The following is a 111,480-nucleotide window of genomic DNA, read 5'->3' as shown; positions in this document are numbered from 1 at the left end:
GCTGCCGTGCATCACCAGCAGATGATCGGAGTCAGCAGGCATACCATCCGGTTTAACGTTCTCCAGACGCAGGACATCACCCATTATCTGGCTGAAGACAGGCGCAGAGACAGCCCCACCATAATAAGCACCGTTTTGCGGATTATTGATGACGACCACCAGTGCAAATTTCGGGTCGCTCGCTGGTGCAACGCCTGCCGTGTAGGCCACGTATTTATCGACATACTTACCGTCATCACCAATTTTCTTTGCCGTTCCTGTTTTAACCGCCACGCGATAATCCCTGACCGCGGCTTTAGTTCCCCCACCACCGGGTAACGCAACGCTTTCCATCATATGTTCAACCTGGTGAACCAGCGCCTCCGGCATCACTCTGGTACCGATTACCGGCGGGTCAATACGGGTAATCGAAAGGGGCCGATAGATACCAAAACTACCAATGGTTGCATATACGTGCGCCAACTGCAGCGGCGTTACCATTAACCCATAACCAAATGCAAAGGTCGCGCGATCCAAATCGCTCCAGTAGCGGCGCTGAGGCATCAAACCGCTGCTTTCACCGGTTAATCCCAGTCCGGTTGGATCGCCAAAACCAAAGCTTTTATAGGTATCCAGCAATTTTTGGACAGGCATAGCCAATGAAAGGTGCGACACGCCGGTATCGCTCGATTTCTGCAAAATTCCGGTCAGCGACAGTTCCGGGTAAAATCCGACGTCGCGAATACGATGCCCATCAAGGTAAAAAGGATGGGTATCAATCACGCTGTCGGGTTGTACTATCCCCTGCTGGAGTGCAGTCATGATCACCAGCGGTTTAACGGTTGAACCGGGTTCAAACGTATCGCTAATTGCACGGTTACGAAAATCATCCAGTACCGCGCCATCACGATTATTGGGGTTGAAGTCAGGAAAGCTCGCCATGGACAGTATTTCACCGGTAGCAATGTTGACCAGCACTGCGGCTCCTGATTCTGCTTTATTCCACGTAACGGCATTGTCCAACGCATCTTCGGTGACCGTCTGCAGACGCTCATCGATGCTGAGCTGTAATTCGTGTGCAGGAACAGGCGTAACTTCGGTGATATTCTCAATGACATGGCCAAATTTGTCTTTACGTACCAGACGGGAGCCAGGTTTACCCATCAGCTGGTTATTAAAGCTCTTTTCCAGCCCTTCAATGCCTTGTCCATCAATGTTGGTAAAACCAATGAGATTCGCCGCTACGTGGCCTGCGGGATAGAACCGGCGGGATTCCTCGCGCAGGTTGATGCCCGGGAGATTAAGATCATCGACCCACTCAGCCTGCTGAGGGGAAATTTGTCGTGCCAGATAAATAAAACGTCCGCCAGGATTACTGTTAACGCGTTCCGCCAGCGTACTCAGTGACAAATGCAGAGTCCTTGCCAGAGCCTGCCAGCGTTCGTTGTAACCCACGCCTCCCTTGCTGATGATGGTCTTAGGATCGGCCCATACGGCGTTAACCGGAACACTTACCGCCAGCGGTCGCCCTTCTCTGTCGGTAATCATCCCGCGCGGCGAGGCAATAGTTACCTCACGTAACGAACGCATGTCTTCCTGTTTCACCAGACTCGTCGGAGTGACAATTTGCAGCCACGCAACCCGACCCAGCAGCAATCCCAGACTCAATAATATTGCCACACAAAGCAGGGCAAAACGTACGGGAGTAAAATTGCGCGCGTCGCCGTCGTTTTTCTTTTTCACCTGGTCTCCAGCAAGATAGTTTTTCAGGTGTCTGATTTAACGAGAAATGTCGTAAGAAAGCGGGGAAAACTATGCTACGAACATCACGCCTTTGCAACAAAGCGCTAATGGAAGGGCATTTAGAAATATTTAGACGTATTTTGAATTAAAAAGCCCCGCATAGGCGAGGCTTTATATCTGAGATGGTTGCGCATATGCGCTTCAAATCAGTGGTGTCGATCAGATAGCTGTTACGTTAACAGCAGCCGGACCTTTCTGGCCGTCCTGAATTTCGAACTCAACGTTCTGGCCTTCAGCCAGAGTTTTGAAGCCGTTACCCTGGATAGCGGAGAAGTGTACGAACACGTCTTTGCTGCCATCAGCCGGAGTAATGAAACCAAAACCTTTAGACTCGTTGAACCACTTAACTTGACCTTTAATCTTTGCCATTTGCAAAATTCCTTAGAGTATTTTCTTCGCCCGCAGGCATAACATAGATAAAACTGAGACATTACTGCTTGAGGCACTAATATAAGGTTCGGCAGAGAAGCGGTATTCAACGTCAACGTGTTTACTCAGGACTTCTTTACTGAAAATGCCACACATAAACAGAACTGTACCTCGTTTAACCCAAAACGTGTTATCACATACAACGTTAATAATGGCAAGCCATTTTTAAACGTGTCTCGATCGGTCGCACAAATCCCGTCGTTCATCAAACAGCAACTGCACAGTTATGCGCCACACCGAGTAGTGTTATATTCCCGCCGCTCGCCCCATCCCCCGCCTGGCTTGCACCATAGCCGGGACATTTCAACCATAGCTCAATAGCTTCGGTTGTTCCAGATTAGCTGTTACAGGGTGTGCCGGATATCATTTTTTATGCTTAGTAATGCATAAAATGTCACAAGCGTAAAAATGAGATCCGCCTTCTGCTTTTGCACCAAAATAATGAAAGAATGATGACAATGCACAAAAAAAGTAAGAGAAACGTTTCGCTGTTAATAAAACGATCGCTATCACAAAAATGACATAATCATATTTTTATCGTATGGGAAATTATATTTATATCAGACCGGGGATAAGATATTAATTGGTTGGAGCATCTGAAAATACTGAGTTTACACGCGTATCAGAGTGCTAATTACACGACATGTACAGAAGAAAATAATCTGGCACGTTGGTGACAGGATGAAACATCTGAGAACAAAAGCAACAGATCCTCACCCTGTCATACCGTTTTTACCGCTCAGCTACCAGGCGGATGATGTCATCATCTTCATCCTTCGCTGTGACCGCAGCAGGCTCTGCTGCTTTTTCAGGTTCGTTAGCTTCGCAAAGGCGACGGAGCAATGCGTTCTGTCTTTTTTGCTGATCTAACAATGCTTCAAGCAGCTCAATCTGCTCATTAGTACGCGAACTTGCCCGATTGACGAAAAACCACAGTACAAGCCCGACAACCAGAATCACCACCGATACAGCCAAAGACGCCAAACTCAACGCGCCAGAATTCAAAATTTCGTTCATTTCACCACCTCAATGTAGACAGCGTAGTTTACCACTGCCGCACAAGAAGGTAATCAACTGTGGCAAAAATGCGCTTACCAGGGAATAAATTTATTGATGGCACAAATACCGCTGAAAAATTGTACATCCTGATCGCACATGATGTTGAACACTTGCGCCCACATCAGTATGCATACCAGCACGACAACTATCAGCACTACCCAGCGAATTTTTTTCACTCCAGCTCCACTCTTCGAATCTACATCTTATGCCTATAAATTATCATGCGTTACCTAAACCCAGCGTTAACTGTATCGGCATTCAATCTTTTTAGGAATGATTCACTTGTTTCATCCCATGTACAGGCTAATCTAATAATAACGAGAAAAGATAAGAGGTTGTAATGCGTCTGATAATCCGCGCTATTGTGTTGTTAGCTCTGGTTTGGATCGGTTTATTACTGAGCGGCTACGGAATTTTGATTGGAAGTAAGGAGAATGCAGCGGGTCTGGGCTTGCAATGCCAATATCTGACCGCCCGCGGAACCAGCACCGCACAATACGTCCACACAAACAGCGGTATCATTGGCCTGTCGGATTGTCCCTTGTTAAGAAAAAGTACGGTCATTATTGATAACGGTTAATATAGCAACAATACATACGCTACGTTATTTGCATCAACTAACGTTATGACTGTTCATAAAAAACCCCAGATACAAAAATACCTGGGGTTTTTAAGTTGACGCTATTACGCCAGATTAGAACGGATAGTCGTTATAACCCATTTGTTCTGAAATTTTACGCGCAGCCGTATGCAGCATCGCCACATACTCGTGCAAACGTTCCTCTGAGAAACGCAGCGTCGGGAATGAAATACTCAAGCCTGCAATCACCACACCGAAACGGTCAAACACCGGCACACCGATGCAGCGCAGACCTTCTTCCTGTTCTTCGTTGTCTTCACCGTAGCCCTGCTCACGGACTTTATCCAGCAGTACCAGCAGTTCATCAGTATTGGTAATAGTACGGTCGGTGCTGCGTTTGTACTCAATACCATCCAGAATTTGCTTCACTTCATCGCGGTCACGCCATGCCAGCAGAACTTTACCGATAGCCGTGCTGTACAGTGGATTACGGCGACCTACGCGAGAATACATGCGCAGATTGTACATGGAGTCGATTTTATGAATGTAGACGATGCTGTCTTCATCCAGTGCGCCAAGGTGTACTGTCTCTTTAGTCAGGCGCGAAAGTTCGCGCATCTGAATATCAGCGCTACGGATAAGATCGACGTTTTGTAACGCGCGAGCACCCAGCTCGAATAGTTTCAGGGTCAGTGAGTATTTCTCAGACTCCCCTTCTTGTGCCACATAGCCCAGCGTTTTCATGGTCTGCAAAAAGCGATAAACGGTGCTTTTCGACATCATGACGCGTTGCGACAACTCGGTAATACCAATTTCGCGCTCTTCACCCAGCGCCTGCAGGATGCCAAAAACCTTCAGCACGGAAGATACAGAATCGGGTTGTTTATCCAGATCTGCGATTGCCATTTATCACCCCTTTCGAGTGTTTTATAAAAATCAGAACCGGTTTTTATTATAATTTCACGTATCAGCCCTCGCAATCGCTCTTTGCTTACTTAGTTACAAATCTGCGACCTAACGCCTGAATATCAATGCTAAAATTATTATTCTCATCATAAATTCCGACAATATTGACTTCCTATGGAAAAAACTCAGACCGATGGTCTGCCATTGCCCCAGCGATATGGCGCAATTTTAACCATTGTTATTGGCATCTCTATGGCAGTACTCGACGGCGCAATAGCGAACGTTGCCCTCCCCACTATCGCCACCGATCTTCAGGCCTCACCCGCCAGCTCAATCTGGGTTGTGAACGCCTACCAAATTGCGATCGTTGTTTCGCTGTTATCGCTCTCTTTTTTAGGTGATATGTTTGGCTACCGACGCATTTATAAGTGTGGTCTGGTCGTGTTTCTGTTGGCGTCGCTATTTTGTGCCTTGTCAGACTCGCTGCATATGCTGACGTTAGCGCGCGTGGCTCAGGGGTTTGGCGGCGCGGCGCTGATGAGCGTTAATACGGCATTGATCCGACTCATTTATCCTCAGCGCCAGCTTGGCCGCGGAATGGGTATTAACTCCTTTATCGTGGCTGTATCCTCGGCAGCGGGTCCGACTATTGCGGCGGCTATTCTTTCTATTGCCTCGTGGAAATGGCTATTCCTGATTAACGTTCCACTGGGGATCATCGCCCTGCTACTGGCTATGCGTTTTTTGCCACCCAATTCATCACGTGGCAATAAACCGCGCTTCGATCTGCCCAGCGCAGTGATGAACGCCTTAACATTCGGTTTGTTAATCACGGCACTCAGCGGATTTGCACAGGGACAGTCGCTAAAACTGATTGGTGCTGAACTTGTTGGGCTTCTTGTTGTAGGGTTTTTCTTTATCCGCCGCCAACTCGCATTGCCAGTACCGTTATTACCGGTTGATCTGCTACGCATTCCGCTGTTTTCACTCTCTATTTGTACTTCAATCTGTTCATTCAGCGCACAGATGCTGGCGATGGTTTCCCTGCCCTTTTTCATGCAAACGGTTCTCGGGCGCAGCGAGGTTGAAACGGGCCTGCTGCTGACGCCGTGGCCGCTGGCAACCATGGTGATGGCCCCACTGGCGGGATATTTGATTGAACGTGTTCATGCGGGTCTGCTGGGCGCGCTGGGCATGGCAGTAATGGCGTGTGGGCTGTTTTCGCTGGTGTTGCTGCCCGCATCACCTTCTGATTTTAATATCATCTGGCCAATGATTTTGTGCGGTGCGGGTTTTGGCTTGTTCCAGTCACCGAATAATCACACCATCATCACCTCCGCGCCGCGTGATCGTAGCGGAGGCGCGAGCGGTATGCTTGGAACGGCGCGTTTACTGGGCCAGAGTACCGGGGCCGCACTGGTTGCGCTGATGCTAAATCAGTTTGGCGACAGCGGAACACACGTTTCGCTGATAACAGCGGGTATTCTGGCTTCGCTAGCCGCAATCGTGAGTGGCTTACGTATCACACAACCGCGAGTTCAGGCATAAAAAAAGCGCGTCTGTCGACGCGCTTTTTATTTTAAGTCTGCTGCCAATTATTTCAGGTATTCACCGCTGCGCAGCGCTTCAATACGTTTGTCCAACGGCGGGTGAGTCATAAACAGCTCACTCAACGATTTGGATTTACCGTTGATGCAGAACGCCATCATGCTGGTCGCTTCCTGCGGCTCATAGCTGGTTTTCAGGCGCTGTAGCGCGGCGATCATTTTTTCACGACCCACCAGTTTCGCTGAGCCTGCATCCGCATGGAATTCACGATGACGTGAGAACCACATCGTAATAATGCTCGCCAGAATACCAAATACCAGCTCCAGTACCGTCGCTACCGCAAAGTAGATTAACGGGTTACCGTTGCTACCCTCTCCCTCATCGCGGTTGCCGCCCATAAACCCAGCGGCAATCTGCGCCAGAATACGTGAGATAAAGATAACGAAAGTGTTCACCACACCCTGAATTAACGTCATGGTAACCATATCGCCATTAGCAATGTGGCTGATCTCATGTGCGATAACCGCTTCGGCTTCATCCGGGCTCATGTTTTGCAACAGGCCAGTACTTACAGCCACCAGCGAGGCATCCCGGCGCGCACCGGTAGCAAACGCGTTAATATCTGGCGCATGGTAGATTGCAACCTGCGGCATAGCGATCCCGGCCTGGCGGGCCTGATTCGCGACTGTATTCATCAGCCAGCGTTCTCTTTCATTGCGAGGCTGTTCGATCACTTCCCCGCCAACGGACTTTAACGCCATCCATTTGGACATCAGCAGCGAAATGAAGGAACCACCAAAACCAAACAGCAGTGCCATGATCAACAAGCCTTGAACGCTGCTTGACTGAATCCCTGTCAGGCTCAATACCAGCCCGAAAACGACCATCACAGCCAGGTTCGTCAGCAGGAAGAGCGCGATTCGCATCATAATTTTCTTTTAACCTCAATTTAACAAAACGCACTATGCGATTACCCATATCGTATGGGTCTTATGACTATTTTCAAGCATCCATAGGTGCTAAGTCACCAGAAAGACACAACTTTACATTTTATCGTATCAGACTGACGTCTTCATGCACTTGTTAAAAAAACAGGCACAATTTCTTGTGCCTGTTCGAGGTTATTGACTGGTTGCGGGCTGTTCCGCTGGCTTTTCTTTTTCAAGATGCGCCAGGTCGAGCGCGATTTTTACCGTTTCATCCAGGTATGGATCCGGTTCCTGGTAATCCTTCGGTAGATCGTCCAGTTTCTTCAGCAGCGGTTTGCCTTCACGCTTGAACCGATCGTTAATACGCGCCAGACGCATTGCGTCATCTTCGTTATTCTCTTTTTCACGCTGAGCGTAATTCAGAGAAGCGATGTTGCGCTTATCCTTCATCGCATTGAAACGCGCAATGTCCTTCATGATGTACTGGAACTCAGGATCGTTCGCAATACGTGCATTGTGCTCTTTCAGCAATTCAGGTCCGAACGGCGTCAGATTATCTGACTTGGTGTAGGTCGCCGCATCAATGCTGTCCCACGGCAGCGCGTTATCTTCAAACTTCTCGCCGGTTTCAGTTTCTTCATTACCTGTCGGCATGATGATATCTGGCGTAACACCCTTACGCTGCGTGCTGCCACCGTTTACGCGGTAGAATTTCTGGATCGTGTACTGAACAGAACCCAGCGCTGGCCATTCCGGACGCAGCATCTGATCGTAAATACGGTTCAGGGAGCGATACTGCTGAACTGTGCCTTTACCGAAGGTTGGTTCACCAACGATCAGCGCTCGGCCATAATCCTGCATTGCCGCAGCGAAAATCTCTGATGCTGAGGCGCTGAAGCGATCGACCAATACCACCAGCGGGCCTTTGTAGTACACAACGCCGTCGGTATCGCTGTCTTCACGCACTTTACCGTTATTGTCACGAACCTGAACCACCGGGCCGGATGGAATGAACAGACCGGAAAGCGAAACCGCTTCAGTCAGTGCTCCACCGCCGTTGGTACGCAGATCGATGATGATGCTGCTGACGTTCTGTTTTTCCAGTTTCTGCAGCTGGACTTTGACATCATCAGTCAGACCAACATAGAAACCAGGAATATCCAGTACGCCGACTTTTTCTTTGCCAACGGTTTTCACGGACATTTTAACGGCACGGTCTTCGAGACGGATACGTTCACGCGTTAGCGTCACAGTGCGTGTCTTGGTACCTTTACCGGCAGGCAGAATTTCAAGGCGTACCTTGCTGCCTTTAGGCCCTTTGATCAGTGCCACGACATCATCCAGACGCCAGCCAATCACATCGACCATGCCCTTGCCCGTCTGCCCGACGCCGACAATACGATCGCCAACGCTGATCGCTTTGCTCTTGGCTGCCGGACCACCTGCCACCATGGAGTTAATGACGGTGTAGTCATCATCCATCTGCAGAACCGCGCCAATACCTTCCAAAGACAAGCTCATTTCAGTATTGAACTGCTCGGTATTGCGCGGAGAGAGATAGTTAGTATGCGGGTCGATTTCACGGGCGAACGCTGTCATCGCCAGTGAGAACACATCTTCGCTGTTGGTCTGCGCCAGACGGCGAATCGCAAATTTGTAACGGCGCGTCAGCGTTTCGCGGATTTCCGCATCGGTTTTACCGGTCAGCTTCAGGCTGAGTTCGTCAAATTTAACCTTGCCGTCCCACAGCGCATTAAGCTCTGCTTCGCTCTTCGGCCACGGCGCTTTGCTTCGGTCGAGGTTAAAGGTGTCGTTACCGGTGAAATCCATTGGACGTGCCAGTACGCTTAATGCGTACTGATAACGTTCAAATCGGCGTTTTTGCGCCAGATTATAGAGATCGTAAAAGACATCCAGCTTGCCGGTGCGCAGTTCATCGCCGAGGACCGTTTTCTTTTTTGCATACTGTTCGATATCGCTAGCCAGCAGCACGTTGTGGCTGTAGTCGAGCAAATTCAAATAGCGGTCAAAAATTTTTGCCGAAAACGCCTGATCCAGATCGAACTGGCGATAGTGTGATCGCGTAAAACGCGACGTCACACGTTCGCTTACCGTCGCATGCTGGGTTTCTTCCTTTAAAACGGGGATTTGATCGGCACGCGTGATGTCTTCCACAGCAAGTGCCTGGCCTGCTAATGCAAGCAGACCAGCTAACGCAGTAAGCCTAAAAAAAGTGTTCATGCCAGGCCTGGCCTCCGTTTCAGAACACCAGGTGTTCTGCGCGTACAATCAAAGACATACCCGAATTCAGCTGTACACGGACGCCATCTTTGGTGATTTCTAATACGGTGGCATCCATCGCATTATTTCCTGCTTTCACCTTCAGAGACTGCCCTACCGTCAGTACTGAAATATCAGATACCGGGGTATGCTGTTCTTCGCGAGGAGCACGCGGTGCTTTTGCTGCTGGTTTTTCAGCGCGAGGTTTACGCTCAGCACCTTCTTTACGACGCGGTGCAGGACGCGGCTTACGCTCGCGACGCGGGGCGTCTTCTTTTTCACCGGCGGCAGCGGCCGCTTCGCGTTTTTTCGCCTGTTGCTCTGCGCGTTGCGCCTGAACACGGGCTTTAGCTTCTTCCAGCTGTTTGCGAGCATGTTCAACATGTTGTTCATCCAGCTCACCACAAGGGTTGCCGTCGAGATCAACACGCGTTGCACCCAATTTAACGCCATACAGATAGCGCCAGCTTGAAGTATAGAGACGTAAGGCAGAACGGAGCTGCGTCTTGCTGAGGTTCATTTCACCCTCAACACGCTCTACCAGATCCTGAAAAATGCCAATTTTCAGTGGGCGCGCTTCGCCTTCCGCACTAAAACACTGCGGGAAGCGTTCGGCCAGAAACGCGATGACTTCTTTACTGCTATTCAACTTAGGTTGATTTTCCATGAAATTTCCTGATTACAACGGACGTAGCCAACAAGCGCAGGCATGAACAGGCGACATTATAATGACGTCATCAGTAATTGCTACGTTATCCGTTGATTATCCTGCGACGCGCGCAAAGAATTTTTTGTAATCCGTCGTTGCAAGCACGGTTTCAAGCTGTGCCACAAGCGTACGCAGACCTTGTTCATCTTCTTCAGTAAAGCGGCCAAATGCCGTGCTATCAATATCCAGCACGCCGATTATCTGATTGTCGACAGCGATCGGCAGGACGATTTCAGCGTTGCTGGCGGCATCACAGGCGATGTGCCCATCAAAAGCATGTACGTCCTCAATACGCTGAACCTGGTTCTGCGCCACTGCGGTACCGCACACACCGCGTCCTACCGGGATCCGCACGCAGGCAATTTTGCCCTGGAAGGGACCAAGCACCAGCGTATCGTCCTCAAGCAGGTAAAAACCGGCCCAATTCACTTCTGCAAGACGCTCGTACAACAATGCGCTGGTATTCGCCAGCGTTGCCAGAAAACTGGTTTCACCTGCCATCAATGCCTGAAAATCACGGTTCAGATCCGTGTATAGCTCTATTTTGTTCATTATATAATCACTTAGTTGTCTTACTTAAAACTGCAGCCTACTAAAATAAACATTAAATGCGTTAATGCTCAAGATCATTCCCGTCATGAGTTAAGATAACATTACTTCAACAATTTGATTCGCGATACATGGCCTTAACGACACCACGCATCACGCCAACTAAAAAAATAGCCATCAGGTCCATCGGTGAGGCACTACCTCGTGCACATTATCATCGCTGCCCTGAATGTGACCTGATATTTAGCTTGCCTAAAATGCGTTCGCACCAAAGTGCCTTTTGCCCACGCTGCCAGGCAAAAATTCGTGACGGACGCGACTGGTCGTTAACGCGACTGGCGGCAATGGCTTTCACCATGTTGCTACTGATGCCCTTTGCCTGGGGAGAGCCACTCCTGCACATCTATTTATTAGGTGTGCGCATTGATGCCAATGTGATGCAAGGCATCTGGCAAATGACCCGACAAGGTGATCCCCTCACCGCCTCCTTCGTGCTTTTTTGCGTCGCTGGTGCGCCACTAATTCTCGTGACCTCAATCGCTTATCTGTGGTTTGGTAATATTCTCGGGATGAACCTGCGCCCGGTGCTGCTGATGCTGGAAAGGCTCAAAGAGTGGGTGATGCTCGATATTTACCTGGTGGGTATCGGCGTCGCATCAATCAAGGTTCAGGACTATGCTTTTTTGCAGCCTGGCGTGGGGCTGTTTGCTTTTATTGCGCTGGTGATCCTCAGTATTTTGACGCTGTCACATCTTAACGTTGAGCAGCTTTGGGACCGTTTCTACCCGCAGAGACCGGCTCGTCGGCCCGATGAAAAGCTCCGCGTCTGCCTCGGCTGCCATTTTACAGGTTATCCGGATGCCCGCGGTCGCTGCCCTCGCTGCCATATCCCGTTGCGCTGGCGCAGAAATCAAAGTATCCAAAAGTGTTGGGCGGCACTGCTGGCCTCGATTGTCCTGCTTTTGCCCGCTAACCTGCTGCCCATCTCGATAATTTATGTCAACGGCGGCCGACAGGAAGACACAATCCTGTCAGGCATAATGTCTTTGGCAAACAGTAATGTCGGCGTAGCGGCGATCGTGTTTATCGCCAGTATATTAGTGCCATTCACCAAAGTGATTGTGATGTTTACGTTGCTATTCAGCATCCACTTTAATTGTGAACAAGGGTTGCGCACCCGTATAAAACTACTGCGTATGGTGACCTGGATTGGCCGCTGGTCAATGCTCGATCTCTTTGTTATCGCGTTAACCATGTCGCTGATAAATCGCGATCAGATACTTGCTTTCACTATGGGACCGGCTGCGTTTTATTTCGGCGCAGCGGTAATATTGACTATTCTTGCTGTGGAATGGCTGGACAGCCGCTTACTTTGGGATGCACATGAGTCAGGAAACGCCCGCTTCGCAGACTGAAGCGCAGATTAAAACAAAACGCCGTATCTCCCCGTTCTGGCTGCTGCCGTTCATCGCGCTGATGATCGCAGGATGGCTTATCTGGGGAAGCTATGAAGATCGCGGCAATACCGTGACCATCGACTTTATGTCTGCGGACGGCATTGTGCCAGGCCGTACTCCCGTTCGTTATCAGGGCGTTGAAGTGGGCACGGTACAGGATATCAACCTCAGCAAAGATCTGCGCAAAATTGAAGTCCGCGTCAGCATCAAATCGAGCATGAAAGATGCTCTGCGCAAAGATACCCAGTTCTGGCTGGTCACGCCGAAGGCGTCGCTGGCTGGGGTTTCTGGTCTGGATGCGTTGGTTGGCGGCAACTATATCGGCATGATGCCCGGTACTGGCGAGGCCGAGGATCATTTCGTCGCCCTCGACACCCAGCCCAAGTATCGTCTGGATAATGGCGATTTAATGCTGCATCTGCGCGCCCCTGATCTCGGATCGCTTAATAGCGGTTCACTGGTTTATTTCCGTAAGATTCCGGTGGGCAGGGTCTATGACTACACCATCAACCCGAACCATCAGGGCGTAACCATCGATGTATTGATTGAACGTCGCTTCACCAATCTGGTGAAAAAAGGCAGCCGCTTCTGGAACGTCTCCGGTGTAAATGCGGATGTCAGCCTTAGCGGTGCGAAGGTAAAACTGGAGAGTCTGGCGGCGCTGGTCAACGGTGCCATTGCTTTTGATTCACCCGAAGACTCAAAACCTGCTGCGGCAGACGACACGTTTGGTCTATATCAGGATCTCGCGCACAGCCAGCGTGGAGTAATCGTCAAGCTTGATTTACCCAGCGGAGATGGACTCAAAGCAGGCTCAACATCGCTGATGTATCAAGGATTAGAAGTCGGTCAGCTCACAAAACTGGATTTAAACCCAGGCGGTAAAGTCACCGGCGAAATGACGGTCGATCCCAGCGTCGTAACGCTGCTGCGTGACAACACACGCATTGAGTTACACAGCCCTAAATTATCGTTAAGCGATGTGAATCTCAGTTCGCTGCTAACAGGTAAAACTTTCGAGCTGGTACCTGGCGAAGGCGAGCCGCGTAACCAGTTCGTCGTTATTCCCGCTGAGAAGTCGTTGTTACACGACCCAGGCGTCATGACGTTTACGCTGACCGCGCCGGAGAGTTACGGTATTGATGCTGGCCAGCCGCTAATTCTTCACGGCGTACAGGTCGGTCAGGTGATTGAGCGTACGCTTTCCAGCAAAGGCGTCTCATTTACCGTTGCTGTTGAACCACAGCATCGTGACCTGGTGCAGGGTGACAGTAAGTTCGTGGTGAACAGCCGCGTGGATGTCAAAGTCGGACTTGATGGCGTGGAGTTCCTTGGCGCCAGCGCCAGTGAGTGGCTCAGCGGCGGCATTCGTATTTTGCCCGGTACTAAAGGTGAAATGAAAAAAAGCTACCCGCTTTACGCTAACCTGGAGAAAGCGATTGAAAACAGTCTGAGCGATCTGCCAACCACTACGGTCAGCCTTAGCGCCGAAACGCTGCCTGATGTGCAGGCCGGCTCGGTGGTGCTTTACCGCAAATTCGAGGTCGGTGAAGTGATTAGCGTTCGTCCTCGCGCCGATGCGTTTGATATCGATCTGCATATCAAACCGGAATATCGCAACCTGTTGACCAGCAACAGCGTGTTCTGGGCCGAAGGCGGAGCAAAAGTTCAGCTTAACGGCAGCGGATTAACCGTACAGGCATCTCCCCTTTCACGCGCGCTTAAAGGGGCGATTAGCTTCGATAATTTAAGCGGCGCCAGCGCCAGCCAACGTAAAGGCGACAAGCGTATTCTGTATGCTTCGGAAACCGCCGCGCGTGCAGTCGGCGGCCAGATAACGCTGCATGCGTTCGATGCCGGTAAACTCGCTGCTGGCATGCCAATTCGCTACCTGGGAATCGATATCGGACAGATCCAGACACTTGAGCTGATCACCGCCCGTAACGAAGTTCAGGCAAAAGCGGTTCTGTACCCGGAATACGTGCAGACCTTCGCGCGAAGCGGTACCCGTTTCTCCGTGATCACCCCGCAAATTTCGGCAGCGGGCGTGGAGCATCTGGATACAATCCTGCAGCCGTATATCAACGTTGAACCAGGACGCGGTAATCCGCGCCGTGATTTTGAGCTGCAGGAAGCCACCATTACCGACTCTCGTTACCTCGATGGTCTGAGTATTGTGGTTGAAGCACCAGAAGCAGGTTCGCTGAATATCGGAACCCCGGTTTTGTTCAGAGGTATTGAAGTGGGGACCGTCACCGGGCTGACGCTGGGCTCGCTTTCCGATCGTGTGATGGTTGCCATGCGCATTAGCCAACGCTATCAGCATCTGGTACGCAACAACTCCGTGTTCTGGCTGGCATCCGGCTACAATCTCGACTTCGGCCTGACCGGCGGTGTCGTGAAGACCGGTACCTTCAATCAGTTCATCCGCGGCGGCATCGCCTTCGCGACTCCACCAGGTACACCGCTGGCTCCGAAAGCACAGGCCGGTAAACACTTCCTGTTGCTGGAAAGCGAACCAAAAGAGTGGCGTGAATGGGGAACCGCCCTGCCACGTTAATCTCTCCACTTGCTCCGGCGTACTCGCGCCGGAGCAGTTATGCTACACTGCGCACCTGTTTTTTTGCCGGTGGTACCAAGTGGCTTATTTTCCCGACGCCTTTCTGACTCAAATGCGTGAAGCAATGCCTTCCACGCTCTCATTCGATGAATTTCTCGCTGCCTGTCAGCGCCCGTTGCGCCGCAGCATTCGCGTCAATACGCTGAAAATCTCCGTTGCCGATTTCCTCGCGCTGACAGCACCTTACAACTGGTCTCTCACTCCGGTTCCCTGGTGTGCTGAAGGCTTTTGGATCGAGCGTGATGATGAAGAGTCAGTGCCGCTCGGCAGCACCGCAGAACATTTAAGCGGCCTGTTTTATATTCAGGAAGCCAGTTCAATGCTGCCAGTCGCAGCACTGTTCGCCGAAGGCAATACCCCGGAACGCGTAATGGATGTTGCGGCAGCCCCCGGCTCCAAAACCACGCAAATTGCCGCAAAAATGAATAATCGAGGCGCCATTCTGGCGAATGAGTTTTCTGCCAGTCGCGTCAAAGTCCTGCATGCCAATATCAGCCGTTGCGGGATAGCCAACGTCGCCCTGACCCATTTTGACGGACGCGTATTTGGCGCTGCGTTGCCGGAATCATTTGATGCCATATTGCTCGACGCACCGTGTTCCGGTGAAGGCGTGGTGCGTAAAGACCCCGATGCGCTAAAAAACTGGTCTGTAGAAAGTAATCTGGAAATTGCCGCAACCCAGCGCGAACTGCTCGACAGCGCCTTCCACGCCCTGCGTCCCGGTGGCACATTGGTTTACTCGACCTGTACGCTTAATCGTGACGAAAATGAAAATATCATGCAGTGGTTGATTGAGACCTACCCTGATGCCGTCGAGTTTTTACCTCTGGGCGATTTATTTCCGCAGGCCGAACGCGCCCTGACGCCGGAAGGATTCCTGCATGTATTCCCGCAGATTTACGATTGCGAAGGTTTCTTCGTTGCGCGTTTACGCAAAACAGCTGCAATCCCTGCACTACCTGCGCCGAAGTACAAAGTCGGAAACTTCCCGTTTAGCCCGCTTAAAGGACGCGAATCTGCGCTTGTCACGCAAGCCGCGAGCGCTTGTGGACTGCAGTGGGAAGATAATTTGCGCCTGTGGCAGCGCGATAAAGAGATCTGGCTGTTCCCGACTGAAATTGAACCTCTGATTGGCAAGGTTCGCTTTTCTCGACTCGGGATCAAACTGGCCGAAACCCACAATAAAGGGTATCGCTGGCAGCATGAGGCCGTTATCGCCCTCGCCGACCCGAACCACAGCCATGCATTCGAACTGACCCTTGCCGAAGCAGAAGAGTGGTATCGCGGTAGAGATGTTTACCCGCAGACCGCACCGACGAGTGACGACGTACTGGTTACGTTCCAGCATCAGCCGATCGGTCTGGCAAAACGCATTGGATCGCGACTGAAGAATAGCTACCCGCGCGATCTTGTCCGGGATGGCAAACTGTTTACGGGATAACGCACGTTTTTACTGGCGCTTTTGCTAACGTTGACTACGCTGAAAAATGGACGGCCTAACTGGTCGTACCACAACCAGCAAATTAACGGAGAGCACGATGATGAAAACCAGTGTGCGCATTGGCGCTTTTGAAATCGACGACGCCGAGTTACATGGCGAATCGCCGGGGGACCGAACGTTAACCATTCCGTGTAAATCCGATCCGGATTTATGTATGCAACTGGATGCCTGGGATGCCGACACCAGCGTCCCGGCCCTGTTGAACGGAGAACATTCAGTACTATTTCGCGAACACTACGATCGTAAGTCAGATGCCTGGATCATGCGCCTTGCCTGATTCAAAAAGAACCCGTCGCCAGACGGGTTATTTCTTGGTTAATTTCCCTCATCTATCAACATCTTCTACACTACAGGTATGGCTTTACCATTTGAGGATGGAATGTTCACGCTGGTTCTTTTTGTGTGCTATCTGGATGGCGGTTGTGAAGATATCGTGGTTGATGTCTACAAAACTGAGCAGCAGTGCCTGATATCGATGGACGATCAACGTATTCGTAACGGCGGATGTTTACCTGCGGACGACTACATCGACAGTTTCTGGCATCCGGCCCAGGAATACAGCGATTTTTGATTATTGCAGTTGTACCAGCGTTAACTCGCCGCCGAATACAGCACCGGTATCAATATAGTGCAAATTCTCGCGATCCAGCCGATGGCGCAACGGCGTGTGACCAAACCAGAAGTGATCCGCGCCGTGAATCGCACAACCACTGTTCATCAGTCTCGAGCGGTCCCACAGCACGCGCTGTAAATCGATCTCTTTTAGCCACTGATAATCATCATCCGGGTAATCGGCATGAGCAATAACGTGTATACCGTTCTGACAATGCAGCTCCAGAATCCAGGGTAACTGCCAACACGCTTCAAGAGCAAATTTCGCTGCCGGTTGCTCCGCCTGCTCGAACCACGAGCCTCCATTCATAAACCACATGAATTGATCCCCCGTCGCCAGCGCGTCCAGCGCCATCTGTTCATGGTTCCCCCTGACCGCGACAATCCAGCGTTTACGCAGTAGTTTCAGACAACGCAAACTGTCTGGTCCACGGTCGATAACATCCCCCACTGAAACCAGCAAATCCTGCCAGGGATCAAAACGGTACTGGCGAAGTTTAGCCATCAGCATCGAGAAGCAGCCGTGGATATCCCCAACCACCCAAACGTGGCGCCACTGCGTACCGTCGATTCGTTGATAGATATTGCCAGGTCGTCCCATGTCGCCTCCAGAGTACAAGGGTACCTGGTTATAATTTTAGCAATGATGGCAAAAAAGCCTGGACGATCGTGGGCAGGAGTATGGTATGGTTTATGGAGAATGCAGCATGCGATACGCCGTGTTTTGCCCTGGATGGCATCGCATTCGCCACATAAAAAGAGACCGAATACGATTCCTGTTTTTTCCAAAATTATTTTTTATCCTTCATTTTCAATGCAATAACAAACCATTAGAACAAAAAACGCACAAATAAAGGTGTGTTTTCAGGCACTAAAAATCATATAGTTAGCTAAAATTTCGGACATATTCGGACCGGTTTCGGACAGTTTTTCCTTCCAAAATTGAATGCGTTGACGCCAGCAAGCATAAAATAGAACAGATAAGCCGAAGTGTTCAGGAAATGTTTGAAGAGGCTGATATGTGGATGAATGATTTCTTAAATCTCTAACCAGATAGCCCAACAACAGAGGGAATAACCAGATTAATTCCATGTTTTCTATGAGTTAATATCTGTATTAATATAGCTGTGCATATTAGTTCTAAAGGCCACATTGATGTAACTCTATAGCTCAACACATAATTCGTTTCTGCCGAAACGTGTAACGGCTGTTATTAAATTCATGGATTTATCATTGATATTCAGTAAATTGTCTCCTTGATTCATCATCCTCAAGGTACTCAAAAGAAAGAAGGCGAATTTTGGTAAGTTTATAAAACCACTCGCAATCTTTTCGTTGAATAATTTCGCCAGGTTTGAAACATATCCCGGATGTCACCCGGATAATCGCATATTTACCATTACTAAACCTGACCCGGTGAATGCAGAAAGGTTGACCGGCCTGCCCGTGACAGCTATTCGACAGAATATGTCCTTCAATAAAAAAAGATTTTTTAGATTTCATTATCATACCCTCGACAACTGCAAAACAGGAGAAATATTGTCATTTCCCGACATCACTTACGTTAAAAGGCAGAAGCTGATCAGCCGCCGATACACCAGCATTCTGAAGGTCTGAACAACAGTCCGCAGGCAGGGCACTCAAGAACTGCATCTTTTCTTAGTTTACCTGCTTTCTGATCAGCTTTGTGTGCGCATACTGGGCAGGCAACATGAACCGGTCTTTCTTTAAAATACCTGAGCCCTTTTGTATAAGACATAAATAATTCTCTGAGGAATACAGTAATTATTATACGCTTTAATATAAAAATAACTGACATAAGTTATGTTAAGTTGTGTCTGAATCAGGATATCAAATATTGAAAATTGAACGTCTGATTTATGATACACTACCCTTCCGTGAGAGATTTATGATGAAATCAGAAGACACCCTTGACTGGTATCCGGCACAACTACCGCCAGTGAAAATTATTCTTGGCGAAGCCGTGCTGGCTGTGGGTAAACAGGGCCGACCGATTAATACCCGCACCTTGCTGGAATACCTTCAGTTCATGCAGGACAAACAAAAAAGGCGGGATGACAAAATCGCCATGCAAACTGCGATTGATGTTCTCAGGGATAATCAGCGCATTAACGGCAGACGTTAATGCGCCTCCGGACTCAGTGTCAGTTCTGAATGATCTCAACCATATGGTTTTGTCCATCATCCTTCAGCGGTATTCTGTCATCAGGGAGGAGAACACCATCCAGTGTCACGCGATATTCTGCATCGCCGCGTGAGACACTAATTTGATAATGGCTTTCGCCATATTGATAGCTCATAGAAAAAGATGTCCACCCATCCGGCAACCTGGCATGAACCGTAAAGTCAGCACCGGAACGTTTTATCCCCAGTAATTCCTCGGTAAGTAAACGCCAAGCCCAGCCTGCAGAACCAGTATACCAGCTCCATCCCGCACGTCCGATATGGGGAGCGACACTGTAGACATCAGCACTCATGACATAAGGTTCAGCTTTATAAATCCCGGCCGAGTCTGTATTCAGAGTATGATTTATCGGGTTGAGCATTGACCAGAGTTGCCAAGCGCGTTCGGCATTCCCCACTCGGGCAAATGCCATCACAGCCCAGATAGCGCCATGTGTATACTGCCCTCCGTTTTCCCTCACACCAGGCAGGTAACCCTGTATGTAACCAGGATTTGGACCGTGCCCATCGAAAGGAGGTGTTAATAGTTTTATCAGTCCCCCCTCGTTATCCACAAGGTGCTTATCCAGCGCCTGCATGGCCATTGCGCACCGTCCCGGGCTTGCGGCCCCGGACAATACAGACCAGCTCTGCGCAATCGCATCAATCCGGCAGTCCTGTGAAGCCTTCGACCCCAGGGGAGTACCATCGTCAAAATATCCACGCCGGTACCATTCACCATCCCAGGCGTGGGCTTCGAGATTGCTTTGCAGGCGCATAGCCTGTGAACGGCACATTGAGGCGACGCTTTCATCCAGCCTGCGATCAGCCAGCGCCGCAAACCGCTGCAAAATGTCGAACAGGAAGAAGCCCAGCCAGACGCTTTCACCTTTGCCTTCGATCCCCACCCGGTTCATACCGTCATTCCAGTCACCAGCCCCCATCAGCGGCAGACCATGCTCTCCGAACTGTTGTCCATACTTAATGGCTTTGACGCAGTGTAACCAGAGTGTCTCTTCGGTACCGCTGATCACCGGCGTATCATAGGCAGACTCTTCACCAGGCTGAAGCGGACGTCCCTCCAGATAAGGAATACGTGTTTCCAGTACATCCATATCCCCCGTCGTTTCAACATAGTGGCAAACGGCAAGCGGAAGCCACAGATAATCATCGGAACAGCGAGTGCGCACTCCGTTGCCGTGTGGCGGGTGCCACCAGTGCTGTACATCACCCTCAATAAATTGCCGTGATGCACACAGGATTATCTGTTCTCGCATCCGGTTCGGATCAGCATGGCTCAGCGCCAGCGTATCCTGCAGTTGATCGCGAAAACCAAATGCGCCGCCGGACTGGTAGTAACCGCTGCGAGCCATCAGGCGACAGGCTACCGTCTGGTACAATAGCCAGCCATTCACCAGTAAATTTACCGATGTGTCGGGAGTGTTAACCACAATTTTATCGAGCACATTGTGCCAGTGGTTGTGAACCCGGTTCAGCTCCTCGCGGACCGTCTCCTCATTCATATAACGGGCAAGCGTCTCCTGAGCTCGAATATGATTCTCCTCTGCGCCGAGGATAAAAATAAACGTCCTCTGATCCCCATCAATTAATGTTACCGCCGATTGTACTGCCCCGCAGGGATCCAGACCTGCGCCCGTTTTACCTGAAAGCCTGCGTAGCTTCATGACCGACGGGGCGTGCAGAGAACCATTACGACCGATAAACTCCCGGCGGTCCCCGGTCAACGAACAGTCATTACCGCTGACGGCAAAAAAGGCAGTACGACCGCTACCGTTATCGCCATAAAAGTTGTTCGCCAGCACTCCGCAGCCGCCAGGTGGTCTGGCCGCATGTGTCACAATGTGAGGGGCTGAGCGAGTTCGTGTTCTTCCGAGCGTCCACTCCACATAGCCGGTGACGGAAAGTTTGCGTGTCCGACCCGAAGAGTTACTGAGCGTCAGGAGCGCCAGTTTAACCGGCGCCTCTTCGGCAACCAAGACCGTCAGCTCGCTGTCTATACCATTCTCTCGATGGGCAAACACGCTGTAACCAAAACCATGGCGGGTCAGGTAATCACCATGTCCGCGAACAGGTAAAGCCGTCGGTGACCAACACTCACCACTCTCTTCATCGCGCAGATAAAACACCTCGCCGCTGCGATCGCTCACAGGATCGTTCTCCCACGGTGTCAACCGGTATTCATGTGCATTCTCATACCAGGAGTAGCCCTGTCCCGCCTCTGAAATCACAGTGCCAAAACGGGCATTTGCCAGTACGTTTGACCAAGGTGCCGGTGTCTGCGCATCTTCCCGCAGAACAATCTGATATTCCCGACCATCCTGAGAAAATCCACCGTACCCATTGAAATGGCATAACTGACTGATATCGGGACTCCAGTCCGTATGTTGATTACGCTCGCGTACAGCCCGTGGAATGAGTGCTCTGGCCTGAGGTTTAAGGGTGTGAGTACGCTGATTAAGCTGCTCATTGATACTACCTGTGCGGTCATCAAGATAAAGACAGGCCACGCTCATCAAAAGCAACTTATCCTCAGCAGAGAGATGCTCGCCATTACGAACAAAAATACCGCCCGTTTTGTCCAGCAGACTGGCTTCAGACCCGGCATAAATTAAGTCCATAATATGATTTTGTAAGCCCTGCTGGTAGCCGCCGGGACTGTTATTCAGGATAACCAAATCAACATCCAGTCCTTTCTGTCTCCAGTAACGGTGTGCCTGAATCAGTGTGGTCACTGAAGCAATACTTTCCTCGCTGGTAATACTGATCAGCACTATCGGCAGATCACCTGAAATTGCCCAGCCCCACAGACCGGACTGACCACGCCGGTTGCGGCTGATCGCCAGGCCTTCGGCGCGCAGCGCCTGGACAGGGTAAAGCACCGCGCTGGCAAGACGATTAAACAAAGTGGCATCATCTTCACTGGCGTTCATCTGGCGTAACACCACCAGACTGTGAGACCAGGCCAGTTCAAATACGCGATCAGCGATAGGGTAATCGCGGTATTTTTCCAGCAATGCCAGGCTCTGCTGGCGGGTTTCGCTGATGCCATAAATGATATCAATCGTGACCGGCTGCCCCGGCTGCAGAGTGATGGCGTGGCGTATTGCCAGGATCGGATCCAGCACTGACCCCGACGTGTTGCTGAGCGCCCCACCTGCCTTTATTGCCTGGGCATCCGCAGGGTTTCTGCCACGACCAAGAAATTTTGCCCTGTCTGTTTCAAACGAAACGTTATGACGGTTATCGCCATGTACCACCATCATGTGAAACAGGCAGGGACTCGCTTCACCCGGAGAACACGGGCGCCGGTGGCAAAGAATAGCGTCACGCTCAGGATCCAGTTCCGTCTGAATAAACAAATTGCTAAATGCCGGGTGTGCCAGATCGCTGGCTTCAGGCGCCAGTACTACTTCGGCATAGGTTGTCAGTTCCAGAGAGCGAGGCTGGCGACCACGATGAATCAGTGTGAGTCGTCGCAACTCAATATCATCCTCCGGGGAGATCACAACCTGAGTTTTGACGCTGAGCCCATCGAAAGAGCGTCTGAATTCAGCACTCGCATCGGTGAATATCACTTCCTCGTCATGCCCGCTGGTGTGGGCTGTCGGTTGCCAGGTATTGCTCGACACATTCCCCGTCTGTATATCGCGGATATAGCAGAATGCTCCCCAGTTATCGCGGGTGGTATCACTGCGCCAGCGCGTGAGCGCAATATTATTCCAGCGACTATAGCCGCCGCCGCCCGTGGTCAACATCAAATGATAATGGTTGTTGGACAGCAGTTGAATATCCGGAGCCGGCGTGTCCACGCCATAGAAAATACGGGGTTCATAGCGAACGGGTTTGACCCTGCCCTCATGAGATTCAAAATGACGGCGCGGACTGTACAGATCGACTGCATCCGGCACGCGTTCCTGTAACAGCAGGTTCGCTGAGCGGAAGACCGTACTGGACATGAAGCGTTCAGTCATCGGGGCGTCAAGTAGCACATGAGCCAGCGCCTGAAACGCCATCCCCTGGTGATGCGCCATCCAGGACTGAACCACCGCATAGAGCTGACCGGTTGCGAGGCGTGAGGGAGTATAGTCCAGCGCTTCATAAAAACCGTATTCACCAAGTGCGCCATTTTCTTGCAGCCTTATCAGGTTCTCACAGGCTTTCTGTGGGGAAACCATCAACGCCAGCAGTGTGGCGTAAGGGGCGACAACCATGTCATCAGCAAGCCCCCTGCGCAGGCCGAGACCCGGCACACCAAATGCCTGATATTGATAATTATGCTGAACATCAAAAGCATGATAACCAGACTCTGAAACGCCCCACGGTACTCCGCGTTCTTTCCCCCAATGAATCTGGCGCATAACCGCCGACTGACTCATTTCATCGAGCAGGCTGCCAGGCCAGGTGGGCATTACCAGATTCGGCATCAGGTATTCAAACATTGACCCGCTCCATGACATCAGGGCTGTTTCATTGTCAATGGTGGTGAACAGTCGCCCCAGCGCGTACCAGCTTTTAAGAGGTAGCTGATTAGTGGCAATAGCAAGAAAGCTGGTAAGGCGGATTTCAGACGGCAGAAGATCGTAGTGGCTCTTGTCAAGCATATTCGTGTCACAGTTATAGCCAACACTGAGCAGACTGGTTGCTTCGCTGTACAGAAAGGCGAAATCCATCCGAGCATGCTCATCCAACCGTTGTTCAAGTTCAGTGATAATATTGAGTCGCATCCGGGCCTGCTCCGTCGCTGACGCCGGGGGGGTTCCTGCACCAGTAAATGTTGCGCGGGCAAGCTCGCACAAAGTCGGCAGCGTCTGTTCGTTCCAGGATGCGGGTAACCAGCCAAGCAGCAGCGACCACTCATGGCAAAGCTGAACCAGTTGATGCTCCAGATGTCCTGCCCAACGCATCTGAAGAGGAGATCCCTGATGGCATAGCGTGTTCAGGTGATTGCACTGGGTGCGCATATTTTTCAGCTCGCTGAAAAATGTCTGCGGAGAGAGCGACACCGCGCTCAGGCAGTGTTTTCGCAGCAACCGCAAGCTGTCAGGCGGGTTCTGACCCCACTGTTTTTCCAGAATATCCAGCGTATCGTTCAGTCCTGCCAGTATCTGTTGGCGGTTTAAAACTGGCTGATGACGCATGGCGGACAGCCCTGCACGCAGTGTCAACAAATGCCCTGCCATGTTGCCGCTGTCGACGCTTGAGATATAGCGTGGGCTGAGGGGGGCCAGCGTACGAGTGTCATACCAGTTGTAGAGATGGCCCCGGTAGTGCTCCATTTTATCCATTGTGTCGAGCGTGAGCGACACGCGCCGTAGCGCTTCCCCGCCAGGCAGGTAGCCAAAGTCCCATGCCGTCAGGTTAGCCATGAGGGAAAGGCCAATATTGGTAGGAGAAGTTCGATGGGCCACCGTCGGCTGCGGTATTTCCTGGTAGTTATCAGGCGGAAGCCAGTTCTCTTTTTCTGTGGCAAAGGTTTCAAAAAACGCCCAGATTTCACGGCTTGTCTGGCGCAACAGCTGTTTTTGTTCCGGATTGGGCGAAAACACCTTACGCGCAGGCTGGCGACTCAGCCAGCTCATCAGCAGCGGTGCCACACACCATAACAAACCGATCGGCAACGCAATCCCCAGTAGTTGTGGAGCAAATTGTCCGGTCAGTATTATCAGCATCACACCACATGCAACATTCAGCCACATCGCCTGATAAAAACGCGCGACAGTGGGTCCGGCCTGATTGCTGTCCAGGCTGTGGCTGAACCACTGGCTGAGGTGACGCCTGCTGATCCCCAATCGCCATAACGTCACGGCGATCGCTTTTAGCGAATATCCGGCTTCGTGCGGCAGTATCGCAAAATTAAGGCCGATACCTGACAAACGCTTCAGCGCGCCCGCCCCTACCAGTAACAGATGCGGCTTCAGGCGGCGACGCAGAGGTTTATGCAGCAGGTCATGGGTGATGCAGAGGATGGTTGGCAACAGCCATATCAGCGACAATACGCCCAGCCAGTAAACCGGATTAGGTACCCCTAGCAGGGTGAAGAACAGCAATACCAGTAATGAAGGGGCGACCAGACTGCGACGCAGATTATCGAGTAATTTCCAGTAAGAAAGCGCGGTCAGCGGATTCCTGGTCCGGGTTCCATCGGCTCTTCTGACACGTGGTTTCAGCCAGTTAAGCAGTTGCCAGTCACCCCTGATCCAGCGTGAACGGCGTGCAACATCCGACAGATAATTATTCGGGTACTGTTCATAGAGTAACACCTCACTCAGCAGACCCGAACGTGCATAGCATCCTTCGAGTAGATCATGGCTGAGAACTAGGTTTTCCGGGCAGGTGTTGGCAGTGGCTTGCATAAAAATGTCAACATCGTAAATCCCTTTGCCCACGAACGATCCTTCCCCAAAAAGATCCTGATAGATATCCGAAGACATCATCGAATAGGGATTATTGCCCGGTATGCTGCTGCGCATGGCGGCGTAACGTCCCTGACCGTTGCGTGGTATCTCCTCCGCAAGGCCGGGTTGTAAAATGCCAAATCCTTTGACAACCCTCTGGCGTACCGGATCATACTCTGGCGTATTCAGCGGATGCGCCATCGTCGCGACCAGTTTGTGCGCCGTATCGCGCGGCAACACCGTATCACTGTCCAGGGTAATGACGTATTTAATGTGGCCCGGTAAAAGGTTAGCAGGCATGTCTGCAACGCTGACGAATTGTGTCCCCGGATGGCGCAACCAACTATTCAGTAACGCCAGTTTTCCCCGCTTGCGTTCATAGCCCATCCACGTTCCTTCCGCGGGGTTCCATTCAGGCTGGCGGTGTAGCAGATAAAAACGTGGGCGGCTGGAGGGATAGCGGCGATTAAGCGCCTGCGTATCGGCGATCGCCTGTCTGAGCAGCATCTGGCTTTCCGGCGAGGGTTCATTTGCAGAATCAGCGAAATCAGTGAGCAGCGCAAACCTGAGATTTTCGTTTTCATTCCCCAGCCAGCAGACTTCAAGACTGGTGAGGAGCTGGCTGAAACTTTCGTGGCTGGTCAGCATGCAGGGGATGACTAACAGAGTGGCGCTGTCAGGGGGAATGCCGGTTGAGAAATCCATCCGCGGCAAGGGGCGAGGAACGCGAAAACGGGTGGTTGCGTCACTGAGTAAATCGCTCATTAACTGAGTTACAGCGATAATCAGAGGGAATATCACCGCGATCAACAGCCAGTCTGCACCCTGCATGGCTGTTTCGTGCAAAATCGTTGCGGTCGTTGCGATTGTCAACAACGCCAGGCTTCCAAGCCATGACAGCAGGGTTATTCTGTTGAAACTGTGCCGCAAGCGCATGAGCCTTGAGGTGTCTGCTAACAGATGAATTTCCAGCGCCTGCCGACCTTCACCTGCGAGATAATAACCAACATGATGTTCCAGTGTATCGGGAGCACTGTTCCCTGAAAGCGTCAGCACCCTGTCAGCAACTTCAGGCTCGCTGAGACCACTGTCCCTGGCCAGGACCTCAACAACGTGCCGGTAATGATCCCGGGTATTGAAGTGCATCCGAGGATAGATACCGGCAGGATCATTGCGTAATGCCTGTTCGACGACACTTATCGTTTCGGCGAAATCAGCCCAATCCGTTTCACTCAGTAATCGCAGACCCGCGATGCTGTTACTGACAGATAGCTGGCTGGCGGCAAGCTGTTGATTGAAATTATGTATGAGAACGTCGGTTGTGATCCCCTGTTCCCGAAGGCACTGATCAACCCAGGTCAGGGGTAACGACAACGCATTGCCATGCCCCTGCAGGCGCCGCACCAGCTCTGCGACAAACGCACTGGTTAACGTAGGTCGGGAGCGTGCCATATCGGCAACCACCATGATTAAATCGCCAGGGGCATTCTCTGCACATCCGAAAATCTTTGTTATCCACATATCAGCCAGCGTTCTGTCCTGCTGCGCTTTGATCACTTCGATACTGATACGACGAAGATTTTCAATCAGCGCCAGGCGCAGCATTCCCGGTAACGCCCAGACTTCACCTAATGTCAGCGGGGTCACCTGTTGATAGGCGGTGAGATAGCTGGTCAGGCTGGCGACATCCCAGCGCCCGTCACCGTGAGCAATGGCCTCTGATGCAATATTGTAAATTCGTGGGCAATTCAGCGGCGACATCAGCGACGGGAGACCTTTACCAAAGCTTTTCGGCAAGTGCTGGCGGACCGTGCGGATTTGTTCCTCAATAAGATAATAATTGTCCAGCAACCACTCCCCGGCAGGCATGATGCTGGTCTTTTTACCCGCGTTAAGCTCATAACAGCTTTGGGTGATGATAGCCTCATTCTCGCCGAGTCTTTTTAGAAGATAATAAGGATGTTTATCCGGCGATAATTTATGGGTCCGGGCGAGCTTCTGACCGTAGCGTTCCATCTGGGCGGTCGAAAAGAGTTCTGACTGCAGAGTGCTTTCACCGGCAGGATCGTTCGCCGAAAACGTTACGCTTTCGGTAGCATTCATCGGAATATGGGAGCGGTTAAACCACGCCCTGGGGTTCATTTTCATAGCATTGCTCTGATACAGAGTTAGCATGCAGGAGCAGTTGCAAAATCAGTTCAGAAACGTTCTCTCAGGATGGGCGTAAGGCATCAGGGATTTAACAGCTGCCGGGATTTGACTTAAGTATAGAATATGAGTTTTGTCTGCGTTTTTTGGCCGAGCTAGCGTCGGGAGATAAACAGAGCCTTACATCCAGGGCAAAGCATGGCCTGATTGCGCCGGATTTTTGACAGAAGTTGAGCCGATTTTAAGCCACAAACAGGGCAGACGGCAGTGGCGGTAGACGCACTGGTGAAGAGTTTCATTGCGTAATTGATAATAGACATAACCATTAACCTTTCAATGAACGAGCTTCACCGTATCACATGTGGTTAAATTTTAATCTATTTATTTTGAGGCACTGAAATTCAGGAGAGGTAGATATTCGCAACCACAGGCACCCTGAAGGGAGGTTGAGGCCTTTGCCAGTTTAATTTCTCTTGCAGATTCTCTGGATGGCTAAAATATAATTTGCTTATTATTAATTACCGTGCCTTAATGAATCCCATCAGTTCAATGTACAGACGAACGTTAAACATTTTCCGTGTAGTCCTGATTACCAGGTGTTATCGCAGATATCCCCCCCCTTTTGAGTCCATACGTTTAATACTATACGTTTACTATCAATACAATCATGTGTGGCAGGAGTTGGTATGACCATAAGAATTAAAGGTTTGGTAAAATGGTTTAACGAAGACAAAGGGTTTGGCTTCATCTCTCCTCTTGATGGTAGTAAAGACATCTCTGTTCATTTTTCTGCGCTTAACGGCGACAACTTTAAGACCTTATTTGAAGGACAGAAAGTTGAATTCGCCATTCACAGTGGTGACAAAGGTCCTGCTGCTGCAAACGTAATACTTTGCGATAAATAAATCTTTGTGGATCGGCAATAACGATGAAGAATTATTCCTGAGTAGACAATTCCATAACTTAAATCAGATAAAAGTCGTTTATTCTTAATATCAGGTCAGCATATTTTTTCGCAATTATGAGTGTGCTGACCGATGTGATGAAGTGCAGGACTGCTGCATAAAAGTCTGAAAGCAGAAGCTAACTGCTTGTTAAATAATAAAGTGCGTAAGAAGCGAGGCTGCCTCCGAAAGCACCACGTATTTGCTTTTACCTTATGGCATCTGACTGTTTACATCCACGAGAGAACAGGGTAGTGAAATATGATAAAAGTCCTTGTTTTCTTTAATGCTGAATCCTGTAAAGTCATGACTGTTCTGGAAGGTATATCCTCTATCAGGCAGGAATATCCGAACGGTGAAGAAACGCATCTTCGGATTATGTTTGCAGGCTTTCTTTCCTTAACTGGTGTTCATGGTATTGTTTACGTAGCTTCTGACAGGGAGTTAACGTCACAGGAGATACTTGATGCGGCAAGAAAATATTTATAGCTTTTTTTTATGCTCTCTGCTTCACGTTTGATTGCATTCTTACCATATTTATCAGAAGCGAACAAAAAATGAGTTAAAAATACTTACGGCCTGCTAACAGCAGGTTTTTTTTCATGTTCAACATTTTAATACCTACACTGACATGAGAGAAATATTCTTTGTTATCTGATTAAATTCCGATATCTCTCTCACCCTCTTTATGCTATCTTGCCTTTTATGATGAATCCTCCTGAGCGGCAGGGCTAATTAACCTGATGACTTCTATGCTGGAATGTTCATCATGCACGACTGAAGCAGCGAGTCATGGGAGGTTACCCAAAGACTTACCGGGAGGCACCCGGCATCATATATAAGCCCCTGCATATTGCAGCAGGGGATTTTTTACAGGAAATTTGATGCTTCTGATCACTAAAAGTGATTATCGAACAATTGTTATTTATTTCCGCTTTTAGCACATAGCAATCCTAAAAACAGTAGCCACCGTCATGGGGTGTCGGGGGGCGGAGGCTCAAACCCTCTCGTGCCGACCAAAACTCCTTTAAGAACCAGATTTTACGGCTGGTTTTTTATGCCTGTTTTCTGTACGGGGAAACTCAGGGGGATTATTGGGGTGAAACTATCGACAGATTACCAGCCAACTACGTTCTATCGGGTTGTAATATCCTCTTGAATAGCAAGCAAGATAATTGCCAGGAACCTTTTCCCTATACAGTTGTCTGACAATGAATTCATCTGACATTAAGAAGCTCTATGATTACTAGTCTCTTATTGGTATTTGCCGCGATTACCACTCTGTGCATCATGTTGTTCGCTGCGGTAAAAGTAGGGATTGGTTTGTCTAACAATCCAGACAGAAATGATAATTAGCCTCAACCACGTAACCCCACTTCATACTTCACTTAGCAATAATGTGCTCACATGGCCGGGCAATCATCAAACTCTGCATTCCTAGCATCATTGATGATGTATGTAATCACCCAGAATATAGCGGGTGCAGAACCGTATCCGTCATCATCTACTGGCAGCGCCTCCTTTCGCCCGCTCTCCAGATTAATCAGGTGGGGTTGAGGGTGATTCCGATATCGCTTCCCCGTCGATTGCACATATCAGCAGTGACTAATTGCAGGCAGTAAGTGATGCCTCTACCACAAGCAGCGCCCCTGGAGTATCCCTTCCCTGAAATGTGAACGTGATACCCGCATGAAGTAAGTCGTTGCTGGTTGATAAGCTGCTGATCGAGTGAGATCCTCGTTTCAATGTAATCACTGGCAGTTGAAGGGAACCCCATAGCTAAAATCCTCCGTTTGGGGTGAACAGTAGAAATCTGGTAATCATTCAATACCCGCACTATCGAACGTTCGCCAGTTTGCCAGCCGCTTTGTGCTCGTTCTGTCTGCCCGTATCCCGATTAGCGGGGCATGGACAGGCCACAAATTAAGGCCCCTGCAAATGCAGAGGCCTTTCTCTATACAAATTAACGAAAATGGCGCGTATACGCGCCATCGGTAGTGAACCAGCATTTCCAGTATCGCTAGCGTGGTAAAGCGACTCATTATGCCTCCTCCGGCCATCCTGGCTGGTAAGCAATTATGGCGCTCATATCTGTCAGCTGTGTCACATCTTCTTTCATCTGTCGCTGCCGTTCGTGAATTCTGAAGCCGTGCATTACCATTGCCTGCACCATCGCTGCCTCCAGCTGTTGCAGGAACGAAAAATTTACGGGAACATCGTGGTTATCCGCATCCGTCCAGAAGAATCCTTCCGGTAACTTTCCTGTACTACCAACCATAACCACGGGCGCAAGACGCTCCTGCGATGCTTTGCCCCCATCCCACCGCTGGCCACCAAATTCAAAAATAATGTTGGCGTTTTCCTGAACGTCCCGCCAGTTGCTGATTTCAGTCAGTTTCTGATTTCGTAAATCTTCCACCATCCTGTCAGTCACAATGTAAGGGGCGACATGTCCATACTTTCCTGATTCAAGCTCGCTGTAGATACGGCGTCCATGCTCCTCAAAATCATTCGGACATGCAGTGAACGGCAGAAACTCATCAAACTCTGCAAATTTAACCCTGCAGTTAATGGCTGTATGTTCTTTATTCGCCCACTCAGGAGCCTGAATGTCCTCAATGTTCATACAATCTCCTTTTATGAAATTCGCTGAAAAATGCCTGCATAGTAACCCAAATTCGTCCCAGCCAGACCTTCAGAAGAACTGGATGCAATTCCACACGAACGCCATGTTCCCGGCAAAGTATATTTGCCAGCACTACCCGTAATACAAAACGACGCTTTTGCGTCGCTGTTGCTGATAATTCCACACGCTATTAAACTTCCCCCCGAATAACTTGTACCTGGATTAGTACCTCTCCCTCCAGGCGCAGGCATATATGCCAGCGCAAACGTACCTACAGCATGAAGAGCACCCGCTGGTGAGCCTGCGGGTCCCTGAGGCCCTTGCGGTCCCGTAGCGCCTGTTGCTCCCTTTTCGCCTGCAGGTCCCTGTGGTCCAGTTAACCCGGCATCCCCTTTATCTCCCTTATCCCCTTTTACACCTGCCGGTCCCTGCGGACCTACAGGGCCAATTGGTCCTGTTGCCCCCGTTAATCCGATATCACCCTTGTCACCCTTTTCACCTTTTGCACCTGCCGGCCCCTGCGGACCTACAGGGCCAGTTGGTCCTGTTGCCCCCGTTAACCCTGTGTCTCCCTTGTCCCCCTTTTCACCTTTTGCACCTGCTGGCCCCTGCGGACCTGGCGGACCACTGAGGTCTTCACTTTCCTGTATCTCTTTAATGGTATCAGCGGCAGCTTTTGAGGCTGCACTTCTGGCCTGTTCAGCAAGGAGCTGTGCTTCATCCCTTGCCTGTCCACTTTCTTTCTCACTGGCTGCAGCAGCCTGTGCGCTGTTCCGGGCATTCAGGGCGTCTTCCTGAGCTTCATCGCGCAGCGTCAGGGCCTCATCTCTGGCCTGTTCTGCGCTGCTGGCGCTCTCAGCGGCTTCATTTTTATGGTTCTCAGCCGTTTTGGCTGACTGCAGGGCTGATGCTCCACTTGAAGATGCCGATTCTGCACTGGCTGATGCCGCAGTCTCTGATTTAGCGGCCTTGTCGCTGGATTCCCTGGCATGCTGTTCACTTAGTGCTGCAGCTGCTGCGCTGTTATTACCCTGTTTTGCAGCCTGTGTAGCCGTGAAGGCGCTTTCACGCGCTGAGGTTTCAGATGCAGTTGCATTGCCTGCGTGCTCACCCGCTGTTTGTGCTGACGAGGCGGCACTTTTGGCACTTCCCGCTGCAGACTGTGCCGAAGTACCTGCCTCCTGCTGCGCTTTCTGTGCCGCATCAGCGGCGATCTTTGCCTTTCCGGCCTGTTCCGTCGCTGTCTGTGCCGACTTTGCCGCACTGTACGCATCTGCACTGCTGGCCAGAACGTTCTGCGCGGTCTGTAGGGCATTATCTGCAGCAGACCGGGCAGAATCATCAGCAGCACCCGCAGAGAGTGTCGCCTGGCGCTGTGACTCTGCCGCAGCCGTTGCAGACAACGCTGTCGCGTCTTTACTCTGCTCCGCTGACTGTGCGGCCTGTTCGGCTCGTTCCCGATCCTTCTCTGTTGCACCTCTCAAATCCACTACGCGGTTTACCATTTCCTCAAAACGTTTCATCACCTCCGGACGCAGGTCTACATCCTTTGGCGCATCGAGAAACGCATTCAGGGTATCCGGCGCATCGGTCGGGGCCACATAAATATCGCCGGCCACTGAGGGAGGAAAACCTTCCCGCAACAGTGACACACTGTAATAACCCGGCTCAGCCTCAATGCTGTAGTGACCGTCCGCTCCTGTAATAGAGTATGAAGTCACCTCAACAACAACGGTCGAGCTGGTTTTCTTAGCGCTCAGCTGAATAGTGCAGCTCTGAACCGGTTTGCCGGCCCCGTCTCTGAGCACTCCAGAGATAAGTACTGCCATAATTCCTCCATAAAAAAACCGCCCGAAGGCGGTTTCTGTCATTAACTGATTGTTATCCCGGCTGATGACTTTTTCGTCACAATAACCAGCAGGTCACTGATTCGGGAATATGGCCAGCCGCTGCTGTTACCGTGTGTATTGACGCTGAAACTCAGCGTCATCCGTCCGCTCCCGGCAGGCATATCCAGTGTCCGCGTAAAAACGGCCGGTACACCTCTGCTTGTCTGGTTGTATATCTCCACCCCGTTTTTCCTGACAGTCAGCGTACAGGCATCCCATAAGTCATTACTGGTCTGGCTGTCATACGCTGCCCCCTGAAAGGTAATCGCAGGAATGGAAACCTGTCGGTCAAAAGACTGGTCATCTTCAATCACGACTGTCAGCGTCCCGTTGGCGTACCGTTTTTCACCAGTATTGGGAACAACGAAGTAAGGAAATTCCTTACCAGTAGCCTTAACAATATCTCCCAGGATACGCTCGGCCCGGAGCGTCCCCTTTATAGTGCAGTTTTCCTCAATCGTCACATTATTGAGGGTGCCGGAATTCGCGCTGATATTACCGCTGATATCCGCATTACGGGCAGTCAGTCTGCCGTCAGGCGTCAGCATAAAGGTCGGCGGGTTCCCGCCACTGGTGATGTTCGGGGCCGTCAGATATTTAAGGAATACCTCATTCATAAATATCTGGTCACCCTGCATCACGAAGGCGGGTGTTTCATTGCCATTTGCCGGGTTGATAAACGCGATACGGTCCGCCGCCACCAGGAACTGGCTTATCTTCCCTTCTTCCGTGTCTTCCATGCTCAGCCCAAGACCAGCCACATAGTGCTTCCCGTCTTCGGTCTGCTCTATCTTCACGCCCCACATGGCATTCCATTTTCCGTTCGCGTCTTGCCATTCTTTCGAAAACTCATCCAGCCGGCTGGCGTTGTCCTCCGTCAGCTCCACCTTCTCCAGCAGCTCTTTCCCCAGATGGCTTTCGGTGATTTCCCCTTTGAAGAAATCCAGGTAACCCGCCGCATCGTTGCTGGCCTGCCCTTTAGCCTCCACGAACGCCGATTTCCCGACCTGGTTCACGGCCCGGATATAGAAGTAATAATCCTTGCCGGGTTTTATATTCGCGTTTGCTGCAATCCAGTACAGCGCGGTGCCGAGATAACGCGCATCGGTTTCCACCTGGCGGGTATCGGCAATCTGCGTATCTGTAAACCAGAATTCATACTGCACCGTGGGGTCATATACCGCCTGGCGCGGGGTGGCGGTTATCTGAAAATAGCCGGGAGTCAGCTCAACATAAGACGGTACTGCCGGCGCAGCGATGCTGAAATCCGTGCTGCCCGGATCGCCCTGCTGGCCCTGGCTGTTCACCGCCCGCACCGTCAGGGTGTAGCGCCCCGGCGTCAGGTTACGGAAAGTATGCTCCGTTTCGCTCAGGGTCAGGCTGCTGGCCAGGCGGTCGCTGTTATCTTCCGCTTTCACCGTCAGACGCAGGGAAAAACTCACCCCCTTCACCACACGCGGGGTATCCCATCGTGCCCGCGCCTGATACTGTCCCTCCTCTGCCAGAATCTCTATGGTCAGGTGCTGCACGGCAGGCGGCGTATTCGTGATACCGGTGTCCGGTAACGGATCAAACGTCGCCCCGTTATCCACGATGACTTCTTTCTCCGGAACATGCTGCACGGCGGTAATGGCATACGTGCCATCATCGTTTTCCCGTATGGCCACACAGCGAAACAGGCGCTGGCGCAGGTCCGGCAGTTTCAGTCCCCACACGCTGTACGCCGCCACGCCATCGGGTAACTGGCTGACGGTCACGCGGTCCGGAGCCGGATGTGCGGTAACTGCCACGGTAACAGGCTGGCCATCGCTGCCCACCAGGTTCAGCACCACATTGCCGCCTGCCGGTATCTCCACCTCACGGTCCAGCGTGAGCGTGCGCGTAAGGCTGTCGACCGACAGGACGCGTCCGCCCACGGTCACACCGGCATAATCACTGTCGCAGACCTCAATGATATCGCCGGGAACGTGGCGTAATCCCTCAGCCCCTACGGAAAAATCCACCGTCTGCGTTTCCAGCAATTCGGTGGTGATGGCCCACAGTCCGGCGCGGTGCGCCTGCCCACGGCTGGTACAGGCGAATGCATCCATCTTCAGAACGTTGCGACCGTAGCGCCGGATGGCAGCGTCGTTTTCCACCAGTTCGGTGGACGTTTCCCAGCCGTTATTCGGGTCGGTGTAACGGACCTCGGCGGCATTATGGCGCTCTTTCAGTGCGCTGAAGCTGTGGATGAACGGCGCACCGTCAGCGGGCATGACCACATTACTTTGTGTATAGGTCCAGACTTTATCGGCGGGCCGGTCCTGTACAAACGTCAGGGCGCTGCCGTTCCAGACCGGCATGCAGCGCATCAGGGAACAAAAGTCCCCCAGCACGTCCCACGCTTTACGCTGCTCCGTCAGATACGCATTGCAGGTGATACGCGGCTCAGTCCTGCCAAAACCGTCAGGGACAGGCTGATCGCAGTACTGTGCAATGGCATACAGCGCCCACTTGTCCACATCGGCAACACCAATGCGGCTTCCCATGCCATAGCGCGGGTGAGTCAGTATATCCAGCACACACCAGGCCGGATTATCTGTCCAGGCGGGTTTAAACGTCCCGTCCCAGAGTCCCGTATAAGTCCGCGTTAACGGGTCGTAATTTGACGGCACCGGCACAATACGCCCGCGCAGGAGATAGTTTCGCGTAACCTGCTGGCTGCCAAACTGCTCCGCGTCCACTTTTACGCCGATAACAGCGGTATTCGGGTAACGTTGTTTCACATCGATAATTTCGGTATAGCCCGACCACACCGTTTTGTTCTGCAGCAGGTCTGTCGTACTGTCATCAGTGAGGCGTAGCATGCGGACTTCAAACGGTCGGAGCGGTAAATCATCAATCACCACAGATGCCAGAAACTGCGTGGTCGTTTTACCTGTAATGGTGATATTCCGTTCCACCTGCCACTTACCTTCCCGGCGAAACTGGATCTGCATCTGTACGCTGGCCGGGTTGCGATCGCCTTTGGTACTGGTACTGACCAGCGACTGCACACCAAAGGTAAAGCGCAGACGGTCCAGCGTTTTAGTGGTAATCGTGCGGGTTACCGGCTCTGACTTCTTCACCTCCACACCCAGCAGGGTTTCCGCCCCGGAGTCTTCGAATCCCTCCATCGCGGTTTGCTCATCCTCCCCCACGCGGTAAACCACGGTGACACCATGAACCATCGCGTTACCGTCGCTGTCGAGGACCGGCGTTTTGTTAATTCTGACACTCTTCAGCCCGTCCACAGGACCTTCAATCGGCCCCTCGCAGATGGCATCAACTACCGTCAGCATCTGACTGGATTTCAGGTCGTCAGGAGCCTCATGCGGTGTTTTACTGCTGCCACCACCCTTACCCATAATCTGTTCCCTCTGAAACGACAGAACCGCCCGGAGGCGGTTCTGTGTAAATACAAATATGCTGCAGTAAGTCAGCGACCGATGATCACCACCTGCCCCCCGCCACCTTCATCCCGTGTGCTGATTTCCTGGGAGATCGTGCGGGATCCGACCAGCATTTCACCGTATAACACCGGCAGGGCATTACCCTGCGCCATCATGTTGTCCAGTGAAGAAAACCAGGTGTTCTGTTTGCCGTTATCGGTCTGCCGGGACGAGGGGATTTTTGCCTGCGGCGTCAGCATCTGCGCCACACCACCCAGCATCATGGCCGCCCCCATAGAAAACAGAACCGAGGATGCCGAAATAGCACCGGCAGATAACGCTGCTCCCCAGGCTGCCAGTGAAGCCCCTGCTGTAAAAAAGGACGCGGCTATTGCCACTGCTCCCAGCACCACCTGGAACAGACCACCGGATTTAGCCCCAGCCATGCGTGGGACAATATGAATAATGGCCCCGTCCGGCAGCGGCTCGTGCAGACGGGCTGACAGGCTGGTTTCATTCACATCCAGGCCTGCAATGCGTATCTGATACCAGCCATCATTCATTTTCTGCCGGAAGCCCGGAACCTGCATGGCCAGCGCGTAAATGGCCTCGGCCCCCGTTTTTATACTGAGGCTGAAGCGGCGGCCAAATCGTTGTAAATCCCCGTGAAGGCAGACTCGTGCCATGCCCGGTGTCGCCATATCGAGTGTGTGCGGCGATGCCATTTGTCGGTATACCTCTCGCGTTTACTGAGCTGATCAGGAATATGGTGCAGCAGCTCGCCATCGCCGCAGTAAATCGCAGCATGATTGGCAACCGATGAACCAAAACAACAAATCAGAATGTCTCCGGGCTGTGCCTCTGCGGCATTCACCCGGTAAAAGCCGGTCGCCTCCAGATTATCCAGATACAGATTATCCCCCTGCGTCCACCAGTCCTCCTTCCGCGCAAAATCCGGCATCTCAATACCGGCCAGATGGTACGCATCGCGGAACAGGGTGTAACAGTCCGTCACGCCATGCTCAAATGCCCGCCCGGTGAGGAACGGCATGCAACGAAATTTGTATATCCGGTCATCGCAGACCAGCCACCACGGCAGGCCACTCTGAACCTGCAGGCGGCGATCAATATCGCTGAGAAACGGCAGGCCATCGGGATGGCTGTGTACCAGGGCCACCACATCTCCCACCGCCTGCGCCTGAAGGTAATCTGCCGGATCCATTCGGAAATACATTGTCGGTTCAGCGGAAAGATTCTGGCAGGGAAAATACCGCTCCCCGGCAGGCGTCTTCACCACATAGCCGCACGATTCAGCCGGCGCACACGCAGCGGCATGCGCCAGGATAGTTTTGTTCATGGGTGTATCCATCAGGAAAGACGGTTAATAGAGAGGAAGCAGCCGATGCGCGGCAGGTTATCACGCAGCTCGCAGCCGGTACGGCATTTACTGCAGGCATCTTTTGCCGGGTCTGCCGTGGGCTTGTCAAATTCATCCGCCACAGGCGGCCCGGCATACCCACACTCCTCAGAACGGTAGGTCCAGTTGCAGACATCAGCCAGCATGATCCGCGTCGGAAACACGCTGCCGTCCGTTTCGGTCGGCGTGGCCAGCACAAAGGTCGCCGTGGTGGCTTTCAGCTCTGACAGTTGTTCAATCACCCAGCGGCTGACCACTTCCTGTTCCGGATCGGCCTCTTGGTTGCCGCCTGTAAAGTTCACCGCATCGAGAAAACGGGCGTACACAACATGCCTTACCACCGTGGCCCCGACGAGGCTCTGCATATCTGCCGCAAGTCCCGTAACCATGCCAAACAGGTTCGACACCGCCAGCGTCGGGCGGGCGGATGTTCCTTTCCCTACCAGGTCGAATCCGGTTCCCTGTATCGGGTAAACGTCATACTTCCGCCCCTGCCAGGTGACCGGCTTGCCTTTCTCGTTTGCTTCATTTGAAAAATAGTAACGCTGGCCACCAAAGGCCGTCAGGTCGATTTCCCACAAATCAATGCGGGCCGACTGTTCGGTTTTCGTGGTTTCGTTGAGGGTGTTGTGAGGAATATCTTGCATAAGGATCCTTAAGCAATGACCTGCTCAAATTTACAGCTGAAATCGGAATACGTGACGTTGTCCGTAACAGACCACTCCCGGCAGACAACTTTAATCGTGCGGTTGTATTTTGGTGGTCGCCACAGAAAGGCTTTATATCCCCCGTGCTCGGCCAGAAACGCTTCAAGTGCGGTGCGGGAATTGTCCGACGTTATACGGAAAACAGGCTGGAAGTTAATTAACCGATGGTTGAGTCCGGTCGGGCGACGTTGCTCATAGCCATCCCCAAATTTTATGGTTGTCACCGAAGGGGAAACAGAAGACTGCATCCCCTCCCTGGGTGCCCAATGAAAGGTTTTCACTTATCCTCCCGCCAGCATGCCGCCATCACGTCCCTGAGTTCTCAGGATACTCATGACACGCGCGTCGATCATTTTGACCAGCATCTGCGATGCCTGCGGCCCTATCTCCCCGTTTTGCCCGTCATTCTGAATGGCAATGTGATACACAGGTGAATAAGCAATCCCCCCATTCATATCACCACCAGAGAAACCCGGGTCACCCAGCGCCCTGACACCCAGCGTACCGTCAGTCGTTTTCCCCAGAGGCATAATGGCTTCCGGGCCAGCTTCACCAAACACGCCTGCCCCCTTTGCAAAAGCAAACAGGGTCGGGCTGTCATAGATGCCGTTACTGTAGGCACTTAATGAAGGTGAGTCATAAACACCGCCCTTCGCATTAAAACTAAAACTGCTGCCAAAACTGCTGATGGCCGTGCCGGTACTTGCGGTGACTGCACCGCCAAAAAGACTGCCGCCAATACCCATGATGGATTTCAGGATGGTGTTGGTGATCAGCGCCTGCGCTGCCATATCGACAAGGTTTTTAATTACCGACTGTGTCAGGGAGGAAAATAACCCAACCATCCCGTCCCGGAGTGTCTGTGTACCGTTCAGCATGCCGGTCAGCATGTTGGAGATTCGCTCCTGGGTGGTTTCCATCAGACCGATGGCGAGACTGTTCAGATTCCCCTGCGACTTATACAGCTCGACCGCCGTCTGGTACTGCGCATCAGCGGAATCTTTATCCGCCTTTTGCTTCAGCAGCTCGTACTGTTCTTTGTTGATCGCATCGTTCTGGTAAAACGCCTGCAGCAGTGACTGACGCTCGGCCAGTTGATTGCGCAGTTCTGACAGCGGATCAACCGTCCCGGCGATATCAATCAGAGGGGCAGACATTGCCGCTGCCTGTGCCTGTAACAGTTCGCGGGCCGTACTTTGTGCCAGCGTGATTCTCGCCGTCTGGTATTCCTTTTCATCCAGAAAACGTCCATCAAAAAGAGACTTCAGCTCCTGGCTCGCTTCACGCTCTTTCGTAAGAGTTGCTCTGGCTGGCGCATACTGTTCTGCCAGTTCGAGGCGCTGTTTCTGATAGTTTTCAGCATTCAGCAGCAAAGTCTTCTGAATATCGGCCTCGCTGGCTCCGTCAGCGCGGGCGGCTTCAAGGAGTTTCCTAGCGCTTTCCTGCTCCTGCAGGTTGATTCGTCCGAGACTGGAAGCATGCGCCGCTTCGATTTCACGCCGTAGTTGCTCATACTGGTTAACCTTCGCCTTTTGCCCCTTACCCGTATCCCCGCCTTCCCCGGTCCAGGGGGTATCGGGTTTATCGCTGCCTGTTTCATTCCCAGGTTTATCCGGCTTAGGCGTGGTATCGGTTTTCCCTGATTTAGCCTGTTCTATAGCCTCTTTGACAATTTTTTGCCGTTCTTTGAGGAGTTTTAACCCCTGCTCAACGGCATCCAGATCCCCTTTGTAGCGGGTTTTATCGTTCTGTACGCCTTTAAGTTGTCCGAACGGATCAAAGCCACTCAATCCATCAATACGGCTTTCCGCATCCTGAATTTCTTTAATCAGTTTATTTCGCTGAATAACCTGATTCTCAAACTGTTCATCAATGTCCAGCTGCTTCACGTTGAGCTGGTTAAGCGACAGTTTTTTTAGCTCTTCATTCGTTTCAACAACAGCATTTTTCAGGTCAATCGCTGACTGACGGGCATTTTTCGCCTGATTATGGAAATAGAGCAACGCCGAACCGGCGAGCATCGCTGCGCCCACAGGACCGCCCACCAGTGCCAGCGCCCCTCTGGCCATACCTACCGCTGCAGAGGCTGCGCGGGCTGAAACGGAAAGCTGTTTATTGGCTGCATTCAGCTGGCTCTTTGCCTGGGTAGAGAGCAGTGTCTGCTCGGTTTCCTGGCGGATTAAGCGGTTAAACTCGCTCTGGTAACTCACGTTAAGGCCAAATTGTCTGGCGCTTTTCTCCATTTCCCGATAACGCCCGAATTCTGCGTTATTCTGTGCCAGCGTGGCGGCGGTACTTTCCAGCGTTTTTCGCGCCATATCGGCCTGCGCCATCGCGCTGGCTCTGACTGCCTGCTGCTGCTCAACCCAGGCACCAATGTTCCCCCTGATACCTGCCGTCAGTTTTGTCGCCAGAACAGGAATCAGTGTATACAGCGCAACGTTGGCGACCGTATTAAAATTATCCGTCAGGCCATTAATGGCATCGGTAACGGTCTGAACACCACTGCGCAGCGGGCCGTTTCCGCTCTGTCCTACCTTAATAATCAGACCTTCAAAAGCAGAAGTCAGGCTGAGAAGATCGCCGTTCAGGTTATTTACCCTGATTTCGGCCTGCTCATGCGCGGTCTGCGTACCGGTCAGGGCGGCAGTCAGCGACTCCACCTTCTCGCGGTTCTGAACCAGGATAGATGCCGCGCTGAGGTTTTCCACCCCGAACAGCTTCACGGCCTGCCTGGTTGACAGGTTTTTTCCCGCCAGGTTCTCCAGCGCCTGGCTCAGCCCGACAACAGAAGGCTTCAGGGTCTTATCGGTTCCCTTCTCCAGATTCAGGATCACGTTACGCAGCGCGGTCCCGGCTTCGCCACCTTTCACTTCGCGCTCTGCCAGTACCTGTATGGCGGCATTGAGGGTTTCAAAACCCACGCCAGCCTGTGCCGCTGCCACCCCGCCATTTTTAATCGCGGCAGCAGTATCGGCTATCTCCGATGAGCCAAATTTCGCGCCAGCAGCCAGCACGTTGATATACCGGTCCGCTTCACTGGCACCCGCCCCAAACTGGTTTAATGACAGGGCCAGCGTTCGGGTGGCATCCGGAAGCGTCGTCCCTGCCGCCTGGGCCAGCGTTAACGCGCTTTTGGTCGCCGCTGTCAGCCCCGCAGAGGTACTCAGCAGTTCAGGCTTTGCCGAAGCCATCAGTTTAATGGCCTCGGCGGCCTGTGATGCGCTGTATTCCGTTGAGCGGCCCATTTCCTGCGCCGCCTGATCGTACAGTTTCATCTGCGCACTGGTGGCACCGGTGATAGCCTGCAAATCCGACAACGACTGGCTGTACTGCCGCGTGGTGCTGATAATGGTGCCCAGCGATAACCCCGCCCCGGCAAAACCTGCCAGCCTGCCTGCCAGCCCTGATACCGAAGCAGAAACACGCTTATAGGCATCCTCCGTCTTTTTCGCATCAGCCCGGGCATTGCGGTTAAACTGGCGTGACTGACTCTCAGCGCTGCCGTAGGCGCTCATCAGCTGCGATTTAAAGTTCGCTGCATTCAGATGCAGCCCAACGGCAAGAGAGGCAACGTCACCCATTACATTAATACCTTCATGACTGCCGCACACTGCGCATCCAGACTCGGATTCACAGCGGCGGTGGTGGATTTAACAGGGGGCGGGTTATTGTCAGAACCTTCTGGCGAAGGCTTTTTGAAAATGCCCTGTTTGAGGAAGAAAGCACGCCAGTGGAAAAGCGTGTCAGCCGGAAGCGCCGCAATTTTTGACGGGTCAGGCTCGCCCCAGCGGTCGGCCAGCCAGAAAATCAGCTCCAGCCAGGGCGAGTCACTCAGTTTTTTTCGGCGGTTTCCAGCTTACCGATGGCGTGCTTTTTCACTTTGTCGACGGCATCCAGAAGCACAACGTTATCGTGTGCCGCCAGCAGCTCCTTCGCCGTGGGTTTGTCTTTGGCTTTAATCGGCGAGCCGTCAGGTTGAACCAGACTGTCGATAACAATCTGTACGCTCAGCTCAGACGCCATGCGGGCATTGCCAGAGGCCTGCGCCTCGATGAGTGCATCTTCATGATCAATAAGCTCAGCCGCCGTCAGCCGACGCAGGTAAACCTTTGTGCCTAAAATTTCAGTTTCAGTAGGCGTGGATTTCGTTTTGAGCAGTGCATTTTTCAGTGCGGAGAGGCTAAATTCAGACATGGTGTATCCTGTTTTTCAGACGAAAAAAAACCGCCCGGAGGCGGTGTGTAACGGGAAACGGATTACGCTCCGGCATCTGGCGCCGGGGCTGCAATCCCCCATTTAATGTTATTTTGCTTACCCTGCACCGTAATCTGGATAACCTCACTGGCAGGCGCTGTGATTTCGTTCATCTGCCAGCCTGAAAGCGCAAGGATCATTGAAGCCGTTCGTTTGTTCGGCAGCTCAATATAAAACTGAACGGTCTTACGCTGTTCCGCAGCATTGAGGAATGCAGTGAAATCTTCGTTTTCCGGGTCGTCAATGAAGCCCAGCGATTTCTCCGGCCCTTCGGGCAGGTCTGACACCGACTGCTTACTCTTGTCCAGCAGGGTGGTACAGTCGACAAATCCTCCCGTCTGACCTGTCGCGCCCAGCGCCTTGCAGTTAATCAGCGGTTTCAACGCCGCTACAGCGGCTCCAACCTCCCCAAACTTCACCACCGTCCCGGCAGGAAGCATTGCGTACTCAGGGGATGATTTTGGCGTGTTATTTTCATCAGCCATAATGATTCTCTCTTAAATAGTGGGCAGCGGTTGCTACCTGTTCTGAATGCCATTGCGGATTTCTACGGTCAGAATGCGCAGAACCTGCCGGACGTTGTAATCCAGCGCCGGACGGATGAACGGATCGGCAACCTGTTTCACCGTACCGAACTCCTGGGCCAGCGCTTTCATGTAATGCTTTTTGCTGGGGCCAACCCGAAGGATGACCACCGTATTTCCGCGACCTTTCCGGGTGGATGAACGAATTTTGATGGAATCACGCATATGCTCTGCAGAGGACGCATCGTTGAAGCCGGCATGTTGTTTCATGTCTTCTTCCACCACTTTCAGCGCCTCACGACCTGCATCACGTAACACCTTCGTGCCGACCTTTTCACCGAGCGCAGTAAGCTGCCGCTCCAGCTCGTCCAGCCCTTTTACGTCCATAGTGATCATGGTGAGGCGTCCCGGTAGTGAAAGGTAAAATCCCGCACGAGCCGGTACTGAATATTGCCGCTGGTCAGTACCGTTTTACTCTGCTGTATTCCACCCCGGACCACATTCTGCACGGGAAAACCCTCCAGCTGGCCATGCACGATAGCGGTCCATTCCGCGCTGATCTTCTTATCCAGCTGTAACAGGTGGGTGTAGTCATTAAGCAGATGAATCGCTATCTGGAAGCGGCCCGCAATCAGACCTGTGCGCAACAGTCCGGCGTACAGCTCCGGATCGGAAATACACTGGTAAGTAATCCCCTCCTGCAGCTCATCAGGCAGGAGCAGAGGATAAACATCCAGCCCGGTCAGGCGTTCAAGTGCTGTCTTTAATGCCAGCTCGATCATGACGTGCGTTTGCCTCCCCTGTGATGATGATGCGGTCCGCAAGACGTTCGACGTTACGAACGATATAAACCCGGTCAGACGTCGTTATTTTCCAGTCGATATCAATATTCAGGTTCGGATGAGTGGTAAAAAGACACGTTTCAACAACCTGCTGTTGATCCAGTGTGCGGACCTTTCTGCCCGATACCAGCTCGCGCTTCGCCCAGGCTTTCCCGGTCGCGACCAGTTGTTCCGGCAGATGTTCACCCAGCGGCCCCCGGCCGGATTGCATATACCCAATCGAAAGACGGCAGGTCATTTCTTCCGGCTTCAGGCTCATACCGTGTTCTCCTGCAACGGGAAAAGAAGGTGCCGGACCGCAGCCGTCTCCAGCCACTGACCAGTGAAACCATTCAGATACGCATCCCCGACCAGATACTGCATGGCCAGCTGGATATCTTCATCCGCCACAAAACCGCGTACCCCTTCCGGCAGCGCCTGCAGTTCGTCATCGCTTCCCACCAGTTTGCAGTAGTAGTCACGCTCAATACTCTTCTGCGCTGCCGCCACCATTTTAGTGAGCATGTCGTCATGCTCCGTGAAATCCGGCTCCAGACGGAGCTGGGTTTTCACATCATCCAATGTCAGTATCATGGTCATCGGCTCCCTTGCGGGGACTCAGCACCTTTTCCGCATCTTCTGGCCATACCGCAATATGGCGTTCAACCAGTTTCTCTGCGTACTCAGCATCAAAACAGGCCGTATCACCGCGTGAATAACGATGATAGGGTCCCAGGAAAAAAACCGCTTTCCGCGCCACTTCTGCTCCCGTCTGGCCCGTGGCCCCGTTTGTTTCACTTCCGGTCAGATCAACACCTGTATCACCTGAACCCGCTGCAGTATTCTGACCGCCATCCCCGTCCACTGTATTTTCCGGCGTCAGTTCATCCGGCTTTTTCACATCACCGGCTGCAGCCGCCGCTGCCGCTGCTTTTGCCGCTTTCGTCGTCATCGTTTTGCTCCTGAAAAGAAAAAACCCGCTGCTGCGGGCCTGGGGAATTACGTGCTTTTACGCTGTGCGACCGTGGTCGCACAGCGTGCAGGACCGGTTAAAACAGCACTTTTGTCCCGAGAACAAGACCTTCCGGATGACGGAAGCCGATATCGTGCTCCGTCACCACGCGGATCAACGACTGGTTACGGGAGAACGCGGAAACCAGATTGCCATCCCCGTCCTGGTAGGAGGCTTCCTGCGAGAACGACACCTTCATGTTGCCGTCTTCACCGATAACCACATCATTAAAGTCAGCGAAGTAAATTTCCGACTCTTTGCCTGCGTCACCGAGGTTTGCCGGGATAGCGCTGGTACGCTGAATCTGAAATCCCTTCAGGATCCCCTGGGCCATTTCCGGGTAGACCTTGTTACCGTTACCGTCGCGCAGACCGAACAGTTTCATGTAGGTACGGTTCGACATACCCCAGCCGCAGCTGATCATGTTGCTGTTGCCGTCCATAGCCATCAGGATGATGCTGTCGAGATAGGTATCAATCGTCTGCAGATTAACCTCTGCAGCAGCTTCCCACGGCAGCAGGCGGTTCCACTCAGTTGCCCGCGCTTTCATACCGACAGGCGTATCACCGGTACCGTCATCGCGCATAAAGGCTTTATCTTCACGAACAGAAATCGCGGTCAGAATATCCTGCAGGACCAGCTGCTCCACGTTGTAGCCAGCACGACCAATCAACTGGTTGGAGATTGGCACCATCGCAATCATGGTTTTCGCAGTGAGTTTCACATCATCAAAGCGGGCTTCTGATACTTTCGCATCCTTGCCTTCCCCGGTGTAGCTCGCCGTCGCACCACCGGCCAGACGCGGCAGCGCCATATTGCCGTTCGGCAGCGGAATTGAGCGCGCGCCCAGCTTACGAACGATAGTGCGATCGCGCAGCAGCTCGATCACCTCGCTGTGGAGGTTTTGTGGAATAAGAACGCCACCTGACGCGGCGGCAGTATTGATGGCCATCGAGACAGACTGGTCATTCAGTTCTTCAGCTGCAAATTTTGCAGCGCCCTGGACGTTACCCTGTGCTGCCGCAATCGACATCACCAGACGGGTCATGCCTGCGCCGGTATATTGCTTTGGCTCTGCCTTAATGCTGATACCAGGAGCCTGCTGTGTGGCTTTAACCGGTTTGGCGACAAGCGCTGCAGCACGTTCAGCCGCTTCCAGACGCTCAATCTTGGCGCTGATATCCGTGAACTGCTGCTGCAGGCTGGCAAATTCGGTTAACTGCTCCGCTGTCAGCGTACCGCCACCAGTTTCTACTGCCGCCAGTACCTGAACCTTCTGATTAATACCCGCACGTTCACGACGCAATTCTTCAATCTGTGGCATAGTTTTCTCTCTTTTTTGCATAAAAAAAGCAGCCAACAGGCTGCTTTCTGGTAATGACGCGTTAGCGCCGGGTCACATTCTGGTTTGCAGGTCCATCGCGGCGGCCTGCAACTTTATGGAAGTGGTTCGTTGAGGTTGTTTGTACTTTGCTGCAATGGCATTAATCGCAGACTGAGGATCCGAAACTTCATCGGCAAGACCAGCAGAAATGGAATCAGCGCCGAAATAGATTCCGGCCTGCGTGTTAATCACCGTCTGAGGGGCAAGATTCCGGTATTCCGCTACAGAGGTAATAAACGTCTCGTACATATCGTCAATCATCCTCTGGAACATTCCCCGAGCGTCTTCACTCAGTGGCTCATGTTGTGTACCGTTATTTTTGTTATCTCCCCGAAAAATCGTGGTGAATGTTAACCCCATTTGCTCTTCCATCCTGGAAGTATCCAGGTGTTCCATAATCACTCCAATCGAGCCGACTCCACTGGTCTGGCTGACTACAATTTTGCTGCAGGCCGAAGCGATAAAGTAAGCCGCAGAATAGGCGCTGTAGTTCACAATTGCAGTAATAGGCTTAGTTTGACGTGACTGGAAAATATAATCGGCCAGTTCCTTGCATCCAACCGCCGCACCACCACCAGAATTTATATCCAGCACAATTTCACTGATGGAAGGGTCATTTAATGCAGCATGCACCTGGCTACGTATGCGCTCATAGCTGGTAAGTTCAGAACACATTGCAGTAATTTGCCCACGACGCGGAACCAGAATGCCGTGAACAGGAATAACTGCCATTCCACCAGCTGGTTGAACCAAATCTGGCGCCTGATTGTTATCAGGCTCCTGCGTCATGTGAATTCCAGCCTCTTCTGATAATCCCTGAATACGGGGAACCAGCACAGCTTTTACAGAATCCATTGTCTGTCGTGTCACGTAATGTGGTACACCAAAGACCATAGCCGCCAGATGCGGCAGATTAATTAAATTTTTTGTCATGATGTTTACCGGGTCAGCCCGCACTGCGGGTGATATTCAGTTTCTGGACAGAATAGAGTTGATTTCTGCCAGTTGTTTAGTTGTTGGCGTGTTATTGCCAGGTAAGATTTGTTTACTGTCGACCATATTCAGAGGCGTCAGGTATTTGTCCCCTCCGGCGATGGGTGGAAGGTTCTCCATGCGGCGAATATCATTAACCGATAACCACCCCCACTGGCGGCCTAATGCATAAGATTCATAACGCGACTTCTGATCCCCGCGCAACAGGCCAGAGACATTGAATTCTATGTACAGATCACTGCGCTCGCTGGGTAAAAGCAGATCGCGCATTAATGCGCCTTCATGACGCTTCAGCCAGGCCAACAGCGTGTACATCACAAACTGCAGCCCCTGGTGCTCAATGTTGTTATTCGTGGCTTTCGCCAGCATCTGCACCATATGAGGCGGGATTTTATAGAGTCGGCACACTTCCTCCACGCCCCACTGACGGGACTGCAACAGCTGCGCTTTCTCATTGTCCTGAGATAACTGCTTGTAGCTCATCCCTTCCTGAAGCAATGCAACAGAGAAGGCGTTTCTGACACCGGAATATCTGTCCGTCCACTTTGCCAGCAGGCGGTCGATAGCATCCTGGCTTTTGATCGTCGGGGCGTCTTTTGGTCGCTCAATAACGCCGCTCATCGTACAGCCACGGCGAAAAACCTGAGAAGCGTGCTCTTCCACCGCCAGACTTAACCCAAGAACGTCTGCGTTCGTCTGGATTGGAGAGCTACCGATATAACCATCCAACGAGAAAACTTTCACATGATGCATCATGCGCATTGGCAACGTTTCGCCAATTTCGGGGAGTTCATAATAGGGCATCCCGTCAGGCCCTTTCAGGACGATGACTTTTTTGGGATTAACCGGGATTAATTCCCTCGGGAAACCTTTCCCGTCCCTGTCGATGATCGAGTAGCAATTCCCCTCCAGACCAAGCAGGCCCTGCTGCTGTTCAAAGTATTCAAATGAAGTGTCTTTTTTGTTGGGCTGGGAATGAATCAGATCATAAACAGGGTGGTCAGTCGCCCGTTCACGGCCTCCGTTAGCGCCTCGCCTGTAAAGTTCACACGGCAGCTGCGCCACCGATTCTGCCAGAAGCGTTACACATGCCCGGACCGCCGATAACGCCATTGCGGTTTCAGAAGTGATAATGATCCCCGCCTTACTCTGGCTGGAACTCACACCACCCAGCATCGCCTGCCAGAAACTACCACCAGACTGAGATTTACCCCGAAACATCAGGGGAATGAACATTATTCACCCCCTGATTTAATTACGCTGGCAGACATTGATTTCGCGATTAAAAATGACCACAGCAGGCAGATTGAACCGCCAGTAATAAGCCCGGCTGCAGGTGAAATAAGCCAGGCACCGGCAGACAGTAACGCGGCTCCGGCGAGGCCGATAAAAAAACTTAAAAATGTCATTAGCATGCTACATCTTCCTCGTCGTAAACGGATGAATTACTCGCCCGGCTATTCAACATTGCCCGTCCGATTGCCATAATCAGCGAAACCGCGCCATCGATTTTGTTTTCGTTCTGCTCTTTGATGGGTTTAACCACATCGTCATTACCGGGCAAATACTTCCCGACGACGTTGCTGATACACCAGCTCATAATCGGGTTCCCGTCGTGATGAAAGCGGCCTGACTCAATGGCGGCTTCCAGCTCCTTCGTCGGATCAGACATATTGGTGTAGTTCTGAACAATAGTGATCGGATTAAGGCTTTCATCAGCCAGATCATGTGAAAGCCCCGTCGCGCCGAAAGGGTCAATCGGTGACTCACTGACTGGGTTGAGCTTGTTTGCCGCCTTGGCCTCTTCAAGGATGTAGCGGTAATCAACTTCAGCGCCATCAGTAACTGTAAGCAGTCCCATTTCAACCCATTTCTGAAATCGCTCCGCAGTACGACGATCTTCGTTCTTTTCAACGCTGAATACTGCGTCGTAGGGAACCCAGAAGCGGGGAGCAACGCTGTAGTAATGTGTCTTGCCGTCAATTTCCCTGGTGAACAACCGCGCCATACTGTTCATATCCAGCTTGCGCGCCAGGTCGAAAGACAGAACACATGGCTGTCCTTCGAATTGCTCCAGCGTAAGTGTCTTATCCTCACAGTTCTGCCAGGAAACCAGGTTGTAGAAAGCGGCACGGGCTGCAACCCAGATGTTGAGGTGTTTAGTTTTAAATACACCAGCCTGACGGGCGTTATTAATAGCTCTCTGTTGCTGGCTGAGGAGAAAGTCACGATAGACCGACACGCCCATATTCGGGTTAGCTTTTTCCAGCACTTTAGGATCGGTCCAGTCATCCCCCTCGTCGACGGTGTATATCACGCCGAACAATTCCTCATTCGGTACTGTGCCGTTCAGCATCTCAATCACTTCACGCCGTTTGTCGTAGCATGGACCCTCAATGTTGTAACCCGCCGTCGTGATCGCCCACATTAGTGGTTGTCGCCGCGCCCCCATACCCGTCAGCATAGTGGTGTAGAGCGAATCTGTGGGATGTTCGTGATACTCGTCAACAATTGCACAGTGCGGTGAAGCGCCGTCCCCAGGGTTACCAATCAGCGGCTCAAAACGCGCGCCATCTTCTGGCCGGTTCAGGTTGGACGCATTAACTTCAATCCCGAACGCTTCCACCAGCAGCGGGGTGCGCTTACACATCAGACGAGCTGGTCTGAATACTTCCCACGCCTGTTTTTCAGTTGTGGCCCCGGAATATACTTCAGCGCCAAACTCGTTATCACAGGTAAAACAGTACAGCGCCACACCTGCCGAAATAGCTGATTTCCCATTTTTACGCGGTATCTCCGTGTAAACCTCGCGAAATCGTCGAAGCTTCGACCCTTTCTGGACCCAGCCAAAGGCGCAGCACACAATAAACAGTTGCCATGCCTCCAGAGTGATCGGCATCCGCTTGAATGCCCACTCTCCTTTTGTATGTGGCAACAACTGGATAAATTTCGCGGCCTTTTCTGCCATGTCTTTATCGAAGCGGTAACGAAATTTCTTACTCTTTTCAGCCGCCATGTCATCGATATGACGCTGGCAGGCCTGAATGACAAACTGGCACGCCGGAATTTTCCCCCGCACAACGTTGCGGGCGTATTGATTCGCGGCGTTTACGTTGGGGTACGATTTCCGGCTCATGAGTTGATCATCTTCAGGAATGGGTTAGAGGTTTTCTTCTGTCCGGCAAGGCCGATTAGGCGTTGTCGACTGCTGGGATCAAGGCCAAGCATGGAGCCGGTAGAGCTCATCTCCGATTCCTGCTCTTTCTTTGCGGTTAGCTCAGGGTTTTTTATCTTCCCCCCCATAGCACCAGTAATAGTCAGCCCTTCTCTGGCGATATTTTTAACCGCCCTGCGCCAGAACTCATATGCAACACACCAGCGCTCAAGTACGGCAAGATCGGTAACACACAGTAATCCCTGTCCACATAATTCTTTCGTGGTCAGTTCCCACATGACGGCCGCCATTGGCAGACCATCATCCTCAGAAAACCAGTCAGGTGGTGCCACACCTTTAATCGGTGTGAATACAGGTTCCTCTTTATTCAGGGCTCGTTTGCCGGGGTTCCCTGCCAGCTCCTTGCGCGCCGTTGGCTTGGGGCGACGCCCGGAACGCCCCGCCGTTCCAGCCATAAGCGACACTCCTGGTTAAATTTCATTTTTCGCGGGTATAAAAATGCGAGGAAGCGGGCAGTCCTGAAGTGCGAAAGGAGTCAGGGATTTGATCCCCCCTTCCCCAGACATCCGTCTGATTTAATCGAGATGAAAATCGTAATTCAGATTGCGGCGACTACAACTGCTCGCATTGTGCGAACAGGAATTCGAAAAATAGCCACTCAGCCCACAGTATATGTAATGGGCATAACTCATCGAATACGATCTCTTGCTGTCTTTGCTCTGTGGCATTCCCAGCACAACGACTCAAGGTTGGAATCGTCATCAGTACCGCCATGAGCTTTTGGAATGATGTGGTCAACGCTTTCCGCTTTCTTCGCTATCTTCTGCCGGCGATGGTTCTGACACAGGTATTTATCACGCTGAAGGATACGCGCTCGTTTAATTTCCCAGAGCCGCCCATATCCACGTTCTTGTCTGCTCTTTCCTGACTGATAATTCCGCCAGCCGTCACCAGCATGCTGCTTTCGGTGTTGGTCACAATATCCGCTGACATCGTTGGTGATTGCCGCACACCCTTTGTGTCGGCATGGGCGTTTAGCACGTGCTGGCATCGGCATAGTCCTGTTTGTTGGATACAAATTGTGTAATAGGCGGAAAGTAAAAATGAACCAGTAGTTGATTGAAAGTTCTCATAAATAGCGAGAATCAGCGTGGTTCTTGCCCCGTAACATCAAGGATTATCAGAAAGAAATAAAAATGAGAATTATTATCAAAACATTCAAGTGAGATCGCTGGAATAACAAACTCTTAATCTCTCAACAAAAATAAGGATTTGTTAAGCTTCATGATTTATGGTCGATGTAATACACCGTTTGAGGCAAGAATAATGGTCAAATTCTCAAAACTTCAGATTCGCTTACACTGGCTAACCCTGATATTAATAGCGATAACCTATGCAGCTATGGAGCTTCGTGGCTGGTTTCCCAAAGGCAGTAACACCTACCTTCTCATGAAAGAAACACATTACAATGTTGGGGTGTTTGTCTGGTTTTTAATGATAATACGATTAATTATTAAACATAAGTATCATGATCCAGCTATCACTCCCCCCCCACCAGCCTGGCAGATGATGGCTGCTAAAATAATGCATATCCTGCTGTACATTTCTTTTTTGGCTCTACCATTATTAGGTATTGCAATTATGGCTTACGGTGGAAAGGACTGGAGTTTATTAGGTTTTAACGTTGCATCGTTCGTTACTCCTGACGGGGAAACAAAATCACTTATCAAAGATACTCACGAAACACTGGCAAACATCGGATATTTTTTAATCGCAGCGCATGCTGGTGCAGCGTTATTCCATCACTACGTCCAGAAAGATAACACTCTTTTGAGGATGATCCCTGATTGTAACGATAAGAAATAAATACAAATTTTAATGTTTAACATTACAGCAGGCACTCAGTGAATGTCTGCTGTAATGCCTGCTCAGCCAAGTTGAAGCACACCGTGTTCTTTTGAATCAGAGAATGCAACAAACCCAGTGTATTCGGGGATAGTGTTCCGTCATCAGCATCAAATGCTGAAATGGTTGCGTGAAGAATCAAAAATGCTCCAAATCCCGCGCCGCTGCTGCCCCTCGATGGTCAGAATCGTCAAGGAGGACCCGTTAAAAGGTAAGCAGAAAATCTGTGGTTAGAAGTGAAGGCTTTGACAACGTTCTAAATTTTATGACAGAAATAAAAAAGCATTACCTTTCAAGATAATGCTTTTTCACTCGAACTGAATCTTATAACAATTAGATTAATGTGATTTTAATATCATAGCTTTCAAGCCCAGTCATTTTTTCACGAGCATTAAACTGGATATCGGAAACTTCTTTTCCTGTCTTTTTTTTGAGTTCAATAATTTTTTTTGTGATGAATTCAGAAATATCCGCTTCAGTTTTTCTTTTTAAATCTTCGACGTTCATTGTTTACCTCTCTTGATCTCTAACGTATCAACGCCAAGCATGTTACATTCCCCGTAGAGCACTTGTATAAGCGCTGATATGTTTAAAAGATAGAATAGAAAGACTCAATTATCAATAGTTTGCAGTACAATCTTCATACAAAAGAGCTCGCGACCACACAAACCACTGTACTAAAATCCGGGTCGGTCACGAAACAACCAGATCTCATTTCAAAAGCTTCGATGCTGCCTCGAGGATCTCTTCTGAACTGACATCACGATCAGAGGCTACATAAACTATTTTATGGTCTCCTGTCAGAGATGGAAATCCCGCTGACATCACGGGTAGGTGTGCTTTTTCCCCATTGGGAAACTCACGCATTATCGTAGTAATACCTTTCATTACGGTTACAACAACTGCAGGTTCTGCATTAAAAAAAACGATGACTTTTTTCATAATTTTACCGTGATGTCTCTTACAGAGATTGTCGGTTCAGCATACAAAAAAGGCTCCATAAGGAGCCTGAAATTTATTTTCTGAATTCTAACGAAGACTGACCAGAACGAATGTACAGTGCAATATTATCAAATGTAATCATTGTTGATTTGCAAAAAATACATTTTGCTCCGAAAGGATTTTTTTCAGTAACATCAAAGTTTGACGTTCGGTACTGAGATCCGTGGCAACACGGACATCTGAAGTGAATATTATTAGTAATAACAGTTACCTTATACAGCCACGACATTAACTGCCGTGGGGCCTTTAGGTCCCTGTTCAACACTAAATTCAACTTCCTGATTCTCATTCAGCGTCTTGAAATCATTACTCTGGATAGCAGAGAAGTGAACAAACACATCTTTACTACCATCTTTTGGAGTGATAAAACCAAAACCTTTTTCAGGATTAAACCATTTAACTAAACCAGTCATTTTATTAGACATAAACATTACCTTTATTGAGTAAGCCCTTGGGCAGAATGGTCCGAAAAAAATTATCAGAGAGAAAAGCTAACAAGGAAATCTCAACAGGAACAAGGAATAAAATTATTACAGCGACTGCTTCAGATAAATTCGTTACAAACCAGACATTCATTAACGCATGATTAACCAAACATAGCAAGGTTTAGTTTTGTAAGTAAATCTCAGTGGGTTTTGATCATAAAAATTAATTTAAATAGCTTAAATCGAAAATTATGTCATGCTGCGTAAGACCTTTATCTATCACCCTAAGTTGTCAGGGATTTTGACTCAAGGAAGAGTCGTATTTCCTTCATAGTAAAAATTCACAATTTTATCCACGAAAACCGTCAACATCTTAATTTATAGAGCTATTATTTTTCCTCTACGGTTCATTGTTAGTATTTTTACGGACTCATAAATCCGCTCACATGTCATTCCTGCCCGGTAGTTTTCATCAGCGCGTTCAGCATGGTATCGAGCTTCTTCTGTCAGGCTTCCTGGCATGTCTACGAGCATTGTGGTGTCATGGCGGATGGAAAGTTTTGTTGATTCGTTAGTTATCGAGCTGTAGAACGCTATGCTCTAGCGACTTGGAATAGGCAATCAGCCCGGTGTACTCAGGGATAACCTCGCCATCATCCGCTTCGAACTCAGGGATTGTTCCGGTAGTGATGGTGTATTGTGGCTGGCCATCTTCTTTTGCGAAGGCAGCCAGGTCTTCAATCTGCTTAGCTGTAAGAACTACTGTAATGCTCATTCCTCAGTTGTTAAAAAGCCCCGCTATTGCGAGGCTTGATTGATTATGGCTAACGACTACATCGTAACGGTTATAAAAGAAGCTATTAGCCAACATGTGGTGTATGGTTGTTAACCGCCCACCAGGACAATAAACATGTCGATACTCAAAGATATCAAGATGCGTACTTTACGCCATGTGAAAAGTACTTGTCCTCATTGCTCCCGCCAGTCAAAGCACAGTCTGTCGAGAATAAAAAACAATATAACGTTAATTTGCCCCTTCTGTGGAAACATCTATCTTCCATCGGAAAGCAAACCAATAAAGTAACTGATTGACTACCAAATAAAACTCATACTCTCAGAATGTGGCAAAGCAGACATAACCTTTTATTGTTGTTCTCATTTAAGAGAATGTAACACCCAGAGTGGAGAGGTTTTTTTTCTTCTCCACAATACGGCGATCAAGTTCAGCCACTGCATGCGGGCGTATGGCATCAAGAAAGGCGTTATCCTGATAGGTAGACTGGATTGTCACACCAAGTCCGGCACCACTTTCCAGTATGCTTTTCTGAAGTTGTAGTTCTTTTATATCGTTATTGAGGTAATACGCTTCACTTAGGTTTTCTGCGTTCATCTTCTAACCCTGTTGTTGTTTGACTGCCTCACTGAGTCGTAAATGCGCTCACACGTCATTCCTGCCCGGTAGCTTTCGTCAGATCGCTCAGCATAATATCGAGCTTCTTCTGCAAGGCGTCCGAGCATGTCGGCGAGCACTGCGGCGTCGGCTCCGGCTGTTTTGCTTCTGACGGCAGTGGCAAGATCTGCGGTGTGCTTTGCGGCGTCCAGGCGGGTGGCAAGCTTTGTTGCTTCGGTACGCAGCTGGTTAACAGTGGCAGACAGGCCAGCAGCAGTGGCAGCAGATTTAGCGGCTTGTGCTTGTGCATCTTTTACAGCCTCATCACGGGCAATTATGCGCCCTTGCTCAATCATGCGGGCGGCGGTCTGCGCGTTCGCTGTTCGCGATGATTCCGCGCTGTCACGTTCCGCCCACTTTTTTTCCCAGCCGCGGCTGCTCCATACACTACCCGCGATGAATGCGATGGCCACCAGCAGAGAAATGGCAATAAACTGATAGCGCAGGCTCACTGGTCTATCCCCCAGCACGCCAGTGCACTTTCCTGGTCTCGTCGTTCAACCTGTCCATAGCAACCATTCTTCTGGCCTTTGGTCAGACGACAATCGCGGCCACCGTCTTTAATCCACCAGCGGATCGCCTCACATGCCCCTTTTGTATCTCCGGCGTTGATACGCTGGTAGAACGTTGACGGGAAGCATTTGCCTGGACCAATGTTGTAAGGACAGAAAGAAGCGATACCTGCCTTCTGCTGCTCACTCAACGGAACTTTTATATTTCGTTCAACCCATGCCAGCGCCTTGTCGCGTTCTATGGCGTTTACCTGGGCACATTTCTCAGCAGAAAGCCTCATGTCCTGAACTACTGGCTTACCATCAACCATCGTGGCGCCACGGCAAATCGTCCAGAGCCCTCCGCCGTCGCGATACGCCGTCAGACTATTACCCTCTTTCTCATCCAGAAACTGATCGAGAATAACTGGCGCGGAGGCTCCCGCAAGAATCAGACCAACGACCGCTGCGCTCAGTTTATTCTTCAGCTTTGGTGACATTGCCATTAAGCCGGTCCTCCCTTTCCTTTTTCCTGTAATACCAGTTCACAGCACAGGTGATAACGGTGCATGCAATACCGACAATAATTGCCCAGTCACTCAGGCTTAACCCTGCAATTCTGTCGGCCAACATCCAGGACACCTCTTTTGCTGTTTTAGCTGTTTCGGCATATGCCTTCGCTGATACACCGCAACCGGTCAGCGTGGTTCCTGTTCCATATGAAAGTCTGCTGTAAATGGTGCTCATTCTGGTCATAGCCTCACCTCCGATTCTTCGGATGGCGCTGTGTGTGATTAAAGGGTCAGGCTTCACGGGCTGGATTTATCAACAAAGCACGTAGCGGATGATTCCCGTGAGCCTGAAATGAAAAAGGCCGCCATGCGGCAGCCTCGAAGTAAGTACAGTTGTTTACAATGGTGGAGAGAGAGGACCTTCTAACACCTCTGCTTCACCGTTATGGCAAATGTCATCGCCTCTGGTCAGATGCCAGACACCTGTGATTGTTTTACCCGTCTCCAGATCATCAACAGTGTCATTCGTGTAGTACGCCACCTGTACAATGCCAACATGCTGAATCCAGTAATAGCCCTCTTTCATAAGCTCCTCCGCGATACTCAGCAGATAGTATAGAGCGGCACAAATAATGCTGTGGTGCAGGAAACCACAACTTAACCTTTGCTAATAAAGTAATTTCGAAAGATGACGATAATGGGTAATAAATGTAAGGCCGGAGGAACCACCATGAGCATGACCGTTAGCACTTTGGGTCAGGACATACTGCAAAGCACAGTAAAACAAACATCTTCAAGTACTGGCAACTCTGTTTCACAACAAATTCAAAACCTGAAAAAACAAATTGGAGAGTTGACAAAAGAACTCAGCGCCATGGGTTCAAAAATAAATGAAGTAACCTCCGAAGATGAGGCAAAACTGCTTAAACAGCAGATGGAGATGATTCAAAGGCAAATCGAGTCTATGTACGCAAAAATTGCTCAATTACAAAAACAAGAAGCAGAAAAAAACCAAATGGCATCGGGTGCATTACCTACGGTAAGTGACAAATCAAGTTCGAACGTTGCAGGGAATAATACTAAAAATATTGATGTCTACGTTTAGCAGTGACCCCCTATCATTTTTCCTCTGAGTTAGAAACGAAAAAGGATTGTGAGAACTTGTTTTCGAGTTAACGATTTCAGATCGGCGATATGACAGGGGTACTGGTGCTATGCACCTCGCGAATACCCCTGTCGTATCGCCGGAAACCAAAAACCCCGCTGTGGCGGGGTTCTCGTTATGTTCAAATTGTTCGCTTTTTGTCGCTGCCATAGTGGCAGCAGCTCTGCCAAGCATGAATAAATTATCTGATTTTCTGGCCCGTTTTCAACACCATTATCAAAAAATAGCATCAATAGCTAAAAAATGATTTCAGTGAGTCTATTCAGATAACAGTTTGCGTGCTTCCAAAAAGACCTTTGCTCTGAATATTTCCAGGCACCAGCGCACGCGCTTTCTTGCCTCCCCATCAGTTAACCATGGCGCAATCGCCTGCAACTCCCGGGTTATGTCTGAGATTTTTTTTCGGGTGGTGTAATACTGAAGACCGACCACATAAACCGGATCATTAATATCCAGCGCCTGCAGTACGCATTGCTCAACAAAATCGACATCATCATTATGCAGGGCTTCATCAATCACACTAGCGGATGACTGCGGCCAGAGAATGCTATGTGCCCTGTTCATTGCCTGCTGTCCACGGAATCCCTCTTCTCTCGCCTGATTTAACGCAACAGTGAATCGCTCTAACGCCTTATCTGACCAAATCCGTCCTTTAATAACATTCCAGCATGCATGACTTCGCAGCAAACGGGGTGCAGTTTTTCCTCCCACACCCTCGCCCCATATAGTGAGCAGGGATTTAATCCATCCGGACTGGATCCCTGTAAGGAGAATACATTTACCCAGCCAGCTTTTGCGTGGAGCAGAAGCCGCTTTACCCAGCGCTTCCAGATGATTGCGGCGTTGACGTGGTGTCATCCTGTTCTTCTCCTTACGCCAGAACGCCGAGCCCATAAGCCCGGTCCAGCACTCTGATAATCATTACCGGCTGAGGCACATGCTTTCGCTCAAACTTCACCGGGTCGTTATGTAGTTCTGTATGGCACTGACGACACAAGGGGATCGCGAAAATATCATGCGCCTTCGTTGCCATCCCTCCCTGCCCCCAGCCGATTAAATGGTGTGGGTCATCTGATGGTTTGCCGCAGCATTCGCAGGGCTGTGTTTTAATCCATTCCAGATACCCGGGGGCCGTCCATCGGATCCGCTTTGGACGTTTTATATAGGTTTGCGGGGACTCTGGATCGACCAGAACACCAACTACAGGCTTGAGCGCAGGAACCTGCGCTGATGGCATGTATACGGTTAACGTGCTGGCTTTGGCTGTAATGATGCTGGTGGCGGTTACCCCCGGTTCGATATCGCATTCACGCATGACTGACAGATGCTCTTCTGAAGGAATACGAAGCGCCCGGCTGGCTACTGATTCGGGAATTGCGTCGGTAACCCCCATACGTACCCCCCACCAGCAAAGCTCCGCCAGCGACAGTTCTCTGGACGGATCCTGATTCAGCGCCACCATGATGCTGTTGATAATCCAGTTAATAACATTACGTCTCGCCAGCTCTGCAAGTTGTACGCTGTAGTGGTCGCGCAAATGGTTATCACAATGTCCGCACAGAAGAACCGATCCGGGGTCATGGCGCAGAAGAGTTAACTCGTGATAATGGTAATCGCTGTGTGGCCACTGACAGCAATGACCGCCATAACGCATAAGCCAGTAATCAAGGCCACTCAAACCGCCAGCAGCCTTAATAACTTTTTCATCCAGGAAGAACGGCCTCAGGGAGTCGTCACTGGCAAGCGGCTGACGAACATCAGGAACACGGCCAGCAGGCAACCGGTCCATGCCTGCCGGCTGGCTTTCCACAAGCACACGTTCACAACTGAATAATGACATCAGCTCGCTGCCCGGTTTGAGCAGCACAATTCCAAGCTCACGCGCAACAACCGGCTTCAGCAGCGCCCTCATTCTGCTATCTCCCCGATAATTATTTGTCCCTTCTCTCCCCATAATTTAGTTACGCGTGAATCCCAGATATGAGCGTCATCTTCGTAAATGGCATCCATCAGGGCTTTCATCATGTTGTCGAAATCGGGTTTAGCCTGGTGTGGTTTACCGTTGAACTCTGCTCGTTTCTTTTTGCCCCAGCTCGCTGGCATCGGAATAATGAAGGTGACATGTGAACCGCTTTCCGGCAGCTCAACACCCTGCAGACGAACTTCATCACAGAAAGCCCGGTAACGCAGAACCTCGGGGCGCTTTTTCCATTTGTCAGCGCGCGTCATTCTGGGCTTGCCCATTGGGGTGATATCGTAGATTTTCACATTCACCTCCAGATCCGTTGTTGCCAGGTTCTGTCCTGACGCGGAGGCTTAGATACTTCTGGCAAGAACGCGCTGATCGTCCAGTGAATGAAGTCATTATCCAGACTCCGCTCTGTCTTAATCTGCTTTGCGCGATAGCGGGCTTCCAGTTCGTCAGCCTGCTCAGTGGTGAGTTGGGTATGTTGAAACCAGCTTTTCTTCATAACGCACCTCTGGATGCGGCAAAAAGAAAATCGCTGGCGTTGGTTAACGTCAGATAAGTACTTTGGATTTGAATATGCACCTTGGTATCTCTCCATAGGCGCAGCAGGGTCAGCTGTTCAGGCTGTTAGTTTTTATCTTAACACATAAAAAGCATCGAAATACATAACAAGCAAAAAGCCCCCGAAGGGGCTTTTGTGTTCATGTTAATCTACTGTTTTTTAAGCAGTTCCTTCAGCTTTTTTTTGCTTTCTTCAGAAATTTTGCTGCTTGCGTGTTGGCTTTTTTGTTTCATAAGCTCCCTCATGGTCGACTAACAAGAAAAATATTTAAGCAGGTCTTTCAGAAAGATCATCTTGAAGAGTATTCAAGAGCTCATCTTCCGGTTCACCAACAAATGCTTCATCATTTTCTGCTGGCTTCTCAGTATCAAGTGATAGAGCGTCAACCAGAGCAGAATGATCGTTATCAGTTGATTCATGACTCACGTTTGAATCATGGCCTGTTTGCTCAGGGTTTTGAGTGCTTGAGGAGTCATTTTCATCAGCCCCTGTATCTTCCTCTGATACCTCTTCGAATGACACTTCAAAACCTTTATTGACAGCTAATGCTTTGACCTTTTCATAAAGTGAAGAAGAAATCAATCTGAAAATCGGCATAGATTGAGTTACAACAGCTATGATCTCTGTTTCAGTCAAAGAATCAGAAACTTCTTCTGCCACTTCGTCCTTTTCAAGAAGTATAGCAGCCCCCAGAGCGATCCATGCTTCGTCATTTTCTATTGATTCAGTAAGTAATTCCTCAAGATCTGCCTTAAGTTCTGTCTTGATAGGCAAATCTTGCAACTTTTGGCAAAGCGCCCTGTTTATGGTTAAGAGATTTTTATGTTTGAGTGGAATTGCGCGTGCACCTAAGATTTCCATCAAGTTTTCAGCGATAGTATATTTTTCAAAATCCATTAAATCTACTAACGCATTAATAATTTTAGTAATTTCCCCTTCTTTTAGCTTCTTATACTGTTCCAGCCTTTTCATTGAGAGCAAAATTTGCTCATCATCTTTTAAATGAATGTAGGAACGAAGTAAAAGTGCCTCTGTCTCGATGGATGGGCCATTAGCTAAATGCTTAGTAGCATATTCAACACATTCTTTATACTCTCCAGCCCTGAAAGCTGAATTGGCAATAAGATAATTGGGAGTGTTATAAAAATGAAGGTTTTCTGGTGAACCCGCAAATTGAGTTTCCTTAAGCATAATCTCAAGCGATTTTGTAATGGAATCGTCATCGAGAGAGGATGCTTTTTCAGACAAGAGAATTTTTATCTTTTTGACGAATTGACTAACCGTATTTACACGCCTGACGTGGTCTGCGAGGTTATTCATATCTCTTTTAATTATTTCATGTTGATTCTCATCATCATCTTCATCTTCAGAAACTAAGAAATATCTATCTAATTTATTAGATAAAGCAGAATAAGGTTCAACTACTTCCTGCTGAAGAGTGCAACCAAGCGACTCATGTAGCTCGGCCATGAACTCATCGAAACCATCAATTTTAATTAAATGAAAATGTGGAAAACGGGCTAGGTTTTTCAAAGGTTCAGGTAAGTTTTCAGCATTGTCTCTTATACACCAATAGATACCATGAGGAAAACAAGTACCAGAATGCAGTAGGGTATTCAAGGTATCCATTATTGAACGATCATGTCCCGAATATCCGATAACAATCATACCAAACTCAGTGGCAAACTGCCTGAATTTTGCCCTCATATTATCTTCAAGAGACTCTAACTCACGGATGGTATTTTTAATATTGTCGAATAAAAAATCCCCGTGTAGCTTGATTATTTTCGGGCGAGTTGTCGTTAATCTAACACTAGCAATACTTGAATCATGAGCGCAAACTATTGGCCTTAAATTATTAGAAAATGTAAAACAGGCCTCGTTAACCAAATCATCAAAATTGGTTGTAAATATTGTATTAAAATGCCCCTTATCTAAAAGATTTGTAAGATATACATAACCCCAAGACGGCTTTGCACCTGTTATACAGCTTTCAATAAATTCTCTTCGTTGCGTGGGTTGATCGTATAAAGATTCAAAAAGTTCAGAATATTCATTCTCTTTGTCAAACCAAGGTTGAGCTTTTAATTCCTCATCACCATGCATAGAGCTATAAGCTGCTCTCCAGCGTTTGACCATCCCTCCGGCGCTTTCTACTCCGCTTGATATACTCGCACCGGCACCAAGAAAAAGTGTAAAGTTAGGGTGGTGTTGCTTTGTTGAGGTTAGAATGTTAATTAAGTGTTGCTGGGGTTTAATTTTCATGCTTTAACACCAAAAACGAATCTTCTTGTTGGTTTTCACTGCAATATGATACACGGTAGCCAGCCTTTTCAAGCATTTTTGTAAAAAGTGAAGGTGATCCGACAATTTCATCATCCTGAAGAGGCAAAAATGACACCATGCTATCGCGTCGGTACATCAGGGCGCGCTCACACTCAGGAAATGATTGCAGCCTGGCAACGATGACTCCATCGTGACATCTGATGACTGCGTAGCCTTTTTTGGGCAATCCTAATTTTTCTTTCACTTAAACTCCCCCATGCAAACGGGATAAAAGTAACACCCAAAATAATTAATAAAACCAGTCGTCAGCACTTTCCCAGGTTTCCTGGAGGATAGTCTCTATTTTCTTTTTATCTTCCTTGTCACCACCAAGAACACTTAAGCCATCAGAGCCTGTACGACGTATGCTCAGGCTGCAGTTCTCATACTGATTACCCAACCTTTTAAGTAACTCTTTCTCCAGCGCCGGCACTGCTCCCTTTGGAAGTTCTTTAGTACGATCAATGGTGAGTTCAACTTTCATATTAGCCTCCACTGCATATACTGTATATTTGTACAGTACACCGATACATTGAAATGATCAATGACTTAAGAGCACAAATTGTTAACCTTAGCCTATAAATGAGATGCAAAAAAAACCCGCCGAAGCGGGTTCAATCCAATGCGGACTTGTTGTTTTGACACCATTGTAAGTATTGAGATATCAACGTCCTTAAATTTGGATAACTGCTTTGATTGGGATTGATTGCGCAACTTTCATATGCTCGTCTCCCCCTGCAACTTTTTCAGGTTCTGTCTAACATACCCAATCAAAATAACAACTGTGTCAGGTATCCCATAATAATCGCCATGCCCAAAATAACGGTCAGAAATGCAGCAATCAAGGGTGTTTTGAACATTGATTTAAGCAGTATTACTTCCGTCAGACTAGCTCCTGCGCTACCAATAATCAGAGCCATTACTGCTCCCGTTCCCATGCCTTTATCCATCAAGACTGATGCCAACGGAATTACTGCCTCAGCACGTATATACAACGGTATTCCAATAATTGCACTTAGTGGAATCGCAAACGGATTATCATTCCCAGCATGAGCAGCAATCCACTCTGCAGGTATAAAACCGTAGATAAACGACCCTATAACAATACCTAACATCAGATAAGGTAATACATCTTTAAATTGAGTCCAGGCATCCTGAAATGCCAGACGTATCGCACCAGGATCTCTTACTACACATTTCGGGAAGAATTGTTTATTTGTTTGACCTGTCTCGCAGGTCAATTCACAATTTGTGCCCTGAAATGCTGAGAAACTCTTAAACGTTTCTTGTGGTTTAGAACAACTATTAGCCCCTATGTCCTGTTGATTTGATACAGAACAGCAAGCTGAAACACTCCGTAGTTTAGTTTCAAGAGTTTTTCCACTGCTAACACCACAACAGCTAGCCAGCGGTTTTGATTTTTCGACAATATGTCGGTCAAAACCAAGCACATCTAACAAAATACTTGCCAGTACGGAAACTGTTGCAGCTATAACAGCGTATAGCAGGGTAACTTTCCAACCAAAAGTAACCCACATCAGACCAATGATTATCGGGTTAAGCAGAGGTGAAACAAACAAGAATGTAAGTGTTGGACCGAAGCCTGCTTTTGCTGATAACAGTCCGCGTAACATGGGAATTGTAGAGCAGCTGCAAAACGGTGTTACAGCTCCTAACAGCGATGCAAGTATGTAACCTCTCCCCTTTCTCGCCCCTAACATTCTTTGAATCTTTTGGTCCGGAATTTTTTGCCTGATAAGGCTAACACCCGCACTAATCAGAAAAAAAAGCGCAGACAACTCGACAGCAAGAAACAAGAACATCTCTGCCGCGTTAGTAAACATAGAAATCCAGCTATTCATGAAACCCCCTATAAACTATATTTCTAGAATAATCGAATTATTGAGGTTAGATCAACATATTTCTGGTATTATCGAAATATCACTAGACGAGGAAGGCACCATGCAACTAGAAGAAGTAGCTAAAGCTATGAAAGAATTAGGACATCCGACACGTTTGTTTATTTTCAAACACCTTGTTAAAGCCGGTGAACAAGGTTTACCTGTAGGTGATCTACAAAAACAACTTGCGATTCCATCTTCAACACTGAGTCATCATATATCCGCTCTTGTTTCCGTAGGTCTGGTCAAACAAAATCGCGAAAGCCGCTCCTTAATCTGCGTTTCTCAATATGACAAGTTAGAGTCGATTATTGATTTTCTACGCGAAGAATGTTGCATCAACAGTCCAAAGATTTAAATCGAGGCAATCCATTGTTTTTATTTGATAAAGGAGCCGCCTAAATAACAGGCGGCTCTCCTGTCGCTTATTTCAATTTTTTGCCTGCATCATCAACGACTTTCTCGCCATCTTCCTTGGCGAAAGCCCCTTTCTGAGCATCAGGAAGGATATCCAGAACAACTTCAGAAGGACGGCACAGTTTGGTTCCCAGCGGTGTTACAACGATGGGGCGATTAATCAGGATCGGATGCTGCAACATAAAGTTAATTAACTGGTCGTCAGTAAATTTATCTTCGGCAAGACCCAGTTCCTCATATGGCTCGACGTTCTTACGTAGTAACGCCCGGACGGAAATGCCCATATCAGCAATGAGTTTGACCAGCTCATCGCGTGAAGGTGGAGTCTCAAGGTAAAGAATAACGGTCGGCTCATTACCGCTGTTGCGGATCATCTCCAGCGTGTTACGCGATGTGCCGCAGGCTGGGTTGTGATAAATGGTGATGTTGCTCATATCAGTATCTCATTACAAAGTGAAAGAGAGACGTAGCGCCAGCGCGGCCAGCGTTACAAACAGCACAGGCAGAGTCATGACGATCCCGGTGCGGAAATAGTATCCCCAGGTGATGGTCATATTCTTCTGTGAAAGTACGTGTAGCCAGAGCAGCGTTGCCAGGCTACCAATAGGGGTAATTTTCGGCCCCAGATCGCAGCCAATGACGTTGGCATAAATCATTGCTTCTTTGATAACGCCCGACGCGGTACTGCCATCAATCGACAATGCGCCAATCAATACGGTAGGCATGTTATTCATGATAGAAGAGAGGAATGCGGTCAGGAATCCCGTTCCCAGCGTGGCTGCCCACAGGCCTTTATCTGCGAGTAAGTTCAGCACGTCAGACAAATATTCTGTCAGCCCTGCGTTACGCAGCCCATAGACCACCAGATACATTCCCAGCGAGAAGATCACGATCTGCCATGGTGCCCCACGCAACACTTTACCGGTGTTAATGCCGTGACCTTTTTTTGCCACAGCAAACAGGATTGCTGCCCCTACTGCTGCAATGGCACTGACCGGAATACCCAGTGGTTCGAGTACAAAAAAGCCCACTAATAAAAGAATTAATACAATCCAACCTGTTCTGAATGTTGCCAGATCTTTGATGGCTTTTGCGGGCTCTTTCAGTCGTGCAATATCATAAGTGGGCGGGATATCTTTGCGGAAAAATAGATGCAGCATCACCAGAGTGGCGACGATGGCGGCGATATCCACCGGCACCATTACCGAGGCATATTCCGTGAATCCCAGTTTGAAGAAATCAGCCGAAACGATATTGACCAGGTTCGATACGATAAGCGGCAAGCTGGCGGTATCGGCAATAAACCCTGCGGCCATCACGAAAGCAAGTGTGGTGCTTTTACTGAAGCCAAGCGCCAGGAGCATAGCGATAACAATCGGCGTCAGAATAAGTGCCGCGCCATCGTTGGCAAACAGTGCCGCGACTGCCGCGCCGAGCAGAACGATATACGTAAACAGAAGGCGGCCACGACCGTTCCCCCAGCGAGAAACGTGCAGCGCTGCCCATTCGAAAAAGCCTGACTCATCAAGCAACAGACTGATGATAATAACGGCGATAAATGTTGCCGTCGCGTTCCAGACGATATTCCACACCACCGGAATATCAGCAATGTGAATCACACCCGATGCCAGAGCCAGTACGGCCCCCAGCGTGGCGCTCCAGCCAATCCCTAATCCCTTTGGCTGCCAGATAACCAATATGATGGTCAGGATAAAAATGGCTCCTGCCAGTAACATATAACCTCCTGAAAGGGCAGCAATGCTGCCCCGAATGATGGTAATAACTAACCCGCGAGTTGTTTGAGTTTATCGATGCCGGTTGGTTCTGACGCCAGTACGGGTACAAGTGCTACACGGCTGGCATGTAGATTTTTAACGCTCTCGATCTGCGGACGTTCCTGCTGCGCTCGCAAGCGGAGCAGCGGTGAACGGGTATCCGCGATGGAAAGGCTGTTATTGATAATCCAGCCCCAGGGGTGAATTCCTGCACGTTCAAGGTCGGCCTGTAAATTTGCCGCCTCAAGTACCGGCGTGGTTTCCGGTAGCGTGACCAGTAACACTTTGGTTCGCTCCGGGTCCTGCAGTTGCATCATCGGTGTGGTGAAATGGCCTTTTTCCCCCATTTTTCTGGCAATCTCGCGGTGATATGCCCCGGTGGCATCAAGCAGCAAGAGCGTGTGTCCGGTCGGTGCCGTATCCATCACCACGAAGCGCTTACCCGCCTCGCGAATCACCCGTGAAAAGGCCTGGAATACCGCAATTTCCTCGGTGCAGGGTGAGCGTAAGTCCTCTTCCAGCAGGCGTTTTCCCGCATCGTCCAGTTCTTTTCCCTTCGTCTCAAGAACATGCTGACGATAGCGTTCAGTTTCCTCGAGAGGATCGATCCTGCTGACCTGCAGATTGTTGAGGCTGCCGTTGAGGGTTGTGCTGAGATGCGCTGCAGGATCAGATGTTGTCAGATGGACATCAAATCCCATTTCGGCCAGTCTGACAGCAATGGCAGCCGCCATCGTGGTTTTCCCTACACCACCTTTACCCATCAGCATGATCAGGCCATGCTCATTACGGGCAATATCATCGACCAACGCAGAAAGTGACGGAATGTCAGGGCGCTGTTGAATGTATTCTTCAGAGAATGACGCCTCTATAGGCTGAGTGGAGAGAAGTCCGCTGAGTGCAGACACGCCGACCATATTGACCGGCTGGAGGAATAACGTGTCAGTTGGCAGACCGGAAAGATCAGAGGGAAGATTGGACAGCGCCTCCTGTTCACGGTCCCATATTGCCGCAGCCAGTGTATCGTTTGCTGCTTCAGTTTTGGGCAGAACGCCGTTGATGACCAGGTACTGATTTTTAAGACCGATGGCGGCAAGCTCCAGATGAGTCCGGGCAACTTCCTGCAACGTGGATTTTTGCAGACGAGCAACCAGAACCAGTCGGGTACGTGCTGGATCAGATAATGCTTCAACAGCCTGGGCATACTGTTCACGCTGTTTTTCCAGACCGGCCATCGGGCCGAGGCAGGACGCACCCTCGGGATTGCTATCAATAAAGCTACTCCAGGCACCTGGCAACTGGAGAAGGCGAATGGTATGACCCGTCGGTGCGGTATCAAAAATGATATGGTCAAACCGGGTCAGTAGAGAAGCATCTGTCAGTAATCCGGTAAATTCATCAAAAGCCGCAATCTCTGTTGTGCATGCCCCCGACAGTTGTTCGTTGATGCTGGAAACGACGTCATCAGGCAGGATGCCTTTAATGGGGTCAACGATTCTGGCCCGGTACTGTTGTGCAGCGGCCTGAGGATCAATCTCAAGTGCCGATAATCCTGGAACAGAAGCTACTGGCTGAATGGTATTGCCAATCGTCTGTCCAAACACCTGACCTACGTTTGAGGCCGGATCGGTACTGACCAGCAGCACCCGTTTCCCCTGTTCTGCCAGACGGATCGCCGTGGCGCATGAAATAGAGGTTTTACCAACGCCTCCTTTACCAGTAAAAAACAGATAAGGGGGGATATTCTGTAAGAAGTTCATATGTCCTCCTGACATACTTAACAACAAGAAGTATTACCACCACAGCAGATTGTTGGCGCTAATCCCACTTTCTCCAGTGGAATGCCAAACCAGCGAGCCAGCTCAGCGCGTTTCGGATAACGCCCAGCCATCACTGTTTCGCCATCCAGTAACAACAATGGCAAACCTTCTGCCCCGGAAGCCTCTATAAACGCTTTGACCTTCTCGTTCTGTACAAAGCTCATCGGTTGTTGTGCGAGATTGAAACGCTCAATTTGTACACCACGTTGTTTGAGCCATTGTACATCCGCAGAAAAATCGACCAGAGCCTGATCAACATCTGTACCGCAGACTCCGGTGCTGCAACACATCGCTGGGTCAAATACCGTTAACGTTTTCATTTCAATACCTCACATTTGAAAAAACATATATGTTCAGGCAAATTTTTTAGATGCAGACAGCCTTCCCGCTACCAGAGCAGTTGGCTGAAGCCAGCTTACGGGCGATGGCCTGAACGTCGTCCTGTTGGCTTAACCAGGCCTGCTCAATAATCTGAGCAGCCCAGGAAGGAATATGCGGGGATAAGCGGTAATGAACCCATTTCCCCTGCTTGCGATCCAGCAATAATCCACTTTCCCGAAGCATCGCCAGATGGCGGGAGATCTTGGGCTGAGATTGTTCCAGCGCAGTGCAGAGATCGCACACGCACAACTCTCCCATCTCTCTAAGCAATAACACGATACCCAACCGGGTTTCATCTGAGAGATTTTTGAAAAGTTGTAGAGAAGTTAGTTCAACCATTTTAATCTCCTGAATTCTCTCCGTAGTTTCCTGCAATAGTTGAGTGCCGTCAACTATCATATTCGAAAATTCAAATATGATAGTTACGTGAATTTCATTTCGTGTTTACAATTTGTTTATTCTTCAATTCGTTAACCCTGCCGCTTTTCGACGCCTGTATTCATCCATCAGTAGTTGCGCTGGCGTTGGTCCCGCCGGATGGTGCGGCGCCGCCAGTTGACGTCGAATTGGTGGCACACTTAGTCCGTTACCAACATGCTTCGACCACTTCGTAAGTAACTTTTCCGCCAGTCGTTTCAGTTCCCCCTCTGTCATTTGTCGTTCAACGCCCGTTCTGCGCATTTCGATGCAGATGTGATACAGCACGGGCTGAGGCCATGGATATTTATCGCTTCCTGAATACCGATATGACTCATTGCGCCAGCGCCGGTATTCCGTCATAACCTGCTCCGATGTCAGTCCGAATGGATTCGCCCCACTCTCTGAAACCAGAGAAACAAACTCAGCCAAGTCAGGCGGCCATGTATTTCCCATCGCGCAGCGCTCCATGCACTGCTGACAGACCAGCCGAATTTGAGGTTCAGTCATCGAACCTATCTGGGCTATCCAGATAGGCGAAGGCTCCGCCCCGTTTTTCTGGGTCCATCGGTTCGAATACACCTCCCCCATGACCTGCCACAGTCGCCAGGCTGTTTCCGTCGCCATCAAGTCCATTCCTGCGGCGCCACTCTGCGTGTGCTGACTGAATTTGCTGAACTGCCCGGGATGCTGTTGGTTCGGATCCTGCTCCCACATGACTGTTACCTCCGGTTTCTGGTTTTACCTGCGTTCTAACCCGGGCTACATGTCGGGCAAATTTTTGTTCCCACTGGATTTGTGTAAAAACTTTCCCTTCCGACTCCCAATACGCGGTGAATTCTGCGAGTTCAGTCAGAAGGTAATCTGGTTCAGGCAGGGAGATACCCCACGATGCAGCGCGCTGTCGGAAGTCTCTGGAGGGAAGCCAGCTATCTGTCATGCTGAATTTCCCGATCGGTTCATCAACACCGTCCAGGTATCGGGGCATGGCCGGGGATGGCAGTACATCCCCATTCGGATTTTTCATCGCGCCCGCGTTAAGAGAGGGGTTTAAGATCTGTTTACTGCTTACTGCTTTCTGGATACCTGATGGCAAAGGTTTAGCCAAAGACTTAGCCTTATCCTTAGGCAAGGCGAAAGCCTTATCAAAAGCCGTCCCCATAGCGTCAGAAACCCCGTAGCAGGCGGCTTTGAGAGCTTCATATGCTTTATCTTTCAGTGAACATTCAGGCAGTAATTCAAACGATCTTGCCCATGATTTGATCACGTTCACTGATGCTGGCGGGTTATGTTTCACCGCGTTAGGCAACCAAAAAACTCTGGCTTTAAGGTCGGCTTCCACCATACCTAACGCTATGGCTTCGCCTAAGGCTAAGTCGAAGGCTTCGACATCCCAGTTTAATTCTTCGGCCATAGCCGCCCTTCCCGCCTTATACAGCCCGGGAATAATCCCTGTGAATGGACCCGTAAGCAGGTAAATAAACAGACTCTGCCCACTTGGCGGGAGTGGTGATAAGGCTCGAAACTTAGGATCATCCCACATGGTGATCTTCACCTTACGGTAAGGCTCGTTACTAGCCTTACTCTTAGGCATGGCCTTAGCCAAAGGATTAGGCATACTTCACCCCGCGAGTTGCAGTAATAATGGTCATTGGTCAAAACTCGATTAAAACAATTGCGGCGCTACGGCGCTTATGCTCGCCAGTAGTGGTCCCGCCGCATCAGCAGGTAACATGTTGAATAATGCGATTGCCGCCTCACGAATTTCCTTCTCGAGCTTTTGTAATGGCGCGCCAATTAATTTCGCATGGTGTGCCTCACTGCATTCTTTGATAGCGTTCGCCACCAGCTCTGCTTCTGTGCTCGCATTACTTAATCCGTGCTTTCTGGCAATCTGAACTGGCATAGCAGCAATAATTGAACCTGACAGTTGCATAACGTAAGCCGTGTACTTTTCCGAACCGCCCTCGTTTTTCAGATATCGGAATAAATTCTGTTTATTAACAGCAATTCCACGGCCATCTACTTTGGCCCACTCTTCAGCCACCAGCTGAGCGATCCGTTCCTGTGCCTGTCCTGGTAATGTCGATTCCCATTCACGAACGGCGACCCAGATTTTTTTGCACTTCATCCAATCCCGGCGACAAACAGAAAACTGATTTTTTGTTTTCTGAGTTCTCACCATCGTCGGGGTATGGTTTTTAAAAGAGATGGTTTGCATGGTCACTCCTTAGGTAATCCATCCGTTGGATTTGGGTATAAGTCGGGTCTAAGTTCGTGGGGGGTAACCCCTGTAGCGCTAAAGACTTGAAGTACCCGTGACGAAGGAACAGTACCTTTTGCTTTCCACTGACTTACTGCCATTCCGCTTACACCAATCGTGCAAGCTAATTTATTGGCCGAGCCAGCTAGTCGAATTGCGTTATCAATGGCTGTCATAACTATCTCCTTTTTAAATTGGGAGTAATAAACCATAGGTTTACATCAATTGCAAACTTTAAATTTATTGTGACTATAAACCAAACATTTACAATGGGTGTATGAAAAACACTGACGATCTCAATAACCAACTGGTAGCCCGCTTAGAAGAAATTACTCAAAGAGGGATCAGCAAAGCTGATATGGCTCGCATTGCAGGAGTTACGCCTCAAGCTGTGAATGGGTGGTTTAAGAAGGGAGTTATCAGTAAGAAGTCCGCCATAGCAATTGCGGAAGCCGCCAACGTGTCCGTTACTTGGTTGTTAGGTGAGAAAGTATCAGAAGATTCAGGTCTCAAGCCTAACGAGAGCAAAATGCTTAACTTGTTTAGGCAGCTACCAGAGGCAGAGCAAGAGCGAATGATCGATACCTTTGCACTGCGGTTAAAGGAAATTGATGATTACGTGGAGAAATATCTTCGTGGTCGTTTTAAGGCTAACGATGTGAACTAAGAGTTTATTCCCATCCATTGAAACCGGCGTTTGCCGGTTTTTTTTCGCCCTTTTGTCAGAACCTCCCTCCCCTTAGTTTTTCACGACTGATAAAGCAAATGTTTGCCTCTACATCAATTGATGATTGACACAAACATTAAACCAATGATTTAATCATTCTATCGAAAACGTCATCGAGGCAGGACGCCCACGAAGTAGCTGCCGGCGGCATACGAATCACCGGATGAGATGACAGGCATTAACACGCAGCAGGTTCAACGTTCCGCCAGCCTGGCGACAAGGGCAACACAAGAGGATAAATCCATGATCGATTTCGCACGTAAACCAGTGCGGTGTCAGGCCGTACATCTAAATCGCATTGAAGTAATCATTCGACTGATTTGCTACACGCTTGCCCAGAAGGGCGACCCGTCTGCCGACCAACAGACTGCTGTTCGTTCATAACGAGTTTGACCAATGGCTGTTGCCAGCCTCATGCCCGGTGCACAGGGCATTGTGATGGTAATACCACCATCGTAACCAAACAGGAGACGAAGACCTGTTCTGGTTAAATTGGAAAAGTGTTCTTTGCCCGTCCCGTGGCGGGCTTTTTTCCGGAGGTTTTTATGTCAGCTAACGATCTGGCATTGCGCTTCAGCAGCGCACCAGCCGAGGCATTAATCGGGGTTTTGCCTGTTCTGGAAGTAAAAGAAGCATTACGTGAAGAAGTTGAAAGTGATGTGGTGGATGAAATCTGGACTGAGCACAACTTTGAAATGGAAGCGATGGGTGAACAAGTTGATGAAACAGCCAGGCTCGCTCGTAAGTTTGAATGTGCGGCTGAAGCTCTTGGAACGGCGATCAAACTTGCTCTGACTCTCCCACATAATGAGGCAATGCAGGTTCTGAATGACGCCTTAAACGATAACCCGGGATACGGTCGCGAACCGGCAAAGGATGCATGATGGAGTTTGGAATGAAACGCGTGGTGGCTTCTGTTCAGGTCGTTGCCATCCTCAACAGGATTTACAACGGCAGTCCGGTTTCCATCGCATCTATCAGTAAAGAATCAAAGCTGTCTGTGTCTTACCTCGAGCAGATTTTCTCGAAGCTGCGCAGCAGTGAAATCGTCACCAGCCAGCGTGGCGCTGGTGGCGGGTACCACCTTAGCAAAGCAAACCCCAGCGTGGCTGACGTCGTTCGCGCCGTTACTCACACGCCTGATTCATTTGAGCCCGTGCTGAATGCTCTGGAGTGGGTCCCCGTCGCACAGCTGGCGCAGGGAAAATCCCCTACCCCATAAAGCACAAAACCCGCGCAAGGCGGGTTAAGTACCCGGTCAGCCGACCAAAGCTTTCCGGAACGAGTTTTGACCAATAACCACTACCTTAGGCGGCGATCATCAGCTGCCGGGTATCTTACAATCCTATGGAGCCCGAACGCAATGTTAACGTATGCGTATCTTATTAAAGCCAAAGCAAAAGCAACTGAGGCAAAAAACCTGTTTTGCTGGTTCTCTGCGAAATCAGATTCCCGTGCAGAACGCGAAATCCTCAATATTCTCGAAGACAACGGTATTGCCGTCGGTCGTGGCGCCGACTATCAATTACCTGTCCGCACCAACTGGTTTGTTGTTAACGATCTTCCTGAGGAAAGCACACTTGATGACACATGGTGCGATCGCTACGAACTGGCAGAAGACCAACAAACGTGGCAACTGAAACAGAAGCCTGATAATGAAAATCAGGAGACTTCCTGCCAGCAAAAACCTGAAACCACCAGTGCCAATGTACCCACCAGCGATGCACCCGCGTTGCTCCGCCCCATATCTCGCCTGCGCCTGTCTCAGCGACTGATTGCGCACCTGGTCAATGACACTGAAGAGAAGGAAATCAGCGAAGCGCAGCACATCCAGATCGGACAAATGGTACTGGACGAAAATGATCTCTATGTACAAAACCTGTTACTGGCCGTTGCGAATGTACCGGCGGTGAAAGAGCTTTCTGCTCATGTTGAGTGGAAGCTGGCAAATGCAATAAAAGAAGTTTTTGACCGTGAGCAGGTCTATACCGTTGCTTCATTTGAGCAATTTATTACCGAATGGATTGAAGAACCAGAAAAGCGGGATCTTATCGTTCAGGAGTGGGTTAATAATAAGAAAGCACGAGTTGCGGGTGATGAACATGACACTCCACCTGTAACGCCAGAGCTTATTACCGTTGCGACTCTGCCGCTACGCCAGCGCCTCTTAGCTCAGTTTATTTCTGAAGAATATGCTTACCATATTGATACTGAGCAGAAGAAAACTATTCAGGAACTCGAACTGGATGTGGATAACAGCTATGTGCAGAACCTGCTGCTTGCCGCCGAGAATGTAGAACCATTCAGGAAAGCGCCAGAGATCGATATCTGGAAGATTGTCAGCGCGCTGAAAACCGTTTTTCCGGTTGATGGAAAACGAGTTGAACTGGTCACCGTCATTCAGTTCTTTAAGGCCTGGTTCAACACTGAACACATTGACCGTGGGCTGCTGGTTAAAGAGTGGTGTAAGGGCAATCGTGTGTCGCAGATTCAGCGCACTGACTCCGGAACCAACGCTGGTGGAGGCAATAAGACCGATCGCAACCCGCAGCTTGTCCACACGCTGGATACTCTGGACATTGATATTGCGCTGGCCACACTTCCAATGGATTTCAACATCTACGATATTCCTGGTGGCGTTTTCCGTCGTGCAAAAGAGATCATTTCTAAAAACGAAAGTCCGTTCAAAGAGTGGTCCGCCGCCCTGCGCAAACGCGCTGGCATCCTGGATTATTCCCGCGCAGCTATTTTCGCGCTTATTCGTAGTGCAGAAGAAAACACTCACCATTTCCCGGAACTGCTGAGCCGTTACATCAACAAAAACCTGACTGAAACCGACCACCAGCACCCAACTGAAGAAACCCTGGCGGCAGCCGGTCACGTACCAGAAAAAAGCTGGGAAAACGAGATTAAAGAGAAGTCCACAGCTGAACAGAAGGCAATAGCCGAGCAACCAGAAATCGCCAACATGGGCAACGGTGTTTTCTCCATTGATGGCCTGATGGGTAACCAGCCGGCGCCAGCGCTTTCTGTCGTAGACCAGGTACGCCAGCGCGCCGTCGAAGAAAAATTACATCAAGCCAATACCGAGGAAACCACCAACGATGTGCAGATGGAAAAAACTGACAACAGCGAAATCAAAGCCAATCCTGATGTGCCTCAGGGCGAAGCAGCAGCTTTGCCAGTTGAAAGCACTGATGCAACTGGTGAGCCTCAAGCGTCCCTGAATAATGAACCCGTTCACCATATAGATACGGATCACCTGAACGCTTTTTATACTCACCTGATGGTTGATTTGGAAACTATGGGCAGCGGTCCTGATGCACCAATAGTCTCTATCGGCGCCGTATATTTTGATCCTTCAACTGGTAACACTGGTGCCGAATTTTACCAGGTTGTCAGTCTTGAATCATCGATGTCGTTTGGCATGAAACCGGATGCGTCAACAATTCAGTGGTGGTTGAAACAATCATCTGAAGCCCGCTCTGCAATTCTGGTTGATGAGGCCATGGGGCTGCGTGAAACCCTTGAACTACTGGCTGACTTCATTGCTGAAAATGCTGCTAACGGTAGTCACACTGTTCAGCTGTGGGGTAATGGATGCTCGTTTGATAACGTCATTCTCCGCCGCGCATATGCATTAACAGAGACTCCCTTCGCTGTTCCGTTCTGGAATGACAGGGACGTAAGGACCATGGTTGAACTGGGTAAATCTGTCGGTATCAACCCGCGCTTCGACATCCCATTTGAAGGCGGCATGCACAATGCACTTTCTGACGCCAGACATCAGGTCAAATACGTCTCTGCTATCTGGCAACGTCTGACCGCAAACTGATTATTGAATATCAACCAGTGCCAGCTGTTGCGCGTATCGTAATGGTTGGCTATCGAGGTGAAAGTGAAACTTGTATCACTCGAACGCTGGGCGGAACTCAGATATGAAGTACCGCCACCAATAGGAACGCTAAGGAAATGGGCGCGAAACGGGAATATCTACCCAGCGCCAGAGAAGGAAGGCACCCAGTATCGCGTTAGGCCGGATGCGGTTTTTATCCGACCAAATAAATATTGTAAAACGATCAACACAAACCAAAGAAGACACCCGTTAAAAGGGCGATTGATAGAGAGGATTATCGATGGCGAGGCCGGACAAGTATGACGCTAATTTGCCTAAGAATCTGACCTATCGTAAAGCCAGGAAGTCATATTCCTGGCGCAATCCCGTCGACGGAAAAGAGATATCTCTGGGTAAAATTTCGCGCAGGGAAGCGATCGCCCAGGCCATTGAAGCAAATCACCACATCGATAAAAATTACACTCCAATCGCCCTACTCGAACAACTGAAAGGTACTAATGAATACACCATGGCCAGCTGGCTCGATCGGTACGAAATTATCCTGCAACGACGCAAGCTGGCGACCAATACTTACAAAGTTCGCGCCGGGCAGCTGGCGACCATTAGAGAATACTTTGGCGTAATGATACTGGCCAGCATAACCACCCGAGATGTGGCTGAGTTTATTGATCGCTGGACGGAGTGCGGCAAAACAACGATGGCAGGAACCATGCGATCAGTACTGTCTGATGTTTTCCGTGAGGCCGTTGTGGAAGGACGTGTTGATTCCAATCCTGTGGACCCAACTCGAGCACCGAAAATTAAAGTGCTGCGCGAGCGCCTGGAATATGAAATGTTTGTGGCCGTTCGTGCTGGTGCAGAGCGCATGCCAGCATGGTTCGGCCTGGCGATGGATCTCGCCCTGGTCACCGGTCAGCGACGTGAAGACGTCGCCCGGATGCGCTTCAGTGACATTAAAGATGAACGACTGTACATCGAACAACAAAAAACCGGGTCTTGCCTGGCTATCCCACTTTCACTGACGTTGAAAGCATCCGGCCTGAAGCTGTCGACCATCATCGATCGCTGCCGGCTTGTCAGTCGATGCGATTTTTTGATAAGCCCCGGGATCAGAAAAAACAGCGAAGACGGAAGCATAAACCTGGACAGTCTGACAAAAGGTTTTGTGAAAGCACGAAATTTTTCTGGTTTAAAGTTTTCAGAAAACCCACCTTCATTTCATGAAATACGGAGTCTGGCGGGAAGGATGTATGAGAAGGAATTCGGGAAGGATTTTGCGCAAAAACTGCTGGGGCACAAGTCAGAAAAAATGACTGAGAAGTATCTTGATACGAGAAAAAAAGAGTATGTGCTGATCTAATTTTTCTTCGTAAATGAATTGTGAATGTTAAAAATGGTGTGGTATAACGAATAAAGACCGAATATTTGAATTCGGACAAATTTCGGACATTTTCGGACGTGGAGTCCTAAGTAACTGAAATTAAAGCCCGATAAAAAGAGACCGAATACGATTCCTGTATTCGGTCCAGGGAAATGGCTCTTGGGAGAGAGCCGTGCGCTAAAAGTTGGCATTAATGCAGGCTAAGTTACCCTGCCATTTAAGAATAGATGACAGCGCCAGGTTTTCCAGTCCGCGACTAAAGTGGCCGGAAAAAAAGGACGTCTGTTACGCATCCAAACGCGAAAACCGCAAGTTCTCCTGCGAGATCCTTGCGGTTTTTTATTGGAAATCAGAGCGCTACATCTGGCAATTAGCAGAGCTTTTCTGCACGCTCTACAAACGGTGCCAGGCTCATTTTTTCGCCCGGTTTCGCAGGATCATCGATCTGGATAATCTCGATCGGCTTTGCCGTGACTTTTCCGCTCTCCACCTGCTGTCTGGCGACATCATTCAACGGGTATTGCACCAGCGTACTGGGATTGATGACATACAGCGCGTTACCTGGACGGCAGGTCAGCATCACCTCTTCCCGATTAAACGCCCACTTATCTTTGCCAACCTCAAAACGGCTGACGGTAATGACCTGCGGCGCAGCCAGCGCGGCTCCGGTACTTGCCAGGAGTAATAAAGAGATAATGATTTTTTTCATGCGTTTCGCCAGTCCATCAATCAGAAAGGTTCAAGGGTTGCAAACAAGCTGACAATCGCCAGCACAACGGCTCCTATACCCCATTCCAGCTTGGTCATCCAAATAAAATAGAGAGTCATGCCGCGGTTATCCTGCCGCATGCGTGGTACCAGAACATACCGATTCACCAGCGCAATCGCCACCATTAACATGACCAGGGCACCTTTTAACAAAAGCAGTCGCCCGTAAGCCATGTGCCAGGGAACAGAAAAACCGACAATAAACAGCGCATTCATAATACCGGTTAGTAAAACACCGATAACGAAAAGATGCCCATAGCGTGAGAAGCGCATCATGGTACTGATGGCCTGTTCCCGCCAGCGACCTTGCGCCATTCGCATACAGTAAAGTACGGGCAGCAAACCGCCGAACCAGGCGGCAGCGCATACCAAATGTAAGGCGTGGTTAACCTGCTGGATTGCGCCAGGGATACCGCTGTGCAGCGTCGCATGTCCGACGCCAGCCAGCAAAATAAACTGCGCAATTGTCAGCATTAACAGCAGTCGTGGCATACTGCGCGGCACCATGATAGTCACCACCAGCGTGACCAACGCGAGGATAATCTGCCATAACCAGACGCCGCCAAATTGCGTTTGCAACACGGCGAGCCAAACATCTGGAGAGACAACATCCCGCCAGCCTGAGCCCATTAACCCACCCTGAATCGCCAGCATCAGCGTCGCGCTGATAAAGCTCCACGTTGCAGCATGCCGTTGCAGACGTAAAAAACGACGCATCATTAAACGACGAACCGAAACGGGGGCCAGCCATGCGCCATAAAGCGCACAGCCAAACACCAGCATCAAAGCGGTAAAATGGATAAACCGTAGCGCAACCCAGGTAAATGCCAGCATTGGTTATTTCACGCTAAAGGTATATTGCCCCTTCGTCTTGTGACCATCCACGGAAACAACGTGCCAGTCGACCGTATATTTTCCTGCTTCAAGCGTTTGATCAAGCGGAACAATCAGCTGCGTTTTGTCCTGCTCACTGCGCGATGCCTTGCCCGTTTTGATCTGTTCTTTGTTAGGACCGGTCAGCGTTGCACCGCTGAATCCCGGCTCTACGCCTTCAGAAAAATTCAGCGTCAACGCCTGAGGAGATGCCGCCACTTCAGCGTTAGCCGCCGGACTTTGTTTTGTGAGGTGGGCATGCGCCAATGCCGCAGGTGTTGCCAGAACGCTGGCGAGTACGATGAGCGCGTTGCGAAGCATAGATGCAGATGAAGCCATTTCAACTATTCCTTTTTGTTATGTCTAACCTGTAGAGAATAACCTTCTACAATGGTCGAGTCGAGAATCATCATTTCTGTCTTGCCATTAACGCACACTCTTAGTAACTTTGCGCGCCGAAAGACAGAGAAAAGGAGAAGCCCATGAACATCAATCTGGCCAAACTTGAGCAAGCGGAAATGGATAAGGTCAATGTCGATCTGGCTGCGGCTGGAGTGGCATTTAAGGAGCGATACAATATGCCCGTTGTTGCAGAAGTTGTTGAACGCGAACAGCCAGAGCATTTACGCGACTGGTTCCGCGAAAGACTCATCGCGCACCGCCTGGCATCCGTTTCGCTTTCACGTTTACCATACGAGCCTAAAGTTAAATAAAACTTATATTACGTTACGATTCCTTACATGACGCCTGCTACAGTATAAGCATATTCTTAATCCACACATTAAGGATGGTTGTAGACACTATGAAAAGGAAATCATTATGTCATACTGGAAAATCGCAGCAGCACAATACGAACCTCTTCACACCTCAGTTACCGAACATGTCGCGCATCACCTGCAATTCATTCATGCGGCAGCTCAATGCCAATGTGAATTGCTGGTCTTCCCTTCCCTCTCATTGCTGGGTTGTGTTGATGAGAATGACGCGCTTCCTGCCCCACCCGATGAAGCGCTGTTAGAACCTCTCGCACATGCCGCCGCGACTTATCGCATGACGATAATTGCGGGACTACCGGTAGAACATAACAACCGGTTCGTGAAAGGCATTGCGCTTTTCTCTCCCTGGATGACTTCGCCATTAACCTTCCATCAGAGCCACGGGGCTTGTATTGCCAGACAGCGAAATGCCATCAGCGTTGTAGATAGCCAACCGGAAGGCATTGATATCGACCCGGCTTATTCGCTGTTCACCAGCTGCCAGTCAGTCAGTGAACCGGAACTGCTCTCCTCTACATCTCGTCTACAAAGTTTCTCACATAAATTCGCCATCGCGGTATTAATGGCCAATGCGCGGGGTAGCAGTGCGTTATGGGATGAACGAGGTCGATTGATTGTTCGCGCAGACAGCGGTTCGTTGCTGTTAACCGGCCAACGCACGCCACGGGGTTGGCAAGGTGATATCATTCCATTACGCTAGTCGTTTTGGGTCAGGAGCATGGCATGTTGCGCATAATAGATACAGAAACCTGTGGTCTACAGGGAGGCATTGTTGAAATTGCTTCTGTCGACGTGGTTGACGGAAAAATAGTCAACCCCATGAGCCACCTGGTACGCCCTGACCGCCCCATCAGCCCACAGGCGATGGCTATCCATCGCATTACTGAAGCAATGGTGGCCGATAAGCCATGGATTGAAGACGTCATCCCGCAGTATTACGGCAGCGAGTGGTACGTGGCGCACAATGCCAGCTTTGACCGCCGCGTATTGCCCGATATGCCCGGGGAATGGATTTGCACCATGAAGCTCTCCCGTCGGTTGTGGCCGGGGATCAAATACAGCAACATGGCGCTATATAAATCGCGCAAGCTGAGCGTCCAGACGCCAGCGGGTCTCCACCATCACCGCGCCCTGTACGATTGCTACATCACTGCGGCACTGCTGATCGACATCATGCAGACGTCAGGCTGGACAGCCGATCAAATGGTCGATATTACCGGCCGTCCCGCGTTACTCACTACTTTCACTTTTGGTAAGTACCGCGGAAAACCTGTATCAGAAGTAGCTGAACGGGATCCGGGCTATCTGCGCTGGTTATTTAATAACCTTGACAATATGAGCCCGGAACTGCGATTAACGCTAAAACACTATTTGGATCACGCCTGAGCAGGCAGCGTTCCCTGCGCCAGTCCAATCAAAAAAGCGTACTCAAGGGCCACGCCTTCGTAAGATTTAAAACGCCCGGATTTACCGCCGTGTCCGGAATCCATATCCGTGCAAAGTAGCAGCAAACGATCGTCCGTTTTCAGCTCACGCAGTTTTGCCACCCATTTTGCTGGCTCCCAGTATTGCACCTGGGAATCGTGTAATCCCGTCGTGACCAGCAGATGTGGGTATGCCTGCGCGGTTACATTGTCATACGGGCTGTAGCTTTTCATATAGGTGTAATACTCTTCGTCCTGCGGATTACCCCACTCTTCAAACTCACCGGTCGTCAGGGGAATTGATTCATCGAGCATTGTGGTTACCACATCGACAAACGGCACCTGAGCAATAACACCATGGAAGCGTTCCGGGCGTTCATTAATGGCGACGCCCATTAACATGCCTCCGGCGCTTCCGCCCATGCCATAACATAACTCAGGCGCGCCATAGCCCATTTTTAGCAACGCATCACAGACGTCGAGGTAATCATTAAAAGTATTTTTCTTGTGCAGAAACTTACCGTCCTCGTACCACTGTTGTCCTAATTCACCACCACCACGCACATGGGCAATAGCATAAACAAAGCCACGATCCAGTAAGCTCAAACGGCTGCTGCTGAAATCGGCATCCATGCTGGCGCCATATGATCCATAGCCATAAACCAGTAACGGATTTTTTCCTTTCAGAAAATACTTTTGATGATAAACCAGCGAAACCGGAACCTCGGTGCCATCACGCGCGGTTATCCATAGGTGTTCGCTACGGTAATTCGCCGCATCAAATCCGGGGACCTCCGTCTGCTTAAGCACACGACGTTCCCCGGTGTCCATATCCAGTTCAAACAACGTGTCCGGGGTGGTCATGGAGGAATAGCCATAGCGCAGACGCGATGTCTCCGGCTCTGGATTATAGGCAAGCCAGGTCACATAAGCCGGATCGTCAAAGGCGATCCCGACCACTTCGCGCGTTTTACGATTAATCTGTCGTAGGCTGGTTAAGCCGCGCTGACGCTCTTCTACCACCAGCCAGTCAGTGAATAGCGTAAAGCCCTCCAGCATCACATTGTCGCGCGCAGGGATCAGCGTCTCCCAGGCTTGCTCATCACGAACGCGGGTACGATACAGGCCGAAATTTTTCCCCTGACGGTTGGAGCGCAGATAAAAATTGTGTTGATAGTGATCGAGACTGTATTCATGGTCTTTGCGTCGCGCTAAAAAGACCAACGGTTCGGCATCCGCCAGTTCTGCGTCAAGCAGTAAAACCTCACTGGTGGTCGCGCTGGCGATATGAATAACCACATAGTGTAGCGAGGTGGTTTTATGCAGGCTGACATAAAACATATCATCGGCTTCTTCATACACCAGCTCATCCAGTGACGATGGCGAGCCGACCGTATGTCGCCACACCTGATACGGCAATAACGTTGTTTCGTGCTTGCGCACGTAATAGAAAGTCTGAGAATCATTCGCCCAGACCAGATCCGCCTCGACGTTTTCCAGCACTTCCGGATACCAGTTGCCGCTTTGCAGGTTGCGAAAACGCACGCCATATTGCCGGCGAGATAGATAATCTTCCGCCAGCGCCATGATGGTGTTATCCGGAGATATCGCCAGTCCTCCCAGCGTATAAAACTCGCTGTGTGCCGCGCGCTGGTTCCCATCCAACAGAGTATCCCAATCATCCCACTCTTCATTGAAAGCAGACTGACGCTGATAAATAGCATATTCGCACCCCGGTTCATAAATATGCCGGTAGCGATAACCATTCTTCACATAGGGGGCGGAAGCATCCTGAGGCGGGATACGGTCGATAATTTCTTTCAGGACGCGATCCTGCAAAGCCTGCTGCGAGGCCATAACCTGACGGCCATACGCATTTTCTTGTTGCAGATAATCCAGCACTTCTGGCTGCGAGCGAGTGTCATCTCGCAGCCAGTAATAATTATCAACACGAGTATCGCCATGCTGCGTCATGGCGTGGGGAATACGAGAAGCTTTTGGTAGCATGTCATTGTTCTTTTGCTTAAACATCCTATAAGGGTGGCAAAAGACAGCAATGATGCAAGCGAAACATGCGCCTTAGCGGTAAGTAATTAACCCGGTAAAGCCTGTTTTTGTTCTTTGAGATCCTGTTCAATGCCTTCACGAACATCCTGTGGGATCTTCAACGCATCACCTAGCGCATTGAGATAGCTACGCTCCATAAAGTGGTCGATATCAATCGCCGCACAGCTCAGGAAGTAAATTTCTAGCGCTTCTTCTTCGTTGCGGATCCCTTGCGCCAGGCGCTGGGGATCTAACGGTTGTTCAATGGCTCGTTCAATCAGAACACGGCCCTGCTCTTCCACGCCCGCTTCACGAAGCTGCTGCTCAATGGCCGCTCGTTCTTTAGCATCAATATGACCGTCGCTTTTCGCCGCAAAAACCAGCGCCAGGATCAGACGCTCGGTTCGCTCATCCAGCGGTGAGCTTTGTTCACCGAACTGCGGCTCATCCTGATGCGCAGCGCGAACTTTATCTTTGTATTTGTTCCATAATACGGTACCGGCAACCGCGCCGCCGCCCACCAGAAGCGCGCTGGTGCCGTATTTACTCAGTAATTTACGTGAAGATTTGTTGGCAACCAGTAATCCTGCCAGACCGCCTAACGCGCCTGGAACCAGAAGTTTACTCAGCCCTTGCTCGCCAGAAGATGACGTGGAGGATCCTTTTTGCCCAAGAAGAGATTGTAGTTGATTCAGCCAATTAGCCATTTTGCCCCTCAAGTACAGACGAATAATCATCAAAGCGTACCCGAGGGGATGTCAGGAAGTGTTCAGGTCATCAAAAGATGTGCAAATACCTGAGTTACTGCGGCTGATATTCCGCCGTTCCGGCTTTGCAGTCGACTTTTACCTGATAGTGAATATCCGCGCTTTTACCGCGAACCGTCAGGGGAACTGACCATTTCCCGTCTTTGCCCGTAATATCGGGCGTGTTGACCCAGGCGACAGGGTCAGCTTGCCCGACGAGTTTTTGATCGTCAGCCCAGCGCGCGATGCGATTTTGCTGATAGTCACGTTTCACGCTTGCCGCAATACCGTCAGCATCCAGTCCTTCGCACTTGGGGAACTGAACATTCTTGCTTTCCATATTTGCCGCAAATACCGATACGCTGGCAGACAATAACAGCAGGCTCAATAACGCTCTTTTTTTATACATTCTTTTCTCCTTAATCTCCCCTTCGTCCTTCAGGTTGCCTGCGACAACGTGAAATAACGTCAGAGATTGCACAATGATTCAGGGAAAAGCATGGTACAAAACGTCAGGAGCGCAAGTCGTTTCAGGCAGCCTGAGTATCATCCTCAGTATGTGCATCGTTTTCGACAGCCTGTGGCGAAGGCAGCTTGCCGTTTTTCAGAATGGCGCTCAGCACATCTTTTTGCTCAGCCAGCCACAGGGAAAGAGCTTCACGCTGCTCGTCTTCGAGCGCTACCGGCGATTGCTCCAGCCATGTGTCGAGCAGATCTGCTGTATCCAGCATTTTGTCATACGCATCGGCTTCCTTTTTGCTGGTAAACGACATTTTTTCCTCACCTTCCCGAATGACTACGTATTTAACTTCAACCGCCATTTTTGCAGCCTCTTAAATTACCTGTATTTATGTACAGTATATTCTTTTTAAGCCCTGAAATCAACCTGGTAATAAAGACAGACGCAAACGTTTTCGTATATACTGCGCCCAGATAAAACAGGGGATTAATTTATGACGTTATTAGGCACAGCGCTGCGTCCCGCAGCAACGCGAGTGATGTTATTAGGTTCAGGTGAACTGGGTAAAGAAGTGGCGATTGAATGCCAACGCCTGGGTGTGGAAGTCATTGCCGTGGATCGTTACCCCGACGCGCCAGCCATGCACGTTGCCCATCGCTCCTACGTAATTAACATGCTGGATGGCGAGGCAATACGCCAGCTTGTCGAACGTGAAAAACCACATTACATCGTGCCGGAAATAGAGGCGATTGCCACGGATATGCTGATCAAACTGGAACAGGAAGGTCAACACGTTGTGCCTTGCGCACGAGCGACCCAACTGACCATGAACCGGGAAGGAATCCGTCGCCTCGCCGCCGAAGAATTGTCTTTACCCACATCATCTTTCCGTTTTGCAGACACCGAAACACGATTTCGTGAGGCCGTTGCCGAAATCGGCTATCCCTGCATTGTGAAGCCGGTAATGAGTTCTTCCGGCAAAGGGCAGAGCTTTATCCGTTCAGCCGATCAGCTTACCGAGGCGTGGAACTATGCTCAACAGGGAGGCCGGGCAGGCGCCGGACGCGTTATCGTCGAAGGCGTAGTGAATTTTGATTTTGAAATCACCCTGCTAACCGTCAGCGCCGTTGATGGTGTGCATTTCTGCGCGCCGGTAGGTCATCGCCAGGAAGATGGCGATTATCGCGAGTCCTGGCAGCCGCAGCAGATGAGTGACCTGGCGCTTGCGCGCGCGCAGGAGATTGCCCGCAAGGTGGTACTGGCGCTGGGCGGTCACGGACTGTTTGGCGTGGAGTTGTTTGTCTGCGGTGATGAGGTGATTTTCAGCGAAGTCTCCCCTCGCCCTCACGACACGGGTATGGTGACCTTAATTTCGCAGGATCTGTCTGAGTTTGCCCTGCACGTACGTGCATTTCTCGGTCTGCCCGTTGGCGAAATCCGCCAGTATGGACCTTCTGCTTCCGCCGTTATTCTGCCGCAACTTACCAGCCAGAATATCACGTTTGATAACGTGCAAGCCGCTGTAGGTGCGGGTATGCAAGTGCGTTTCTTTGGCAAGCCGGAAATCGAAGGGAGCCGTCGTCTGGGCGTTGTGCTGGCCACAGCACAGAGCATTGAAGATGCGGTGATACGCGCGAAAGACGCAGCCGCACAGGTGAAAGTCGCAGGATAAAAACCAGACCCGTAGGCCGGATAAAGCATTGATGCCGTATCCGACCTACGGTTTACGCATTAACGGCTTACTGCTTCGCGCCTTCTACTGCTTCACGAGCCAGCTTGGTAATACGATCGTAATCACCCGCTTCCAGCGCATCCGCCGGAACCAGCCAGGAACCACCGATGCACAGCACGCTTTTCAGTGCCAGGTAGTCACGGTAGTTCGCCGGAGAGATACCGCCGGTTGGGCAGAAACGCACCTGAGAGAACGGACCCGCAATTGCCTGCAGCGCTTTGGTACCACCATTTGCTTCAGCAGGGAAGAATTTGAACTCTTTCAAACCGTAGTCCATACCCAGCATCAGTTCAGACACGGTGCTGATACCAGGGATCAGCGGAATAGTGCCTTCCGTTGCGGCTTTCAGCAGCGGCTCGGTCAGGCCCGGGCTGATAGCAAACTGCGCACCGGCTTCGGTTACTTCAGCCAGCTGTTGCGGATTCAGTACAGTACCTGCACCAACGATAGCGTCCGGAACTTCTTTTGCGATCGCGCGAATGGCATCCATCGCACATGCGGTACGTAAGGTCACTTCCAGAACGCGCACGCCGCCTGCAACCAGCGCTTTTGCCATCGGCACTGCGTGTTCCAGTTTATTAACCACGATAACCGGTACAACCGGGCCAGTGGTCAGGATTGCTTCTGCACTTGTCTTCCAGTTTTTCATCAGAGTTTTCTCTCGCCTGATTACAAAATAAGTCTTAAAAAGTGATACAGGTTGCGCCCTGTTCCGCACCGGACAGCTTTTCACGCAACGCGCTGAACATTTCACGGCCTGTGCCCACACGCGATGCGCTGAGGTCAGGAATGTGAGGCTGACGAGAAGCAAGTTCCTCTTCATCAACCAGCAGCGTCAATTCACCTGTCTGTCCATTCACACGAATGATGTCGCCATCGCGTACTTTTGCCAGTAGCCCGCCATCATAGGCTTCTGGGGTTACATGGATTGCTGAAGGCACTTTACCTGAAGCACCTGAAAGTCGTCCATCGGTAACTAACGCAATTTTGAAACAACGGTCCAATAATACACCAAGTGGCGGCATGAGTTTATGTAATTCTGGCATTCCGTTTGCTTTTGGTCCCTGATGGCGCACAACGACTACGCAATCACGGTCGAGCAGTCCCGCATCGAAGGCCGGCAATACATCATGCTGACTTTCAAAAACAACCGCGGGCGCTTCAATTACCTGGTTTTCTACCGGAACCGCCGACGTTTTCATCACAGCACGCCCGAGGTTACCGCTCAGCACTTTGGTACCGCCGTGATGGGAGAATGGCTTACCGATGGTAGCAATCACATTGCTGTCCAGCGACTTCGCTGCCCCTTCGCGCCAGTCCAGCTCACCATCGTTGAGCCAGGGTTCCATGGTGTAACGCGATAAACCAAACCCGGCAACGGTGTTCACATCTTCATGCAGCAGACCCGCGTTCAGCAGTTCGCGCATTAACACCGGCACGCCACCCGCTGCCTGGAAGTGGTTAATATCTGCCGGACCATTCGGATACAGACGCGCCATCAACGGCACGATATCGGACAGATCGGAGAAGTCGTCCCAGTTAATCAGTATCCCGGCTGCACGCGCCATCGCAACCAGGTGCATTGTATGGTTGGTTGACCCCCCGGTCGCCAGCAGCGCGACAATACCGTTCACAACTACTTTTTCATCGATCATTTTACCGATCGGCATCCATTCATTGCCGTTGCCGGTCAGACGCGTTACCTGACGAGCAGCCGCGGCGGTCAACGCTTCGCGCAGCGGGGCATCCGGGTGTACGAATGAGGACCCTGGCAGTTGCATCCCCATAAACTCCACCACCATCTGGTTGGTGTTTGCCGTGCCATAGAACGTACAGGTCCCCGGTGCGTGATAAGACGCCGCTTCGGATTCAAGCAGCGCCATGCGATCGACTTTGCCTTCAGCATACAGCTGACGGATACGCACTTTTTCTTTGTTCGCCAGACCGCTCGCCATCGGGCCGGAGGGAATAAAGATCGAAGGCAGATGACCAAATGACAGTGCCGCCATCACCAGACCCGGGACAATTTTGTCGCACACGCCAAGGAATAACGCGCCGTCGAACATATTGTGTGAGAGGCCGACAGCAGCCGACATCGCAATCACTTCGCGACTCAGTAACGAAAGCTCCATCCCATCCTGTCCCTGGGTCACACCGTCGCACATCGCAGGAACACCGCCAGCGACCTGGCCTACCGCATTGGCTTCATGCAGCGCTTTACGAATGATGTCCGGATAATGTTCGTACGGCTGATGTGCGGAAAGCATGTCGTTATAGGAGGTAATGATCGCGATATTGTTACGCAGCATGCTTTTCAGCGAGGCCTTGTCATCCGGCTGGCAGGCAGCAAAACCATGCGCCAGGTTACCGCACGCCAGCTGTGAACGATGAACGGTAGTCGATTTCGCTTGTTCAATACGGGCAAGGTAGGCGGAACGCGTGTCGCGAGAACGTTCGACAATACGCTTTGTTACGCGTAACAAATTCGGATTCATAGAGGCTCCTAAAATTTATCTGTCAGAGCGTTGGATCAACAATGTGTTTCAGTTGGGTTAAAAGCAGCTGAATCTCTTGTTAGCCGTAGCTCAGGGGCAAAATCGTTTCAGGCAGTGTAATAAAAAAAGCCCCGCGGGTGAATCCACGCGGAGCTTAAAAGTGCAAAAATTATTCTACAATCTGTGTTAGATCATGTTACCGGTAAAATAACACCTATGGGCTAGATGATATTTTACTCGAATTCGTTCCAGGAACGACCATCACGGGTAATCATGGCCACAGAGGCAACTGGTCCCCAGGTCCCGGCCTGATACGGCTTCGGTGCATCGTTGTCCATTGCCCAGGCTTCGGTAATAGAATCGACCCACTTCCATGCTTCTTCAACTTCATCTCGACGCACAAACAGCGCCTGAATGCCGCGCATCGTTTCAAGCAGCAGGCGCTCATAAGCGTCGGCCAGATGCGTTTGGTTGAAGGTTTCGGAGTAGCTCAGGTCAAGTTTGGTAATTTGCAGGTTATGTTTGTGATCCAGTCCCGGCACTTTGTTCAGTACCTGGATATCGACACCTTCATCAGGCTGCAAACGGATAGTCAGCTTGTTCTGCGGCAGGTCCTGCCAGGATTCTCTGAACAGGTTCAGCTCAGGCGTTTTGAAGTAAACCACCACTTCAGAGCACTTGGTCGGTAAACGTTTACCGGTACGCAGATAGAACGGTACGCCCGCCCAGCGCCAGTTATCGATATCCACACGGATCGCCACAAACGTTTCCGTGTTGCTGCTCTTGTTCGCGCCTTCTTCTTCCAGGTATCCCGGAACTTTTTTGCCCTGGGCAAAACCGGCGGTGTACTGACCGCGAACTGTCTTTTCACGTACGTTCGAACGATCGATGCGACGCAGTGATTTCAGTACTTTCACTTTTTCATCACGGATGCTGTCGGCGCTCAGATCGGACGGCGGAGACATCGCGATCATGCACAGGATCTGCAGCAGGTGGTTCTGGATCATGTCGCGCATTTGACCGGCCTGGTCAAAGTAGCCCCAGCGCCCTTCAATGCCCACTTCTTCCGCCACGGTAATTTCTACGTGGTCGATAGTGCGGTTATCCCAGTTATTCACAAACAGGGAGTTGGCAAAACGCAGTGCCAACAGGTTCAGTACCGTCTCTTTGCCGAGATAGTGGTCGATGCGGTAAACCTGGCACTCTTCGAAATACTCGCCAACCTGATCGTTGATTTCACGGGATGTTGCCAGTGATGTACCCAGCGGTTTTTCCATCACCACGCGGGCAGGCTTAGCATTCAGCTTTGCTTCACCCAGACCTTTGCAGATCGCGCCAAAGGTGCTCGGCGGCATTGCGAAATAGTTGATGGTGGTACGCGATTTTTGATCCAGCATTTTGCCCAGACGCTTAAACGCGGCGGTGTCGTTGACGTCCAGGTTACAAAACTCAAGACGACCGCTGAGGGTTTCCCACAAACTTTCATCAATTTTTTCTTTCATGAAGGTTTCGAGCGCTTCGCGCACAACCTTGGTATAGGCTGCTTTGTCCCAGTCGGCACGCCCAACCCCAATGATGCGGGTATCCGGGTTAATCTGGCCGGCCTTTTCCAGTTGATACAGGGAAGGCAGCAATTTCCGTCGCGCCAGGTCGCCCTTCGCGCCGAAAATGACCAGATCACATGCCTGGGCTGTTTGCGTTACCGCCATGTCATTCTCCTCAATTAAGTGCCTGGTGCTTTTGCCAGACACTGGTTGTAATTTTATTACAGTGCACTGTACTGCTTTTACGTGAATCCGGAAACCGTAAACGCTTATCCAGCCGTGCTGTTACCGCGAACAGCCGCTTTATTGGCGTATAACCCATCAAAATGGATAAAAAAGTCGTCTTTTTCGTACCCATGAAGAAGTATGAAAATCCGACTCCGATCATGTAATGAAAAAAAACAACAACTATTTTGTCCATTTTGCCCCGTTGCTGCACTAGCAGGGGTACTATCTACCAGAGTTACCGCTCGATTTCTCCTTATCGTTGAAATCGTTTTTGCCCATGACCCATGAGTCTACCTACATCATGAATATGCTGGAAAAAATCCAGTTAAAACTGGAACATTTGAGCAAGTCAGAGCGTAAAGTCGCCGACATTATTCTTGCCTCTCCCGAGCAGGCAATTCACTCAAGCATCGCTGCGCTTGCTGTAGAAGCCAACGTCAGCGAACCGACGGTGAACCGTTTCTGTCGTAGCATGGATACGCGTGGCTTCCCTGATTTTAAACTGCATCTGGCACAAAGTCTGGCAAATGGTACCCCTTATGTTAATCGCAATGTGGATGAGGATGACAGCGTAGAATCTTATACGGGGAAAATCTTCGAATCGGCGATGGCAAGCCTTGACCACGTTCGTCAGTCGCTGGATAACGCGGCAGTAAACCGGGCGGTAGATTTGTTAACCCAGGCGAAGAAAATCGCCTTCTTTGGTTTAGGTTCTTCCGCCGCGGTCGCGCACGACGCGATGAACAAATTTTTCCGCTTTAACGTACCGGTAATCTATTCCGACGACATTGTCCTGCAACGGATGAGTTGTATGAATTGTAGCGACGACGACGTCATTGTGCTTATTTCTCATACTGGAAGAACCAAAAGTCTGGTTGAACTGGCGCAGTTAGCAAGGGAAAACGACGCTATGGTTATCGCCCTCACCTCTCCCGGCACGCCACTGGCGCGTGAAGCCACGCTGGCTATTACCCTCGATGTACCGGAAGATACTGACATTTATATGCCCATGGTCTCTCGACTTGCTCAACTGACCGTGATAGATGTGCTGGCTACAGGATTTACTTTGCGCCGAGGGGCAAAATTTAGAGATAACTTGAAGCGTGTCAAGGAAGCGCTCAAGGAATCGCGTTTTGATAAAGAATTACTCATCAAGAGTGATGACCGCTAAAAGCAATAACAATGTTCTACCCTTTTATCATCCGGGTCGTTCATTTTACCGTTAATGTTTGAGAACGGCCGGATTAATGTTCACGCAACACCTAGTTGTTTCAGTCAACGGAGTATTACATGTCCAGAAGGCTTCGCAGAACCAAAATCGTTACCACGTTAGGCCCGGCAACTGACCGCGATAACAACCTTGAGAAGATTATCGCCGCAGGTGCGAACGTCGTACGTATGAACTTTTCCCACGGCTCTCCAGAAGATCACAAACTGCGGGCGGATAAGGTCCGTGAAATTGCCGCAAAACTGGGACGTCATGTAGCTATTTTGGGTGACCTGCAGGGACCTAAAATCCGCGTATCTACCTTTAAAGAAGGTAAAGTTTTTCTTAATGTTGGCGACAAGTTCCTGTTAGACGCCAACCTCGGTAAAGGCGAAGGCGACAAAGAAAAAGTCGGCATTGATTATAAGGGACTGCCTGCAGACGTCGTGCCTGGCGACATCCTGCTGCTCGACGACGGTCGCGTACAGCTTAAAGTGCTGGAAGTTCAGGGCATGAAAGTCTTCACCGAAGTCACTGTCGGTGGCCCGCTGTCCAATAACAAGGGCATCAACAAACTGGGCGGCGGTCTCTCTGCTGAAGCCCTGACCGAAAAAGACAAAGCCGACATCATTACCGCTGCGCAAATCAGCGTTGACTATTTGGCTGTCTCCTTCCCGCGCTGCGGCGAAGATCTAAACTATGCCCGCCGTCTGGCGCGCGACGCCGGTTGCGATGCGAAAATTGTCGCCAAGGTAGAACGTGCAGAAGCCGTCTGCGACCAGAATGCGATGGATGACATCATCCTGGCTTCTGACGTAGTGATGGTAGCCCGTGGCGACCTGGGTGTTGAAATCGGTGACCCTGAGCTGGTAGGTATTCAGAAAGCGTTGATTCGCCGTGCGCGTCAGCTGAACCGTGCGGTCATCACCGCCACACAGATGATGGAGTCGATGATCACCAACCCAATGCCGACTCGTGCGGAAGTGATGGACGTGGCTAACGCCGTCCTCGACGGCACCGATGCCGTGATGCTCTCTGCCGAAACAGCAGCAGGTCAGTACCCGGCGGAAACCGTCGCGGCAATGGCGCGCGTTTGCCTGGGCGCAGAGAAGATCCCAAGCATCAACGTCTCTAAACACCGCCTTGACGTGCAGTTTGATAACGTTGAAGAAGCGATTGCGATGTCAGCGATGTACGCTGCTAACCACCTGAAAGGGGTCACCGCTATCATCGCTATGACGGAGTCCGGTCGTACTGCGCTGATGACTTCTCGTATCAGTTCCGGTCTGCCAATTTTCGCGATGTCTCGTCATGAACGTACGCTGAATCTGACCTCTCTGTATCGCGGTGTCACCCCGGTTCACTTTGACAGCGAAACAGATGGCGTGGTTGCCGCCAATGAAGCAGTGAACCTGCTGCGCGATAAAGGCTATCTGGTTTCCGGCGATCTGGTGATCGTGACACAGGGCGATGTGATGAGCACTATTGGCTCAACTAACACCACGCGCATCCTGACCGTCGAGTAACCCCAGCGTTTGATGTAAAAAAGCCTCTCGTTTGAGAGGCTTTTTTTATTTCTTCGGATAGAGATCTTTGCGCTTATAGGGCTCAATCTCGCCGGGTTTACGCGTCTTAAGCAGTTTCAGTATCCAGGTGTATTGTTCGACATGAGGCGTGACAAAAATTTCCACCTCTTCGTTCATTCGTCTGGCAATGGTGTGGTCATCCGCTGTCAGGATGTCATCCATCGGAGGACGGACCTTAATCGTCAGGCGGTGAGTTTTACCGTCATACACCGGAAACAGCGGCACTACACGCGCGTGGCAGACCTTCATCAAGCGACCAATTGCCGGTAACGTTGCTTTATAGGTAGCAAAAAAATCGACAAACTCGCTGTGCTCAGGCCCATGGTCCTGATCCGGCAGGTAGTATCCCCAATATCCCTGACGTACAGACTGAATAAACGGTTTGATGCCATCATTACGCGCATGTAATCGACCTCCGAAACGACGGCGTACCGTGTTCCAGACGTAATCAAATACCGGGTTTCCCTGATTGTGGAACATTGCTGCCATTTTCTGTCCCTGGGAAGCCATCAGCATCGCCGGGATATCTACGCCCCAGCCATGAGGAACGAGAAAAATCACTTTTTCATCGTTGCGGCGCATCTCTTCGATGATTTCAAGGCCCTGCCAGTCAACCCGATTCTGAATTTTCTCCGGCCCGCGCAGGGCGAGTTCCGCCATCATGACCATCGCCTGAGGGGCGGTCGCGAACATCTCATCGACAATGGCTTCGCGCTCAGCTTCGCTGCGTTCAGGAAAACAAAGGGATAAATTGATCAGCGCTCTGCGACGTGAGCTTTTTCCCAAGCGTCCAACCATCCGTCCGAGCTTTGCCAGAATAGGATCGCGAAATGACGCTGGCGTTAACGCAATCCCAGCTATCGCCGCTACACCCAGCCAGGCGCCCCAGTAGCGCGGATGGCGAAATGATTTATCAAACTCAGGGATATACTCAATATTCTTTTTTTTCGTTTCCATGCTCTTCCAGTGTCTGGTGCCGCGAAAAGTAAATCTGCTGATAGTGTAGCGGCGCACCGTGCGCCGTACAAAATAAAAAAGCCGGCACGCATCGCGTACCGGCTTTATCAGTGTGCTAATTAATCAAAACGTAGCTGAGGCATAACTTCTTTCACCTGCGCCAGATAATCGGTGCGATCCGAGCCGGTCAGACCTTCTGTACGCGGCAGTTTCGCCGTCAGAGGGTTCACGGCCTGCTGGTTGATCCACACTTCGTAGTGCAGATGCGGACCTGTTGAACGCCCGGTGTTACCTGACAGCGCGATACGATCGCCACGTTTCACTTTTTGACCTGGTTTCACCAACAGCTTACGCAGGTGCATATAACGGGTGGTGTAGGTGCGACCATGACGAACCGCAACATAGTATCCGGCAGCGCCGCTACGCTTCGCTACAACCACTTCACCATCGCCTACCGACAGTACCGGCGTCCCCTGCGGCATCGCAAAGTCGACACCTTTGTGCGGCGCTACGCGTCCAGTCACCGGATTCAGGCGACGCGGGTTAAAGTTCGAGGAGATGCGGAACTGTTTCGCCGTCGGGAAACGCATGAAGCCTTTCGCCAGTCCGGTACCGTTACGGTCATAGAACTTACCATCTTCAGCACGGATGGCGTAATAGTCTTTGCCTTCAGAACGTAAACGCACGCCCAGCAGTTGGCTTTGCTCGCGCTTACCGTCCAGCATTTCGCGAGACATCAGCACAGAGAACTCATCGCCTTTTTTCAGTTTGCGGAAATCCATCTGCCACTGCATGGCCTTAATCACTGCGCTGATTTCAGAGCTGGTCAGTCCGGCCTCTTTGGCGCTGGCGACGAAGCTTCCGCCCACCGTGCCTTTGATACGGCTGTTAACCCAATCGCCCTGCTGCATTTCGCTGCTCATTTTGAAACCTGTCGCAGTACGATCGTAAGTGCGGGTTTCACGGCGGGACACTTCCCAGGTCAGACGCTGCAGGTCACCTTCCGCGCTTAAGGTCCAGGATAACTGCTGACCAATTTTCAGATTGCGTAGTTCTTTATCGGAAGCAGCGAGCTGACTGATGTCACCCATATCGATGCCGTACTGATTAAGAATACTGCTCAGCGTATCACCTGTAGAGACGACATACTCATGCACGCCGGCTTCACCAGACGTTTTGTCATCCAGTTCATCCTGCGGAATGGCTTCGTCTTCCTGCGCGGCCTGATCGATAGGTTCACTGGCCTCAGGCAACAGTGAACGAATTTCGCTTTTTTCCAGCTCGATAGTTTTAACGATGGGTGCAGAATCGGGATGGTAAACATAAGGCCGCCAGACGGCGACGGCCAATGTCAGTACGGTAAGCGACCCCAGCATAACGCGATGGGGTCGCGGCAGATTATTAAATGCCAGAGCGACAGAGCGGGCTATCTGTTGCACGTATTCACTTCCTCATTAATCTCCTTTCAGGCAGCTCGCATACTGGTTGGCTAATTGGTTCAAAAACGCTGAATAGCTTGTTTTACCCAGTTTGATATTCGTTCCGAGCGGATCCAACGTTCCCATTCGAACGGATGTCCCTCTCGCGACGGCTTCAACGACCGCTGGCCTGAACTGTGGCTCAGCAAAAACGCAGGTTGCTTTTTGCTCAACCAACTGTGTTCTTATTTCATGTAAACGCTGCGCACCAGGTTGAATCTCAGGGTTCACGGTAAAGTGACCAAGCGGTGTTAGTCCGTAGTGTTTTTCGTAGTAGCCATAGGCGTCATGAAAAACGAAATAACCTTTTCCCTTGAGCGGTGCGAGCTCGTTACCTACCTGCTTATCGGTTGCGGCTAATTGTGCCTCAAAATCCTTCAGGTTGGCGTCAAGTTTGGCTCGACTTTGCGGCATAAGTTCCACTAATTTTTCATGGATTGCAACCGCTGAGGCCCGCGCTATCTCTGGGGAAAGCCAAAGATGCATGTTGTAATCGCCATGATGGTGATGCTCGTCACTTTTTTCACCGCCAGCATCATTGTGTCCATGATCGTCATCGTCGTCATCGGCACCTTTCATGAGTAACGGTTTCACGTCATTGAGCTGCGCAATCGTTACCTGTTTCGCGTTAGGAATATTCTTGACTGACTTTTCCATAAACGCTTCCATCTCAGGTCCAATCCAAACAACTAAGTCCGCGCCCTGTAAGCGTTTTACGTCTGATGGACGCAGTGAATAGTCATGTTCGGAAGCCCCGTCAGGCAGGAGAACCTCAGTGTCTGTTACCCCGTCTGCAATGGCTGAAGCAATAAACCCCAGCGGCTTGAGTGAGGCCACCACAGCGGCATTTGCTGCCTGTGTTGCACTACCCCAAAGAGCAGCGGATAATGCTGCGAAAAGAAGCGTATTTTTATGTAACATAATGCGACCAATCATCGTAATGAATGTAAGAAATGTGATATTATAACATTCTATAACTTCTGCAAGACTAAAATTGATATGACGACTTTGGTTTCACTGGAAAATGTCTCGGTCTCTTATGGTCAACGCCGCGTCCTGTCTGACGTATCGCTTGAACTTCGACCCGGTAAAATTTTAACGCTTCTCGGCCCAAATGGTGCCGGGAAGTCTACGCTGGTGCGCGTTGTATTAGGGCTGGTAGCGGCTGATGAGGGAGTAATCAAGCGTAATGGTCAATTGCGGATTGGCTATGTACCGCAAAAACTGTACCTCGATACTACGCTGCCACTGACGGTAAGTCGGTTTATGCGCTTACGTCCCGGCACCAAAAAAGAGGATATCCTTCCGGCACTGAAGCGCGTTCAGGCCGGGCATCTGATGGATGCGCCGATGCAAAAGCTCTCTGGCGGGGAAACACAACGCGTCCTGTTGGCCCGTGCTTTATTGAATAAACCTCAGCTACTGGTGCTCGATGAACCAACCCAGGGCGTGGATGTCAATGGGCAGGTCGCACTGTACGACCTTATCGACCAGTTGCGACGTGAACTGGATTGCGCCGTGCTGATGGTTTCCCATGACCTGCATCTGGTGATGGCCAAAACCGATGAGGTACTGTGCCTGAACCATCATATTTGCTGTTCCGGTGCGCCGGAAGTGGTTTCTATGCACCCGGAATTCATCTCAATGTTCGGGCAACGCGGCGCCGAACAACTCGGAATTTACCGTCATAATCACAATCACCGCCACGATTTACAGGGTCGTATCGTCTTACGCCGGGGAAATGGTCACTCATGATTGAATTGTTATTACCCGGTTGGTTAGCCGGGATCATGCTGGCCTGTGCCGCTGGCCCACTCGGCTCGTTTGTAGTCTGGCGTCGAATGTCTTATTTCGGTGATACGCTGGCCCACGCTTCGCTGCTGGGGGTCGCCTTTGGCCTGCTGCTGGATGTAAACCCTTTCTATGCGGTTATCGCCGTCACCCTGTTGCTGGCTGGCGGTCTGGTATGGCTGGAGAAGCGCCCTCACCTTGCGATCGATACCTTGCTGGGTATTATGGCGCACAGCGCATTGTCATTGGGGCTGGTTGTTGTCAGCCTGATGTCCAACATCCGTGTGGATCTGATGGCTTACCTGTTTGGTGATTTGCTCGCCGTGACGCCAGAAGATCTTATCTCCATCGCCATCGGCGTGGTTATTGTTCTGGCGATTCTGTTCTGGCAGTGGCGTAACCTGCTGTCGATGACCATCAGTCCGGATCTGGCATTTGTCGATGGCGTGAAGCTGCAACGCGTGAAGCTGCTGCTGATGCTGGTTACGGCGTTAACGATTGGCGTGGCGATGAAGTTTGTCGGGGCGCTGATTATCACCTCACTGCTTATCATCCCTGCGGCGACCGCCCGTCGCTTTGCCCGTACGCCGGAGCAGATGGCAGGGGTTGCCGTTGGAGTGGGAATGATAGCGGTTACAGGCGGGCTGACCTTCTCGGCCTTCTATGACACCCCGGCAGGTCCTTCCGTGGTGCTGTGCGCCGCGCTGCTGTTTATTTTCAGCATGATGAAAAAGCAAGCGAGCTAAGCATGCGTTGCCCGGTGGCGCTGCGCTTACCGGGCCTACAAAATCGCCCAGGCCTGATGAGCGTCGCGACATCAGGCATTAAGGCATCTGTGGCGGTGTAATGCCAAAATGGTTCCAGGCGCGCACGGTTGCCATACGTCCACGCGGCGTACGTTGTAGAAAACCTTGCTGAATCAGATACGGCTCCAGCACGTCCTCAATGGTTTCACGCTCTTCCCCAATCGCCGCTGCCAGGTTATCCAGTCCTACCGGTCCGCCAAAGAATTTATCGATAACCGCCAGCAGCAGCTTACGGTCCATATAATCGAATCCTTCCGCATCCACATTGAGCATATCCAGCGCCTGGGCGGCAATATCAGCCGAAATCGTGCCGTCATGCTTCACTTCAGCGAAATCGCGTACCCGGCGTAATAAACGGTTGGCGATACGCGGCGTACCGCGGGCGCGGCGTGCCACTTCCAGCGCGCCTTCATCGCTCATTTCCAGGCCCATAAAACGCGCACTGCGTCCTACAATGTGCTGCAGGTCAGCCACCTGATAGAACTCCAGGCGCTGCACAATACCAAAACGGTCACGCAGCGGAGAGGTTAACGACCCGGCGCGCGTCGTCGCCCCGATTAGCGTGAACGGCGGCAGATCGATCTTAATCGAACGGGCAGCCGGTCCTTCACCAATCATGATATCCAGCTGATAATCTTCCATCGCCGGATACAGCACCTCTTCCACCACCGGTGACAGACGATGAATTTCATCGATAAACAGCACATCGTGGGGTTCAAGGTTGGTAAGCATTGCCGCCAGATCACCCGCTTTTTCCAGTACCGGACCAGACGTGGTGCGCAGATTAACGCCCATTTCATTGGCGACAATATTGGCAAGCGTAGTTTTACCAAGACCAGGAGGACCGAAAATCAGCAGGTGATCGAGAGCATCACCGCGCAGCTTCGCCGCCTGGATAAAAATCTCCATTTGCGAACGAACCTGAGGCTGGCCAATATACTCTTCCAGCAATTTTGGGCGAATCGCACGATCCACCAGATCTTCAGGGGTAGTGCTGACAGCCGAAATCAGGCGATCTGCTTCAATCATCCGTTACCTCACAATGCCGCGCGAAGCGCTTCACGAATCAGGGTTTCACTGCTGGCATCAGGGCGGGCAATTTTGCTCACCATGCGGCTGGCTTCCTGTGGTTTATAGCCCAACGCCACCAGCGCAGCAACCGCTTCCTGCTCGGCGTCGTCCGTTGTCGGGCTTGCCGGAGACGTCAGGACCAGATCCGCTGCTGGTGTAAAGAGATCACCATGCAAACCTTTAAAGCGGTCTTTCATTTCTACAATCAGGCGTTCTGCGGTTTTCTTACCAATACCCGGTAATTTCACCAGCGCGCCCAGCTCTTCGCGCTCTACGGCATTAACGAACTGCTGAGCAGACATACCGGAGAGGATCGCCAGCGCCAGCTTCGGCCCCACGCCATTGGTTTTGATTAACTCTTTAAACAGCGTGCGCTCTTGCTTGTTGTTAAAGCCATACAATAGCTGAGCATCTTCTCGCACCACAAAATGGGTGAAAATAATCGCTTCTTGCCCGGCTTCCGGCAACTCGTAGAAACAGGTCATCGGCATATGCACTTCATAGCCTACCCCGCCCGTTTCCAGAAGGACCAGCGGGGGTTGTTTTTCAATAATGATGCCTCTGAGTCTGCCTATCACGTGACGCTCCTGCGTTAAGGGCTAAAAGGTAATGCGCTATCATAAAAAAAGGCTGGATAGATATCCAGCCTCATTTGTCACTAACGTAATCGACCTCGCGCCAAATTCAGCCTCGACTCGCTCATTTGCATGGCGTTCTGACTGACATGGCAGTGGGTAATGGCAATCGCCAGTGCATCCGCGGCATCTGCTTGCGGATTCGCCGGGAGTTTTAGCAGCGTGCGTACCATATGCTGGACCTGGCTTTTTTCCGCGCTACCGATCCCCACCACGGTCTGTTTTACCTGGCGGGCCGCGTATTCAAAGACCGGTAGATCCTGATTGGTCGCCGCAACGATTGCCACGCCGCGAGCCTGTCCCAGCTTTAGCGCCGAGTCGGCGTTCTTCGCCATAAAAACCTGCTCAATGGCAAAATAGTCCGGCTGAAACTGGGTGATGATTTCCGTCACGCCCGCGTAAATCAACTTCAGACGTGACGGAAGATCGTCGACTTTGGTGCGAATGCAGCCGCTGCCGAGGTAGGTCAGCTGCCTGCCGACCTGACGAATAACGCCATAACCGGTGATGCGAGACCCCGGGTCAATGCCGAGAATAATAGACATCACGCATCTCCTGTTATTTTATGGCTAAACCACATCATTCTAAGGTGGCAGCAACCTCATCGGAGATTTCACCGTTGTGGTAAACTTCCTGCACGTCGTCGCAGTCTTCCAGCATATCAATCAGACGCATCAGCTTCGGCGCCGTTTCTGCATCCATATCCGCTTTGGTGGATGGGATCATAGACACTTCAGCTGCGTCCGCTTTCAGACCAGCCGCTTCCAGCGCGTCACGCACTTTGCCCATCTCTTCCCACGCGGTGTAAACGTCAATTGCGCCGTCGTCGAAGGTCACAACGTCTTCAGCACCTGCTTCCAACGCTGCTTCCATGATGGCGTCTTCGTCGCCCTGTTCAAAGGAGATCACGCCTTTTTTGCTGAACAGATAAGCCACGGAACCGTCGGTACCGAGGTTACCACCCGTTTTCGTGAACGCATGACGCACTTCCGCAACGGTACGGTTACGGTTGTCAGACAGACATTCAATCATAACGGCTGTACCGCCAGGACCGTAACCTTCATAGATGATGGTTTCCATGTTGGAATCTTCATCACCACCCACACCGCGCGCGATTGCACGGTTCAGGGTGTCACGGGTCATGTTGTTAGCCAGCGCTTTATCAACCGCTGCACGCAGACGAGGGTTAGCATCCGGATCGCCGCCGCCCAGTTTAGCCGCCGTCACCAGCTCACGAATTATTTTGGTGAAAATTTTACCGCGTTTAGCATCCTGCGCTGCTTTACGGTGTCTGGTGTTGGCCCATTTACTATGACCTGCCATAAATAATATCTCCAAAAAGCGCGCCTTTTCAGGCGACGTTAATTACAAACTCTTCAATCGCCTGCCGGTTACTCCACGACTTGGTTAATTGGGCGGCTTCAACCGCATTAACCCAACGATAGGTCAGATGTTCGGTGAACACGATCTCTCGTTCTGAGGGAAGTGCCAGGCAAAACCAGGATTCAGTATTACGTTCAATTCCCGGTGCATAGCGATGACGTAAATGGCTAAAAATCTCAAACTCCACCGTGCGCTGGCAGTCAATTAAGGTCAGTTGCTCAGATGCAACATCAATGGCGACCTCTTCCTTTACTTCGCGCATAGCGGCTTGCGACGCGGTTTCACCTTCTTCAAGGCTGCCGGTGACCGACTGCCAGAAATCAGGATCGTCGCGTCGCTGTAACATCAGCACTCTCCCGGTGTCCTTTGCATAAATCACGACTAACACCGAGACAGGCTGTTTATATGTCATATCAGTTATTCTCGGCCTTCTTAACAACCTGAATGCTCAGTTCCGCCAGCGCAGCTGCGTTGGCAAAGCTTGGCGCTTCAGTCATCAGACACGCTGCAGCCGTGGTTTTCGGGAAAGCAATAACGTCACGAATGTTGTCAGTACCGGTCAACAACATAGTCAGACGGTCCAGACCAAACGCCAGGCCCGCATGCGGCGGTGTACCATATTTTAGCGCATCCAGCAGGAAGCCGAATTTCTCACGCTGTTCTTGCTCATTAATGCCCAGAATACCGAATACAGTTTGCTGCATGTCGCCGTTGTGAATACGCACGGAACCGCCGCCTACTTCGTAGCCGTTGATGACCATATCGTACGCGTTAGCAACCGCGTCTTCCGGCGCTGCTTTCAGCTCAGCGGCCGTCATATCTTTCGGCGCGGTGAACGGGTGGTGCATTGCGGTCAGGCCGCCTTCACCATCGTCTTCAAACATTGGGAAGTCGATAACCCACAGCGGCGCCCATTTGGCTTCGTCGGTGATGTTCAGGTCTTTACCCAGTTTCAGACGCAGCGCGCCCATCGCGTCGGCAACCACTTTCTTGTTGTCGGCACCGAAGAAAATCATGTCGCCGTCTTGCGCACCGGTACGTGCCAGAATCGCTTCCACAATTTCTGCGTTCAGGAACTTAGCAACTGGGCTGGTAATACCTTCCAGACCTTTCGCACGTTCGGTGACTTTGATGTAAGCCAGGCCTTTCGCGCCGTAAATCTTGATAAAGTTACCGTAATCATCGATCTGCTTACGGCTCAGTGCAGCACCACCCGGTACACGCAGAGCAGCTACGCGGCCTTTCGCATCGTTTGCCGGACCAGAGAACACTGCGAACTCAACGTCTTTCACCAGATCGGCAACGTCAACCAGTTCCATCGGGTTACGCAGGTCTGGTTTATCGGAACCGTAACGACGCTCAGCTTCGGCAAAGGTCATGATCGGGAAATCACCCAGATCGACACCTTTCACTTCCAGCCACAGATTACGCACCAGCGCTTCCATCACTTCACGCACCTGCGGTGCGGTCATGAAGGAAGTCTCAACGTCGATCTGGGTAAATTCAGGCTGACGGTCAGCACGTAAGTCTTCATCACGGAAGCATTTAACGATCTGATAGTAGCGGTCAAAGCCAGACATCATCAGCAGCTGTTTAAACAACTGAGGTGATTGCGGCAGCGCGTAGAATTTACCTTTATGTACGCGAGAAGGTACCAGGTAATCGCGCGCGCCTTCCGGCGTCGCTTTGGTCAGCATCGGTGTTTCGATGTCGAGGAAGCCGTGGTCGTCCATAAAACGACGCACCAGACTGGTGATTTTGGCACGCGTTTTCAGGCGCTGCGCCATTTCAGGGCGACGCAGATCTAAATAGCGATACTTCAGTCGCGCTTCTTCGGTGTTGACGTGGTTAGAGTCCAACGGCAGCGAGTCTGAACGGTTGATGATGGTCAGATCGGAGGCCAGCACTTCAATTTCGCCCGTCGCCATATCGGCGTTGACGTTTTTCGCGTCACGCGCACGCACGGTGCCCGTAACCTGGATGCAGAACTCATTACGCAGTTCGGAGGCCAGCTTTAACGCGTCCGCACGGTCCGGATCGAAAAATACCTGCACGATACCTTCGCGGTCGCGCATATCGATAAAGATCAGGCTACCAAGATCACGACGACGGTTGACCCAACCACACAGAGTCACCTGCTGCCCCTCGTGGGACAGACGTAGCTGTCCGCAATATTCTGTACGCATGAGATATCCCTTAACTTTGCCGCAGGCGGATTGTCACCTGTCTCGCAGATGACGAAGTCGCAGCTTTAGCTGAATGTCACAACTGAATGAAAAAAGGCGGCTATTATACTGGAAATTCTGCCGCACGATAAGAGCCTACTGGGATAGACTCTCAGTCCGGTACTGACTGTACGCCTGTTTCCTGGACGGGCATTGCGTAATCTCACAAAAAATAACAAAAATTGTCGCCCCTTTCACACTGATTCGCGATTAAGGTGTAACGGAATTCTTTTATTACTGGAGTGACCATGCTGGAATTGAACGCTAAAACAACCGCCCTTGTCGTGATTGATTTACAGGAAGGGATCCTGCCTTTCGCTGGCGGCCCTCATACGGCACATGATGTGGTTACCCGCGCCGCGCAGTTGGCGGAAAAATTCCGTGCCCACGGTTCCCCGGTGGTAATGGTGCGCGTCGGCTGGTCTGACGATTACGCCGAAGCGCTGAAACAACCCGTAGATGCTCAGACTCCGGCAAAAGCGTTGCCCGAAAACTGGTGGCATTACCCGGCGGCTCTGGGGAAATGCGCCAGCGATATCGAAGTGACTAAACGCCAGTGGGGAGCCTTCTATGGCACCGATCTGGAATTGCAGCTGCGTCGCCGGGGTGTTGATACCATCATCCTGTGCGGCATCTCGACGAACATTGGCGTTGAGTCGACGGCGCGAAATGCGTGGGAGCTGGGTTTCAGTCTTATCATTGCAGAGGATGCCTGTAGCGCCGCCAGTGCTGAGCAACACCAGGCCTGCATGACCCACATTTTCCCGCGCATTGCGCGCGTTCGCAGCGTGGAGGAGATTCTGCAAGCGCTATGATTTATATCGGTTTACCCCAGTGGTCGCATCCAAAATGGGTGCGTCTGGGGATCACCAGCCTTGAAGAGTATGCCCGCCACTTTAACTGCGTGGAGGGCAATACCACGCTGTATGCGCTGCCTAAATCCGATATTGTTGCCCGCTGGCAGGCACAGACCACCGATGCGTTTCGATTTTGTTTTAAATTTCCGGCGACCATTTCGCATCAGGCTGCGCTGCGTAATTGTGATGACCTGGTACAGGAATTTTTTACGCGCATGTCGCCGCTGGAATCGCGCATTGGACAATACTGGCTGCAATTACCTGCGACTTTTAGCCCACGCGATCTGCCTGCCCTGTGGCAGTTTCTCGATACGCTCCCGAAATCCTTTACCTACGGTGTGGAAGTTCGCCATCCAGACTTTTTTGCCAAAGGCGAAGCCGAGCAGCTATTTAATCGCGGTTTACACGAGCGTGGAGTAAACCGGGTGATTCTGGACAGCCGCCCGGTGCATGCCGCAATCCCGCATACTGAAGCAATACGTGACGCCCAGCGCAAGAAACCGAAGGTTCCGGTGCATGCGGTAGTGACGGCAAACCATCCGATGGTACGCTTTATCGGTAGCGATAATATGGCACAAAACAGCGATCTTTTTGCCGTCTGGCTGACCAAGCTGTCGCTATGGCAACGCACCACGACGCCGTATCTGTTTTTGCATACGCCGGACATCGCGCAGGCCCCGGAGCTTGTTGATACGCTATGGGCAGATTTACGCAGCGCCCTGCCAGAGATCGGATCAGCACCCTCTATTCCACAGCAATCTTCTCTTTTCTGAAAATGCCACCTATCATAGTCAGTGCCAGCAGCCATTTTAAAAGGGAGTTTGTATGGTAAGCGCGCTTTATGCCGTATTGGGTGCGTTATTGTTAATAAAGTTCTCATTTGACGTCGTTCGCCTGCGCATGCAATATCGCGTTGCCTATGGCGATGGAGGTTTTAGTGAACTGCAAAGCGCTATCCGCATTCACGGTAATGCGGTGGAATATATTCCCGTCGCGTTAGTGCTGCTGTTATTTATGGAAATGAACGGCGCAGAGACGTGGATGGTGCATATTTGCGGGCTGATGTTGATTGCCGGACGACTGATGCATTATTACGGATTCCACCACCGACTCTTCCGCTGGCGCCGTTCAGGCATGAGCGCAACCTGGTGTTCGCTGTTGCTAATGGTGCTGGCGAATCTTTGGTATATGCCCTGGGAGTTGGTTTTCTCCCTGCATTAGCGCACAATACGCCACTTTATTTTTCCCGGATTTTTACGTTATGTCTCACCGCGACACGCTTTTTTCTGCGCCTATCGCCAGTCTGGGTGACTGGACCTTTGATGAACGGGTAGCTGAAGTCTTCCCGGATATGATCCAGCGTTCCGTTCCTGGCTATTCCAATATCATTTCTATGATTGGCATGCTGGCCGAACGTTTCGTACAACCCAACACGCAGGTCTACGATCTGGGCTGTTCTCTGGGCGCGGCGACGCTCTCGGTGCGTCGCAATATTCATCACGAGAATTGCAAAATTATTGCCGTCGATAACTCCCCGGCGATGGTTGAGCGCTGCCGTCGTCATATTGATGCCTATAAGGCACCGACCCCGGTTGAGGTTGTCGAAGGCGATATTCGCAACATTACTATCGAAAACGCCTCGATGGTGGTGCTGAATTTTACCCTGCAATTCCTTGAGCCACCTGAGCGCCAGGCATTGTTGGATAAGATTTATCAAGGGTTGAATCCCGGCGGCGCGCTGGTGCTGTCTGAAAAATTCAGTTTCGAAGACGCTAACGTTGGCGAGCTGCTGTTCAACATGCACCACGACTTCAAACGGGCCAATGGCTACAGCGAACTGGAAATTAGTCAGAAACGCAGCATGCTGGAAAACGTGATGCTGACCGACTCGGTAGAAACGCACAAAGCTCGACTGCATCAGGCTGGCTTTGAGCACAGCGAATTGTGGTTCCAGTGCTTCAATTTTGGCTCTCTGGTGGCGTTGAAAGCTGAGGTTGGCGCATGATCGATTTTGGTAACTTTTATCAGTTGATTGCCAAAAATCATCTGTCCCATTGGCTGGAAACGCTTCCGGCGCAAATCGCTGCCTGGCAGCGCGATCAGCATGGTTTATTTAAACAATGGTCAAACGCCGTCGAGTTTCTGCCCGAGCTGACGCCGCATCGTCTGGATTTACTACACAGCGTTACCGCAGAAAGTAAAGAACCGCTCAGCGAAGGCCAGCTGAAACGCATCGACACCCTGATGCGTAACCTGATGCCATGGCGTAAAGGACCGTACTCGCTGTACGGCGTCAACATCGATACCGAATGGCGTTCCGACTGGAAGTGGGATCGCGTTCTGCCGCACTTGTCTGATCTCACCGGCCGTACCATTCTTGATGTTGGCTGTGGCAGTGGTTATCACATGTGGCGCATGATTGGCGCTGGAGCGCATCTGGCGGTTGGGATCGATCCTACGCAACTGTTTCTGTGCCAGTTTGAGGCGGTACGTAAACTGCTGGGCAATGACCAGCGTGCTCACCTGCTGCCGCTGGGTATTGAGCAACTTCCAGCGCTAAACGCCTTTGACACCGTGTTCTCCATGGGCGTGCTTTATCACCGCCGATCGCCGCTGGAACATCTGTGGCAGTTGAAGGATCAGTTGGTTAAAGATGGCGAGCTGGTGCTGGAAACGCTGGTCGTCGAAGGTGATGAAAATACCGTTCTGGTGCCGGGCGATCGCTACGCGCAAATGCGTAACGTCTACTTTATTCCGTCTGCGTTGGCTTTAAAAAACTGGCTGGAAAAATGCGGTTTTGTTGATGTGCGCATCGCCGATGTCTGCGTCACCACCACCGAAGAGCAACGCCGCACCGAGTGGATGGTAACCGAGTCGCTGGCCGACTTCCTCGACCCGAACGACCACAGCAAAACGGTGGAAGGCTACCCCGCCCCATTACGTGCAGTATTGATTGCGCGTAAGCCGTAATAGATTGCCGAATGACCGTTACGTATAGCACCGTTTCTCCAAAATAGTTCAAGTTGCAGCAAGGCGGCAACGCAACAAATCCCCGGGAGCGTAGATAACTACGTGACCGGGGTGCGCGAGGCGGCCAACGCTGCTGCGGCTTGAAATATGAAGGAGAAAAAAAGGCCCCTGTTGAAATTGCAGGGGCCTGGTACGAGCAAGCATCATATTGGGCGACATGATGCAACGGTAAAATCAGCTGGCCTGATGGTGTGCAATGATTGCTTTCATTTCAGCAACCGCCGTCCCCTCTACCGCATAGCGCGAATACTCATCCGCCTGCGCATCCGAAGACATCGACAACTCCGAATTGCGATAACGCATTGGTGAAGCCAGCCATACTCCGGCAGAACTGTGGACTTCCTGCACTCCAGCATCAAGGAACAGGGACAAATTCGAGGCGCGAACCCCCGCTCCGGCCATAATGATTGGAGCACCGGGCTGCGCAATAAGTTCCATTATTTTTGTTAAACCTTGCGCCGCATCTGATTTTTGCCCTGAAGTGAGTACTCTGGTAATGCCCAAATCAGCTAATTTTTTAAGCGCATTGAGTGGGTTAGCACACATATCAAAGGCCCGATGAAAAGTAACTTGCAGCGAACCGGCGGCAATCATTATTTTCTCCATGCGCGGCATATCGACATTGCCATCCACATCTAAAATGCCGGTCACCAGCCCTGAGAATCCCAGTTCCCTGACCATCGCAATATCATCCAGCATTGCAGCAAATTCACCTTCGGTGTAGCAAAAGTCGCCTCCACGTGGGCGAATAATGGGATTGACGGGAATCGAAATGTGCTGGCGAACGGAACGCAAGACGCCCAGTGACGGCGTTAAGCCCCCTTCTTTGGGTGCCGAGCATAGTTCAATACGATCCGCGCCGTTTTGCTGCGCCGTGCGCGCGCACTCCATGCTGTAACAGCAGATTTCCAGTATAGCCATGCTCACTCCTGACGTTCGCTTGCCACAATGGTTTCAATCGACCACGGATGGAATTTTATCGTCACGCTACCATCGCTAACCGCCAGCGTCGGATTCGGTAAACGCTCACGCTCTCCTTTTGGCGAGCTGGTTTTCACAAAAATGCCCGGTTGACTCAGACCGTGATCGGAAAGCAGCGCCAGCGCTCGCGCATTCAGCGTTTCCGCCTCTCCCGGCAGAACAATTTCAATATGTTCCCAGCCTTCATGTGGGTAGCGTTTTTCGCCCGGCCACGGCAGTTCGACGATGGAAAATTGCCAATGTTGCACACAAACCGGCTCATGCAGTTTAAAAAGACAAATAGGTCTGCCGTTGATAATGTTTTCTGACAACAATTCACCGCACTGTTCAAACCCACGACGCCAGCGCTCTGCGGTGGTATTTTGATGGCAACGCAAGGAAATGTGATCGGCTTCCAGGCCTGTGATATCCAGCCCAAGGCGGGTAGAAAGTTCCGTTAATGCCTGCGTGAAATGCGGTAAATCTGCAGAAATATCCTGTAGTTCTGCAACGGTTTGCCAGTTCGCCATATTAAAAGCTCATATCCATGTTCAAAGTCGCTAATTTACTCTGTTGCGCTGCGCCATCCAACCGCTGTTTTCTCCGAAAACATCATGAATAAATTTACGCCATTGCATTGTTTATATTTCAGGCTACTGGCGGTACACACAATGCTGACGGCAACGGGCATTTGCAGTATACTCCCGCCCTTAATTCTTAAACTGGTGCGGTGAATTTTAGGCCGCTTCATAAATGTAAGGTATTCCGGTGAATATTCAGGCTCTTCTCTCAGAAAAAGTCAGTCAGGCCATGATTGCTGCAGGCGCGCCTGCAGATTGCGAACCGCAGGTTCGTCAGTCAGCAAAAGTACAGTTCGGCGACTATCAAGCTAACGGCATGATGGCTGTCGCTAAAAAACTGGGTATGGCGCCGCGACAACTGGCTGAGCAGGTGCTGACTCATCTGGATCTCAACGGGATTGCCAGCAAAGTTGAAATTGCAGGCCCGGGCTTTATCAATATTTTTCTCGATCCGGCATTTCTGGCGCAGCACGTTCAGCAGGCGCTGGCTTCCGATCGTCTGGGCGTCACTCAACCGGCTAAACAAACCGTCGTGGTTGACTACTCCGCGCCTAACGTAGCGAAAGAGATGCACGTTGGTCACCTGCGTTCCACCATCATCGGTGACGCGGCGGTGCGTACGCTGGAGTTCCTCGGTCACAACGTTATTCGCGCTAACCACGTCGGCGACTGGGGTACTCAGTTCGGTATGCTCATCGCATGGCTGGAAAAACAGCAGCAGGAAAATGCCGGAGAGATGGCGCTGGCTGACCTGGAAGGTTTCTACCGTGATGCGAAAAAACATTACGACGAAGATGAAGCCTTCGCGGAACGCGCCCGTAGTTATGTTGTGAAACTGCAAGGCGGTGACGAATACTTCCGTGAGATGTGGCGCAAACTGGTCGACATTACCATGTCGCAGAACCAGTTAACCTACGATCGCCTCAACGTTACCCTGACCCGTGACGACGTCATGGGCGAAAGCCTGTACAACCCGATGCTACCTGGCATCGTCGCCGATCTGAAGGCGAAAGGGCTGGCTGTTGAAAGCGAAGGCGCTACCGTCGTATTCCTTGATGAGTATAAGAACAAGGAAGGCGAACCGATGGGCGTTATCATTCAGAAGAAAGATGGCGGCTATCTCTACACCACAACCGACATCGCCTGCGCCAAGTATCGTTACGAAACCCTGCATGCCGATCGCGTTCTTTATTACATCGACTCTCGCCAGCATCAGCACTTAATGCAGGCCTGGACCATCGTACGTAAAGCCGGTTATGTGCCGGATTCAGTGCCGCTGGAACACCACATGTTCGGTATGATGCTGGGCAAAGACGGTAAACCGTTCAAAACCCGCGCGGGCGGCACGGTTAAACTGGCCGATCTGCTGGATGAAGCGCTGGAGCGCGCACGTCGTCTGGTCGCGGAGAAGAACCCGGACATGCCTGCCGACGAACTGGAAAAACTGGCAAATGCGGTCGGTATCGGCGCAGTGAAATATGCGGATCTGTCCAAAAACCGTACCACCGACTACATCTTCGACTGGGACAACATGCTGGCGTTCGAAGGTAACACCGCGCCATATATGCAGTACGCTTATACCCGCGTACTGTCCGTGTTCCGTAAAGCAGATATCGACGAAAGCGCGCTGGCAAATGCGCAGGTCGTTATCAGCGAAGATCGCGAGGCTCAACTGGCGGCGCGTCTGCTGCAGTTTGAAGAAACACTGACCGTCGTTGCGCGTGAAGGTACGCCACACGTGATGTGTGCTTACCTGTACGACGTTGCTGGTCTGTTCTCCGGCTTCTACGAGCACTGCCCTATTCTCAGCGCTGAAAACGAAGAGATTCGTAACAGCCGACTGAAGCTGGCACAGCTGACGGCGAAAACCCTGAAGCTGGGTCTGGATACTCTGGGTATCGAAACCGTAGAACGTATGTAAGTTAGCTAACAATAAGACCTGAGTCTGTAATCAGGACTCAGGTCTTTTTAATTTCTGATCTAAACGATTTCTGAATATTCTCCCTATTCCCCAGATACCACTAAAACACATTCTCAAACAGGTGTAAGGTACAAATCCTGATGTTTTACAAAAGGATTTGGCGATGAGCGGTGGTAAACCGGCAGCCCGGATGGGCGACATGACGAACTTCGGCGGCCCGATTGTCCAGGGTGCCATGGGCGTGATAATTGGTGCCCCCACCGGCATCGCCTGCTCTGTCTGTCCCGG

At 50.7% G+C, this 111,480-nt stretch carries 122 protein-coding genes and 3 pseudogenes (1 of these 125 only partly in view); 38 read left to right on the top strand and 87 right to left on the bottom strand.

The window, feature by feature from the left end:
- The 5 genes from ftsI2 to mgrB all read right to left on the bottom strand — a co-directional run.
- Positions 1–1,722, bottom strand: the 5' portion of a protein-coding gene (gene ftsI2 / locus OGX96_RS16110) for a peptidoglycan DD-transpeptidase FtsI2/PBP3(PARA) (protein ID WP_003833773.1). The gene continues 24 nt to the left of window position 1, outside the view; the window shows 1,722 of its 1,746 coding nt (coding positions 1–1,722); the start codon lies at positions 1,720–1,722; its stop codon lies beyond the left edge, outside the window.
- A 219-nt stretch (positions 1,723–1,941) separates the two neighbouring features.
- On the bottom strand, positions 1,942–2,151 hold the full coding sequence (gene cspE, locus OGX96_RS16105) for a transcription antiterminator/RNA stability regulator CspE (RefSeq protein WP_001062678.1): 210 nt from the start codon (positions 2,149–2,151) through the stop codon (positions 1,942–1,944).
- Between the two features lie 12 nt (positions 2,152–2,163).
- On the bottom strand, positions 2,164–2,307 hold the full coding sequence (locus OGX96_RS16100) for a DUF2627 domain-containing protein (RefSeq protein WP_003034983.1): 144 nt from the start codon (positions 2,305–2,307) through the stop codon (positions 2,164–2,166).
- A 636-nt stretch (positions 2,308–2,943) separates the two neighbouring features.
- A complete protein-coding gene (locus OGX96_RS16095; RefSeq protein WP_286583603.1) occupies positions 2,944–3,228 on the bottom strand; it encodes a YebO family protein in 285 nt (94 codons plus the stop codon).
- 74 nt (positions 3,229–3,302) lie between these two features.
- Positions 3,303–3,446 (bottom strand): PhoP/PhoQ regulatory lipoprotein MgrB, encoded by a 144-nt coding sequence (gene mgrB / locus OGX96_RS16090; protein ID WP_003034977.1) that lies wholly within the window; start codon positions 3,444–3,446, stop codon positions 3,303–3,305.
- Between the two features lie 164 nt (positions 3,447–3,610).
- Here mgrB and OGX96_RS16085 point away from each other — a divergent pair, with 164 nt between their 5' ends.
- Positions 3,611–3,850 (top strand): YobH family protein, encoded by a 240-nt coding sequence (locus tag OGX96_RS16085; protein WP_003034975.1) that lies wholly within the window; start codon positions 3,611–3,613, stop codon positions 3,848–3,850.
- A 114-nt stretch (positions 3,851–3,964) separates the two neighbouring features.
- On the opposite strand, the gene kdgR is transcribed toward OGX96_RS16085, so the two are convergent.
- Complete coding sequence (gene kdgR / locus OGX96_RS16080) at positions 3,965–4,756, bottom strand: DNA-binding transcriptional regulator KdgR (protein WP_003833778.1); 792 nt, start codon at positions 4,754–4,756, stop codon at positions 3,965–3,967.
- A gap of 174 nt (positions 4,757–4,930) precedes the next feature.
- Here kdgR and OGX96_RS16075 point away from each other — a divergent pair, with 174 nt between their 5' ends.
- Positions 4,931–6,304: an MFS transporter gene (locus tag OGX96_RS16075; RefSeq protein WP_167820029.1), complete on the top strand. Its 1,374-nt coding sequence runs from the start codon at positions 4,931–4,933 to the stop codon at positions 6,302–6,304.
- Between the two features lie 47 nt (positions 6,305–6,351).
- Here OGX96_RS16075 and htpX read toward each other — a convergent pair whose 3' ends face one another.
- The 4 genes from htpX to msrC form a co-directional block, all read right to left on the bottom strand.
- Complete coding sequence (htpX, locus tag OGX96_RS16070; protein WP_003034964.1) at positions 6,352–7,233, bottom strand: protease HtpX; 882 nt, start codon at positions 7,231–7,233, stop codon at positions 6,352–6,354.
- A gap of 192 nt (positions 7,234–7,425) precedes the next feature.
- Complete coding sequence (prc, locus tag OGX96_RS16065) at positions 7,426–9,474, bottom strand: carboxy terminal-processing peptidase (protein ID WP_048235216.1); 2,049 nt, start codon at positions 9,472–9,474, stop codon at positions 7,426–7,428.
- 19 nt (positions 9,475–9,493) lie between these two features.
- Positions 9,494–10,180 carry an RNA chaperone ProQ gene (gene proQ, locus OGX96_RS16060; RefSeq protein ID WP_003833781.1) on the bottom strand — a complete coding sequence of 229 codons (687 nt, stop codon included), beginning with the start codon at positions 10,178–10,180 and terminating at the stop codon, positions 9,494–9,496.
- Between the two features lie 96 nt (positions 10,181–10,276).
- A complete protein-coding gene (msrC, locus tag OGX96_RS16055) occupies positions 10,277–10,774 on the bottom strand; it encodes a free L-methionine (R)-S-oxide reductase MsrC (protein WP_003833782.1) in 498 nt (165 codons plus the stop codon).
- 128 nt (positions 10,775–10,902) lie between these two features.
- On the opposite strand from msrC, the gene yebS reads away from it, so the two are divergent.
- The 5 genes from yebS (at position 10,903) to OGX96_RS16030 (ending at position 16,920) form a co-directional block, all read left to right on the top strand.
- On the top strand, positions 10,903–12,186 hold the full coding sequence (yebS, locus tag OGX96_RS16050) for a membrane integrity lipid transport subunit YebS (protein ID WP_048216185.1): 1,284 nt from the start codon (positions 10,903–10,905) through the stop codon (positions 12,184–12,186).
- Entirely contained in the window at positions 12,155–14,788 is a 2,634-nt protein-coding gene (locus OGX96_RS16045; RefSeq protein ID WP_063940870.1) for a PqiB family protein, read from the top strand. The genes yebS and OGX96_RS16045 overlap by 32 nt, the downstream gene beginning before the upstream one ends.
- 79 nt (positions 14,789–14,867) lie before the next feature.
- Entirely contained in the window at positions 14,868–16,289 is a 1,422-nt protein-coding gene (gene rsmF, locus OGX96_RS16040) for a 16S rRNA (cytosine(1407)-C(5))-methyltransferase RsmF (protein WP_071992550.1), read from the top strand.
- 100 nt (positions 16,290–16,389) lie between these two features.
- Complete coding sequence (locus OGX96_RS16035; RefSeq protein ID WP_029139506.1) at positions 16,390–16,626, top strand: YebV family protein; 237 nt, start codon at positions 16,390–16,392, stop codon at positions 16,624–16,626.
- Between the two features lie 102 nt (positions 16,627–16,728).
- A complete protein-coding gene (locus OGX96_RS16030; protein WP_003034941.1) occupies positions 16,729–16,920 on the top strand; it encodes a YdfD/YebW family protein in 192 nt (63 codons plus the stop codon).
- Here the strand turns inward: OGX96_RS16030 and pphA are convergent, their stop codons facing one another.
- On the bottom strand, positions 16,921–17,562 hold the full coding sequence (pphA, locus tag OGX96_RS16025) for a protein-serine/threonine phosphatase (protein WP_048235214.1): 642 nt from the start codon (positions 17,560–17,562) through the stop codon (positions 16,921–16,923). It abuts the gene before it with no gap.
- Between the two features lie 340 nt (positions 17,563–17,902).
- Here pphA and OGX96_RS16020 point away from each other — a divergent pair, with 340 nt between their 5' ends.
- Positions 17,903–18,010 carry a DinI-like family protein gene (locus tag OGX96_RS16020; protein ID WP_080626304.1) on the top strand — a complete coding sequence of 36 codons (108 nt, stop codon included), beginning with the start codon at positions 17,903–17,905 and terminating at the stop codon, positions 18,008–18,010.
- A 181-nt stretch (positions 18,011–18,191) separates the two neighbouring features.
- On the opposite strand, the gene OGX96_RS16015 is transcribed toward OGX96_RS16020, so the two are convergent.
- Together OGX96_RS16015 and OGX96_RS22620 are read right to left on the bottom strand one after the other, a co-directional pair.
- Positions 18,192–18,464, bottom strand: a complete 273-nt coding sequence (locus tag OGX96_RS16015) for a hypothetical protein (RefSeq protein WP_286583599.1) — start codon at positions 18,462–18,464, stop codon at positions 18,192–18,194.
- 79 nt (positions 18,465–18,543) lie between these two features.
- The gene (locus OGX96_RS22620; RefSeq protein WP_216350677.1) at positions 18,544–18,720 is read right to left on the bottom strand and encodes a YnfU family zinc-binding protein; all 177 of its coding nucleotides are present in this window, start codon (positions 18,718–18,720) and stop codon (positions 18,544–18,546) included.
- A gap of 153 nt (positions 18,721–18,873) precedes the next feature.
- Between OGX96_RS22620 and OGX96_RS16010 the strand changes: the two genes are divergently transcribed.
- Complete coding sequence (locus OGX96_RS16010; protein WP_080625052.1) at positions 18,874–19,107, top strand: YnaE/YdfK family cold shock protein; 234 nt, start codon at positions 18,874–18,876, stop codon at positions 19,105–19,107.
- Positions 19,108–19,126: 19 nt separating this feature from the next.
- Here OGX96_RS16010 and OGX96_RS16005 read toward each other — a convergent pair whose 3' ends face one another.
- The gene (locus OGX96_RS16005) at positions 19,127–27,709 is read right to left on the bottom strand and encodes a GH36-type glycosyl hydrolase domain-containing protein (RefSeq protein ID WP_286583597.1); all 8,583 of its coding nucleotides are present in this window, start codon (positions 27,707–27,709) and stop codon (positions 19,127–19,129) included.
- Between the two features lie 155 nt (positions 27,710–27,864).
- Positions 27,865–28,029, bottom strand: coding sequence for a YnfU family zinc-binding protein (locus OGX96_RS16000; protein ID WP_216350678.1), 165 nt, complete (start codon positions 28,027–28,029; stop codon positions 27,865–27,867).
- 366 nt (positions 28,030–28,395) lie between these two features.
- Here OGX96_RS16000 and OGX96_RS15995 point away from each other — a divergent pair, with 366 nt between their 5' ends.
- The 3 genes from OGX96_RS15995 (at position 28,396) to OGX96_RS22615 (ending at position 30,009) form a co-directional block, all read left to right on the top strand.
- A complete protein-coding gene (locus OGX96_RS15995; RefSeq protein WP_080625051.1) occupies positions 28,396–28,614 on the top strand; it encodes a cold shock domain-containing protein in 219 nt (72 codons plus the stop codon).
- 300 nt (positions 28,615–28,914) lie between these two features.
- On the top strand, positions 28,915–29,142 hold the full coding sequence (locus OGX96_RS15990; protein WP_286583594.1) for a hypothetical protein: 228 nt from the start codon (positions 28,915–28,917) through the stop codon (positions 29,140–29,142).
- A gap of 750 nt (positions 29,143–29,892) precedes the next feature.
- Positions 29,893–30,009, top strand: coding sequence for a YnaM/YnfT family protein (locus OGX96_RS22615; RefSeq protein ID WP_352477250.1), 117 nt, complete (start codon positions 29,893–29,895; stop codon positions 30,007–30,009).
- Between the two features lie 47 nt (positions 30,010–30,056).
- On the opposite strand, the pseudogene OGX96_RS15985 reads toward OGX96_RS22615, so the two are convergent.
- The 23 genes and pseudogenes from OGX96_RS15985 to OGX96_RS15875 form a co-directional block, all read right to left on the bottom strand.
- Positions 30,057–30,430: pseudogene (locus tag OGX96_RS15985) on the bottom strand (HumD family translesion DNA polymerase).
- 264 nt (positions 30,431–30,694) lie between these two features.
- Positions 30,695–31,279 (bottom strand): DUF4376 domain-containing protein, encoded by a 585-nt coding sequence (locus OGX96_RS15980; protein WP_286583591.1) that lies wholly within the window; start codon positions 31,277–31,279, stop codon positions 30,695–30,697.
- An 11-nt stretch (positions 31,280–31,290) separates the two neighbouring features.
- A complete protein-coding gene (locus OGX96_RS15975) occupies positions 31,291–33,108 on the bottom strand; it encodes a prophage tail fiber N-terminal domain-containing protein (RefSeq protein ID WP_286583589.1) in 1,818 nt (605 codons plus the stop codon).
- A gap of 41 nt (positions 33,109–33,149) precedes the next feature.
- Positions 33,150–36,554: a phage attachment tail tip protein J gene (gene gpJ / locus OGX96_RS15970; RefSeq protein WP_286583587.1), complete on the bottom strand. Its 3,405-nt coding sequence runs from the start codon at positions 36,552–36,554 to the stop codon at positions 33,150–33,152.
- A gap of 71 nt (positions 36,555–36,625) precedes the next feature.
- The gene (locus OGX96_RS15965; RefSeq protein WP_284881320.1) at positions 36,626–37,303 is read right to left on the bottom strand and encodes a tail assembly protein; all 678 of its coding nucleotides are present in this window, start codon (positions 37,301–37,303) and stop codon (positions 36,626–36,628) included.
- Positions 37,201–37,935: a C40 family peptidase gene (locus tag OGX96_RS15960; protein WP_286583580.1), complete on the bottom strand. Its 735-nt coding sequence runs from the start codon at positions 37,933–37,935 to the stop codon at positions 37,201–37,203. The genes OGX96_RS15965 and OGX96_RS15960 overlap by 103 nt, the downstream gene beginning before the upstream one ends.
- An 11-nt stretch (positions 37,936–37,946) precedes the next feature.
- Positions 37,947–38,642, bottom strand: a complete 696-nt coding sequence (locus OGX96_RS15955) for a phage minor tail protein L (protein ID WP_286583578.1) — start codon at positions 38,640–38,642, stop codon at positions 37,947–37,949.
- A gap of 8 nt (positions 38,643–38,650) precedes the next feature.
- Positions 38,651–38,983, bottom strand: a complete 333-nt coding sequence (locus OGX96_RS15950) for a phage tail protein (RefSeq protein WP_286583577.1) — start codon at positions 38,981–38,983, stop codon at positions 38,651–38,653.
- Positions 38,984–42,286 (bottom strand): phage tail tape measure protein, encoded by a 3,303-nt coding sequence (locus OGX96_RS15945; protein WP_286583576.1) that lies wholly within the window; start codon positions 42,284–42,286, stop codon positions 38,984–38,986.
- A 250-nt stretch (positions 42,287–42,536) separates the two neighbouring features.
- Positions 42,537–42,899 carry a phage tail protein gene (locus OGX96_RS15940; protein ID WP_286583575.1) on the bottom strand — a complete coding sequence of 121 codons (363 nt, stop codon included), beginning with the start codon at positions 42,897–42,899 and terminating at the stop codon, positions 42,537–42,539.
- A 62-nt stretch (positions 42,900–42,961) separates the two neighbouring features.
- Positions 42,962–43,444 carry a hypothetical protein gene (locus tag OGX96_RS15935; RefSeq protein WP_003832379.1) on the bottom strand — a complete coding sequence of 161 codons (483 nt, stop codon included), beginning with the start codon at positions 43,442–43,444 and terminating at the stop codon, positions 42,962–42,964.
- A 33-nt stretch (positions 43,445–43,477) separates the two neighbouring features.
- A complete protein-coding gene (locus OGX96_RS15930) occupies positions 43,478–43,879 on the bottom strand; it encodes an HK97-gp10 family putative phage morphogenesis protein (RefSeq protein ID WP_286583573.1) in 402 nt (133 codons plus the stop codon).
- Positions 43,876–44,265: a hypothetical protein gene (locus OGX96_RS15925; RefSeq protein WP_286583571.1), complete on the bottom strand. Its 390-nt coding sequence runs from the start codon at positions 44,263–44,265 to the stop codon at positions 43,876–43,878. Before OGX96_RS15925 ends, OGX96_RS15930 begins: the two co-directional genes overlap by 4 nt.
- Entirely contained in the window at positions 44,234–44,584 is a 351-nt protein-coding gene (locus OGX96_RS15920; RefSeq protein ID WP_061381145.1) for a head-tail adaptor protein, read from the bottom strand. Before OGX96_RS15920 ends, OGX96_RS15925 begins: the two co-directional genes overlap by 32 nt.
- On the bottom strand, positions 44,581–44,898 hold the full coding sequence (locus OGX96_RS15915; RefSeq protein WP_003832371.1) for a head-tail connector protein: 318 nt from the start codon (positions 44,896–44,898) through the stop codon (positions 44,581–44,583). The genes OGX96_RS15920 and OGX96_RS15915 overlap by 4 nt, the downstream gene beginning before the upstream one ends.
- The gene (locus tag OGX96_RS15910; RefSeq protein WP_286583567.1) at positions 44,879–45,256 is read right to left on the bottom strand and encodes a hypothetical protein; all 378 of its coding nucleotides are present in this window, start codon (positions 45,254–45,256) and stop codon (positions 44,879–44,881) included. Before OGX96_RS15910 ends, OGX96_RS15915 begins: the two co-directional genes overlap by 20 nt.
- Before the next feature lie 97 nt (positions 45,257–45,353).
- Positions 45,354–46,640, bottom strand: coding sequence for a phage major capsid protein (locus OGX96_RS15905; protein WP_044700568.1), 1,287 nt, complete (start codon positions 46,638–46,640; stop codon positions 45,354–45,356).
- Positions 46,641–46,712: 72 nt separating this feature from the next.
- On the bottom strand, positions 46,713–47,633 hold the full coding sequence (locus OGX96_RS15900) for a S49 family peptidase (RefSeq protein ID WP_044700569.1): 921 nt from the start codon (positions 47,631–47,633) through the stop codon (positions 46,713–46,715).
- 36 nt (positions 47,634–47,669) lie between these two features.
- Positions 47,670–48,929 (bottom strand): phage portal protein, encoded by a 1,260-nt coding sequence (locus OGX96_RS15895; RefSeq protein WP_044700572.1) that lies wholly within the window; start codon positions 48,927–48,929, stop codon positions 47,670–47,672.
- On the bottom strand, positions 48,929–49,108 hold the full coding sequence (locus OGX96_RS15890) for a hypothetical protein (RefSeq protein ID WP_003832363.1): 180 nt from the start codon (positions 49,106–49,108) through the stop codon (positions 48,929–48,931). The genes OGX96_RS15895 and OGX96_RS15890 overlap by 1 nt, the downstream gene beginning before the upstream one ends.
- Positions 49,102–50,829 (bottom strand): terminase large subunit, encoded by a 1,728-nt coding sequence (locus OGX96_RS15885; RefSeq protein WP_016150031.1) that lies wholly within the window; start codon positions 50,827–50,829, stop codon positions 49,102–49,104. The genes OGX96_RS15890 and OGX96_RS15885 overlap by 7 nt, the downstream gene beginning before the upstream one ends.
- On the bottom strand, positions 50,826–51,323 hold the full coding sequence (locus OGX96_RS15880; RefSeq protein WP_003832359.1) for a phage terminase small subunit P27 family: 498 nt from the start codon (positions 51,321–51,323) through the stop codon (positions 50,826–50,828). The genes OGX96_RS15885 and OGX96_RS15880 overlap by 4 nt, the downstream gene beginning before the upstream one ends.
- A 233-nt stretch (positions 51,324–51,556) precedes the next feature.
- On the bottom strand, positions 51,557–51,919 hold the full coding sequence (locus OGX96_RS15875) for an HNH endonuclease (protein ID WP_047715729.1): 363 nt from the start codon (positions 51,917–51,919) through the stop codon (positions 51,557–51,559).
- A 275-nt stretch (positions 51,920–52,194) separates the two neighbouring features.
- On the opposite strand from OGX96_RS15875, the gene OGX96_RS15870 reads away from it, so the two are divergent.
- Positions 52,195–52,734, top strand: a complete 540-nt coding sequence (locus tag OGX96_RS15870; RefSeq protein WP_044700576.1) for a cytochrome b — start codon at positions 52,195–52,197, stop codon at positions 52,732–52,734.
- A 372-nt stretch (positions 52,735–53,106) separates the two neighbouring features.
- Here OGX96_RS15870 and OGX96_RS15865 read toward each other — a convergent pair whose 3' ends face one another.
- The 6 genes and pseudogenes from OGX96_RS15865 to OGX96_RS15840 form a co-directional block, all read right to left on the bottom strand.
- On the bottom strand, positions 53,107–53,280 hold the full coding sequence (locus tag OGX96_RS15865; RefSeq protein WP_001100119.1) for a GnsA/GnsB family addiction module toxin: 174 nt from the start codon (positions 53,278–53,280) through the stop codon (positions 53,107–53,109).
- Positions 53,281–53,484: 204 nt separating this feature from the next.
- A complete protein-coding gene (locus tag OGX96_RS15860) occupies positions 53,485–53,715 on the bottom strand; it encodes a hypothetical protein (protein WP_000756041.1) in 231 nt (76 codons plus the stop codon).
- 73 nt (positions 53,716–53,788) lie between these two features.
- Positions 53,789–53,977, bottom strand: a complete 189-nt coding sequence (gene ymcF / locus OGX96_RS15855; RefSeq protein WP_057069020.1) for a cold shock small protein YmcF — start codon at positions 53,975–53,977, stop codon at positions 53,789–53,791.
- Between the two features lie 10 nt (positions 53,978–53,987).
- Positions 53,988–54,200, bottom strand: coding sequence for a cold shock protein CspG (gene cspG, locus OGX96_RS15850; protein ID WP_000066494.1), 213 nt, complete (start codon positions 54,198–54,200; stop codon positions 53,988–53,990).
- A gap of 378 nt (positions 54,201–54,578) precedes the next feature.
- Positions 54,579–54,743: pseudogene (locus tag OGX96_RS15845) on the bottom strand (DUF2514 family protein); the annotation flags it as partial.
- A gap of 28 nt (positions 54,744–54,771) precedes the next feature.
- Entirely contained in the window at positions 54,772–54,969 is a 198-nt protein-coding gene (locus OGX96_RS15840) for a hypothetical protein (RefSeq protein WP_044700634.1), read from the bottom strand.
- Between the two features lie 141 nt (positions 54,970–55,110).
- Here OGX96_RS15840 and OGX96_RS15835 point away from each other — a divergent pair, with 141 nt between their 5' ends.
- Positions 55,111–55,284 (top strand): YnfU family zinc-binding protein, encoded by a 174-nt coding sequence (locus tag OGX96_RS15835; RefSeq protein ID WP_213083834.1) that lies wholly within the window; start codon positions 55,111–55,113, stop codon positions 55,282–55,284.
- A gap of 75 nt (positions 55,285–55,359) precedes the next feature.
- On the opposite strand, the gene OGX96_RS15830 is transcribed toward OGX96_RS15835, so the two are convergent.
- The 5 genes from OGX96_RS15830 to OGX96_RS15810 all read right to left on the bottom strand — a co-directional run bounded on the left by OGX96_RS15830 (position 55,360) and on the right by OGX96_RS15810 (position 57,239).
- Positions 55,360–55,590, bottom strand: a complete 231-nt coding sequence (locus OGX96_RS15830) for a hypothetical protein (protein ID WP_000990801.1) — start codon at positions 55,588–55,590, stop codon at positions 55,360–55,362.
- Positions 55,587–56,102: a DUF2514 domain-containing protein gene (locus OGX96_RS15825; protein ID WP_044700581.1), complete on the bottom strand. Its 516-nt coding sequence runs from the start codon at positions 56,100–56,102 to the stop codon at positions 55,587–55,589. Before OGX96_RS15825 ends, OGX96_RS15830 begins: the two co-directional genes overlap by 4 nt.
- Positions 56,099–56,647 carry a lysozyme gene (locus OGX96_RS15820; protein WP_046670524.1) on the bottom strand — a complete coding sequence of 183 codons (549 nt, stop codon included), beginning with the start codon at positions 56,645–56,647 and terminating at the stop codon, positions 56,099–56,101. The genes OGX96_RS15825 and OGX96_RS15820 overlap by 4 nt, the downstream gene beginning before the upstream one ends.
- A complete protein-coding gene (locus OGX96_RS15815; protein ID WP_003832349.1) occupies positions 56,619–56,897 on the bottom strand; it encodes a phage holin in 279 nt (92 codons plus the stop codon). The genes OGX96_RS15820 and OGX96_RS15815 overlap by 29 nt, the downstream gene beginning before the upstream one ends.
- A 153-nt stretch (positions 56,898–57,050) precedes the next feature.
- A complete protein-coding gene (locus OGX96_RS15810) occupies positions 57,051–57,239 on the bottom strand; it encodes a hypothetical protein (RefSeq protein ID WP_044700587.1) in 189 nt (62 codons plus the stop codon).
- 144 nt (positions 57,240–57,383) lie between these two features.
- Here OGX96_RS15810 and OGX96_RS15805 point away from each other — a divergent pair, with 144 nt between their 5' ends.
- Positions 57,384–57,758, top strand: coding sequence for a FlxA-like family protein (locus tag OGX96_RS15805; RefSeq protein WP_048235604.1), 375 nt, complete (start codon positions 57,384–57,386; stop codon positions 57,756–57,758).
- A 318-nt stretch (positions 57,759–58,076) separates the two neighbouring features.
- Here the strand turns inward: OGX96_RS15805 and OGX96_RS15800 are convergent, their stop codons facing one another.
- From OGX96_RS15800 to OGX96_RS15765, 8 genes are all read right to left on the bottom strand, one after another.
- Positions 58,077–58,676 (bottom strand): hypothetical protein, encoded by a 600-nt coding sequence (locus OGX96_RS15800; RefSeq protein WP_048235605.1) that lies wholly within the window; start codon positions 58,674–58,676, stop codon positions 58,077–58,079.
- 13 nt (positions 58,677–58,689) lie between these two features.
- Positions 58,690–59,730: a DUF968 domain-containing protein gene (locus OGX96_RS15795; RefSeq protein WP_048235606.1), complete on the bottom strand. Its 1,041-nt coding sequence runs from the start codon at positions 59,728–59,730 to the stop codon at positions 58,690–58,692.
- Positions 59,727–60,086 carry a RusA family crossover junction endodeoxyribonuclease gene (locus OGX96_RS15790; protein ID WP_048235607.1) on the bottom strand — a complete coding sequence of 120 codons (360 nt, stop codon included), beginning with the start codon at positions 60,084–60,086 and terminating at the stop codon, positions 59,727–59,729. Before OGX96_RS15790 ends, OGX96_RS15795 begins: the two co-directional genes overlap by 4 nt.
- Before the next feature lie 2 nt (positions 60,087–60,088).
- Entirely contained in the window at positions 60,089–60,289 is a 201-nt protein-coding gene (locus OGX96_RS15785) for a hypothetical protein (RefSeq protein WP_048235144.1), read from the bottom strand.
- A 327-nt stretch (positions 60,290–60,616) separates the two neighbouring features.
- Entirely contained in the window at positions 60,617–62,614 is a 1,998-nt protein-coding gene (locus tag OGX96_RS15780) for an SIR2 family protein (RefSeq protein ID WP_081365446.1), read from the bottom strand.
- Positions 62,604–62,879: a hypothetical protein gene (locus OGX96_RS15775; RefSeq protein ID WP_071667585.1), complete on the bottom strand. Its 276-nt coding sequence runs from the start codon at positions 62,877–62,879 to the stop codon at positions 62,604–62,606. Before OGX96_RS15775 ends, OGX96_RS15780 begins: the two co-directional genes overlap by 11 nt.
- A gap of 45 nt (positions 62,880–62,924) precedes the next feature.
- The gene (locus tag OGX96_RS15770) at positions 62,925–63,158 is read right to left on the bottom strand and encodes a DinI family protein (protein WP_044700595.1); all 234 of its coding nucleotides are present in this window, start codon (positions 63,156–63,158) and stop codon (positions 62,925–62,927) included.
- A gap of 286 nt (positions 63,159–63,444) precedes the next feature.
- Positions 63,445–64,536, bottom strand: coding sequence for a permease (locus OGX96_RS15765; RefSeq protein ID WP_048235609.1), 1,092 nt, complete (start codon positions 64,534–64,536; stop codon positions 63,445–63,447).
- A gap of 100 nt (positions 64,537–64,636) precedes the next feature.
- On the opposite strand from OGX96_RS15765, the gene OGX96_RS15760 reads away from it, so the two are divergent.
- On the top strand, positions 64,637–64,933 hold the full coding sequence (locus OGX96_RS15760; RefSeq protein ID WP_038641364.1) for an ArsR/SmtB family transcription factor: 297 nt from the start codon (positions 64,637–64,639) through the stop codon (positions 64,931–64,933).
- Positions 64,934–65,000: 67 nt separating this feature from the next.
- On the opposite strand, the gene arsC is transcribed toward OGX96_RS15760, so the two are convergent.
- From arsC to OGX96_RS15715, 9 genes are all read right to left on the bottom strand, one after another.
- Positions 65,001–65,426 carry a glutaredoxin-dependent arsenate reductase gene (gene arsC / locus OGX96_RS15755; RefSeq protein ID WP_038641366.1) on the bottom strand — a complete coding sequence of 142 codons (426 nt, stop codon included), beginning with the start codon at positions 65,424–65,426 and terminating at the stop codon, positions 65,001–65,003.
- Positions 65,427–65,438: 12 nt separating this feature from the next.
- On the bottom strand, positions 65,439–66,728 hold the full coding sequence (gene arsB / locus OGX96_RS15750) for an arsenite efflux transporter membrane subunit ArsB (RefSeq protein WP_044711231.1): 1,290 nt from the start codon (positions 66,726–66,728) through the stop codon (positions 65,439–65,441).
- Positions 66,729–66,775: 47 nt separating this feature from the next.
- Positions 66,776–68,527, bottom strand: coding sequence for an arsenite efflux transporter ATPase subunit ArsA (gene arsA, locus OGX96_RS15745; protein ID WP_048235610.1), 1,752 nt, complete (start codon positions 68,525–68,527; stop codon positions 66,776–66,778).
- A 17-nt stretch (positions 68,528–68,544) separates the two neighbouring features.
- On the bottom strand, positions 68,545–68,907 hold the full coding sequence (arsD, locus tag OGX96_RS15740; protein WP_044711234.1) for an arsenite efflux transporter metallochaperone ArsD: 363 nt from the start codon (positions 68,905–68,907) through the stop codon (positions 68,545–68,547).
- 46 nt (positions 68,908–68,953) lie between these two features.
- The gene (arsR, locus tag OGX96_RS15735) at positions 68,954–69,307 is read right to left on the bottom strand and encodes an As(III)-sensing metalloregulatory transcriptional repressor ArsR (RefSeq protein WP_044711237.1); all 354 of its coding nucleotides are present in this window, start codon (positions 69,305–69,307) and stop codon (positions 68,954–68,956) included.
- Between the two features lie 123 nt (positions 69,308–69,430).
- A complete protein-coding gene (locus OGX96_RS15730) occupies positions 69,431–69,976 on the bottom strand; it encodes a replication protein P (RefSeq protein ID WP_135912879.1) in 546 nt (181 codons plus the stop codon).
- On the bottom strand, positions 69,888–70,799 hold the full coding sequence (locus OGX96_RS15725) for a DnaT-like ssDNA-binding domain-containing protein (protein ID WP_048236453.1): 912 nt from the start codon (positions 70,797–70,799) through the stop codon (positions 69,888–69,890). The genes OGX96_RS15730 and OGX96_RS15725 overlap by 89 nt, the downstream gene beginning before the upstream one ends.
- 252 nt (positions 70,800–71,051) lie before the next feature.
- Positions 71,052–71,606, bottom strand: coding sequence for a toxin YdaT family protein (locus OGX96_RS15720; protein WP_048235612.1), 555 nt, complete (start codon positions 71,604–71,606; stop codon positions 71,052–71,054).
- A 2-nt stretch (positions 71,607–71,608) separates the two neighbouring features.
- Positions 71,609–71,824: a transcriptional regulator gene (locus tag OGX96_RS15715; protein WP_032949519.1), complete on the bottom strand. Its 216-nt coding sequence runs from the start codon at positions 71,822–71,824 to the stop codon at positions 71,609–71,611.
- 101 nt (positions 71,825–71,925) lie between these two features.
- Here OGX96_RS15715 and OGX96_RS15710 point away from each other — a divergent pair, with 101 nt between their 5' ends.
- From OGX96_RS15710 to OGX96_RS15680, 7 genes are all read left to right on the top strand, one after another.
- Complete coding sequence (locus tag OGX96_RS15710) at positions 71,926–72,315, top strand: helix-turn-helix domain-containing protein (protein WP_032949520.1); 390 nt, start codon at positions 71,926–71,928, stop codon at positions 72,313–72,315.
- A 228-nt stretch (positions 72,316–72,543) separates the two neighbouring features.
- Positions 72,544–72,759: a hypothetical protein gene (locus OGX96_RS15705; protein ID WP_048235613.1), complete on the top strand. Its 216-nt coding sequence runs from the start codon at positions 72,544–72,546 to the stop codon at positions 72,757–72,759.
- A gap of 161 nt (positions 72,760–72,920) precedes the next feature.
- Positions 72,921–73,259 carry a hypothetical protein gene (locus tag OGX96_RS15700; RefSeq protein ID WP_139239836.1) on the top strand — a complete coding sequence of 113 codons (339 nt, stop codon included), beginning with the start codon at positions 72,921–72,923 and terminating at the stop codon, positions 73,257–73,259.
- A gap of 11 nt (positions 73,260–73,270) precedes the next feature.
- A complete protein-coding gene (locus tag OGX96_RS15695; protein WP_032944383.1) occupies positions 73,271–73,597 on the top strand; it encodes an RrF2 family transcriptional regulator in 327 nt (108 codons plus the stop codon).
- 141 nt (positions 73,598–73,738) lie between these two features.
- Positions 73,739–76,210 (top strand): 3'-5' exonuclease, encoded by a 2,472-nt coding sequence (locus OGX96_RS15690; RefSeq protein ID WP_286583556.1) that lies wholly within the window; start codon positions 73,739–73,741, stop codon positions 76,208–76,210.
- A gap of 57 nt (positions 76,211–76,267) precedes the next feature.
- Positions 76,268–76,534, top strand: a complete 267-nt coding sequence (locus OGX96_RS15685; protein ID WP_353622033.1) for an excisionase — start codon at positions 76,268–76,270, stop codon at positions 76,532–76,534.
- Positions 76,512–77,591, top strand: a complete 1,080-nt coding sequence (locus OGX96_RS15680) for a tyrosine-type recombinase/integrase (protein WP_286583552.1) — start codon at positions 76,512–76,514, stop codon at positions 77,589–77,591. The genes OGX96_RS15685 and OGX96_RS15680 overlap by 23 nt, the downstream gene beginning before the upstream one ends.
- Before the next feature lie 391 nt (positions 77,592–77,982).
- Here OGX96_RS15680 and OGX96_RS15675 read toward each other — a convergent pair whose 3' ends face one another.
- From OGX96_RS15675 to yobA, 3 genes are read right to left on the bottom strand one after another with little or no spacing between them, the layout of a single operon-like run.
- Positions 77,983–78,321, bottom strand: coding sequence for a YebY family protein (locus OGX96_RS15675; RefSeq protein WP_167820031.1), 339 nt, complete (start codon positions 78,319–78,321; stop codon positions 77,983–77,985).
- A gap of 20 nt (positions 78,322–78,341) precedes the next feature.
- Positions 78,342–79,214 carry a copper homeostasis membrane protein CopD gene (gene copD / locus OGX96_RS15670; RefSeq protein WP_032943772.1) on the bottom strand — a complete coding sequence of 291 codons (873 nt, stop codon included), beginning with the start codon at positions 79,212–79,214 and terminating at the stop codon, positions 78,342–78,344.
- A 3-nt stretch (positions 79,215–79,217) separates the two neighbouring features.
- Complete coding sequence (gene yobA / locus OGX96_RS15665) at positions 79,218–79,592, bottom strand: CopC domain-containing protein YobA (protein WP_003833799.1); 375 nt, start codon at positions 79,590–79,592, stop codon at positions 79,218–79,220.
- 143 nt (positions 79,593–79,735) lie between these two features.
- Here yobA and OGX96_RS15660 point away from each other — a divergent pair, with 143 nt between their 5' ends.
- The 3 genes from OGX96_RS15660 to exoX all read left to right on the top strand — a co-directional run bounded on the left by OGX96_RS15660 (position 79,736) and on the right by exoX (position 81,415).
- Positions 79,736–79,966 carry a DNA polymerase III subunit theta gene (locus OGX96_RS15660; protein WP_003034925.1) on the top strand — a complete coding sequence of 77 codons (231 nt, stop codon included), beginning with the start codon at positions 79,736–79,738 and terminating at the stop codon, positions 79,964–79,966.
- Positions 79,967–80,072: 106 nt separating this feature from the next.
- A complete protein-coding gene (locus OGX96_RS15655; protein WP_008785043.1) occupies positions 80,073–80,729 on the top strand; it encodes a carbon-nitrogen hydrolase family protein in 657 nt (218 codons plus the stop codon).
- Positions 80,730–80,752: 23 nt separating this feature from the next.
- The gene (gene exoX / locus OGX96_RS15650) at positions 80,753–81,415 is read left to right on the top strand and encodes an exodeoxyribonuclease X (protein WP_003833802.1); all 663 of its coding nucleotides are present in this window, start codon (positions 80,753–80,755) and stop codon (positions 81,413–81,415) included.
- On the opposite strand, the gene ptrB is transcribed toward exoX, so the two are convergent.
- From ptrB to yebG, 4 genes are all read right to left on the bottom strand, one after another.
- On the bottom strand, positions 81,406–83,460 hold the full coding sequence (gene ptrB, locus OGX96_RS15645; protein ID WP_174771466.1) for an oligopeptidase B: 2,055 nt from the start codon (positions 83,458–83,460) through the stop codon (positions 81,406–81,408). The genes exoX and ptrB overlap by 10 nt on opposite strands.
- An 86-nt stretch (positions 83,461–83,546) precedes the next feature.
- Positions 83,547–84,206, bottom strand: coding sequence for a tellurite resistance TerB family protein (locus tag OGX96_RS15640; RefSeq protein ID WP_191215686.1), 660 nt, complete (start codon positions 84,204–84,206; stop codon positions 83,547–83,549).
- 94 nt (positions 84,207–84,300) lie between these two features.
- Positions 84,301–84,654, bottom strand: a complete 354-nt coding sequence (yebF, locus tag OGX96_RS15635) for a protein YebF (protein ID WP_020996626.1) — start codon at positions 84,652–84,654, stop codon at positions 84,301–84,303.
- A 121-nt stretch (positions 84,655–84,775) separates the two neighbouring features.
- Complete coding sequence (gene yebG / locus OGX96_RS15630; protein ID WP_032943780.1) at positions 84,776–85,066, bottom strand: DNA damage-inducible protein YebG; 291 nt, start codon at positions 85,064–85,066, stop codon at positions 84,776–84,778.
- A gap of 132 nt (positions 85,067–85,198) precedes the next feature.
- Here yebG and purT point away from each other — a divergent pair, with 132 nt between their 5' ends.
- Positions 85,199–86,377 carry a formate-dependent phosphoribosylglycinamide formyltransferase gene (gene purT, locus OGX96_RS15625; protein ID WP_198802427.1) on the top strand — a complete coding sequence of 393 codons (1,179 nt, stop codon included), beginning with the start codon at positions 85,199–85,201 and terminating at the stop codon, positions 86,375–86,377.
- 67 nt (positions 86,378–86,444) lie between these two features.
- On the opposite strand, the gene kdgA is transcribed toward purT, so the two are convergent.
- The 3 genes from kdgA to zwf all read right to left on the bottom strand — a co-directional run bounded on the left by kdgA (position 86,445) and on the right by zwf (position 90,641).
- Positions 86,445–87,086, bottom strand: a complete 642-nt coding sequence (kdgA, locus tag OGX96_RS15620) for a bifunctional 4-hydroxy-2-oxoglutarate aldolase/2-dehydro-3-deoxy-phosphogluconate aldolase (RefSeq protein ID WP_003034901.1) — start codon at positions 87,084–87,086, stop codon at positions 86,445–86,447.
- A 34-nt stretch (positions 87,087–87,120) separates the two neighbouring features.
- A complete protein-coding gene (gene edd, locus OGX96_RS15615; RefSeq protein WP_167820033.1) occupies positions 87,121–88,932 on the bottom strand; it encodes a phosphogluconate dehydratase in 1,812 nt (603 codons plus the stop codon).
- Positions 88,933–89,165: 233 nt separating this feature from the next.
- Positions 89,166–90,641: a glucose-6-phosphate dehydrogenase gene (zwf, locus tag OGX96_RS15610; protein WP_003833817.1), complete on the bottom strand. Its 1,476-nt coding sequence runs from the start codon at positions 90,639–90,641 to the stop codon at positions 89,166–89,168.
- Positions 90,642–91,005: 364 nt separating this feature from the next.
- Between zwf and OGX96_RS15605 the strand changes: the two genes are divergently transcribed.
- Both OGX96_RS15605 and pyk read left to right on the top strand, forming a co-directional pair.
- On the top strand, positions 91,006–91,875 hold the full coding sequence (locus tag OGX96_RS15605; protein WP_008785051.1) for a MurR/RpiR family transcriptional regulator: 870 nt from the start codon (positions 91,006–91,008) through the stop codon (positions 91,873–91,875).
- 119 nt (positions 91,876–91,994) lie between these two features.
- A complete protein-coding gene (gene pyk, locus OGX96_RS15600; RefSeq protein WP_003034890.1) occupies positions 91,995–93,437 on the top strand; it encodes a pyruvate kinase in 1,443 nt (480 codons plus the stop codon).
- Positions 93,438–93,482: 45 nt separating this feature from the next.
- On the opposite strand, the gene lpxM is transcribed toward pyk, so the two are convergent.
- The 3 genes from lpxM to znuA all read right to left on the bottom strand — a co-directional run bounded on the left by lpxM (position 93,483) and on the right by znuA (position 96,853).
- Positions 93,483–94,454 carry a lauroyl-Kdo(2)-lipid IV(A) myristoyltransferase gene (gene lpxM, locus OGX96_RS15595; RefSeq protein WP_071446178.1) on the bottom strand — a complete coding sequence of 324 codons (972 nt, stop codon included), beginning with the start codon at positions 94,452–94,454 and terminating at the stop codon, positions 93,483–93,485.
- Positions 94,455–94,573: 119 nt separating this feature from the next.
- On the bottom strand, positions 94,574–95,893 hold the full coding sequence (gene mepM, locus OGX96_RS15590; protein ID WP_003833825.1) for a murein DD-endopeptidase MepM: 1,320 nt from the start codon (positions 95,891–95,893) through the stop codon (positions 94,574–94,576).
- A gap of 15 nt (positions 95,894–95,908) precedes the next feature.
- Complete coding sequence (gene znuA / locus OGX96_RS15585; RefSeq protein WP_048225779.1) at positions 95,909–96,853, bottom strand: zinc ABC transporter substrate-binding protein ZnuA; 945 nt, start codon at positions 96,851–96,853, stop codon at positions 95,909–95,911.
- Between the two features lie 78 nt (positions 96,854–96,931).
- Here znuA and znuC point away from each other — a divergent pair, with 78 nt between their 5' ends.
- Together znuC and znuB are read left to right on the top strand one after the other, a co-directional pair.
- Positions 96,932–97,687: a zinc ABC transporter ATP-binding protein ZnuC gene (gene znuC, locus OGX96_RS15580; protein WP_003833829.1), complete on the top strand. Its 756-nt coding sequence runs from the start codon at positions 96,932–96,934 to the stop codon at positions 97,685–97,687.
- Positions 97,684–98,469, top strand: coding sequence for a zinc ABC transporter permease subunit ZnuB (gene znuB / locus OGX96_RS15575; RefSeq protein ID WP_003034874.1), 786 nt, complete (start codon positions 97,684–97,686; stop codon positions 98,467–98,469). The genes znuC and znuB overlap by 4 nt, the downstream gene beginning before the upstream one ends.
- Before the next feature lie 78 nt (positions 98,470–98,547).
- Here the strand turns inward: znuB and ruvB are convergent, their stop codons facing one another.
- The 6 genes from ruvB to aspS form a co-directional block, all read right to left on the bottom strand.
- Entirely contained in the window at positions 98,548–99,558 is a 1,011-nt protein-coding gene (gene ruvB / locus OGX96_RS15570) for a Holliday junction branch migration DNA helicase RuvB (RefSeq protein ID WP_003034872.1), read from the bottom strand.
- 8 nt (positions 99,559–99,566) lie between these two features.
- Positions 99,567–100,178 (bottom strand): Holliday junction branch migration protein RuvA, encoded by a 612-nt coding sequence (ruvA, locus tag OGX96_RS15565; protein WP_003034869.1) that lies wholly within the window; start codon positions 100,176–100,178, stop codon positions 99,567–99,569.
- Positions 100,179–100,258: 80 nt separating this feature from the next.
- A complete protein-coding gene (gene ruvC / locus OGX96_RS15560) occupies positions 100,259–100,780 on the bottom strand; it encodes a crossover junction endodeoxyribonuclease RuvC (RefSeq protein ID WP_003034867.1) in 522 nt (173 codons plus the stop codon).
- 34 nt (positions 100,781–100,814) lie between these two features.
- Positions 100,815–101,558 (bottom strand): YebC/PmpR family DNA-binding transcriptional regulator, encoded by a 744-nt coding sequence (locus OGX96_RS15555; RefSeq protein ID WP_003833836.1) that lies wholly within the window; start codon positions 101,556–101,558, stop codon positions 100,815–100,817.
- 28 nt (positions 101,559–101,586) lie between these two features.
- Positions 101,587–102,030, bottom strand: a complete 444-nt coding sequence (gene nudB / locus OGX96_RS15550) for a dihydroneopterin triphosphate diphosphatase (RefSeq protein ID WP_003034863.1) — start codon at positions 102,028–102,030, stop codon at positions 101,587–101,589.
- A 1-nt stretch (position 102,031) separates the two neighbouring features.
- Positions 102,032–103,804 (bottom strand): aspartate--tRNA ligase, encoded by a 1,773-nt coding sequence (gene aspS / locus OGX96_RS15545; RefSeq protein ID WP_003833841.1) that lies wholly within the window; start codon positions 103,802–103,804, stop codon positions 102,032–102,034.
- Positions 103,805–104,091: 287 nt separating this feature from the next.
- On the opposite strand from aspS, the gene OGX96_RS15540 reads away from it, so the two are divergent.
- Genes OGX96_RS15540 through cmoB form a run of 5 tightly spaced genes read left to right on the top strand, consistent with a single transcriptional unit; the run spans position 104,092 to position 107,670 of the window.
- Positions 104,092–104,658, top strand: a complete 567-nt coding sequence (locus tag OGX96_RS15540; protein WP_286583546.1) for a hydrolase — start codon at positions 104,092–104,094, stop codon at positions 104,656–104,658.
- On the top strand, positions 104,655–105,473 hold the full coding sequence (locus OGX96_RS15535) for a DUF72 domain-containing protein (protein ID WP_100272270.1): 819 nt from the start codon (positions 104,655–104,657) through the stop codon (positions 105,471–105,473). Before OGX96_RS15540 ends, OGX96_RS15535 begins: the two co-directional genes overlap by 4 nt.
- Before the next feature lie 52 nt (positions 105,474–105,525).
- Positions 105,526–105,921: an MAPEG family protein gene (locus OGX96_RS15530; RefSeq protein ID WP_003833847.1), complete on the top strand. Its 396-nt coding sequence runs from the start codon at positions 105,526–105,528 to the stop codon at positions 105,919–105,921.
- A gap of 40 nt (positions 105,922–105,961) precedes the next feature.
- Positions 105,962–106,705, top strand: a complete 744-nt coding sequence (gene cmoA, locus OGX96_RS15525) for a carboxy-S-adenosyl-L-methionine synthase CmoA (RefSeq protein ID WP_008785057.1) — start codon at positions 105,962–105,964, stop codon at positions 106,703–106,705.
- Positions 106,702–107,670 carry a tRNA 5-methoxyuridine(34)/uridine 5-oxyacetic acid(34) synthase CmoB gene (gene cmoB, locus OGX96_RS15520; protein ID WP_003833851.1) on the top strand — a complete coding sequence of 323 codons (969 nt, stop codon included), beginning with the start codon at positions 106,702–106,704 and terminating at the stop codon, positions 107,668–107,670. Before cmoA ends, cmoB begins: the two co-directional genes overlap by 4 nt.
- A gap of 234 nt (positions 107,671–107,904) precedes the next feature.
- On the opposite strand, the gene cutC is transcribed toward cmoB, so the two are convergent.
- Together cutC and OGX96_RS15510 are read right to left on the bottom strand one after the other, a co-directional pair.
- Positions 107,905–108,651 carry a copper homeostasis protein CutC gene (gene cutC / locus OGX96_RS15515; protein WP_286583543.1) on the bottom strand — a complete coding sequence of 249 codons (747 nt, stop codon included), beginning with the start codon at positions 108,649–108,651 and terminating at the stop codon, positions 107,905–107,907.
- A 2-nt stretch (positions 108,652–108,653) separates the two neighbouring features.
- Positions 108,654–109,220, bottom strand: a complete 567-nt coding sequence (locus OGX96_RS15510) for a VOC family protein (protein ID WP_003833855.1) — start codon at positions 109,218–109,220, stop codon at positions 108,654–108,656.
- A 238-nt stretch (positions 109,221–109,458) separates the two neighbouring features.
- Here OGX96_RS15510 and argS point away from each other — a divergent pair, with 238 nt between their 5' ends.
- Positions 109,459–111,192: an arginine--tRNA ligase gene (gene argS, locus OGX96_RS15505; protein WP_003833857.1), complete on the top strand. Its 1,734-nt coding sequence runs from the start codon at positions 109,459–109,461 to the stop codon at positions 111,190–111,192.
- 163 nt (positions 111,193–111,355) lie between these two features.
- Positions 111,356–111,480, top strand: a pseudogene (locus tag OGX96_RS22710) (DUF6531 domain-containing protein); the annotation flags it as partial.

This window comes from Citrobacter sp. Cpo100 (assembly GCF_030332595.1).
Classification (GTDB): Bacteria; Pseudomonadota; Gammaproteobacteria; order Enterobacterales; family Enterobacteriaceae; genus Citrobacter; species Citrobacter portucalensis.
This window is presented reverse-complemented; position numbering and strand designations above follow the sequence as displayed.

What these genes read in the sequence shown, in the direction of transcription:
- cspE (WP_001062678.1), bottom strand. Translation starts at nt 2,151, where the DNA reads ATGGCAAAGATTAAAGGTCAAGTTAAGTGGTTCAACGAGTCTAAAGGT.
- OGX96_RS16100 (WP_003034983.1), bottom strand. Translation starts at nt 2,307, where the DNA reads ATGTGTGGCATTTTCAGTAAAGAAGTCCTGAGTAAACACGTTGACGTT.
- OGX96_RS16095 (WP_286583603.1), bottom strand. Translation starts at nt 3,228, where the DNA reads ATGAACGAAATTTTGAATTCTGGCGCGTTGAGTTTGGCGTCTTTGGCT.
- OGX96_RS16085 (WP_003034975.1), top strand. Translation starts at nt 3,611, where the DNA reads ATGCGTCTGATAATCCGCGCTATTGTGTTGTTAGCTCTGGTTTGGATC.
- kdgR (WP_003833778.1), bottom strand. Translation starts at nt 4,756, where the DNA reads ATGGCAATCGCAGATCTGGATAAACAACCCGATTCTGTATCTTCCGTG.
- OGX96_RS16075 (WP_167820029.1), top strand. Translation starts at nt 4,931, where the DNA reads ATGGAAAAAACTCAGACCGATGGTCTGCCATTGCCCCAGCGATATGGC.
- htpX (WP_003034964.1), bottom strand. Translation starts at nt 7,233, where the DNA reads ATGATGCGAATCGCGCTCTTCCTGCTGACGAACCTGGCTGTGATGGTC.
- prc (WP_048235216.1), bottom strand. Translation starts at nt 9,474, where the DNA reads ATGAACACTTTTTTTAGGCTTACTGCGTTAGCTGGTCTGCTTGCATTA.
- proQ (WP_003833781.1), bottom strand. Translation starts at nt 10,180, where the DNA reads ATGGAAAATCAACCTAAGTTGAATAGCAGTAAAGAAGTCATCGCGTTT.
- msrC (WP_003833782.1), bottom strand. Translation starts at nt 10,774, where the DNA reads ATGAACAAAATAGAGCTATACACGGATCTGAACCGTGATTTTCAGGCA.
- yebS (WP_048216185.1), top strand. Translation starts at nt 10,903, where the DNA reads ATGGCCTTAACGACACCACGCATCACGCCAACTAAAAAAATAGCCATC.
- OGX96_RS16045 (WP_063940870.1), top strand. Translation starts at nt 12,155, where the DNA reads ATGAGTCAGGAAACGCCCGCTTCGCAGACTGAAGCGCAGATTAAAACA.
- OGX96_RS16035 (WP_029139506.1), top strand. Translation starts at nt 16,390, where the DNA reads ATGAAAACCAGTGTGCGCATTGGCGCTTTTGAAATCGACGACGCCGAG.
- OGX96_RS16030 (WP_003034941.1), top strand. Translation starts at nt 16,729, where the DNA reads ATGTTCACGCTGGTTCTTTTTGTGTGCTATCTGGATGGCGGTTGTGAA.
- pphA (WP_048235214.1), bottom strand. Translation starts at nt 17,562, where the DNA reads ATGGGACGACCTGGCAATATCTATCAACGAATCGACGGTACGCAGTGG.
- OGX96_RS16015 (WP_286583599.1), bottom strand. Translation starts at nt 18,464, where the DNA reads ATGAAATCTAAAAAATCTTTTTTTATTGAAGGACATATTCTGTCGAAT.
- OGX96_RS22620 (WP_216350677.1), bottom strand. Translation starts at nt 18,720, where the DNA reads ATGTCTTATACAAAAGGGCTCAGGTATTTTAAAGAAAGACCGGTTCAT.
- OGX96_RS16010 (WP_080625052.1), top strand. Translation starts at nt 18,874, where the DNA reads ATGAAATCAGAAGACACCCTTGACTGGTATCCGGCACAACTACCGCCA.
- OGX96_RS16005 (WP_286583597.1), bottom strand. Translation starts at nt 27,709, where the DNA reads ATGAAAATGAACCCCAGGGCGTGGTTTAACCGCTCCCATATTCCGATG.
- OGX96_RS16000 (WP_216350678.1), bottom strand. Translation starts at nt 28,029, where the DNA reads ATGTCTATTATCAATTACGCAATGAAACTCTTCACCAGTGCGTCTACC.
- OGX96_RS15995 (WP_080625051.1), top strand. Translation starts at nt 28,396, where the DNA reads ATGACCATAAGAATTAAAGGTTTGGTAAAATGGTTTAACGAAGACAAA.
- OGX96_RS15990 (WP_286583594.1), top strand. Translation starts at nt 28,915, where the DNA reads ATGATAAAAGTCCTTGTTTTCTTTAATGCTGAATCCTGTAAAGTCATG.
- OGX96_RS22615 (WP_352477250.1), top strand. Translation starts at nt 29,893, where the DNA reads ATGATTACTAGTCTCTTATTGGTATTTGCCGCGATTACCACTCTGTGC.
- OGX96_RS15980 (WP_286583591.1), bottom strand. Translation starts at nt 31,279, where the DNA reads ATGAACATTGAGGACATTCAGGCTCCTGAGTGGGCGAATAAAGAACAT.
- OGX96_RS15975 (WP_286583589.1), bottom strand. Translation starts at nt 33,108, where the DNA reads ATGGCAGTACTTATCTCTGGAGTGCTCAGAGACGGGGCCGGCAAACCG.
- gpJ (WP_286583587.1), bottom strand. Translation starts at nt 36,554, where the DNA reads ATGGGTAAGGGTGGTGGCAGCAGTAAAACACCGCATGAGGCTCCTGAC.
- OGX96_RS15965 (WP_284881320.1), bottom strand. Translation starts at nt 37,303, where the DNA reads ATGGCATCGCCGCACACACTCGATATGGCGACACCGGGCATGGCACGA.
- OGX96_RS15960 (WP_286583580.1), bottom strand. Translation starts at nt 37,935, where the DNA reads ATGAACAAAACTATCCTGGCGCATGCCGCTGCGTGTGCGCCGGCTGAA.
- OGX96_RS15955 (WP_286583578.1), bottom strand. Translation starts at nt 38,642, where the DNA reads ATGCAAGATATTCCTCACAACACCCTCAACGAAACCACGAAAACCGAA.
- OGX96_RS15945 (WP_286583576.1), bottom strand. Translation starts at nt 42,286, where the DNA reads ATGGGTGACGTTGCCTCTCTTGCCGTTGGGCTGCATCTGAATGCAGCG.
- OGX96_RS15940 (WP_286583575.1), bottom strand. Translation starts at nt 42,899, where the DNA reads ATGTCTGAATTTAGCCTCTCCGCACTGAAAAATGCACTGCTCAAAACG.
- OGX96_RS15935 (WP_003832379.1), bottom strand. Translation starts at nt 43,444, where the DNA reads ATGGCTGATGAAAATAACACGCCAAAATCATCCCCTGAGTACGCAATG.
- OGX96_RS15930 (WP_286583573.1), bottom strand. Translation starts at nt 43,879, where the DNA reads ATGATCACTATGGACGTAAAAGGGCTGGACGAGCTGGAGCGGCAGCTT.
- OGX96_RS15925 (WP_286583571.1), bottom strand. Translation starts at nt 44,265, where the DNA reads ATGATCGAGCTGGCATTAAAGACAGCACTTGAACGCCTGACCGGGCTG.
- OGX96_RS15920 (WP_061381145.1), bottom strand. Translation starts at nt 44,584, where the DNA reads ATGAGCCTGAAGCCGGAAGAAATGACCTGCCGTCTTTCGATTGGGTAT.
- OGX96_RS15915 (WP_003832371.1), bottom strand. Translation starts at nt 44,898, where the DNA reads ATGATACTGACATTGGATGATGTGAAAACCCAGCTCCGTCTGGAGCCG.
- OGX96_RS15910 (WP_286583567.1), bottom strand. Translation starts at nt 45,256, where the DNA reads ATGACGACGAAAGCGGCAAAAGCAGCGGCAGCGGCGGCTGCAGCCGGT.
- OGX96_RS15905 (WP_044700568.1), bottom strand. Translation starts at nt 46,640, where the DNA reads ATGCCACAGATTGAAGAATTGCGTCGTGAACGTGCGGGTATTAATCAG.
- OGX96_RS15900 (WP_044700569.1), bottom strand. Translation starts at nt 47,633, where the DNA reads ATGACAAAAAATTTAATTAATCTGCCGCATCTGGCGGCTATGGTCTTT.
- OGX96_RS15895 (WP_044700572.1), bottom strand. Translation starts at nt 48,929, where the DNA reads ATGTTCATTCCCCTGATGTTTCGGGGTAAATCTCAGTCTGGTGGTAGT.
- OGX96_RS15890 (WP_003832363.1), bottom strand. Translation starts at nt 49,108, where the DNA reads ATGCTAATGACATTTTTAAGTTTTTTTATCGGCCTCGCCGGAGCCGCG.
- OGX96_RS15885 (WP_016150031.1), bottom strand. Translation starts at nt 50,829, where the DNA reads ATGAGCCGGAAATCGTACCCCAACGTAAACGCCGCGAATCAATACGCC.
- OGX96_RS15880 (WP_003832359.1), bottom strand. Translation starts at nt 51,323, where the DNA reads ATGGCTGGAACGGCGGGGCGTTCCGGGCGTCGCCCCAAGCCAACGGCG.
- OGX96_RS15875 (WP_047715729.1), bottom strand. Translation starts at nt 51,919, where the DNA reads ATGCCAGCACGTGCTAAACGCCCATGCCGACACAAAGGGTGTGCGGCA.
- OGX96_RS15870 (WP_044700576.1), top strand. Translation starts at nt 52,195, where the DNA reads ATGGTCAAATTCTCAAAACTTCAGATTCGCTTACACTGGCTAACCCTG.
- OGX96_RS15865 (WP_001100119.1), bottom strand. Translation starts at nt 53,280, where the DNA reads ATGAACGTCGAAGATTTAAAAAGAAAAACTGAAGCGGATATTTCTGAA.
- OGX96_RS15860 (WP_000756041.1), bottom strand. Translation starts at nt 53,715, where the DNA reads ATGAAAAAAGTCATCGTTTTTTTTAATGCAGAACCTGCAGTTGTTGTA.
- cspG (WP_000066494.1), bottom strand. Translation starts at nt 54,200, where the DNA reads ATGTCTAATAAAATGACTGGTTTAGTTAAATGGTTTAATCCTGAAAAA.
- OGX96_RS15835 (WP_213083834.1), top strand. Translation starts at nt 55,111, where the DNA reads ATGTCGATACTCAAAGATATCAAGATGCGTACTTTACGCCATGTGAAA.
- OGX96_RS15830 (WP_000990801.1), bottom strand. Translation starts at nt 55,590, where the DNA reads ATGAACGCAGAAAACCTAAGTGAAGCGTATTACCTCAATAACGATATA.
- OGX96_RS15820 (WP_046670524.1), bottom strand. Translation starts at nt 56,647, where the DNA reads ATGGCAATGTCACCAAAGCTGAAGAATAAACTGAGCGCAGCGGTCGTT.
- OGX96_RS15815 (WP_003832349.1), bottom strand. Translation starts at nt 56,897, where the DNA reads ATGACCAGAATGAGCACCATTTACAGCAGACTTTCATATGGAACAGGA.
- OGX96_RS15810 (WP_044700587.1), bottom strand. Translation starts at nt 57,239, where the DNA reads ATGAAAGAGGGCTATTACTGGATTCAGCATGTTGGCATTGTACAGGTG.
- OGX96_RS15805 (WP_048235604.1), top strand. Translation starts at nt 57,384, where the DNA reads ATGAGCATGACCGTTAGCACTTTGGGTCAGGACATACTGCAAAGCACA.
- OGX96_RS15800 (WP_048235605.1), bottom strand. Translation starts at nt 58,676, where the DNA reads ATGACACCACGTCAACGCCGCAATCATCTGGAAGCGCTGGGTAAAGCG.
- OGX96_RS15795 (WP_048235606.1), bottom strand. Translation starts at nt 59,730, where the DNA reads ATGAGGGCGCTGCTGAAGCCGGTTGTTGCGCGTGAGCTTGGAATTGTG.
- OGX96_RS15785 (WP_048235144.1), bottom strand. Translation starts at nt 60,289, where the DNA reads ATGAAGAAAAGCTGGTTTCAACATACCCAACTCACCACTGAGCAGGCT.
- OGX96_RS15780 (WP_081365446.1), bottom strand. Translation starts at nt 62,614, where the DNA reads ATGAAAATTAAACCCCAGCAACACTTAATTAACATTCTAACCTCAACA.
- OGX96_RS15770 (WP_044700595.1), bottom strand. Translation starts at nt 63,158, where the DNA reads ATGAAAGTTGAACTCACCATTGATCGTACTAAAGAACTTCCAAAGGGA.
- OGX96_RS15765 (WP_048235609.1), bottom strand. Translation starts at nt 64,536, where the DNA reads ATGAATAGCTGGATTTCTATGTTTACTAACGCGGCAGAGATGTTCTTG.
- OGX96_RS15760 (WP_038641364.1), top strand. Translation starts at nt 64,637, where the DNA reads ATGCAACTAGAAGAAGTAGCTAAAGCTATGAAAGAATTAGGACATCCG.
- arsC (WP_038641366.1), bottom strand. Translation starts at nt 65,426, where the DNA reads ATGAGCAACATCACCATTTATCACAACCCAGCCTGCGGCACATCGCGT.
- arsB (WP_044711231.1), bottom strand. Translation starts at nt 66,728, where the DNA reads ATGTTACTGGCAGGAGCCATTTTTATCCTGACCATCATATTGGTTATC.
- arsA (WP_048235610.1), bottom strand. Translation starts at nt 68,527, where the DNA reads ATGAACTTCTTACAGAATATCCCCCCTTATCTGTTTTTTACTGGTAAA.
- arsD (WP_044711234.1), bottom strand. Translation starts at nt 68,907, where the DNA reads ATGAAAACGTTAACGGTATTTGACCCAGCGATGTGTTGCAGCACCGGA.
- arsR (WP_044711237.1), bottom strand. Translation starts at nt 69,307, where the DNA reads ATGGTTGAACTAACTTCTCTACAACTTTTCAAAAATCTCTCAGATGAA.
- OGX96_RS15730 (WP_135912879.1), bottom strand. Translation starts at nt 69,976, where the DNA reads ATGGGGGAGGTGTATTCGAACCGATGGACCCAGAAAAACGGGGCGGAG.
- OGX96_RS15725 (WP_048236453.1), bottom strand. Translation starts at nt 70,799, where the DNA reads ATGGCCGAAGAATTAAACTGGGATGTCGAAGCCTTCGACTTAGCCTTA.
- OGX96_RS15720 (WP_048235612.1), bottom strand. Translation starts at nt 71,606, where the DNA reads ATGCAAACCATCTCTTTTAAAAACCATACCCCGACGATGGTGAGAACT.
- OGX96_RS15715 (WP_032949519.1), bottom strand. Translation starts at nt 71,824, where the DNA reads ATGACAGCCATTGATAACGCAATTCGACTAGCTGGCTCGGCCAATAAA.
- OGX96_RS15710 (WP_032949520.1), top strand. Translation starts at nt 71,926, where the DNA reads ATGAAAAACACTGACGATCTCAATAACCAACTGGTAGCCCGCTTAGAA.
- OGX96_RS15705 (WP_048235613.1), top strand. Translation starts at nt 72,544, where the DNA reads ATGACAGGCATTAACACGCAGCAGGTTCAACGTTCCGCCAGCCTGGCG.
- OGX96_RS15700 (WP_139239836.1), top strand. Translation starts at nt 72,921, where the DNA reads ATGTCAGCTAACGATCTGGCATTGCGCTTCAGCAGCGCACCAGCCGAG.
- OGX96_RS15695 (WP_032944383.1), top strand. Translation starts at nt 73,271, where the DNA reads ATGAAACGCGTGGTGGCTTCTGTTCAGGTCGTTGCCATCCTCAACAGG.
- OGX96_RS15690 (WP_286583556.1), top strand. Translation starts at nt 73,739, where the DNA reads ATGTTAACGTATGCGTATCTTATTAAAGCCAAAGCAAAAGCAACTGAG.
- OGX96_RS15680 (WP_286583552.1), top strand. Translation starts at nt 76,512, where the DNA reads ATGGCGAGGCCGGACAAGTATGACGCTAATTTGCCTAAGAATCTGACC.
- OGX96_RS15675 (WP_167820031.1), bottom strand. Translation starts at nt 78,321, where the DNA reads ATGAAAAAAATCATTATCTCTTTATTACTCCTGGCAAGTACCGGAGCC.
- copD (WP_032943772.1), bottom strand. Translation starts at nt 79,214, where the DNA reads ATGCTGGCATTTACCTGGGTTGCGCTACGGTTTATCCATTTTACCGCT.
- yobA (WP_003833799.1), bottom strand. Translation starts at nt 79,592, where the DNA reads ATGGCTTCATCTGCATCTATGCTTCGCAACGCGCTCATCGTACTCGCC.
- OGX96_RS15660 (WP_003034925.1), top strand. Translation starts at nt 79,736, where the DNA reads ATGAACATCAATCTGGCCAAACTTGAGCAAGCGGAAATGGATAAGGTC.
- OGX96_RS15655 (WP_008785043.1), top strand. Translation starts at nt 80,073, where the DNA reads ATGTCATACTGGAAAATCGCAGCAGCACAATACGAACCTCTTCACACC.
- exoX (WP_003833802.1), top strand. Translation starts at nt 80,753, where the DNA reads ATGTTGCGCATAATAGATACAGAAACCTGTGGTCTACAGGGAGGCATT.
- ptrB (WP_174771466.1), bottom strand. Translation starts at nt 83,460, where the DNA reads ATGCTACCAAAAGCTTCTCGTATTCCCCACGCCATGACGCAGCATGGC.
- OGX96_RS15640 (WP_191215686.1), bottom strand. Translation starts at nt 84,206, where the DNA reads ATGGCTAATTGGCTGAATCAACTACAATCTCTTCTTGGGCAAAAAGGA.
- yebF (WP_020996626.1), bottom strand. Translation starts at nt 84,654, where the DNA reads ATGTATAAAAAAAGAGCGTTATTGAGCCTGCTGTTATTGTCTGCCAGC.
- yebG (WP_032943780.1), bottom strand. Translation starts at nt 85,066, where the DNA reads ATGGCGGTTGAAGTTAAATACGTAGTCATTCGGGAAGGTGAGGAAAAA.
- purT (WP_198802427.1), top strand. Translation starts at nt 85,199, where the DNA reads ATGACGTTATTAGGCACAGCGCTGCGTCCCGCAGCAACGCGAGTGATG.
- kdgA (WP_003034901.1), bottom strand. Translation starts at nt 87,086, where the DNA reads ATGAAAAACTGGAAGACAAGTGCAGAAGCAATCCTGACCACTGGCCCG.
- edd (WP_167820033.1), bottom strand. Translation starts at nt 88,932, where the DNA reads ATGAATCCGAATTTGTTACGCGTAACAAAGCGTATTGTCGAACGTTCT.
- zwf (WP_003833817.1), bottom strand. Translation starts at nt 90,641, where the DNA reads ATGGCGGTAACGCAAACAGCCCAGGCATGTGATCTGGTCATTTTCGGC.
- OGX96_RS15605 (WP_008785051.1), top strand. Translation starts at nt 91,006, where the DNA reads ATGAATATGCTGGAAAAAATCCAGTTAAAACTGGAACATTTGAGCAAG.
- pyk (WP_003034890.1), top strand. Translation starts at nt 91,995, where the DNA reads ATGTCCAGAAGGCTTCGCAGAACCAAAATCGTTACCACGTTAGGCCCG.
- lpxM (WP_071446178.1), bottom strand. Translation starts at nt 94,454, where the DNA reads ATGGAAACGAAAAAAAAGAATATTGAGTATATCCCTGAGTTTGATAAA.
- znuA (WP_048225779.1), bottom strand. Translation starts at nt 96,853, where the DNA reads ATGTTACATAAAAATACGCTTCTTTTCGCAGCATTATCCGCTGCTCTT.
- znuC (WP_003833829.1), top strand. Translation starts at nt 96,932, where the DNA reads ATGACGACTTTGGTTTCACTGGAAAATGTCTCGGTCTCTTATGGTCAA.
- znuB (WP_003034874.1), top strand. Translation starts at nt 97,684, where the DNA reads ATGATTGAATTGTTATTACCCGGTTGGTTAGCCGGGATCATGCTGGCC.
- ruvB (WP_003034872.1), bottom strand. Translation starts at nt 99,558, where the DNA reads ATGATTGAAGCAGATCGCCTGATTTCGGCTGTCAGCACTACCCCTGAA.
- ruvC (WP_003034867.1), bottom strand. Translation starts at nt 100,780, where the DNA reads ATGTCTATTATTCTCGGCATTGACCCGGGGTCTCGCATCACCGGTTAT.
- OGX96_RS15555 (WP_003833836.1), bottom strand. Translation starts at nt 101,558, where the DNA reads ATGGCAGGTCATAGTAAATGGGCCAACACCAGACACCGTAAAGCAGCG.
- nudB (WP_003034863.1), bottom strand. Translation starts at nt 102,030, where the DNA reads ATGACATATAAACAGCCTGTCTCGGTGTTAGTCGTGATTTATGCAAAG.
- aspS (WP_003833841.1), bottom strand. Translation starts at nt 103,804, where the DNA reads ATGCGTACAGAATATTGCGGACAGCTACGTCTGTCCCACGAGGGGCAG.
- OGX96_RS15540 (WP_286583546.1), top strand. Translation starts at nt 104,092, where the DNA reads ATGCTGGAATTGAACGCTAAAACAACCGCCCTTGTCGTGATTGATTTA.
- OGX96_RS15535 (WP_100272270.1), top strand. Translation starts at nt 104,655, where the DNA reads ATGATTTATATCGGTTTACCCCAGTGGTCGCATCCAAAATGGGTGCGT.
- OGX96_RS15530 (WP_003833847.1), top strand. Translation starts at nt 105,526, where the DNA reads ATGGTAAGCGCGCTTTATGCCGTATTGGGTGCGTTATTGTTAATAAAG.
- cmoA (WP_008785057.1), top strand. Translation starts at nt 105,962, where the DNA reads ATGTCTCACCGCGACACGCTTTTTTCTGCGCCTATCGCCAGTCTGGGT.
- cmoB (WP_003833851.1), top strand. Translation starts at nt 106,702, where the DNA reads ATGATCGATTTTGGTAACTTTTATCAGTTGATTGCCAAAAATCATCTG.
- cutC (WP_286583543.1), bottom strand. Translation starts at nt 108,651, where the DNA reads ATGGCTATACTGGAAATCTGCTGTTACAGCATGGAGTGCGCGCGCACG.
- OGX96_RS15510 (WP_003833855.1), bottom strand. Translation starts at nt 109,220, where the DNA reads ATGGCGAACTGGCAAACCGTTGCAGAACTACAGGATATTTCTGCAGAT.